76 protein-coding genes and 1 pseudogene are annotated in these 80,765 nt (G+C 69.9%); 41 read left to right on the plus strand and 36 right to left on the minus strand.

Annotation, left to right across the window (positions count from 1 at the left end):
* The first annotated feature begins 379 nt into the window (after window positions 1-379).
* Both ACTWQN_RS33965 and ACTWQN_RS33970 read left to right on the plus strand, forming a co-directional pair.
* Window positions 380-1,591: a cytochrome P450 gene (locus tag ACTWQN_RS33965; protein ID WP_443207750.1), complete on the plus strand. Its 1,212-nt coding sequence runs from the start codon at window positions 380-382 to the stop codon at window positions 1,589-1,591.
* 30 nt (window positions 1,592-1,621) lie between these two features.
* The gene (locus ACTWQN_RS33970; protein ID WP_443207751.1) at window positions 1,622-1,816 is read left to right on the plus strand and encodes a ferredoxin; all 195 of its coding nucleotides are present in this window, start codon (window positions 1,622-1,624) and stop codon (window positions 1,814-1,816) included.
* A 29-nt stretch (window positions 1,817-1,845) separates the two neighbouring features.
* Here ACTWQN_RS33970 and ACTWQN_RS33975 read toward each other — a convergent pair whose 3' ends face one another.
* On the minus strand, window positions 1,846-2,472 hold the full coding sequence (locus ACTWQN_RS33975; protein ID WP_443207752.1) for a GyrI-like domain-containing protein: 627 nt from the start codon (window positions 2,470-2,472) through the stop codon (window positions 1,846-1,848).
* Window positions 2,459-3,049: a PadR family transcriptional regulator gene (locus ACTWQN_RS33980; RefSeq protein WP_443207753.1), complete on the minus strand. Its 591-nt coding sequence runs from the start codon at window positions 3,047-3,049 to the stop codon at window positions 2,459-2,461. The genes ACTWQN_RS33975 and ACTWQN_RS33980 overlap by 14 nt, the downstream gene beginning before the upstream one ends.
* Before the next feature lie 525 nt (window positions 3,050-3,574).
* On the opposite strand from ACTWQN_RS33980, the gene ACTWQN_RS33985 reads away from it, so the two are divergent.
* From ACTWQN_RS33985 to ACTWQN_RS34000, 4 genes are all read left to right on the plus strand, one after another.
* A complete protein-coding gene (locus tag ACTWQN_RS33985; RefSeq protein ID WP_443207754.1) occupies window positions 3,575-3,829 on the plus strand; it encodes a hypothetical protein in 255 nt (84 codons plus the stop codon).
* A gap of 4 nt (window positions 3,830-3,833) precedes the next feature.
* On the plus strand, window positions 3,834-4,073 hold the full coding sequence (locus ACTWQN_RS33990; protein WP_443207755.1) for a hypothetical protein: 240 nt from the start codon (window positions 3,834-3,836) through the stop codon (window positions 4,071-4,073).
* 336 nt (window positions 4,074-4,409) lie between these two features.
* Window positions 4,410-4,883, plus strand: coding sequence for an NUDIX hydrolase (locus ACTWQN_RS33995; RefSeq protein ID WP_443207756.1), 474 nt, complete (start codon window positions 4,410-4,412; stop codon window positions 4,881-4,883).
* 68 nt (window positions 4,884-4,951) lie between these two features.
* Window positions 4,952-5,233, plus strand: coding sequence for a hypothetical protein (locus ACTWQN_RS34000; protein WP_443207757.1), 282 nt, complete (start codon window positions 4,952-4,954; stop codon window positions 5,231-5,233).
* A 152-nt stretch (window positions 5,234-5,385) separates the two neighbouring features.
* On the opposite strand, the gene ACTWQN_RS34005 is transcribed toward ACTWQN_RS34000, so the two are convergent.
* Entirely contained in the window at window positions 5,386-6,147 is a 762-nt protein-coding gene (locus ACTWQN_RS34005; RefSeq protein WP_443207758.1) for an IclR family transcriptional regulator, read from the minus strand.
* 91 nt (window positions 6,148-6,238) lie between these two features.
* Here ACTWQN_RS34005 and ACTWQN_RS34010 point away from each other — a divergent pair, with 91 nt between their 5' ends.
* From ACTWQN_RS34010 to ACTWQN_RS34020, 3 genes are all read left to right on the plus strand, one after another.
* Window positions 6,239-7,402: a pyridoxal-phosphate-dependent aminotransferase family protein gene (locus tag ACTWQN_RS34010; protein ID WP_443207759.1), complete on the plus strand. Its 1,164-nt coding sequence runs from the start codon at window positions 6,239-6,241 to the stop codon at window positions 7,400-7,402.
* A 113-nt stretch (window positions 7,403-7,515) separates the two neighbouring features.
* Window positions 7,516-10,470, plus strand: a complete 2,955-nt coding sequence (locus tag ACTWQN_RS34015; RefSeq protein WP_443207760.1) for an FAD-binding and (Fe-S)-binding domain-containing protein — start codon at window positions 7,516-7,518, stop codon at window positions 10,468-10,470.
* A 216-nt stretch (window positions 10,471-10,686) separates the two neighbouring features.
* Window positions 10,687-12,006, plus strand: coding sequence for an SLC13 family permease (locus ACTWQN_RS34020; RefSeq protein WP_443207761.1), 1,320 nt, complete (start codon window positions 10,687-10,689; stop codon window positions 12,004-12,006).
* 59 nt (window positions 12,007-12,065) lie between these two features.
* Here ACTWQN_RS34020 and ACTWQN_RS34025 read toward each other — a convergent pair whose 3' ends face one another.
* Window positions 12,066-12,524 carry an MEKHLA domain-containing protein gene (locus ACTWQN_RS34025; RefSeq protein WP_443207762.1) on the minus strand — a complete coding sequence of 153 codons (459 nt, stop codon included), beginning with the start codon at window positions 12,522-12,524 and terminating at the stop codon, window positions 12,066-12,068.
* Window positions 12,525-12,772: 248 nt separating this feature from the next.
* On the opposite strand from ACTWQN_RS34025, the gene ACTWQN_RS34030 reads away from it, so the two are divergent.
* Window positions 12,773-14,998 (plus strand): tetratricopeptide repeat protein, encoded by a 2,226-nt coding sequence (locus ACTWQN_RS34030; protein WP_443207763.1) that lies wholly within the window; start codon window positions 12,773-12,775, stop codon window positions 14,996-14,998.
* Between the two features lie 19 nt (window positions 14,999-15,017).
* On the opposite strand, the gene ACTWQN_RS34035 is transcribed toward ACTWQN_RS34030, so the two are convergent.
* Complete coding sequence (locus ACTWQN_RS34035) at window positions 15,018-15,575, minus strand: PadR family transcriptional regulator (RefSeq protein ID WP_443207764.1); 558 nt, start codon at window positions 15,573-15,575, stop codon at window positions 15,018-15,020.
* A gap of 118 nt (window positions 15,576-15,693) precedes the next feature.
* Here ACTWQN_RS34035 and ACTWQN_RS34040 point away from each other — a divergent pair, with 118 nt between their 5' ends.
* Entirely contained in the window at window positions 15,694-17,121 is a 1,428-nt protein-coding gene (locus ACTWQN_RS34040; RefSeq protein WP_443207765.1) for a carotenoid oxygenase family protein, read from the plus strand.
* A gap of 92 nt (window positions 17,122-17,213) precedes the next feature.
* Complete coding sequence (locus tag ACTWQN_RS34045) at window positions 17,214-17,897, plus strand: VC0807 family protein (protein WP_443207766.1); 684 nt, start codon at window positions 17,214-17,216, stop codon at window positions 17,895-17,897.
* Between the two features lie 206 nt (window positions 17,898-18,103).
* Here ACTWQN_RS34045 and ACTWQN_RS34050 read toward each other — a convergent pair whose 3' ends face one another.
* On the minus strand, window positions 18,104-19,294 hold the full coding sequence (locus ACTWQN_RS34050) for a cytochrome P450 family protein (protein WP_443207767.1): 1,191 nt from the start codon (window positions 19,292-19,294) through the stop codon (window positions 18,104-18,106).
* 281 nt (window positions 19,295-19,575) lie between these two features.
* Between ACTWQN_RS34050 and ACTWQN_RS34055 the strand changes: the two genes are divergently transcribed.
* From ACTWQN_RS34055 to ACTWQN_RS34070, 4 genes are all read left to right on the plus strand, one after another.
* Window positions 19,576-20,256: a DUF6338 family protein gene (locus tag ACTWQN_RS34055; RefSeq protein WP_443207768.1), complete on the plus strand. Its 681-nt coding sequence runs from the start codon at window positions 19,576-19,578 to the stop codon at window positions 20,254-20,256.
* A complete protein-coding gene (locus ACTWQN_RS34060; RefSeq protein WP_443207769.1) occupies window positions 20,228-20,395 on the plus strand; it encodes a hypothetical protein in 168 nt (55 codons plus the stop codon). Before ACTWQN_RS34055 ends, ACTWQN_RS34060 begins: the two co-directional genes overlap by 29 nt.
* A gap of 131 nt (window positions 20,396-20,526) precedes the next feature.
* Window positions 20,527-22,761, plus strand: a complete 2,235-nt coding sequence (locus ACTWQN_RS34065; RefSeq protein WP_443207770.1) for a hypothetical protein — start codon at window positions 20,527-20,529, stop codon at window positions 22,759-22,761.
* Window positions 22,762-22,773: 12 nt separating this feature from the next.
* A complete protein-coding gene (locus ACTWQN_RS34070; RefSeq protein WP_443207771.1) occupies window positions 22,774-25,050 on the plus strand; it encodes a CHAT domain-containing protein in 2,277 nt (758 codons plus the stop codon).
* A 236-nt stretch (window positions 25,051-25,286) separates the two neighbouring features.
* On the opposite strand, the gene ACTWQN_RS34075 is transcribed toward ACTWQN_RS34070, so the two are convergent.
* From ACTWQN_RS34075 to ACTWQN_RS34145, 15 genes are read right to left on the minus strand one after another with little or no spacing between them, the layout of a single operon-like run.
* Window positions 25,287-26,648 carry an acetyl-CoA carboxylase biotin carboxylase subunit gene (locus ACTWQN_RS34075; protein WP_443207772.1) on the minus strand — a complete coding sequence of 454 codons (1,362 nt, stop codon included), beginning with the start codon at window positions 26,646-26,648 and terminating at the stop codon, window positions 25,287-25,289.
* 14 nt (window positions 26,649-26,662) lie between these two features.
* Window positions 26,663-27,109 (minus strand): acetyl-CoA carboxylase biotin carboxyl carrier protein, encoded by a 447-nt coding sequence (locus ACTWQN_RS34080; protein ID WP_443207773.1) that lies wholly within the window; start codon window positions 27,107-27,109, stop codon window positions 26,663-26,665.
* Window positions 27,109-28,770 (minus strand): acetyl-CoA carboxylase, carboxyltransferase subunit beta, encoded by a 1,662-nt coding sequence (gene accD, locus ACTWQN_RS34085; protein ID WP_443207774.1) that lies wholly within the window; start codon window positions 28,768-28,770, stop codon window positions 27,109-27,111. Before accD ends, ACTWQN_RS34080 begins: the two co-directional genes overlap by 1 nt.
* A complete protein-coding gene (locus ACTWQN_RS34090) occupies window positions 28,767-29,030 on the minus strand; it encodes an acyl carrier protein (protein ID WP_443207775.1) in 264 nt (87 codons plus the stop codon). Before ACTWQN_RS34090 ends, accD begins: the two co-directional genes overlap by 4 nt.
* Window positions 29,031-29,058: 28 nt before the next feature.
* The gene (locus ACTWQN_RS34095; RefSeq protein ID WP_443207776.1) at window positions 29,059-30,270 is read right to left on the minus strand and encodes a ketosynthase chain-length factor; all 1,212 of its coding nucleotides are present in this window, start codon (window positions 30,268-30,270) and stop codon (window positions 29,059-29,061) included.
* On the minus strand, window positions 30,267-31,547 hold the full coding sequence (locus ACTWQN_RS34100) for a beta-ketoacyl-[acyl-carrier-protein] synthase family protein (protein ID WP_443207777.1): 1,281 nt from the start codon (window positions 31,545-31,547) through the stop codon (window positions 30,267-30,269). The genes ACTWQN_RS34095 and ACTWQN_RS34100 overlap by 4 nt, the downstream gene beginning before the upstream one ends.
* A gap of 51 nt (window positions 31,548-31,598) precedes the next feature.
* Window positions 31,599-32,327, minus strand: coding sequence for a beta/alpha barrel domain-containing protein (locus ACTWQN_RS34105; RefSeq protein WP_443207778.1), 729 nt, complete (start codon window positions 32,325-32,327; stop codon window positions 31,599-31,601).
* Complete coding sequence (locus tag ACTWQN_RS34110; protein WP_443207779.1) at window positions 32,324-32,974, minus strand: phosphoribosylanthranilate isomerase; 651 nt, start codon at window positions 32,972-32,974, stop codon at window positions 32,324-32,326. Before ACTWQN_RS34110 ends, ACTWQN_RS34105 begins: the two co-directional genes overlap by 4 nt.
* Window positions 32,971-34,113, minus strand: coding sequence for an acyl-CoA dehydrogenase family protein (locus ACTWQN_RS34115; protein WP_443207780.1), 1,143 nt, complete (start codon window positions 34,111-34,113; stop codon window positions 32,971-32,973). Before ACTWQN_RS34115 ends, ACTWQN_RS34110 begins: the two co-directional genes overlap by 4 nt.
* Before the next feature lie 28 nt (window positions 34,114-34,141).
* Complete coding sequence (locus ACTWQN_RS34120; protein WP_443207781.1) at window positions 34,142-34,516, minus strand: ectoine synthase; 375 nt, start codon at window positions 34,514-34,516, stop codon at window positions 34,142-34,144.
* A complete protein-coding gene (gene trpA / locus ACTWQN_RS34125; protein ID WP_443207782.1) occupies window positions 34,513-35,334 on the minus strand; it encodes a tryptophan synthase subunit alpha in 822 nt (273 codons plus the stop codon). Before trpA ends, ACTWQN_RS34120 begins: the two co-directional genes overlap by 4 nt.
* Complete coding sequence (locus ACTWQN_RS34130; RefSeq protein WP_443207783.1) at window positions 35,327-36,367, minus strand: hypothetical protein; 1,041 nt, start codon at window positions 36,365-36,367, stop codon at window positions 35,327-35,329. The genes trpA and ACTWQN_RS34130 overlap by 8 nt, the downstream gene beginning before the upstream one ends.
* The gene (locus ACTWQN_RS34135) at window positions 36,364-36,627 is read right to left on the minus strand and encodes a phosphopantetheine-binding protein (RefSeq protein WP_443207784.1); all 264 of its coding nucleotides are present in this window, start codon (window positions 36,625-36,627) and stop codon (window positions 36,364-36,366) included. The genes ACTWQN_RS34130 and ACTWQN_RS34135 overlap by 4 nt, the downstream gene beginning before the upstream one ends.
* Before the next feature lies 1 nt (window position 36,628).
* Window positions 36,629-38,134, minus strand: coding sequence for an AMP-binding protein (locus ACTWQN_RS34140; protein ID WP_443207785.1), 1,506 nt, complete (start codon window positions 38,132-38,134; stop codon window positions 36,629-36,631).
* 10 nt (window positions 38,135-38,144) lie between these two features.
* Entirely contained in the window at window positions 38,145-38,921 is a 777-nt protein-coding gene (locus tag ACTWQN_RS34145) for a cyclase family protein (RefSeq protein ID WP_443207786.1), read from the minus strand.
* A gap of 718 nt (window positions 38,922-39,639) precedes the next feature.
* Here ACTWQN_RS34145 and ACTWQN_RS34150 point away from each other — a divergent pair.
* Window positions 39,640-40,536 carry an AfsR/SARP family transcriptional regulator gene (locus ACTWQN_RS34150; RefSeq protein WP_443207787.1) on the plus strand — a complete coding sequence of 299 codons (897 nt, stop codon included), beginning with the start codon at window positions 39,640-39,642 and terminating at the stop codon, window positions 40,534-40,536.
* A 63-nt stretch (window positions 40,537-40,599) separates the two neighbouring features.
* A complete protein-coding gene (locus tag ACTWQN_RS34155) occupies window positions 40,600-41,367 on the plus strand; it encodes an SDR family NAD(P)-dependent oxidoreductase (protein ID WP_443207788.1) in 768 nt (255 codons plus the stop codon).
* A gap of 473 nt (window positions 41,368-41,840) precedes the next feature.
* Here ACTWQN_RS34155 and ACTWQN_RS34160 read toward each other — a convergent pair whose 3' ends face one another.
* Both ACTWQN_RS34160 and fabG read right to left on the minus strand, forming a co-directional pair.
* Window positions 41,841-42,788: an aromatase/cyclase gene (locus ACTWQN_RS34160; protein WP_443207789.1), complete on the minus strand. Its 948-nt coding sequence runs from the start codon at window positions 42,786-42,788 to the stop codon at window positions 41,841-41,843.
* Window positions 42,789-42,801: 13 nt separating this feature from the next.
* Window positions 42,802-43,584 (minus strand): 3-oxoacyl-ACP reductase FabG, encoded by a 783-nt coding sequence (gene fabG, locus ACTWQN_RS34165; RefSeq protein ID WP_443207790.1) that lies wholly within the window; start codon window positions 43,582-43,584, stop codon window positions 42,802-42,804.
* A 166-nt stretch (window positions 43,585-43,750) separates the two neighbouring features.
* On the opposite strand from fabG, the gene ACTWQN_RS34170 reads away from it, so the two are divergent.
* From ACTWQN_RS34170 to ACTWQN_RS34200, 7 genes are all read left to right on the plus strand, one after another.
* Entirely contained in the window at window positions 43,751-44,065 is a 315-nt protein-coding gene (locus ACTWQN_RS34170) for an antibiotic biosynthesis monooxygenase family protein (RefSeq protein WP_443207791.1), read from the plus strand.
* Entirely contained in the window at window positions 44,065-44,499 is a 435-nt protein-coding gene (locus ACTWQN_RS34175; RefSeq protein WP_443207792.1) for an ester cyclase, read from the plus strand. Before ACTWQN_RS34170 ends, ACTWQN_RS34175 begins: the two co-directional genes overlap by 1 nt.
* 34 nt (window positions 44,500-44,533) lie before the next feature.
* Window positions 44,534-45,376, plus strand: a complete 843-nt coding sequence (locus ACTWQN_RS34180; protein WP_443207793.1) for an NAD(P)H-binding protein — start codon at window positions 44,534-44,536, stop codon at window positions 45,374-45,376.
* A gap of 16 nt (window positions 45,377-45,392) precedes the next feature.
* Window positions 45,393-46,280 (plus strand): NmrA/HSCARG family protein, encoded by an 888-nt coding sequence (locus ACTWQN_RS34185; RefSeq protein ID WP_443207794.1) that lies wholly within the window; start codon window positions 45,393-45,395, stop codon window positions 46,278-46,280.
* A gap of 203 nt (window positions 46,281-46,483) precedes the next feature.
* Window positions 46,484-47,554, plus strand: a complete 1,071-nt coding sequence (locus tag ACTWQN_RS34190; RefSeq protein ID WP_443207795.1) for an ATP-binding cassette domain-containing protein — start codon at window positions 46,484-46,486, stop codon at window positions 47,552-47,554.
* A 5-nt stretch (window positions 47,555-47,559) separates the two neighbouring features.
* Window positions 47,560-48,381 carry an ABC transporter permease gene (locus ACTWQN_RS34195; RefSeq protein ID WP_443207825.1) on the plus strand — a complete coding sequence of 274 codons (822 nt, stop codon included), beginning with the start codon at window positions 47,560-47,562 and terminating at the stop codon, window positions 48,379-48,381.
* Window positions 48,382-48,488: 107 nt separating this feature from the next.
* Complete coding sequence (locus ACTWQN_RS34200; RefSeq protein ID WP_443207796.1) at window positions 48,489-49,496, plus strand: alpha/beta hydrolase; 1,008 nt, start codon at window positions 48,489-48,491, stop codon at window positions 49,494-49,496.
* A gap of 94 nt (window positions 49,497-49,590) precedes the next feature.
* Here the strand turns inward: ACTWQN_RS34200 and ACTWQN_RS34205 are convergent, their stop codons facing one another.
* Both ACTWQN_RS34205 and ACTWQN_RS34210 read right to left on the minus strand, forming a co-directional pair.
* The gene (locus ACTWQN_RS34205; RefSeq protein WP_443207797.1) at window positions 49,591-51,018 is read right to left on the minus strand and encodes an MFS transporter; all 1,428 of its coding nucleotides are present in this window, start codon (window positions 51,016-51,018) and stop codon (window positions 49,591-49,593) included.
* Between the two features lie 27 nt (window positions 51,019-51,045).
* Complete coding sequence (locus tag ACTWQN_RS34210) at window positions 51,046-51,987, minus strand: DMT family transporter (protein ID WP_443207798.1); 942 nt, start codon at window positions 51,985-51,987, stop codon at window positions 51,046-51,048.
* A 165-nt stretch (window positions 51,988-52,152) separates the two neighbouring features.
* Here ACTWQN_RS34210 and ACTWQN_RS34215 point away from each other — a divergent pair, with 165 nt between their 5' ends.
* Both ACTWQN_RS34215 and rfbA read left to right on the plus strand, forming a co-directional pair.
* On the plus strand, window positions 52,153-52,602 hold the full coding sequence (locus ACTWQN_RS34215) for a nuclear transport factor 2 family protein (protein WP_443207799.1): 450 nt from the start codon (window positions 52,153-52,155) through the stop codon (window positions 52,600-52,602).
* Window positions 52,599-53,474: a glucose-1-phosphate thymidylyltransferase RfbA gene (rfbA, locus tag ACTWQN_RS34220; protein ID WP_443207800.1), complete on the plus strand. Its 876-nt coding sequence runs from the start codon at window positions 52,599-52,601 to the stop codon at window positions 53,472-53,474. Before ACTWQN_RS34215 ends, rfbA begins: the two co-directional genes overlap by 4 nt.
* An 86-nt stretch (window positions 53,475-53,560) precedes the next feature.
* On the opposite strand, the gene ACTWQN_RS34225 is transcribed toward rfbA, so the two are convergent.
* The gene (locus tag ACTWQN_RS34225; RefSeq protein WP_443207801.1) at window positions 53,561-54,130 is read right to left on the minus strand and encodes a dTDP-4-dehydrorhamnose 3,5-epimerase family protein; all 570 of its coding nucleotides are present in this window, start codon (window positions 54,128-54,130) and stop codon (window positions 53,561-53,563) included.
* Between the two features lie 228 nt (window positions 54,131-54,358).
* On the opposite strand from ACTWQN_RS34225, the gene ACTWQN_RS34230 reads away from it, so the two are divergent.
* The 7 genes from ACTWQN_RS34230 to ACTWQN_RS34260 all read left to right on the plus strand — a co-directional run bounded on the left by ACTWQN_RS34230 (window position 54,359) and on the right by ACTWQN_RS34260 (window position 64,276).
* On the plus strand, window positions 54,359-55,288 hold the full coding sequence (locus tag ACTWQN_RS34230; protein ID WP_443207802.1) for a cytochrome P450: 930 nt from the start codon (window positions 54,359-54,361) through the stop codon (window positions 55,286-55,288).
* A complete protein-coding gene (locus tag ACTWQN_RS34235) occupies window positions 55,288-56,565 on the plus strand; it encodes an activator-dependent family glycosyltransferase (protein WP_443207803.1) in 1,278 nt (425 codons plus the stop codon). The genes ACTWQN_RS34230 and ACTWQN_RS34235 overlap by 1 nt, the downstream gene beginning before the upstream one ends.
* A gap of 8 nt (window positions 56,566-56,573) precedes the next feature.
* Window positions 56,574-58,046, plus strand: coding sequence for an NDP-hexose 2,3-dehydratase family protein (locus tag ACTWQN_RS34240; protein WP_443207804.1), 1,473 nt, complete (start codon window positions 56,574-56,576; stop codon window positions 58,044-58,046).
* Window positions 58,043-59,059: a thiamine pyrophosphate-dependent dehydrogenase E1 component subunit alpha gene (locus ACTWQN_RS34245; RefSeq protein WP_443207805.1), complete on the plus strand. Its 1,017-nt coding sequence runs from the start codon at window positions 58,043-58,045 to the stop codon at window positions 59,057-59,059. The genes ACTWQN_RS34240 and ACTWQN_RS34245 overlap by 4 nt, the downstream gene beginning before the upstream one ends.
* A gap of 6 nt (window positions 59,060-59,065) precedes the next feature.
* Window positions 59,066-60,100 carry an alpha-ketoacid dehydrogenase subunit beta gene (locus ACTWQN_RS34250; protein WP_443207806.1) on the plus strand — a complete coding sequence of 345 codons (1,035 nt, stop codon included), beginning with the start codon at window positions 59,066-59,068 and terminating at the stop codon, window positions 60,098-60,100.
* An 80-nt stretch (window positions 60,101-60,180) separates the two neighbouring features.
* Window positions 60,181-62,940, plus strand: coding sequence for an SCO1167/SCO6262 family helicase (locus ACTWQN_RS34255; protein WP_504230372.1), 2,760 nt, complete (start codon window positions 60,181-60,183; stop codon window positions 62,938-62,940).
* 1 nt (window position 62,941) lies between these two features.
* Complete coding sequence (locus ACTWQN_RS34260) at window positions 62,942-64,276, plus strand: SWIM zinc finger family protein (RefSeq protein ID WP_443207808.1); 1,335 nt, start codon at window positions 62,942-62,944, stop codon at window positions 64,274-64,276.
* On the opposite strand, the gene ACTWQN_RS34265 is transcribed toward ACTWQN_RS34260, so the two are convergent.
* The 3 genes from ACTWQN_RS34265 to ACTWQN_RS34275 form a co-directional block, all read right to left on the minus strand.
* Window positions 64,265-65,221, minus strand: coding sequence for a Gfo/Idh/MocA family protein (locus ACTWQN_RS34265; RefSeq protein WP_443207809.1), 957 nt, complete (start codon window positions 65,219-65,221; stop codon window positions 64,265-64,267). The genes ACTWQN_RS34260 and ACTWQN_RS34265 overlap by 12 nt on opposite strands.
* A 79-nt stretch (window positions 65,222-65,300) precedes the next feature.
* A complete protein-coding gene (locus ACTWQN_RS34270; RefSeq protein WP_443207810.1) occupies window positions 65,301-66,347 on the minus strand; it encodes a zinc-binding dehydrogenase in 1,047 nt (348 codons plus the stop codon).
* 1 nt (window position 66,348) lies between these two features.
* Window positions 66,349-66,780, minus strand: a complete 432-nt coding sequence (locus ACTWQN_RS34275) for an ester cyclase (RefSeq protein WP_443207811.1) — start codon at window positions 66,778-66,780, stop codon at window positions 66,349-66,351.
* Window positions 66,781-66,902: 122 nt separating this feature from the next.
* On the opposite strand from ACTWQN_RS34275, the gene ACTWQN_RS34280 reads away from it, so the two are divergent.
* On the plus strand, window positions 66,903-67,730 hold the full coding sequence (locus tag ACTWQN_RS34280) for an NAD(P)H-binding protein (protein WP_443207812.1): 828 nt from the start codon (window positions 66,903-66,905) through the stop codon (window positions 67,728-67,730).
* 73 nt (window positions 67,731-67,803) lie between these two features.
* Complete coding sequence (locus ACTWQN_RS34285) at window positions 67,804-68,571, plus strand: TetR/AcrR family transcriptional regulator (RefSeq protein ID WP_443207813.1); 768 nt, start codon at window positions 67,804-67,806, stop codon at window positions 68,569-68,571.
* Between the two features lie 86 nt (window positions 68,572-68,657).
* Here the strand turns inward: ACTWQN_RS34285 and ACTWQN_RS34290 are convergent, their stop codons facing one another.
* From ACTWQN_RS34290 to ACTWQN_RS34300, 3 genes are read right to left on the minus strand one after another with little or no spacing between them, the layout of a single operon-like run.
* Window positions 68,658-69,074, minus strand: a complete 417-nt coding sequence (locus tag ACTWQN_RS34290) for an Ohr family peroxiredoxin (RefSeq protein WP_443207814.1) — start codon at window positions 69,072-69,074, stop codon at window positions 68,658-68,660.
* 2 nt (window positions 69,075-69,076) lie between these two features.
* Window positions 69,077-70,177, minus strand: a complete 1,101-nt coding sequence (locus tag ACTWQN_RS34295; RefSeq protein WP_443207815.1) for a serine hydrolase domain-containing protein — start codon at window positions 70,175-70,177, stop codon at window positions 69,077-69,079.
* Window positions 70,178-70,199: 22 nt separating this feature from the next.
* Complete coding sequence (locus tag ACTWQN_RS34300; RefSeq protein WP_443207816.1) at window positions 70,200-71,705, minus strand: FAD-binding oxidoreductase; 1,506 nt, start codon at window positions 71,703-71,705, stop codon at window positions 70,200-70,202.
* A gap of 158 nt (window positions 71,706-71,863) precedes the next feature.
* Between ACTWQN_RS34300 and ACTWQN_RS34305 the strand changes: the two genes are divergently transcribed.
* Window positions 71,864-72,724, plus strand: coding sequence for a class I SAM-dependent methyltransferase (locus ACTWQN_RS34305; protein WP_443207817.1), 861 nt, complete (start codon window positions 71,864-71,866; stop codon window positions 72,722-72,724).
* Between the two features lie 79 nt (window positions 72,725-72,803).
* Here ACTWQN_RS34305 and ACTWQN_RS34310 read toward each other — a convergent pair whose 3' ends face one another.
* The gene (locus ACTWQN_RS34310; protein ID WP_443207818.1) at window positions 72,804-73,568 is read right to left on the minus strand and encodes a hypothetical protein; all 765 of its coding nucleotides are present in this window, start codon (window positions 73,566-73,568) and stop codon (window positions 72,804-72,806) included.
* 236 nt (window positions 73,569-73,804) lie between these two features.
* Between ACTWQN_RS34310 and ACTWQN_RS34315 the strand changes: the two are divergent.
* The 3 genes and pseudogenes from ACTWQN_RS34315 to ACTWQN_RS34325 form a co-directional block, all read left to right on the plus strand.
* Window positions 73,805-73,930: pseudogene (locus tag ACTWQN_RS34315) on the plus strand (transposase); the annotation flags it as partial.
* A 217-nt stretch (window positions 73,931-74,147) separates the two neighbouring features.
* Window positions 74,148-74,831 (plus strand): transglutaminase-like domain-containing protein, encoded by a 684-nt coding sequence (locus tag ACTWQN_RS34320; protein ID WP_443207819.1) that lies wholly within the window; start codon window positions 74,148-74,150, stop codon window positions 74,829-74,831.
* Complete coding sequence (locus ACTWQN_RS34325) at window positions 74,828-76,177, plus strand: UbiD family decarboxylase domain-containing protein (RefSeq protein WP_443207820.1); 1,350 nt, start codon at window positions 74,828-74,830, stop codon at window positions 76,175-76,177. The genes ACTWQN_RS34320 and ACTWQN_RS34325 overlap by 4 nt, the downstream gene beginning before the upstream one ends.
* Window positions 76,178-76,641: 464 nt before the next feature.
* Here ACTWQN_RS34325 and ACTWQN_RS34330 read toward each other — a convergent pair whose 3' ends face one another.
* From ACTWQN_RS34330 to ACTWQN_RS34340, 3 genes are read right to left on the minus strand one after another with little or no spacing between them, the layout of a single operon-like run.
* Entirely contained in the window at window positions 76,642-76,992 is a 351-nt protein-coding gene (locus ACTWQN_RS34330; RefSeq protein WP_443207821.1) for a RidA family protein, read from the minus strand.
* Window positions 76,989-77,996, minus strand: coding sequence for a threonine ammonia-lyase (locus ACTWQN_RS34335; protein WP_443207822.1), 1,008 nt, complete (start codon window positions 77,994-77,996; stop codon window positions 76,989-76,991). Before ACTWQN_RS34335 ends, ACTWQN_RS34330 begins: the two co-directional genes overlap by 4 nt.
* Window positions 77,993-79,489, minus strand: a complete 1,497-nt coding sequence (locus tag ACTWQN_RS34340; protein WP_443207823.1) for an amidohydrolase family protein — start codon at window positions 79,487-79,489, stop codon at window positions 77,993-77,995. The genes ACTWQN_RS34335 and ACTWQN_RS34340 overlap by 4 nt, the downstream gene beginning before the upstream one ends.
* A gap of 129 nt (window positions 79,490-79,618) precedes the next feature.
* On the opposite strand from ACTWQN_RS34340, the gene ACTWQN_RS34345 reads away from it, so the two are divergent.
* A complete protein-coding gene (locus ACTWQN_RS34345) occupies window positions 79,619-80,641 on the plus strand; it encodes an Lrp/AsnC family transcriptional regulator (protein WP_443207824.1) in 1,023 nt (340 codons plus the stop codon).
* Window positions 80,642-80,765 lie beyond the last annotated feature (124 nt).

Below are 80,765 nucleotides of genomic sequence, written 5' to 3' on the forward strand. Positions count from 1 at the left end.
GTGAGGTGGACGATTTCGCGCGAAATCGCCGTCTCCCATGCGGGGCGGGTGGCGATTGCGCGCGAAATCGCCAGGTCTGCCACCCGCACCGCGAAGCAGGACGAGTTCGAAGACAGGCCCTCAGAGGTCTTCTCGTCTGCGGGATCCCCGACTCATGTATGTCCACACCACGTCGAGGCAGGCCTCGCGAGAAGACCTCGGAGAACCCGCGGCGGTGCAAGCTGCGAGCGTGGGAGGAAGCGGCTCACGCCGCTTGCCTGACGACCACCCCGCGCTACGCCCAATCCGCGCGAGCTCTCAACCCCTCGAACATTACTGGCAGTGCATGCCAGAAAATACTAGAGTCGGCGGTGCCAAGAGACACCACAGGAGGAGAGCCATGAGTGTTGCTCCCGAGCGCCTGCAGATGCCCTTCGAGAGGCCGAACGTGCTCGATCTCGCGCCCCTGTACGAGGTGCTGCGTCGAGAGGCGCCGGTCGCGCCGGTCACCACCCCAGCCGGTGACCCCGCATGGCTGGTCACCCGCTTCGACGAGGTCCGCGCGCTGCTGAGCGACAAGCGGCTCGGGCGCTCCCACCCCGAGCCCGAGCGGGCATCGCGCATCACGACCGCCGCCGTGCAGGACGGCCCAACGGGCAACTACGAGACCGAGGAAGCCGACCACAGCCGGATGCGCCGCCTGCTGACACCGGCGTTTTCGGCCAAACGGATGCGGATGCTCTCCGACCACGTGCAGAGCCTGGTAGACGGCTACCTCGACCAGTTGGTCGCCGAGCACGCCACCGCACCCGACGGAGTCGTCGACCTGCACGCCGGGTTGGCGTTCCCGCTGCCGGTCGCGGTCATCTGCCAGCTGCTGGGGGTGCCCGAGAGCGACCGCGAGCACTTCCGATCGCTCTCCGATCGGATGGCCACCTACTCCAGCGGGGGCGACGCCCACCAGGCGCGGGCGGAGTTCGGCCAGTACATGGCGGGACTGGCCGAGGCCAAACGCGCCCAGCCGGGCGAGGACGTGATCTCCGACCTCGTGCGCGCCCAGAGCACCGACGAGGAGTTCGACTACGCCGAGATGGTCCGGCTGTGCGTCGGGCTGCTCTTCGCCGGGCACGAGACCACGGTCAACCGGATCGGACTCGGCACCCTGTTCCTGCTCACCCGACTCGATCAATGGGAGGCGCTGACCGCCGACCCCGCGGGCCGGGTCAATGCCGCGGTCGAGGAGATCATGCGCCTGGGGGCGCCGGGCGATCTCGGCCTGCTGCGCTACGCCCACACCGACCTCGACGTCGCCGACGTCACCATCCACCGCGGCGATGCCGTCATCCTGTCGATCAACGCCGCCAACCGCGACCAGTCCGCCTACTCCGACGCCGAAACCTTCGACCCAGCACGGGAGGAACGCGCCCACCTCGGGTTCGGGCACGGCGCGCACTTCTGCATCGGCGCCAGCCTCGCCCGCACCGAACTGCGAATCGTCTTCGCCGCCCTCGCCGAGCGCCTGCCCGGGTTGCGCCTGGCCAAGGACATCGACGAGCTGGACGTTCGCCCCACCATCACCGGTGGTGTCACCGAACTGCCGGTGACCTGGTAGTCGCAACGCCGCTGCGGAGAAGAGAAACCCATGAAGGTGATCGTCGATCAGGACAAGTGCGTCGGCTCCGGTCAGTGCGTGCTGGCCGCTGCGGACGTGTTCGACCAGCGGGACGAGGACGGCATCGTCGTCCTGCTCAACCCCACCCCGCCAGCGGAGCTGGCTGCCGACGTCCGCGACGCCGCGGCGATGTGCCCAGCCCTGGCCATCACCGTCGAGGAGTGACCGCCAGCCCACCGCATTTGTTGTCGTCACTATGTTTGGCTCGCCGTCCGAACGGGTTGTCGGAGGATGGTTTTGAGTTTGGCGGGCGCGGTTCGGCGGTGGTCGCCGAGGTAGATCTCGTGGTGGTGCCCGGACATTCGCAGGTTGTTGGCGGCGAGGTACTCGTGATGGAGCCTGGCGAGTACGGGTCCTTCGTCGTCGTAGGGTCCGACGTGCAGGAGGTGGGCGCTGGTGCCTTCGTGCAGGGTCTCGCGGCGGATGTCGGCGATCGTGGGGAGGTTCTTCTTCGCTAGCGCGGCCTGTTTGGCCTCGCCGATGAGGTCTTCGGTGATCCAGTCGGGCTGGCTGATGAGCATGCGCCAGTGCCAGGCGTCCTTGGTGCGGGTGGTGAACACCTCCGGGCGGTCGGACCACCACAGCCCTTCGAGCGGCCCGACGACGAAGTCCCTGCCGAGGTTGCGTTTGCTGCTGAACTTGATCGTGTAGGCGACGGCGTAGAGGGCCTCGACGGCGCGGGCGTAGTCGGCGCTGGTGTTGGGGTCGCCGCGCCCGTCGATGGCGATGAACTGTTGTGCGGGCATGTCGACCAGCGCCCAGTCGGTGTTCTTCGGCGCGTAGCACTGCTTGAGTTCTCGTTTGACGTCATAGCGGGTCATGGCCGCCTGCCTTCCTGGCGGGGGGCTTGTTGGGAGGTTGGTTGCCGAGTTCCGCCGCCCGGTAGGCGGCCAGCCACTGCTGTTCGGCGGCCAGTTGGCCCAGTGCGTAGTCGAAGATGGCGCGGATGAAACCGGGCAGCTCAGGTTGGGCGTCGCGGGCCGCGCCGATGGTGGTGATCTTCTCCGTCAAGGCTGCGGCCCGCCGGTCAAGCGCGGCCCGGAGACGCTCGGGCTGGATGACCGGTTGGTTGGCCAGACCGACCAGGATGGGCGGGAACACCGGCCGGAGTTCGGCCACCGCCGCCTCGGCCGACCGCGCGCACGCCCGGCGCCCCTCGGCCGTTGGCCCGTATATCCGACGGGCTTTTCCCCGCGCTGCTCGCGACGTGTCGACCTCGGCGATCAGGCCACGGTCACGGAGTCGGGCCAACAGGTAGTAGATCGAGCTGAAGCCGATCTCGGTCCACTCGCGCATACCGCGGGTGTTGATGACTTCGTCCAGTTCGTAGCCGTGTCTCGGCTTCTCCACGAGCAAGCCCAGCACAGTCAGCTCGGCGGGCGTCAGGTCAGCATCCACCCGTCTATTCTAGTACTAGAATAGACGATGATCCCCAGCAACGGCGTCCCCGACGCCGTGACGATCAACGGCCAGCGGGTCACCGGGTTGGGTCACGCGGCCTTGCGTCGTGGGCGGCCCAGCATTGTGCGATGTGGACGGTTGCCGGGTATCGGACGGCGAGTTTGTCGAATCGTGTTGCCACGGCTCGGTTTTGCCTGAGCTGGTTGATGCCTCGCTCGACCGTGTTGCGTTGCTTGTAGATCGGGGCGTCGAACCAGGATAGGCGTCCACCTCGATCCCGCAGCCCTTCGCCGGACTGCTCCAGCAGCACGTCGACCACTACTACGGCTACCCGCTGTAACCAGAGGTTAGCGCTCCGCCGTTTGACCATCCCGCCCGTTAGGCCGCTGCATAACCCGGTTTGCTGAGTGTATAAGCAAAAAGCGCCTGACGGTTCTCGCGGTGAACCTGTCCGTCGCGCTTCTTGCAGGACGAGGTCTCGGCATACAGCATCATCGCGCAACGAGATGGAGCAGACCAGCGATGACGGACCAGACGAAGGATCCCGTTGCGGTAGAAACGGCTCCTGGCCGCAGTTTTGTGTTGCCAGACGTGATCAGTGCGCTCCCCGAGGACATCAGCCCGCACTGTCGCCAGGTCGATGAGCATGGCGAGGAACGGGCAAGGCCCTATGTGCATGCCTACTTCGGTTCCGAGCGCAAGGGCGAACGCTATATCCGGCAACGCATTTTTCACTACGCATGCCACGTGTTTCCCCAGGCGAACACGGAGCGTTGATCGCGTGGTGGAAATGGCGCACGAGGAGGAGGCGAGGTATGTGCGGCTGGTTGCCGAGATCGCCGATGGTGACCTTGGCCAGCGCGAGGACGTCAGGCAGTTCCTGCACGATCTCGCGTACTTCGTCACCGGTAATGTGCGCTGGTCGCAGCTGACCACGCGCTATCTCGTCGACGAGCAGGACGGCAAGCCCGTTTGTCCCGGAGAGATCGTGTTCGAGCGGAGACCAACCGTCTTCGTGTAGGCGTCCGCCGGTCTCTGACCGCATCAATGACGGAATTTTCATACGCAGCGGGGGTTCGCTCGCGCGGGTCTGGCACGGCGCATCCGGTCGACGCCCAGCTCGGCCAGTGCCCGACCGCTCCGGCTCCTGTGCCGGTTTTGGAGATATCTGCTCAGCCTGGTGCTGTGACCTCCGACCAGCACCAGCGCCGCGCTCGGCCACCCCGACCCCGGCCGAGCATCCAAGCCTGCAAACAACAGATCTCTGTCCAGCATGGACGGAGCGCTGTTCGTTTTTCGGTGCCTTGGCGGTTAGGCCGTGTCCCACGGATCACGGATGTTTCGATACGGTGCGGGGATGAGTCTCCGGTTGGCTACGTACGCTGTGTGCATCGAGGACGGGCGGGTGCTGCTCGCCCGCTTCGTATCACCGAGCGGCGAGAGCAACTGGACCCTTCCGGGCGGCAGGGTCGAGCACGGGGAGGATCCGTTCGACGCGGTGATCCGAGAGGTTGCTGAGGAAACCGGCTGCGAAGCTGTGATCGAGCGCCTGCTGGGCGTGGATTCGAGGGTGATCCCCGTGGCCGAACGCCGCGTGCCCAGCCCGCTCCCGCACCAGAATGTCGGTGTCTTCTACCGGGTCCGGATCACCGGCGGCGAGCTACGGCCCGAGCCGAACGGCGAGACCGCCGAGTCGGTGTGGACGCCGATCCCCGACGTCGCTCACCTTCGCCGGTCATCACTGGTCGACGTCGGTCTCGCCCTGGCACAGACCGTTCCGGCAACCGGCCATGTTGCTCCCGTTCCGGTCGGCGGCCTGATCCAGCACTGAGGCCGAAACCACCGATATGACGGCTCCTTGGATCATAGGGTGGCGGTCCGGCCCTGTTCATGGAAACCGTGCTGGCTAGTAGGTCCAGTTGGTGCCGGTGCCTCGGTATTGCTGGACCGGAATGGGGTGGGTGCCGGGTCGCCCAGCAGCACGTCCTGCCGCCGCAGCGGACTTTCCTGCGCACCGGTGCGCGGTTGCAGGCCAGCGCCGCGGCGCTGCAACACGCCTGGCAAGGCGCCGAGCGGCACCTGCACGGCGGTGGGCGGGACCTGCTGCGCTCCCGGCAGGCGGCTGCGCTGCTGGCCTGCGCCCGCTGGAGCGGTGGATCGCGCCGCGACCGGGCCCGATAAGTCCCGTGCGTCGGAGTCGAGACCAGTGCCCGTTTCGCGCCTGGGCCGCCCGGCTCGGCGAGTCGAGGTGCGGTTCGCCGGGCGAGTCTCGAAAAGGGATTTTCAGGCGACGGGCTGGCACCGGGGGCACGCGGCAGGTGCGCCAGAGCCTGTCAATTGGCGTGTTCCGGCGTCTCGTATCCGAGCCGGGCGCCGAGGTTCCTCGCTGCCTCGCCCACCGCGAGGCCGAAGACCGCTTCGGATTCCTTGGTCAGGCGGCTCATCGGGATGTTCACGCTGAGGCTGGCGATCGGCTTCTCGGGGCCTTCCAGCACGGCGGCGGCGACCGAGCCGACATCGGATCGCCATTCCCCGTGGTTGACGGCGAACCCGCACTCCCGGATCCTGGCCAGCTCGGCGAGCATCTGGTTCGGATCGGTGATCGTGTCGTCGGTGTAGCGCGGTAGCTCGTCGGCGAGCAGGCGTTTCAGGACATCCGGGCCGCTGTTGGCGAGCACCGCCTTGCCGTTGGCGGATGCGTGCAGGGGCAGCGCGTGGCCCAGGGCCATGCTGATGCGCAGTGGATTGGACGTCTCCAGCCGCTCGATCAGGACGACCTTGTCCTCCTCGGGAACCGTGAGGTGGATGGTCTCCTCGGTGCGCTGGCGCAGGTCCTCCATGATCGGCGTGGCCGCGTCGCGCAGGCCGAGGTCGCCGCTGGCGCGCCCGCCGACCGCGAGCGCCTTGGTGGTCATCACCCACCGCCTGACCTCGCCAGAAGCCGGGCGTATCCAACCGGCCGTGTTGAGGGTGAGCAACGCGCGCTGGACCGAACTCTTGGGCATGTCCAGCGCGCGGGCCAGCTCGCCGACGCCGATCGGCTGCCGCGTGGCGACCTCTTCCAGCACCCGGAGGGTGTTCAGGACGTTGCGCACTGCCTTGACTCCTCAACCCGTGGTGCTTACTCTCGCTGCGCTTTCGCGCGGCACAGCGTACCACGTCACGGCACAGATAGGGCTGGGTGTAATGACCGCTAGCAGTGGACGGCACTTCCTGCAGATCCCCGGACCGACCAACGTTCCCGACCGGGTGTTGCGCGCCATGGCGCAACCCACGATCGACCACCGCGGACCGGACTTCGCCGAACTCGGGCTGGACGTGCTGCAACGGGTCAAGCCGGTTTTCGGCACCAGCGGTCCAGTCGTCATCTACCCTTCCTCAGGCACCGGAGCATGGGAAGCGGCGCTCGTCAACACCCTGTCGCCCGGCGATCGCGTGCTCGCATTCGAAACCGGTCAATTCGCCACCCTGTGGCGCGAGATGGCGCAAGGCCTCGGACTGGTCGTCGACTTCGTCCCCGGCGACTGGCGGCGGGGCGTCGATCCGGCGGTCGTCGCCGAACGGCTGGCCGCCGATGAGCAGCACAGCATCGCCGCGGTGATGGTCGTCCACAACGAGACCTCGACCGGAGTCACCAGCCGCGTGCCGGAGATCCGGGCGGCCATCGACGAAGCGGACCACCCCGCGCTGTTGCTGGTCGACACGATCTCCTCGCTGGCCTCCATCGACTACCGGCACGACGAGTGGGGCGTGGACGTCACGGTCAGCGGCTCGCAGAAAGGCCTGATGCTGCCGCCGGGCCTGGGTTTCAACGCGATCAGCGAGAAAGCGCTCGCCGCCGCCGAAGGGGCGCGGCTGCCGAAGTCGTACTGGGACTGGGCGCCCATCATCGAGGCCAACGAGCGCGGTTTCTACCCGTACACCCCGGCCACCAACCTGCTCTACGGGCTGCGGGAGGCGTTGACCCTCCTCGAAGCGGAGGGGCTGCCCAACGTGTTCGCCCGGCACAACCGGCACGCCGAGGCGACCAGGGCCGCCGTGCGGGGTTGGGGTCTGGAAGTGCTGTGCGCCGACGAACGCGAGTACTCCAGCTCGCTGACCGCCGTGCTGTTGGGCGAGGACCACAACGCGGACAAGGTCCGCCAGATCATCCTGGACCGCTTCGACATGTCACTGGGCACCGGTCTGGGTAAAGTCGCCGGCCGTGTGTTCCGCATCGGCCACCTCGGCGACTTCAACGACCTGACGCTGGCCGGCACCCTCGCCGGTGTGCAGATGGGGCTCGAACTGGCCGGAGTGGCCATCGATCCCAACGGCGTCCAAGCCGCTCTGGAGGTATTGCGCGCCTAGCGGAATCAGCGCTGCGCAGCGCCGATTGCGCAGCGCCGATTCCGCTGACGGAACTGATGGCCGGGCTCGCGGTGGCGCCGGCCGCGACACGAAAACGGTGGAAAGGACCCGCGATGACCGCCCCCACGACTGACGCCTCCGCGACGCCGCAAACCCTCAGTTCGCGCTTGGAACGCGCGCTGCGAGCCACGCTGGACGGCGAGGTCGCCTTCGACGAATACACCCGCCACCTCTTCTCGCGCGACGCGAGCATGTACTCGATCACGCCGCTCGGCGTCGCGTTCCCGCGCCACGCCGACGACGTCGCCGCAGCGGTGCGGGTCGCTGCCGAGCTCGGCGTGCCGATCGTGCCCCGCGGCGCGGGAACGAGCCTGGTCGGCCAGACGGTGGGGCCCGGTCTGGTGCTCGACATGTCCCGGCACATGCACCGGATCATCGAGATCGACCCGGTGGCCCGCACCGCGCTGGTGGAGGTCGGCGTGGTGCAGGACCAGCTCAACCAGGCCGCCGCCGCCCACGGGCTGATGTTCGGCCCGGACACCTCCACCAGCAACCGGGCCACGATCGGCGGGATGATCGGCAACAACTCCGCGGGCAGCGGCTCGCTGACCTACGGCATGACGATCGACCACGTGCGGGCGCTGGACGTGGTGCTCTCCGACGGCTCGCGCGCCCGGCTGGAGCCCGTCGACGAAGCCGAGCGGGCCCGCCGGGCGTCGGCGGAGACCCTGGAAGGCCGGATCTACCAGGCGCTTCCGGAACTGGTCAACGCCAACGCGGACGTCATCACCGCGAAGATGCCGACGTTCTGGCGGCGCGCCTGCGGTTACCGGCTCGACCGGGTGGTGGGCTTCGGGCCGGAAAAGCCGTTCGACCTGGCCAAGTTCGTGGTGGGTGCGGAAGGCACGCTGGTGATCGCCACCCGCGCGCTGGTGGACCTGGTGCCCAAGCCCCAGCGGACGGTCTACGCGGTCGGCCACTTCACCGACACGGCGAGCGCCATCTCGGCCACCACGGATGCGTTGGGCTGCCACCCGCACCAGGTCGAGCTGATGGACCGCACGATCCTGGAGCTGTCCCGGCAGAAGATCGAGTTCGCCGAACTCGGGAACGTGCTCGTCGGTGACCCGGGCGCGCTGTTGTTCGTCTCCTTCACCGGCGACGACGAAGCGGAGCTGATCGACCAGCTCGACCGGCTCGATGCGCGGTGGCGGGAGAACGGGCACGGTTACCACACGCTCCACGCGGTCACGCCCGCCGAGCAGGCAGCGCTGCTGAAGGTCCGCAAGTCCAGCCTGGGCCTGCTGATGTCCGCCGGTGAGGGCACCCGCCGCCCGCTGGCCTTCGTCGAGGACACCGCCGTGGATCCGGTGCACCTGGCGGAATACACCAAGCGGTTCAAGGAAATCCTCGACGACCACCAGTTGGAGGCGGGGTTCTACGGCCACTGCTCGGTGGGATGCCTGCACATCCGCCCGTTCGTCGACCTGACCAATCCCGACGAGGTCGCCAAGATGCGCACCGTCGCGGAAGCGGTCAAGGACCTCGTCGCCGAGTACGGCGGGGTGAACTCCAGCGAGCACGGCGACGGCCTCGCCCGCAGCGAGTTCAACCGGGAGATCTTCGGCGACGAGTTGTACGAGGCCATGCGCGAGGTCAAGCACCTCTTCGACCCCGGCAACGTCATGAACCCGGGCAAGATCGTCGATGCGCCGTCGATGACCGAGAACCTGCGCGACCGCGACGCGCTCCCGCCCGCCCCGCCGCTGCGGACGACGTTGCAGTTCGAGGTCGTCGGCGGCATGCGCGGGGCCGCGGACCGCTGCATGAACATCGGTGCCTGCCGGAAGTCCACCGCGGGCGTGATGTGCCCGTCCTACATCGCGACGAAGCACGAGGAGCACTCCACCCGCGGCCGGGCCAACGCGCTGGTGAAGGCGCTGTCCGAACCGGACCCGCACGCGGCGCTGGGCGGCGAGCGGCTCCACGAGATCCTCGACCTGTGCCTGATGTGCAAGGCGTGCAAGAGCGAGTGCCCGATGAGCGTCGACATGGCCTCGCTGAAAGCCGAAACACTCGCGCACCACCACGAGATCCACGGAGTCCCGCTTCGGTCCCGCGTGTTCTCCTCGATCCGCGCGCTCAACCGGATCGGCTCGGCGACCGCCCCGCTGTCGAACCTGCCCGGTCGGATCGGTTTCCTGCGCAGGCTCCTGGACAGTGCCCTCGGCATCGCGGCGGCCCGCCCGCTGCCGACGTTCCAGCGGGTCAGCCTGCTGCGGTGGTTCCGCCGCCGGAGCACCGCGCCGCGAGGCACCGCGCCGCTGGGCGCGGTCACCTGGCTCGCCGACTCGTTCACCACCTACACCGAGCCGCACATCGGCCAGGCGGGCATCGAGTTGCTGGAGCGGTCGGGCTGGCGGGTCGACCTCGCCGGTGGCGGCTGCTGCGGACGATCGAGCATGTCCAAGGGACTGGTGGACGACGCGAAGAAGAAGGCGTCGGCGCTGGTCACCTCGCTGGCGCGGGACACCGCACCGGACTCGCCGATCGTCGGCTGCGAGCCGTCGTGCGTGTTCATGCTGCGCGACGAGCACGCGGCGCTGCTGCCCGACTCCACGGCGTCGCGCGCGGTCGCCGGGCGCGTCAAGCAGGTCGAGGAACTCCTCGTCGAGGCGATCGACGCGGGTCGGTTGACCCTGGGCGCGGACTCCTGGCTCGCGGGGCGGCGGATCGTCTTCCACGGCCACTGCCACCAGAAGGCCGAAGTCGGCACCGCGGCCACGGTCGCCCTGCTGCGCCGGATCCCGGGGGCGCAGGTCGTGGAGATCGACGCGGGCTGCTGCGGGATGGCGGGCTCGTTCGGTTTCGAATCGGAGCACTACGAAACGTCCATGACCGTCGGCGGGGACCGGTTGTTCCCGGCGCTGGCGGCGGAACCGGAGGACACGATCGTGGCCGCGACCGGGGTGTCGTGCCGACAGCAGATCTTCCACGGAGCGGGCCGCACCGCGTGGCACCCGGTGGAATTGGTGCGCGAGGCGCTGGCCGCCCGCGACCACGAGTAGGAGAGGCCATGCGCGTAGTCCGCTACTGCCGCGAAGACGAGGAGGCGACGTTGGTGGCAGAACCGAAACCCTGAGCGGGCCTGGACGCCCGCACGCGAAGCGGTCACCGGTGGCGGACAACGCGGGAGACCCGAAGCCGCCGCTGCGAGATTTTTGTCGTCGCACCAGAAAATCCACAAACCCCTGCGAGCCAACGTAAGCCTCGAAGGAGCGTCGATGTCCATACAAATACTCTCGATCATCGGCCTGGTACTGATCTTCGCATTAGCGACCGTGCGTTCGGTGAACATGGGAGCGGTCGCCTTCCTGGGCGCCTTCCTGCTCGGCACGTTCGTCTTCCAGAAGTCCGGTGATGACCTCTTCTCCGGTTTCCCCGGTGATCTCTTCGTCACCCTGGTCGGCGTGACCCTGCTGTTCGCCATCGCCAAGGCCAACGGCACGGTCGACTGGCTCATCCACGCCGGCGTGCGGGCCGTGCGCGGACGAATAGCCCTCTTCCCGTGGGTGATGTTCCTGATCACCAGCCTGTTGACGATGGTGGGCGCCGTGGTGCCCGGCGCGGTGGCGATGATGGCGCCGGTCGGGCTGAACTTCGCGACGCGCTACCGGATCAACCCGCTGCTCATGGGGTTGCTCATCATCAACGGTGCGAGCGCGGGTGGCTTCTCGCCGATCAGCATCTTCGGCAGCATCACCAACGGTGTCGTGGAACGCAGCGGCCTGCCGGGAAACCCGGTGATGCTGTGGATCAGCTCGCTGCTGTTCAACACGCTGCTGAGCGTCGTGGTGTTCTTCATGTTCGGTGGGAAGAAACTGCTGGGCAGGCGCGTCACCACCGATCCCGCACAGCAGGACGAGGACGCCGACGAGCCGGGCGGTGGGGGTGGCGCGACGACCGCGACCCGCACGAGCACAGCGGTCGCCACCGAGGTCACCACCTTGAACGCGCAGCGGATCGTGACGCTGGTCGGCCTCGTGGCGCTGGCCGTCGGCGCGCTGGCGCTGGAGTTCGACGTGGGCCTGCTCGCGCTGAGCATCGCCACGATCATCATCCTGCTTTGGCCCGAGGTCACCAGGAAGTGCGTGTCCGAGGTCGCCTGGCCCACCGTGCTGCTGGTCTGCGGCGTGGTGACGTACGTGAGCCTGATGGAGAGCGTGGGCACCATCGACTACCTGGGCAACAGCGTCGCAGGCATCGGGGTTCCGCTGCTGGCCGCGTTCGTCATCTGCCTCATCGGTGGCGGGGTTTCCGCGTTCGCGTCGACCACCGGCATCCTCGGCGCGCTCATCCCGCTCGCGGTGCCGTTCCTGCTCACCGGGCAGGTCGGGTCGGTCGGCTTGATCATCGCACTGGCGATTTCGGCGTCGGTGGTCGATTCCTCCCCGTTCTCGACCAGCGGTGCGCTCGTCATCGCCAGCACCCCGGAGGAGGCTCGGGACACGACGTTCAAGCGGTTGATGGCCTGGGGCATGAGCATGATCGTGATCGCACCCGTGTTGTCGTGCGCGATCTTCGTGCTGCCCGGCTGGCTCTGACGGAACCGGGGTTCGGCTGCCGCGCCACCGAACCCCGGACCAGCGCCCTCAAGAGGTGATCAGGCGTCGCGCCACCGGCGGAACAGCGCTGCTTGGCCGTGCTGGATTCCGTTGCTGTCGATGAGGTTCCACATGGTGACGTCCTGGATCCAGAACCGGCGCCCGGATTTCGCGATGCGGATTCCGCGGTAGCCCTCGGCGTAGCCGTGTTCGTGCACGGCCGCGATGAGCTGGTCCCGGTCTTCCTGCCGATCTGGTTCCGCGGACAGGCGAGATGGCAGTTCGGTGAACTCCGCCCAGCTGTACTCGAAGCACGTCTGGGAGATCCGGTTCGCGTAGGTGAAGACCGGGTCTGCCGCGGCGTCGTGGGCCAGCAGACCGAAGGGCGCGTCGTAGTACAGCCACGACGCTGGTTCTCGCGACTCCGGCACGAGCGGCTCGCCGACCACCCGGTGGTAGCTGCCGCGCAGCAGGTCGGCGAAGGCGGGATCCAGCGCTCGGGAGTCACCTGAGCTCATAACAACGAGCATAAGAGCGAGCATAAGAGAGTGTGCGGGTTGGTTTGCGTGGCGGTGCGGGTGGCAGACCTGGCGATTTCGCGCGAAAACGCCACCCGCCCCGAATGGGAGACGGGGATTACGCGCGAAATCGCCCACCTCTAAGCCACCGCGAGAACCGCCATCGTCGTGAACTGGGCTAGTGTTCGCGCGGTGACAGGGCGTTGCGCGGTGGGCTTTTCCGCGCCAGTCGGGTGGAAGGGTGCTGGATGTCCGCATCGGTGGAGCGCGCGTTGGGTTCGTACCGGACCGGCGATGTCGACGGGGCGAGGGCCGCGCTGCGGGCGCTCGTCGACTCGGACGCATCGATCAGCGCCCGCCGAGCGCTCGCCGGTCTGGAACTGAGCGAGGGCAACTCCTCCGATGCCAAGGCGACGCTGGAAGGTGTTGCGGCGAGCGACGATCAGGAGTTCGGACCGCAGGCGGCGGTCGCGCTGGCGATGCTCGACGATCCGGTCGTCGCGGGACCGGTGCTGCGCGGCCTGGCCGAGGAGCTGACCGGCGATCTGGATGGTGCCTTGGCGAGCTACGCGGGTGCCGCGATCGACGGCGATCCGGTGGGGCCTGCTCTCGCGGACGCGTTTCTCGGCGGTCTGCTCGTCAGAACGGGGCGGGCGGAGGAAGCGTTGGAGCCGTTGATGGTCGCGGCCGAGTCCGGCGATCCGCTCAGCGTTTCCTATGCCTGCTTTCTGGCCGCACCCGTGCTCATGGGAATCGGCGGCGCGGAGTCGGCGGGGGCGGCGCTTTGGCGTGCGGTGGAGGCTGATCATCCCGCTATCCGGGCGTGGGCCGCGCTCCTGCTGAGCGAGACGTGCGCTGCCACCGGGGATCTGGACCGCGCGCGAGCGTCCTTCGAACTGACCGCCAAGCTCGTCATGATCGACCACCGGCAGCTGGCCTCGCGCTGCTACCAGGCGTTCTTCGAGGTCCTGGCTCAACAGGAGGACTTCGACGCGGTCCGCGACCATTTTCAGCGGCTCGCGGCAGACGGCCAGATCGAACTGGTACCCGGGTTCGTCCACTGGATGCTCGGCGAGCAGGCGGTCCTCGACCACGATCTGGCAACCGCACGAGACATGTTGCAGCGGTTGGTGAAATCGGACGACGACCTCGGCGCCGCCGCTACCGCCGTGCGGTGCCTCATCGATGGAGAGCACGACGGGGTGCGCACCGCGCTGCTGCGGGCGTCAGACGCCGACCTGCACCGCCAGATCGCCCAACTCTGCTACCAAGCGGCATTGCAGCTGGAGACCCGCAGCGCGCAGCAGGCCCTTGAGTTGCTTGCCGAGCTGGGCGATTCGGATACCCGATCCCAGGCGTTGTTCCTGCTGGGCAAAACCCACCATGCGGCCGGTGACCGGGAGCGAGCCGTGGACGCGTGGCGCAAGGGCGCGGCGACTGATCACCCGGTCCTGGCGCGGAGTTCGGCGACCGGTCTGGGAGTGCTGCTCACCGTGCGGGGTGATCTGGCTGGCGCTGCGGCAGCGTTCGAGGCAGGTGTGAGCTACCCGTTCGTCCGCGCGGTCGCTGAAGATTTCCTGAAGTCCGGCGACGTTGACGGGGCGTTGGTCGCGTTCAACGTGGCCTTGGAAGGAGATGACCCGGCCGAGGCCGGTCGTGCCGCCTACGAAATCGGCCGCATCCGTGCGGACCGAGGTGAGGTCGTCGCCGCGGCCGAGGCGTTCCGCCGCGCCGCCGACAGTCGTGACGACGAGACCGCCGCACTGGCCCACGGCCAGCTGGCGTTGATGTCCCTGGGCATGGGCGATCTCCACGGCGCGGCCGACGCCGTGGTCGCGGCACATCAGCACGCCACCGCGACCGGCAACACCGAACTGATCATCGACACCGCATGCCGACTGGGCGACCTGCGCCGTGACCAGGGCGACCTGGCCGCCGCTCGGGAGGCGTACGAGCAGGTCGTCCGGATCGGCGAGGGCCCGGCCGCGTCGTGGGCCGTTCTGGGGCTCGGCATCGTGGCGATGGAGTCGGGTGACAGCGCGTCGGCTGAACGGAGTTTCCTGCGAGTGGTGGACGTTCCCCACTACCGGACGCGGACGACGGCCATGATGTCGCTGGGCCTGCTCGCCAAAGCGCGGCGGGATCTGCCCGAGGCACGGCGCTGGTACCAGCCGGTGATCGACTCCGGCGACCCGGCGGACTCGTCGCTGGCCACCGCACACCTCGGTGAGCTGTGCTACTGGTTGGCCGACCGCGACGGAGCTCGGGTGCACTACCAGCGGGTTCTGGACCAGACCGAGCAGCAGGATCTGGTTGCCGAGGCGGCTTTCCGGCTCGGCGAGATGGCTGTCCAGGACGATGATCTGGCCAGGGCGGCGGAATTCCTCACCATCGCCCAGGCCACCGACGACCCCGATTTCGCCCCGCAGGCAGCTCGCGCGCTCACTGATCTGCGCACCAGCAAAGGCAAGTGATAGGGCTTCCCGTGCCGCTTCACTTCTCGTCGGTGTCGGGGTGCCGGTGCTCCGATGCGTCTTGTCCCAGCTTCGTCAGCGCCCACTCGGCCCAATCGATCATGGCCTGGTACTGCCGCAACCCGTACTCGGCTGCGAGTCGGCCGAATTCCATCGGCTCGCCCGGCGCGACGTCGATGTTGCCGCTCCGGGAGCGCAGTTCGGTCAGCTCTTGACGCGCGTGCAGCAACATTGCTCGCAGGATGGGCAGCGCTTCTGGTGGATCCAAAGTGGACAGCAGGAAAAGCCGCAGCACGAACTCATTGCGGACGGGCTGCGCGGAGGGTCGGTCGGTGAGCCATTCCCGGAGCTCCTGCCGACCGGCGTCGGTGAGCGCGTAGGTGCGGCGGCCGCGCGCGCCCTCGGCCACGACGGTGATCAGGTCGCTGGCGGCGAGCTTGTTCAACTCCGGGTAGATCTGGCTGTGCCCGGCGTGCCAGGCGTAGCGCTTCAGGGATAGCTCGAACCGCTGGGTCAGGTCGTAGCCGCTCTGCGGTTGGTCCGCGAGCAGTCCGAGCAGGGCATAGCGCAACGACATCGTTACCTCCGAACATGGACCCTACATGACGAAAGCGACATGTACCAGTTGACATGTCGATGTTGACATGTCAATGTCGTTGCATCAGCCACCCGCACTCCTGGACCTGGGGGAACACTTGACGGATACAGCCAGCACAGCCGCTGCCGAGGCCGATGCGCCGCCGATCTACCTCGCGGGCCACCTCGCGCCGGTGCCTGACGAGACCGAGGTCTTCGACCTGCCCGTGACCGGCTCGCTCCCGCCGGAGCTGGTCGGCCGATACTTCCGCAACGGCCCCAATCCACTGCCCGGTGAGAAGCTGGACCACTGGTTCGCCGGGCACGGCATGGTGCACGGCATCCGGCTCAAGGACGGGCGAGCGGAGTGGTACCGCAACCGCTGGGTGCGCACCAGCCTGCTGGACGGCCACAGCTGGATCGCCGACGACGGCTCGCGCGATCGCTCGGTCACACCGGCCAACACCCACATCATCGAGCACGCAGGCCACCTGCTCGCGCTTTGCGAAGGCGGCCTGCCCTACGAGATCACCAGCGAGTTGGGCACCGAGGGCCCGCGCACCTTCGGCGGTCCGCTGAGCAACGGGATGACCGCACACCCCAAGGAGGACCCGGAGACCGGCGAACTGCACTTCTTCGGTTACGGCTCGCAACCGCCGTACCTGACCTACCACCGGCTCTCACCCACCGGCGAACTCCACCGCGGCGAGACCGTCGAAGTACCGGGTGCGACGATGATGCACGACTTCGCGATCACCGAGCACTACGTGGTTTGGCTCGACCTGCCGGTGACCTTCGACCTCGCCCTGGTCGGCCACTCCCTTCCCTTCCGGTGGAACGACGAATACGGGGCCCGCATCGGCGTGATGGCCCGCGACGGCGAGCCGACCGTCCGCTGGTTCGACATCGAACCCTGCTACGTCTTCCACGTGGGCAACGCCCGCGAGGACGCGGCGGGACGCGTCGTGCTGGACGCGGTTCGCTGGGATCGGGATACCTTCCGCACCTCGTGGTCACTCCTGGGCGGCAGCAAGGTCCACGCCCGGCACCAGGGCAGCGCGGTCAGTGCCGTGGCCGAGACCGGCCACAGCACGCTGCACCGCTGGACCTTCGACTTGGCGACCGGTTCCGTGCGGGAGCAGGCGATCGATGACCGGGGAGTCGAGTTCCCCACGCTGAACGACAACCACGTCGGCCGGAACAATCGGTACCTCTACGCCGTCACCGAGCAACTGACCGATGTGGATTCCGAAGCCGCGTTGATCAAGTACGACACCACCACCGGCACCGGCGAACTGCACCACATCGGGGCCGACCGGGCCGCGGGTGAGGCGGTCTTCGTGCCAGCCGCCGACGCGCGCAACGAAGACGACGGCTGGCTGCTGTCCATCGTCAGCGACCGCTCCGGCAAGGGCTCAGATCTGGTGGTGCTCGATGCCGCCGATATCACCGCGCCGCCGGTGGCCACCGTCCACCTGCCCCGGCGCGTGCCCACCGGCTTCCACGGATCCTGGATTCCCGACACCGAACTGGAGCACGTCTCGTGACTTCGCGCCCGCACCTCCGCGAACCCCGCATATCGGCACCCACGGTGCGCATCGACCCCGCACCTGCCGCATCGATGAACGAAAGGCCCGCAATGACCCGGCCCGAACAGTCCCCGAACCAGTTGACCTCGACCGTCCAGAAGTTCTTGAAGATCTTCGGTGGCATCTTGGTGGACGTGGGCCTGCCCATGGCGACCTATTACGGCATGCGTTCATTCGGTTTCAGCGAATACCTGGCCCTGCTCGCCGGTGCCGGGGTGGCCGGGGTGCGGCTGCTGATCGCCATGTTGTGGGCCCGCCGGTTCGAGCCGTTCTCGGGCTTCATGCTGGCGACCTACCTGCTCAGCCTGCCGCTGGCGTTGCTCTCCGGGGACGACCGCTTCCTCATCGTCAAGGATTCGTTCGGCACCGGCATCACCGGTCTGATCTTCCTGGCCACCTGCTTCTTCGGCAAACCCGCGATGTTCTACGCCGCGAAGCGGTTCCGGACGGCGGGCGACAACGTCGAGGCGTGGGAAGGACTCTGGCAGTCGAACGCCGGTTTCCGCCGGACCTTCACCTTGATGACCGTGGTGTGGGCAGCCGTGTTGCTCACCGAGGCGGCGGTGCGCGTCGCGCTCGCCTACGTCTTGTCCATCGACGTGATGGTCGCGCTGTCCTCGATACTCGGCATCGGGGCGATCGCAGTGCTGCTGATCTGGACGTTGACCTACGGCGCAAGTCGACAGCGCCGCCTCCAGCGGTTGGCGCAGCCCGCACCCGCCGGACGAGCGTGAGAAACCAATAGAAATTCGAATGTCCACCAGGGTGGGCCCGGTCGACTGGCCGGGCCCACGACTGGTTTCCGGCAATTTGGTCGGGCAGTGACCCGGCCCCGGGATGGCCGCGCGCTGATGCCGGGCGGTCGCTCGCGAGAGCATTGCGGTGCCGCTCACCACGTTTCACAGGCAGAGCTTCGTACGCTGGTTTCGCGGTGAGGACGTCAATTGGTGTGGACGGGCAGGCTGCTCATTCCGTTGAGGAGCAGGCTCGGGAAGCGAGTTGGTTCTTCGTCCGGTTCCGCCAGTCGGAGTTTCGGGAAGCGGTCGAGCAGGTGGCCGATCGCGATCCGGGCTTCCAGCCGGGCCAGGGGTGCGCCGAGGCAGTGGTGGATTCCGTGTCCGAACGCCAGGTTCGGACTGCCTTCGCGGGTGATGTCCAGTTCAGCCGGTGATTCGAACCGATTCGGGTCGCGGTTGGCGGTGGGTAGCACCGGCACGACGACGTCGCCAGCGGGGATGATCACGTCACCTACTCGGACCGGTGCATTGGTCTTGGCCGGGATCGTCACCATCACCGGCGCGTCGTATCGCAGGAACTCCTCGACCGCGGCCGGGATCAGGTCGCGATCGGCCTGCAGCTTCGCGAGTTGCTCTGGATGCTTCAGCAGCGCGTACGCCGAGTTCGTGATCAGGTTGACGGTCGTTTCATGCCCGGCCACGAGCAGCAGCACCACCATCGAGGTGAGCTCGTCGTCGGTGAGCTTGTCGCCGCCGTCGCGCACGGCGATCAGATCCGACAGCAGATCACCGGTCGGCGTGGCGCGTTTCTGCTCGATCATCTGCCGCACCATGGCGACCATCGAACTCGCGGCGGCGACGTAGGCCTCCGCCGTCTGCACCGCTCCGTTGATCATGATCGTGGACTGCTCGCGGAACTCGTCGCGCTGCAGCCCCGGCACGCCGATGAGTTCGGTGATCACCGTGATCGGCAGCGGGTAGCTGTACCCGGCGATGAAGTCCACCGGGCCGTCGCCCGCCGCCGCGAGTTCGTCCAGCAGACCGGCACTGATGTCGGCGATCCTGGGTTCCAGCGCCGCCACGCGCTTGCGGGTGAAGACGGCCGACACCAGGCGGCGCAACCGGGTGTGGTCAGGCGGATTGGCCGACAGCATGTGCCTGTTGGTCGCCGAGACGAGCTCGTCGGGCATGTGGTCCGCGTGCGGGACCTCGGTGTAGGACTTGACCACGTCCGGGCTCGACAGGACCTGCCGCACTTCGGCGTAACCCGTCACCAGCCATACCGGCACCCCGGTGAAAAGCGTCACCCGTTGGACAGGCCCGGTGGCGCTCAGTTCGGCAAAAGCCCGGTACCTGGCCGTTGCCGTCGTTTCGGTGAACGGAGAAGCTGTCACACCGCCACACTATCGGCAGATGAACTCACCCGCCCCTGCCTTGATCGTCCGTGCCGCGTTCCGAAAGACGAAGGAAACGGCGGTTTTCCGACATCATCCCCTGGGACCTCGGGATCAGCACCTCGCGAGAGGCCGTTCGATGTGGACTGGCGGCAGCGTCTTCGCATGTCAGGGCAAGGCCTGCGGATCTCGGTAGCGTTGGGTGGTGGGTTCGACACGGCGTGTGTTCGATCAACGGTACCGTGGGCACCCGGTGACCGACCGACAGCCGGAGGCGCACGATGGGCCAGGCCCCCTCGACGGTGCTCCAACTCGCGTTGGTCGTGCTGGTCGTGCTGCCTGGTACGACTTACCAGTTCCTGCGGGAACGCTGGCGCGGCCCGGTTCCCGGTGAACGCGAGTTGGGCGAGCGGGTGTTGCGAGCAGTGGTTGCCTCGCTCGTGCTGGATGCGGTCTACGTGATCGCGGCGGGCCCGCAGCTGCTGGCGCTGGTTCGCGGCACGAATCCGCGCAGCTGGGATGGCTTGGTACAACACCCGCGGCTGGCGGGTGTGGTCGGCCTGCTGCTGTTCGTCGTGTTCCCCGCCGTCGCGGCGGCTGCGGTGTCGTGGTGGCAGCGGCGGAAACTGCGGGCGCGGTTCCACCGCACCCCGACTGCGTGGGACCACGCCTTCCGCGATCGCCGGTCCTGCTTCGTCCGGGCGAGGCTGGCGGATGGCAGTTGGGTGGGTGGCTGGTACGGCCCGAGGTCCTACGCCACGTCGTACCCGCATCCCGGCGAGCTGTTCCTGCAGTCGGCTTGGCGGATGAACCCCGACGGCAGTTTCGCCGCTCGTACGCCGAATTCCTCGGGCGTTTACCTCCGCAGCACGGACATCACCATCCTCGAACTTCTTGATCCACCAGCGAAAGTCCCGGATGAGGAGGCTGAAAATGCTCGATCCGCAGTTGACGCCCGATGAACGAGCACTGCTCGACGGCGCGGTGTTCGATCGCGGTTACATCCCCGCCGGTTCCGGCGACGAACCGGAACCCGACCAGCCGCCACCTGGCCCCGGCTCGGCGTCACCGCCTGTCGACGGCGCTGACGAACGGCGCTGACGAACTGCACTGACGAGTAGGAAACGCAATCGATCATGAACGGTCCTGGCCCTTCGTGGCGGGACCGACTGGGGGAGTTGGACATGTGGGAGCTGCGACTAGCCTCCTTGCAACGCAGAACGGTGCATGCGGTGCGACGCGCGGCCAGGGGGGACCACCGCGAGGTTCTCGGCTCGGAGGCACTGGCCGAAGCCGACTACCTGCTCGACTACCTGATCGGGCCGGACGGACCCCGATTCAAGGTGTTCCAAGCGATCGGGACGCTGCACCTGCTGCGGCGGAAAGCGCTCGAAGGCACGGACCCGCGTCAGGAGATGACGGCGGCGGAGCTGGCGTTCGTGTACCTCACACCGGTGTTCCTCAACGATCCGCGCGACGTTCTGTCGTTGTTCGTCGACGAGCTTCGGCGCACCGGGATGATCTCGCGGATCGCACGACCGGCGGCGGCCGGAACCGCGGGGCGGCTGGCTGATCTCGGCCAAGCCCTGCTCCAGGTTTATCTGGACAGCCGCCGGTGGGAGGTGCTGGAGTTCGGAATTTCCTGCTTGCACCGGGCCGCGTACGAGCTGACCGACCGGCATGATCCGTTTCGGCCCGGGTATCTCAAGGACCTGTCCAACGCGCTCCAGATACGCTGCGCGCGAGTCCGGTCGGCCGGTGACCGCATCGACTTCTTGACCGACCTCGCCCGAGCCGTGGCCGCGCTGCGCGAGGCGGTCGACATCGTGGCCGATGATCATCCGGAACGGCCTGTCCTGCTGGCCGAACTGGGACAGGCGCTGGTGATGACGGGAATGGAAGAGCAGGACGCGTCGATGCTGCGCACCGCGTTGACCCTCGCGCGGCAGGCCCAGCAACTCGCGCCGGGGGATACCCGGGTGGCAGAGCGGGCCTCCCACGTGCGGCAGATCTATTCGGAGTTCTCCGGGGATGATTCGGCGCTCGACGAACTGCTGGACGGACGCGATGACGTGTCGCGCCAGCACGATCCGGCGCGCCCACCACATCCGGACGAACGGATCGCGAGGCTGCTCACCAAGGCCGAATCGCTGGCTCTCGTGAATCGGCGCCGACCGGACCGGGCGCACGGCCGGGACGCGGTCCGGACCGTGCGCGAGATCGTCGAATTGGTCGCGGATGGCACCGATGTGTGGACGTTGGTGCTGCCGGTGCTGAAATCCGTGGTGTCCGTTGCGGAGACGGCGATCGATGACGCGACGCTGGGTGAGGTCGTCGATCTGCTCGGCCGCGCCGTCACCAGTCTGGGGCGTGCACACCCGGACCACGCCGACACGATGATGCACCTGGCCGGTGCGCTGGCGTTGCAACGCAACCGGACCCACGACGACTCGCTCTCGAATCGGGTGATCAGCACCTTCCGCGCGGCCGCGGACGCGACGCCGGACGGGGATCCGGACTACCCGCGTCGCCTCGCGTTGCTCGGGATCGAACTGCACCTGAAGGCGCGCGAGGGCGAGACCCCGGAAGAGCGCGAGGTGCTGCGCGAAGCCTACGAAGTGCTGTCCGTGGCGGTGGATCGGCTACCGGAAGGTGACCGCCTGCACGAACTCGCGAAGAATGCGGGCGTCAACGCAGCCGCGCGGCTGATGCTGATCGAGAGAAGATCCGAAGGCAGCCGCCCGATCACGAGCGGGGACGCCGCACCACGACGACGCCAAAACGGCAACGCCGGTCCGCAGTTGCTGGACGAGGGGTATCAGCATCAGCAGCGGTACCGCGCATCCGGTGAACGCGAGGCGCTGCTGTCGAGCATCGAGGCTTTCCGGGCCGCGCTCAACGCAGGCGACCTCGACGACTCGCAGCGCGTTGAAGCCAGGGTCGACCTCGCCACCGCTTTGGTGTGGCAGGCCGAGGATTCCGGCGAGACGCGGCTGTGGCGGGAAGCGATCGAGCACGGCCGGGCCGCGCTGCGGGAACCGCGCTGCCGGGACGGCTACCGTGCCGAGGCGTGTCGGCGGCTGAGCGCGGCACTGGGCCTGCAGTACCAGCACACTGCCGAGCACGAGGTGCTCGACGAGGCGATCGAACTGGCGCGGGAGGACTGCTCCCTGCACTACTACGACGACGCGGTCGCGTTCAACAGGTATGGCCGGATCAGGGTCTTCGAGGGCACCGCGAACCTGGTGTCCTTGCTGCTGCTGGACAGCAGGGCCGAATCGAATTCCCTGGCGGAAGCCGACCGAGTCAGCCGGAAAGCGCTGCGGGACTGCCCTGACGGGCATTCGGAATTGCCGGTCGTGCTGACCGCGCGGGGCACCATGCTGCTGGAACGCTACCAGCGGCTCGGTCGTCCGGACGATCTCCGGGAAGCCACGGAACTGCTGCGCAAGGCGGGGCTGTACTAGGTGAACCGCTTGGTGACGCTGGCGGAGGCGCAGCGTTCGCACTACGAGCAGGCAGGCGATCGCGCCGCGCTTGAGGAGGCCATCACCCTCGGCAGCGCCGCGGTCGACGATCTCCCCGCCGGGCACGTGGACCGCGCGCAGGCCCAGGCCAGCCTCGCGGCCAGCCTGCTGCTGCGCTACCGGCATCTCGGCGAACCAGGTGACCTCACCAGGGCGATCGACCTGTGCGAGTCCGCGGTCGCGGCGACGCCGCACCGACACCCCGACCGAGGAGTGCGGTTGTGCGCGCTGAGCTCGGCGCTCCTAGCCCGGTTCGAACTCGGCGGCCGAGATCCCGCAGCACTTCGCGGGGCCGTGACCTCGGCGGAGGCCGCGGTCGCCGCGACGCCGTCCAGCCATCGCGCGCGGGCCCAGGTGCTCGGCGCCCTCGCGACCGCGTTGCGCCACGCTCACCTGCTGGACGCCACGAGCACCACGCTGTCGCGAGCCGTGCGGGCCTGCCAGGACGCCGTCGAGGCCACGCCGGTCGGCGATGCCCAGCATGCGACCAGGTTGACCGACCTGGCACTGCTGCTCGCCGAGCAGGCGGATCCCGGCGCGGCGCTGCACACCGCGCGGCAGGCCGCGGCGATCGACGCAGCCGCGCCGCACACGCGGCTGCGGGCCGCGCACGCGCTGGGCTCGCTCGCCGCGCGCAGCGGGGACTGGCCCACGGCGGCCGAAGCCCTGCGCAACGCCGTCGATCTGCTTCCCCTGGTCGCACCGCGCAATCTCACCCGCGCCGACCTGGAGAACCGGCTCGGTGATCTCGGCGACCTGGCAGGTGACGCCGCGGCAGCCGCCTTGCACGCTGGCGACCCGAAGGCCGCACTGGAATCCCTGGAACACGGCCGGGCGACCCTGCTGTCCTACGCGCTCGATGCCCGGCAGGAACTGGCGGGGCTACGCCAACTCGACGGCGAACTCGCGCGGGAGTGGGAACGCCTGCGCGATCAACTCGATGGCGTCTCCACCGGCACGACGCTGCATCCGGATCTGCGCGCCCGGCTGTCCGAGGAAGCCGACGAGCTGATCCACCGGATTCGGGCGCTCGACGGCCAGCGCGGGTTCCTCTCCCGGCCCACCCTGGATCAACTGTCCGATGCCGCTGATCAGGGGCCGGTGATCAACCTGAACATCAGCGGGTACCGCTGCGACGCGCTCGTGGTCACCCGAACCGACCTGCTCACGGTGCCGCTGACCGGGCTCACCGAACAGGGACTGCGGCAGAAGCTGGCGGAATTCCTGCGGGCCATCGCGGCGGGCCGCAGCACCGAGCGTGCTGTTCGGCTCGACGCGGAAGCCACCGTCGCCGAAATCCTCGGGTGGCTGTGGGACACCACGGTCGGACCCGTGCTGGCGGCACTCGGACTCACCGGGGAACCCGACCCCGACCGGCCGTGGCCGAGGGTCTGGTGGTCACCGACCGGGCCGCTGAACTTCCTGCCGCTGCACGCCGCTGGATATCACGGGGCTGGATATCACGGGGCTGGATATCACGGGGCTGGATACCACGGGGCTGGATATCACGGGGCTGGATATCACGGGGCTGGATATCACGGGGCCAGATACCACGCGCAGGGCGGACCTGCGGCGATGGATCGCGTTGTTTCCTCTTACACGCCAAGCATCCGCACCCTGTTGCACGTGCGGCGCCCGCGCCGCACCGAACCGGAACGCCGTCTGCTCGCCATCGCGGTGCCCGCCGACGCCAACCAGCGGCTGCCCGCGCTGCCCGCAGCGGCGCAGGAAGCGCGGCAGGTGAACAACATCCTCGGTGGACACGGCATGTTGCCCGTACCCACCCGCGCCATGGTGCTCGCCGCGCTGCCCTGGGCCACCTGGGTGCATTTCGCCTGCCACGCCGAGGTCGATCCGGCCAGCCCGTCGGCCAGTCGGCTGCTGCTGTGGGACGGCTCGTTGCAGGTGACCGAAATCAGCGCGCTGGCGACGGATCACGCGGAACTCGCGTTCCTCTCGGCCTGCTCGACCGCGCGGGGCAGCGCTGACCTGGCCAACGAGTCGATCCACATCGCCTCCGCGTTCCAGCTCGCCGGATACCGGCACGTGATCGCCACGCTGTGGCCCGCGCTGGACAAGGTCTGCCTGGAAGTCGCGGAGGAGTTCTACCGCGAGGTGGTACGCCGCGCACCACCCAGCGTCGCCCTGCACGAGACCATCCGAGGCCTCCGCGAGCGCTTTCCCAACATGCCGTCGGTCTGGGCCGGATACCTCCACTCCGGGGCATGATCCGCACGGCTGGTTCGAGATGGAAGCCCGGCAACGTCGCCTTCCAGAAGCGTCCAACCGCACGCGCAGTCTATGACGCACGCCACGAACGGCACCGCGCTCGACCGTCACCGACCTCGATTCGCCAGCCGCCGCAACACAAAGCACGGCCACTCCGGTGGCGTCGGCATGCTGCCGGGCGGCTGCCGCCGCAAGATCGGTAGTGCGCCTCGGGATCCAATCTGCGGCAGGGGCGATCAATCGATCCCGTCGTCCGGTCCGTCTGTTCCGATCAGCGCGGTGGTGTGCTCGGCCGCGACGAATGCCGGAGCCGCCAGCACGTCGGCGAGGAAACCCGCGGTGGTGCGCATGCCGGGGCCTGCCAACCGCACTTCGCCCAACGCCCGCCGCATGCGGGCCAGCGCTTGGGGTCGGTCGGGTCCCCACACCACGACCTTGGCCACGAGCGAGTCGTAGGCGGCGGAAACGCGCGAGCCCGGGCCGACGTAGGTATCGACCCGGGTGAACGGTCCGGCGGGCAGCTGCACGGTTTCCACAACGCCGGGCGTGGGGGCGAAGTCCCGGGCCGGATCCTCGGCGTTGACGCGGCATTCGATCGCCACGCCGTGCGGCGCGACATCCGCCTGGGCGAACGGGAGTGCCCGGCCCGCGGCGATGTTGATCTGCTCCCGGACGAGATCGATGCCGGTGACCATCTCGGTGACCGGGTGCTCGACCTGGATCCGCGGGTTGACCTCCATGAAGTAGAAGCGGTCGTCGCGGTCCACCAGGAACTCGAAGGTGCCCGCGCCGCGGTAGCCGACCGCGAGCGCCCCGCGCACCGCGGCGGTGCACATCGCCTCGGCCGTGGCTCGCGGCAGCCGGGGCGCGGGAGTCTCCTCGATCAGCTTCTGGTGGCGTCGCTGCACCGTGCAGTCCCGCTCGCCGAGGTGCAGGGCGGTGCGGTGCGCGTCGCACAGGACCTGCACCTCGACGTGCCTGGCTTCGGCGAGGTAGCGCTCGATGTAAACCTGGCCGGACCCGAACAGCGCCAGCGCGCTGGATCGCGCGGCCCGGTAGGCCGGGACGAGGCCCGCGCGGTCGGTCACGATCCGCATGCCCTTCCCGCCGCCGCCCGCGGTCGCCTTGATGATCACCGGGTAGCCGATCGAATCGGCCAACGCGTGCGCGGCGTGCGCGTCGGCGACCGGCTCGATGCTGCCGGGCAGCAGCGGCAGCCCGGCTTCGGCCATCGCCGTCCGGGCCGCGATCTTGTCCGACAGGGTGGCCAGCACCGGCGCGGGCGGTCCGATGAAGGTGATCCCGTTTTCCTCGCACGCCTCGGCGAAATCGGCGTCCTCGGACAGGAAACCGTAGCCGGGATGGATGGCCGACGCGCCGGTGCGCAGCGCGGCTTCGAGCAGCGCCGCGGCGTTGCGGTAGCTGCGGTTGGCCGCGGCCGGACCGATGCGCACCGTTTCGTCGGCGAACGCCACGGCTGGCGTGCCGGTGTCCTCGGTGGAGTAGGCCGCCACCGTCGACAACCCCATCTCCCGGCAGGTCCGGGCCACCCGCAGCGCGATCTCGCCGCGGTTCGCGATCAGCACTTTCGAGAACATCCATCCCCCAGCCGTCAGGAGGCCAACGGCTCCAGCGCCGTGGCGGGCTCCAAGGTGAAAAGCGGTTCGCCGTACTCGACCGGTGTGCCGTCGGCGACCAGCACACCATCGATCCGACCGCGCTGGTCGGCTTCGACCGGGATCATGGTCTTCATGGCCTCGACGATGCCGACCTGCTGACCGGGCCGCACCAGGTCTCCGACGGCGACGAACGGTGGCTCGCCGGGGCTTGGCGCGTGGTAGAACACACCGACGATCGGTGCGCACAGCTCTGCGCTGGCCGAGGCAGGCGTGGTTCGGGCTTCCCCGGGCAGCTCGCGGGAGGCTGCTGGCCATTCCAGCTCGACGCTGACCTCGCCAGCTCGGGCCAGCAGCCGGGTCGGCGGTGTCCCGGCCGCGGCCAGCAGTTCGCCCGCGCCGCGCACCACGGCGTCGAACAGCCCGCGCTCTTCCTCGCTCATCATCCCTCCACAGTGGATAGAACTCGATCGGATCCGTAGGCGCGCCAACGGGTGCGGCGTCGAGCGACCAGCTCGGCGGGCGGCAGCGGCGCCAACTCGTCGAGCGCGGCCACCACGGCGTCGCGCACGACCGCCGCCGCGGCCTCGTGGTCGTTGCCGGTGCCGCCCGCGGGCTCCGGAAGAACGCCGTCAACGACACCGCGGGACAGCAGGTCGCGGGCGGTCAACCCGAGTGCCGCCGCGGCGTGCGGGGCGGCGCAGCGGTCGTCCCAGAGGATCGCGGCGCATCCCTCGGGGCTGATCACCGAGTAGTAGGCGCCCGCGAATGAGTAGACGCGGTCGGCGACGCCTAGTGCGAGCGCGCCGCCGCTGCCGCCCTCACCGATCACGACGGCGACGACCGGCACCGGCAGCGCCGAGAACAACCGGATGCTCTCCGCGATCGCCACCGCCTGGCCCCGTTCCTCGGCGGTGATGCCCGGGTGCGCGCCGGGCGTGTCGATCAGGGTGAGCACCGGAATGCCGATCTTGGCGGCCAGCCGGGCCAGCCGCGCGGCCTTGCGATACCCCGACGGCGATGGCATCCCGAAGTTGCGTGCCGCCAGTTCGGTTGGCGTGTGGCCCTTCTGGTGCCCGATCACCACCACCGGCCGACCGGCCAGCGAACCGATGCCGCCGACGATCGACGGGCAGTCGTCGCCGAGCCGGTCGCCGTGCAGCTCGTCGAAGCCGTCGAGCAGCAGCTCGATGTAGTCCGATGTGGTCGGACGGGACGGTTCGCGGGCGCAGCGGACCAACTCCCACGGGTCGGGAGCGGGCAGCAGCTCCGGATCGGTGACCGCGGGTGACACGCGGCTGGTGGCTTCTTCGGTGGCCTGCCCGGCGGCCGCCGCGAGCAGCCGGGCCAGGGTCGCGCGCAGCTCGGCGCGCGGCCGGATCATGTCGATGATCCCGTGCGCCAGCAGGAACTCCGCGGTCTGGAAATCGGAGGGCAACTGCGCTCCGATGGTCTGGCGGATCACCCGCGGCCCAGCGAATCCGAGGCGCGCGCCGGGTTCGGCGATGAGCACGTCGGCCAGCGTGGCGAAGGAGGCCGCGACGCCCCCGTAGGTCGGGTCGGTGATCAGGCTGATGGTGAGCACGCCCGCCTCGTCGAGTTGCGCCAGCGCTGAGCTGGTCTTGCCCATCTGCATCAGCGACAGGACGCCTTCCTGCATCCGGGCCCCGCCCGAGGCGCAGACCAGCAGCAGCGGGATCCGGTCGGCCAGCGCGGCTTCGGCGGCCCGCGTGATCGCTTCACCCACCGCGGTGCCCAGACTTCCGCCGAGGAAGCGGAAGTCCATCGCGGCCACCACCAACGAGTGGCCGTGCACCGTGCCGTGCGCGCACAGCACGGCGTCGGTCAGGCCGGTGGCGGCGCGGGCGGCGGCCAACCGGTCGGGGTACGCGCTGGTGTCCTGGAACCGCAACGGATCGCCGCCGTCGGTGACGCAGTCGATCAACCTCGATGAGCCCGGATCCAGCAGCTGCTCAAGACGTTTCGCCGCCGGGACGCGATCGTGCCGACCGCACTCGGGGCAGACGCCGAGCTGCCGGGCCAGCCGCTTGCCGTAGACCACGGCGCCGCAGCCCGGGCAGTGCCGCCAGCTCTTCTCGGTCATGCCCGCACCGCCGCGGCCAGCTGTTGGTTGATCAGCTCCAGGAACGCGCGCGGTGTGCTCAACTCCGCCACGGCGTCGTCGCTCATGGCCACGCCGTGCTCGCGTTCGACGAGCCGGAGGGTTTCCAGCAATGCCAACGAGTCGTAGCCGAGGTCGTCGAACGTCGAATCCAGGTAGTCGTCGGACAGGTCCGCCGGTTCGTCGCCACCGGCGCCGAGCCGCAGGATTCGGGTGAACTCGGCCGGGGTCAGCTGCTGCACGGTTGCCTCCATCGATGGGTTGGGGCGGTCAGTCGGCGGCGCGGACCACCAGCGCCGAGTTGAACCCGCCGTGGCCGCGGGCCACCACGAGCGCGGTGCGCACGGCCAGCGGCCGCGGCGTCGCGACGACGAGGTCGATCCGCTCTTCGGCCGGCCGGGTGTTGATCGCGGGCGGCACCAAGCCGTCGCGGATGCTCAGCAGCGCGGCCACCACGTCCAGCGCAGCGCCCCCGGAGTACAGCCGACCGGTCATCGTCTTGGGCGCGGCCACCGGCACGCCGCGGGGGCCGAAGATCGCGGTGATCGCATCCGCTTCGGCCCGGTCGAGCTCCGGTGTGGCCGCCGCGTCGGCGAAAACCACGTCCACGTCCTCAGGGGCGGTCCGGGCGTCGTCCAGCGCGTTCGCGATGGCCCGCGCGAGCCCGGGAGGCCGACCGGAGCCGGGTGCGGGGTCAACGGTCGCCGCCCAGCCCGCGATGGTGCCGTAGGGCGGCGGGCCACCGCGCCGCGCCACCGATCCGGGCCGTTCCAAGACGAGGATCGCGCCGCCTTCGCCCGGTACCCATCCCGACGCCCGGGTGTCGAAGGGCAGGTAGGCCGCATCCGGGTCGTCGGCGGTGCTCAACGCCCCGCTGGGCAGCTGCGCGACCAGACCCCACGGGCACAGCGACGAGTCCACCCCACCGCTGATGACCAGACCGGTGCCGCGGCGCAGGTGTCGACGCCCCTGGGCGAGCGCGTCCAGGCCACCGGCCTGTTCGGCGACCAGCACACCGCTCGGTCCGCGCATTCCGTGCCGGATGGAGATCTGCCCGGTGTTCACCGCGTAGAACCAGGCGAAGGACTGGTAGGCGCTGACGTGCCCGGGACCCCTGCTCCACAGCGCTTCCAGCTCGCGCTGGCCGAACTCGAAGCCGCCGGATGCGCTGGCGGTGACCACGCCCATGTCGAACTCGGCAAGGTCGCTGGACGCCACGCCTGCGTCGGCCAGCGCCAGGTCCGAGGCCAGCAGCGCCAGTTGCGTCATGCGGTCGGTCTGCGGCAGCAACCGGGACGGCAGGTGTTCCGCCGCGTCGAAACCGTCGACCTCACCGGCCAGCCGGGTGGGGTAGCGGGAACCGTCGAACCGGGTGATCGGCGCGATGCCGTTGATGCCCTTGAGGGTGGCCGCCCAGTACTCCTCGACGCCGAGCCCGTTCGGGGCGACCACCCCGAGCCCGGTCACCACCGCCTCGCTCATGCCGCCAGACCTCCCCGTGCGGCCTCGGTGAGCACCATCGCGCTCTGGAACCCGCCGAAACCGCTGCCGACCGTCAGCACCGAGCTGACCGGCAGTTCGCGGGCGGTCAGCGGGGTGTAGTCCAGATCGCAGTCCGGGTCGGGCTCGTGCAGGTTCGCGGTCGGCGGCACCACGTCGTGCTCGATGGCCAGCGCGCAGGCCGCGATCTCGATGGACCCGATCGCGCCCAGCGAGTGCCCGACCATGGATTTGATGGAGCTGACCGGGATTTCGTAGGCGTGCGAGCGCAACGCGCGTTTCATCGCGGCGGTTTCGTGCCGGTCGTTCTGCTTGGTGCCGGAGCCGTGCGCGTTGACGTAGTCGATGTCGCCGCCGTCGACGCGCGCCTCGGCGAGCGCCGCGCCGATCGCCTCGGCCATCTCCCGCCCGTCGGGTCGCAGTCCGGTCATGTGGAAAGCGTTGCAGCGCGAGGCGAAACCGCTTATCTCGGCGTAGCAGTGGGCGGCGCGGGCAGCCGCGCGACCGGCCTCCTCCAGGACGAACACGGCCGCTCCTTCCCCGAGCACGAACCCCTTGCGGGTGTTGTCGAAGGGGCGCGAGGCGTGTTCGGGGTCGTCGTTGTACGGGGTGGTCGCCTTGATCGCGTCGAAGCACGCGACCGTGATCGGGGAGATGGGCGCGTCGGAGGCACCCGCGAGCACCACGTCCGCCGAACCCTCGCGGATCAGCTCGCAGCCGTGGCCCACCGCGTCGATGCCGGAGGTGCAACCGGTGGAGACGACCGCCGCGGGCCCTTCGGCGCCCACCTCCCACGCCACCTCGCGGGCGAGCGAGCTGGGCACCAGGTAGTCGTAGAGGTGCGGCACGGCGTATTCGTGATCGACCAGCCAGCTCCGACCGGAGTCGCTGACCACCGCGTACTCGCGTTCCAGGCTCGTCGTGCAGCCGACGGCGCTGCCGATGGTGACGCTGGTGCGTTCGGGCGGGAGCTCGTCGACGGTGAGCCCGCTGTCGGCGAGCGCTTCCCTGGCCGACACCACGGCGAACTGCGCCACCCGATCCATCCGGCGGCTCTGGCGCGGCGTCAGGCCGTGCGCGAGCGGGTCGAAGTCCGCCTCGGCGGCGACCCGGGAACGGAAAGCGGAGGCGTCGAAGGCAGAGATCGTGCGGGTGGCGCTGCGGCCACTGGTGATCAGTTCCCAGAAGCTGTCCCGGCCGATCCCGCCGGGCGCGACCACCCCGATTCCGGTGATGACCACTCGTCGTTGTCCTACCATGAAGCGACCTTTCGTTCGGGCGCCACCGGGAAACCGGCCGTGCTTCGAGCTTCACCGATCGGGCTCAAGTTCCCCTGGAATGCGGTCTGGAGAACGCTCGTGGCGCCGGTGCGCATCGAATGCGGCGACCCAACCGGCGACGTCGGAGGTCAGCAGTGCGCTGCCGATCAGCAGCCCGGCGTAACCGGCTCGCAGCAGTGCCGCGGCCTCGGCCGCATCGGCCAGGCCGCTGGCGCTGACCGGGCACCTGGTCCCGCTCGCCAGCAGCGCAGGCAGCAGCGAGCGGCTGCGCCGCAGGTTCGCCGGGCCCCGCTCCCGCGTGGTGATGTCCTTGTTGTTCACGGCGATCGCGCAGTCGGCCGGGTGGGGCACGGCGGCGATCTGCGCTGCGCTGGTGACCTCCACGAACGGCGTCAGACCACGCCGCAGCGCAGCGGCGACCAACCTCGCCAACGACCCGCCGGGCAGCAGCCCGGCGGTGAGCAGCACCGCGTCGGCGCCCAGCCGCTGGCTCTCGTCCAGGTCCGCTTCGCGCACGATGAAGTCCTTGCGCAGCAGGGGAAGATCGGTCCGGTCGGCGACGCGGCGCAGCAGTCGCGGCGTCCCGCCGAACCACTTGCCGGTGACGACCGAAAGGCACGGTGCCCCGGCCCGTTCGTACTCGGCGACCACATCGGACGGATCGCGATCGCCGAGCAGCGCGGCGCCGCGACCGTCGTGCACCTTGAGCTCCATCACCAGCGGTCGTCCGGCGGCGAGCAGGGCTTCGAGGAACCTCATGGTCGGGTCCAGGTGCCGACCAGCCGGGCGACGGCACCGGCGTCCAGGGCCCCAGAGGCGTCGCGTGCCGCGCTGTCGGCGTCCACTCCGCGGAACCACGGGTGCTCGGTCACCGCGCCGAGCGCCGCCGCACCGGTCGCGGTGATTCCACCGGCGACCAGGAACGGCCGGTGCAGCCGGTCGGCGATTCGCGCCAGCGCCGCGGGGTCCGCGGCGCGACCGGTGCTGCCCAGGCGTCCGTCCGAAGTGGACGAATCCAGCAGGAACCAGTCGGTTCCGGCGCGTTCGTAGGCGGCCACCAGGTCTTCCTGGAGGCAGCGGGTGCCGTGGACGTGCAGGGCCTTGATGACGTGCACGCCGCGCGCCTTCAACGCCCGGACCAGGCCGGGCGGTTGGTGGCCGTGCAACTGCACCCAGCGCGCCCCGGTGCGGTCGACGAGCTCGGGCAACCCGTTGCCGCGCAACGTGACCAGCACCGGTTGCGGGGGGCCGCCCGCCAGCAGCGCGGCGGCCTGGCGCGGCGGCAGGTCCGCGGCACCGCCCGGGACCCCGCACCAGACGCCAGCCAGGTCGGCGCCCGCCTCGGCCAGCAGCCGCAGGTCGGCGGAGGTGCGCACGCCGCAGATCTTCACCAGTGCGCGGCTCATCCGAGCCCCAGCATGGCGGCGATGCGGTTGCGCTGGATTTCCGAGGTGCCCGAGTAGATCGTCCCGCCGACCGCGTCGCGCAGCTCCTTCTCGATGCCGGATTCCACCAGGAAACCGGCGCCGCCCAGGACCTGCACCGCGGCCAACGCCGAGGAGACGTTCGCCTCGCTGGTGACCAGCTTGGCGATGGCGATGTCGGTGGTGACGTTCTCACCGGCCGCGAACCGGACCGCGGTGTCGTACAGCCACGACCGGGCGGTGCGCAGCGCGATCTCCATCTCCACCAGCCGGTGCGAGATCGCCTGGTGGCTGCCGATGGGAACGCCGAACTGCTTGCGCTGCCGAGCGTGCTGCACGCACCGGTCGAGCCGGTGGCGCATGGCCCCCGCGCTGATCACGAACGAGCAGAGGATCTCCCACTTCATCACGTGGTCCAGCACCAGGAACCCGCCACCGATCCGGCCCAGCACATTGGTCGCGGGCACTCGGCAGCCATCCAGGTGCAGGCTGCCCAGGGGAGAGGTGCGCAGTCCCATCGTCGGCTCGGCCGGTGCCAGGTGCACACCGGGTGCGTCGCGCTCCACCAGGAACGCGGTGGTGCTCAAGGGGCCCGCCGTTCGCCCCGTCCGGGCGTAGACCACCACCAGGTCGGCGATCGGTCCGTTGCTGACGAAGGCCTTGGTCCCGGTGAGCACGAAGTCGTCGCCGTCGCGTTCGGCGCGGGTGCGCATGTTCAGCGCGTCCGAGCCGCCCTCCGGTTCGGTGATGGCGTGCGCGCCGATGGTCTCGCCGGAGCACACGCCCGGCAGGTACCGGTCGCGCAGCTCGGGAGTGCCGAAGCGCTGCACGGCCACTCCGGTGCTGACCAGGTGCGTGGACACGCAGAAGTTCAGCCCGCCGTCCCGGCATCCCTCGCCGAGCCCTTCCAACACGTACATGGTGGTGAGCAGGTCTTGGCCCAAGCCGCCCCACTGCTCGCCCAGCGGCAGTCCGAGCAGTCCGGACCGGGCGAGGGCCCACCACTTGTCCCACGGGAATTCCCCGCGCTCATCCCACTTGATGTGCTCCTCGTTGAGCACATCAAGCCAGGGAATGAGACCGCTTCGCAGCGCGTCCTGCTCTGCCGTCCACTTGATCACTGCCGCACTCCCCGCCGAGTTCGTCGAATCAGTACTGGGAGAACCCCGTCGAATCCAGGCTGTGCCGCTCGTCGCCGTGCAACGGCGGGTTGAACACCGAGATCAGCCTCAGGTCCGAGTAGGGGGCGGCGACCAGGAAGTGCGGGTCGTGCTTGTCGAGCGCGTAGAGGGTGCCCGGCGTGATCCGGTGGGACGTGCCGTCGGTGTCGATGACCTCGCCTTCACCGGCCACGCACAGGCAGGACTCCAGGTGCCTGGGGTACTCCAGACGGGATTTCGTGCCAGCGCGGACCGTGGTCTCCGCGATCGTGTAGCCCATGCCGTCGGCCTTGACGAGGTAGCGGGTGCTCAGCCCGTTCCCCCAGTCGACCGTGGTGGACTCGGCTCGGGTCCTGATGATCATCGTGTAGCTCCTTCCAACTTGCCCTGATCGCCTCCGAACAGCGATCGGACGAACTCGTCGAAGCGCCCGACCGGGTCGTGGTCGTCGGCTTCGGCGCGGTCGAGGACTTCCGCGGCGGCGGTGCCGACGATCGCGGCGTCCGCGCCGGTGGCCGCGATCCGGCGGACGTCGGTCGCCGAACGCACCCCGAAGCCGACGGCCACCGGCACCCGCGCCTCGGCTCGCAGCTCCCGCACCACACCGGCCAACGCGGCATGCCCACCGACCGGCGCGGTCCCGGTCTTGCCGTAGTGCGCGGCCAGGTAGACGTAGGCCGTGGCATCCCGCGCGGCGGCCGTCCGGGCCGCCGGGCCGGAGGTGGCGAAGCAGCTGGCCACCATCGGCAGCCCGGTGTCCGCCGCGGCGCTGAGGTGAACCGCGCGCCTGCGCGGTGGCGTGGCGTGCACCAGCGCCCCGTCGACGCCCGCATCGAGCACCTGCCTGGCGAACCGGTGCTCCCCGAGCGGCCACACGGAGTACCGCCAGTCGGCGAGCAGCGCGATCCGCAGCTGGCGCAGGTGCGGCCGGACTCCGGCGACGAACCGGAGCACGTCGGCGAATCCGATGCCACGCCGCAGGGCTCGATCGGCGGCGCGGCGCAACACCGGGCCGTCGGTGGCCGAATCGGGGAACGGGACGGCCAGTTCGACGCAGTCCACCCCGCGCTCGTCGAGCACGGCGAGCAGCTCCCGCTGCTGGGCGAGCGGTTGCGCGCCCGCGGTGAGCAGCACGGCGAGTCCGGGGCGATCCGGCCCGCGGCCGGTGAAGAACTCAGCCACCGGCACCCACCCGCGTTCGCATCCGCTGCGCCAGGTCGACGGCGGCGCCGCTGTTCAGCGCACGGTGGCAGTGGGCCAGCGCTTGCGGCCAGGAGGTCGCCGAATCCGCGAGCACCAGCAGTGCCGCGGCGTTCAGGCAAACGGTGCTGCTGGCCTGCGCACCACCGCGACCGGCCAGCACGTCGAGGAAATGCTCGACCAGCTCGTCGGTGGGGACCGGGCGCAGTTCGGCGAGCGAGCTGTCGCGCTGCGGGACCCACTGGCAGGGACCGGCGGGCAGCTCGGTCAGCGGCACCGGTTGCGTCCCGTCGCACCGGTCGATCACGTCGCAGCCGAAGCCGAGCAGCTCGTCGGAGCCGAAGTCGTTGCGGCACAGCCAGATCCGGCGCCCCGTCAACGGGGCGGCGAAGCGCAGCAGCGGCAGCGCGCGGTGCTCGGAGACGCCGGTCAGCTGGGCGCGAACCGGGATGACCGCGAGCAGCGGGCCGAGCAGGTTGAGGAACGCCGACACCGAGCGGGGGTCCACCGGGAGCACGGCGCGAGCCAGCCGCCGGAGCTCAGCGGGGTAGACGAAGTCCCCGGTGAAAGCCAAGCCGAACCGCTGCAGGGCCGCTGCGGTGTCCGCATAGGACTTCGTGCGCCGGACGCCGAGGTGATCCAGCAGGTCGTAGGAGCCGTGTGCGCTGGTGCGCGCGCGGGCACCGGTCTTGACCACGCGCGCGCCCGCCGCGGCGGCGACGAACGCGGCGGCGGTGGAGATGTTGAAGGTAGGCGGCCCGCCCCCGGTGCCTGCGATGTTGACGGCGTCGGGGAACGACACCTCGGTCGGGGCCCGCCGTTCGAGCAGCGAGGCCAAGAATTCCGCCGTGGTGCGCGGACTCGGCGGACACGTGGCCAACGACGACAGCACCGCCACCGCCTCGCCCGAGCGCAACCGCCCGGCGGCGAGGTCTTCCCAGAACGAGTGCCACCGGACCCGATCGACGTCGTGGCGACGGCTCAGCAGCGCGCCGACAACGGGGTGCGCGCTCACTTCGCGTCGACCGGTCCGGCGGTCGCTGCGGTGATGAACGCGTCGATCGCGGCTATCGAGCGGAAGGAATCCGGGTCGAGCTCCACGTCTTCGGCGCGGATTCCGTACGCGTCTTCGAGCCAGACCAGGAGTTTGAGCAGCCCCAGGCTGTCGATGATCCCCTCGTCGAGCAGGTCGGTGTCCGGGGCCAGTTCCTCGACCGGCACGTCGGGCAGGAACTCGGCGATGACGAACTGCGTGATGGCGCTGGCGTGCTGCACTTCAGACCTCTTTCGGATCAGCGGTGGTCGCGGGGTGTTCGCGGGCCACGGCGGTGCGGTCGACCTTGCCGTTGGCGTTGCGGGGGAACGACTCGTCCACGATCAGGACTTCCTCGGGCATCGCGCCGCGCGGCAGCACGGCCGCGCAGTGCCGACGCAGTCCCAAGGTGTTCAGCGAGCTGCCCGGTGTGCGGTAGGCGAGCGCCCGCAGGCGCTTCCCGCCGATGGCGTTCGGAACGGCGAGCACCACGGCCTCCCGCACTTCCGGGTGGGTCAGCAACGCGTTCTCGACCTCGCCGAGGTCGACGCCGACACCGCGCACCTTGACGCGGAAGTCCGTGCGGCCGAGCAGGACCAGGTTGCCGTCGGCCTGGCGGGAGACGAGATCACCGCTGCGGTACCACTGGGGGCCGGACGGATTCGCCGGATGCGGGCCGAATCGCCCGGCGCCGCGCGCCGCACCCAGGTACCCCGGGCTCTGGAAGGGCGATCGCAGCAGCAGCTCACCGGATCCGGCCCCGCGGACCTCGTTGCCGTCGGCGTCGAGCACCGAGATCTCGACGCCCGGCAGGGGAGTGCCCAGCGGCACCGCGGTCCCGTCGTCCCGGGCCGGGTCGATCTCGTGCAGCAGGCTGTCGTTGGTCTCGGTGCAGCCGTACAGGTTGTACAACCGGGCCTGGGGGAACGCTGCCGAAAGCGCCGCGACGCCGCCGGGTGGCATGCTGTCGCCGGTGGAGATCGCGTGCTCGACGGAGTCGAAGACCTCGCCGCTACCGGTGAGCAGACCGAACAACATCGGCACCGCCTGCACCACCTGGACGCGCCAGCGCCGCACCAGCGCCGCCAACCGACCCGCGTGCAGGGCATCGGTCGGGTCGACGAGCACGACCGCACCGCCGTGCGCCAGCGTCGTCCAGATGTCCAGCAGGCACAGGTCGAAGCTGATGGGCGCGTAGTTGAGCACGCGGGTTCCCCGACCAATGGCGAACCGCTGCGCCGCCCAGCCGATGAACCGGTCGATGCCGACCGCGGTCAACGGCACGATCTTGGGCAGTCCCGTCGATCCCGACGTGGTGAGCATGAACGTGACGCCCTGCGGCGGCTGCGGCCAGGCCCGGTGTGCAGGGGCCCGGTGTGCAGGGGCCCGGTGTGCAGGGACAGGGTGTGCCGGGGCGGTGCCGTCGGCGGAGATCTCGGCTGCGCAGCCCGCCTGGGCGAACAGTTCGCGCAGCACGTCTTCCGGCTGGTTCAGCGCGGGCAGCAGGAACGGGTGACCGGAGAGCAGGACGCCCAGCACCACCGCCAAGTCCTGCGGCGACTTGCCGACGCGCAGGCCCAGTGGTTGCCGGGTGTCGAGCGCGAGCGCCGACACCCGCTCCAGCTGGTGCTGCGCGAGCCGCCAGAGCTCACCGTAGGAGTATTCCTCGTCGTGCCACACCAAAGCGGTGGCGTCCGGGTCCCGCCGGACCTGGTCGTGCACCGCGGCGGTCAGGCCCACCGCAGCCATTGCGCACCTCCTAGTCGTCGAGCAGGGCCACCGCTCGGGTCCAGCCAGCACCCGCCCCGGTGATCTTCACCGGGAAGCAGATGAGCTGAAATCCGGTGGCGGGCAAGGAATCCAGGTTCGCCAGTCGCTCCAGTTGGCAGTACTCGCGGTGCCGACCGGCGAAGTGCGCAGGCCACAGCACGGCACGGTCACCGGTCTCGCGGTAGCGGCGGATGATGTCGGTGAACGGCGCGTCCAAGCTGAACGCATCGGTCCCGATCACCCGGACGCCCAGATCCAGCAGCAGGTGCGTGGCCGGGCCGTCCAGCCCGGTGAAATCGGTGAAGTAGCGGGGAGTTCCCGCCCACGCGGCGGCGCCGGTGCGGAGCACGACTATCTCACCGGCCGCTGGCGCGTGGCCGATGCGCGCGAATTCCTTCTCCAGCTCAGCCGTTCCCACCACTGCCGTGTCGTGGCCGGTCACGTCGAGCACGACGCCCGGGGCGCAGAACCATTCCAGCGGCAGCTGGTCGATGTGTCGCGGGCGGCCGTCGCCGTAGCGGGCGCGCGAGCCGTAGTGCGATGGGGCGTCGACGTGCGTGCCGGTGTGCGTGGTGAGCGCGAGTCGATCCAGGGACAGGAATTCTCCGTCGGGCAGTTCGTCCGGGTCGAACGAGACGCCGAAGTGCTCCCGCATTTCGGCGGCCATGTGCTCGGCCCCGGCGCGCGGGCCGAGCACTTCGTGGGTGACCGGGTCCGGTTCGTGCGCGTCGGCGTCAATGGGCGAGGAAAGGTCGACGATTCGCACCACTACCTCCTTTTCGCAGCAGCCAGCGTCACCCGGTGTGCTCGGAGGGGGTTCGAGAATGGCTCGATGCCAGCGCCGAAAAGACGTGTGAGGTATGTCACATGGAGCTTGATGGAGGTAGTTGATTGTTGTCTCACTACGCACCGTCATGAATCGAATTGCGCTGGCCGAGTGTCGCATTGGTGGAAATGAGGAGTAGCTCAGAATGTGTTCGGTTGCTCAGGGTAACAAATCCCAAATCGGACTCGATCTCGGAGAGTGATCACGCGATTTGCCGTGCGTCAAGAAAAACGCGCACAGCCAGATGGCGTTCGGGATCGTGCATCGGAGGTGAACACACAATGTGACGGGCATTGTTCCGGTCGCAATTACCTCGAATCGTGCTTGATCAACGGTTGGCCTATCGCACGTCGGCCGCGTGCACCCCTCGCCAAGCATTTTCCTGGGCTGGACACCCCTGTGGCGTGTGGGCACTATAAGGGCAGATTGCGCTTCTGGAGGGGTGTGACGCGCCGTTACCGCTGTTCACGGCATTCCCTCGGCTTGCAGTACTGGATTGTCGGCAGCGCGGCGACGGGACTTGACACGCGATCGGAGCAGCTCCCTGCGCACGGCTCAGGACCGCGGCGCACGGAGCCGTACTGGGTGGGCGGTTTCGAGTTCCGGGCACGGCCTTCGTTGGAAAGTACCCGTTTTCGACAGACAACCAGGGAGAGCAATGTCTTTGGCACGTATTCGCGAGGAGCAGGCCGAGAACTACTACGGTGACCGCAAACGGGCGCTTGACATCGGCGTGTTGGGGCCGCTGTCGTTGCGGTTCGGTGGCGAGGTGAACACCCCGAGCGCTCCGAAACTCCGCAACGTGCTGACCACGCTGATCGTCAGCGCGGGACAGGTGGTCCCGGTATCGATGCTGATGCGGGAGCTCTGGGACGAGGAGCCGCCGCAGAGTTGGCTGACCACCCTGCAGACCTACATTCTCAACCTGCGCAAGCTGCTCGCGAGCTTCACGGGCACCGCCACCTCCGAAATAGCCGGGACGATGTTGCAGACCAGAGCCGGTGGCTACGTTTTCCAACTGGGGTCGGGAACCCTCGATCTGCGCGAGTACCAGACGATGGTCAGCGCGGGCCGGGAGCAGCTCGCCGCGGGAGACGACCTGAGCGCGGTGCGAACGTTCGACGCGGCGCTCCGATTATGGAGGGGACCGGCTTTCGTCGACGTGCAGGGCGGGCGGGTGTTGGAGTCCAAGCGGCGGCAGATCGAGGAATCGCGGTTGGTGGTGCTGGAGCACCTGATCGGCGCACAGCTGCGACTGGGGATGTACCACGAGGTGCTGACCGAACTGGTCGGGCTGACCGTCGAGAACCCGCTGCACGAAGGGTTGCACGCCCAGTACATGTTGGCGCTGTACAGCTTGGGCCGCCGCGCGGAGGCGCTGGAGGTCTACCGCAGGCTGCGCAACAGCCTGATCGAAGAGCTGGGCCTCGAACCCGGCAGCCAGGCGCGCGAGGTCCACCAGGCGATCCTGGACAGCGACGGTGCGCAGGTCCTGGTTCCGCAGCAGCGCCGGTTCGGCGACGCCGGTTGGTCGGATCCCACTCGGCTGTACTGACCGACGGCGCGCGACCGCGTTCGGACCGACCGGATTTCGAGCGGGCTTTCCTAACGTGGCGCCATGACCAAATCCACGCAAGGCGAATCGCCCCGCGGCGTTGTGATCACGGGGGGCGGCACCGGAATCGGTCGCGCTACGGCGCACGCGTTCGCGGCTCGCGGCGACCGAGTGCTCGTGGTCGGCCGGTCTTTCGACAGCCTGGCCGCGACCGCCGCCGCGCACGACGGAGTGCGCGCGCTGGCCGTCGACATCGGTCACCCGGACGCCCCGGAGCAGATCGTCGAGACCGCATTGGGCGAACTCGGCCGCATCGATGTGCTGGTGAACAACGCCGCGACGGCGGGATTCGAACCGCTCGGCAAGCTGGACCGGTCGGCCGTGGTCGCCCAGGTCGAGACCAACCTGCTCGCACCGATCTTCCTCACGCAGGCGGCGATGGAGCCGCTGGCGGCGACCGGCGGCACCGTGGTCAACATCGGCTCCGCGGGTTGCATCGGACTGCGCGCGATGCCGGAAAGCTCGGTGTACGCGGCCACCAAGGTGGGCCTGGACTCGCTGACCCGCACCTGGGCGGTGGAACTGGCACCGCACGGCATCCGGGCCGTGGCGATCGCTCCCGGACTGATCGACACCGGAGTCGCGGTCCGGGCCGGGATGCCGCAGCCGGAGTACGACGACTTCCTCGCCGGGATGCTGCCGCGCATCCCGGCGGGCCGGGTCGGCGCGCCGGAGGACATCGCGTGGTGGGTGGTGGCGCTCACCGAACCGGGCGCGCGCTACGCCAACGGCGCGGTGTTCGCCGTGGACGGTGGGCTGTCAGTCACCTGAGCACCCCAGACGAGGCGAGGGCCTTTCACCAACTTGGAGAGTGTGCGGGTTGGTTTGCGTGGCGGTGCGGGTGGCAGACCTGGCGATTTCGCGCTAAATCGCCACCCGCCCCGCGTGGGAGACGGGGATTTCGCGCGAAATCGCCCACCTCACCCGAGGTGGACGGCCCGACACGACCACTTCAAAGACAGGCACTCAGAGGCCTTCTCGACTGCGGGATCCCCGACTCATGTATGTCCGATTACACAGCGTCGTGGCTGTCTTCGCGAGAAGGCCTCTGAGAACCCGCGGCGGTGCGAGTTGCGAGGGTGGTGGGAAGCGGCTGACGCCGCTTGCCTGACGGCCGCCCCCGCTATGCCCAATCCGCGCGAGCTCTTACTCGGTAGAAGGTGCCCATCACTGCTCACTCGAACGGAGAACACGACGCGAACCCCGGTGGGGCCACGGCCGCACCGGGGTTCGCGCCGTCGTGGTCAGGTGGTTCGCCGCTCCGCGTGCTGCTTGGCGGCGAGCATCGTGGCGGTGCTGTTGCGCCCCAAGGCATTTCGCACGTAGTCCTTGGCGTCGTCGAGGTCGGCGCCTGCACCGAGGACCCCCGGGACGGCCTCGGGCACGAGCACCACGGTGTGCGTCGAGGTCACCGCGGTCCCGTCGGTGGTCTCGGTGAACCGCCACGTTCCGGTGTGCACCGACATCAGCGCCGGGGTGCGGGACTGCTTGTAGATGATCCGGTCGTGCGGGAAGCAGATCCGGGCCGACTTCGTGGTGTGCGTGTTCCCGTCCGGTGTCCTGGTGTCCATTTCGAGCAGTTGCAGACCGGGTGATTCTTCGGTCATTCGAACGCTGGCGACGTGCGGCAGCCGCTGCGCCCACTGGTCGGCCTCGTTGATGAACGCGTACACCGCGGCCGGATCCGCGGCGACGTGCACGACGTCGTCGAAGGTGAGCAGCAGCCCGCCTCGCGCGGCGGCGCCTTCGGCGGCGGCCTTCAGCGAGTTCAGTTCGGCGGTGCTGTTGCGATCCACCGCCTGCGCTATCCAGTCGGCGTTCGCGCTGTCGTCGCCCACCGCGCGGTAGTCGTGGGTCAGCAGCACCGCACACCGGTCTCCGGAACGCGGCTCGATGATCCACTCGCCGCCCATCGCTGCCACCGGTGGCTGCGAGATCTCCTGCCGGAAGCGGATCCGCAGCGCCACCGGGTCCAGTTCGCGCCGCGAAGTCCAGCCCTTGACCGCGTCGTTGGCGGTCGCCCAGATGCGGATCCGTTCGGTGGTCTCGTCCTTCTCGACGTGCTCGACGTGGACCGTCGGTGGGAACACCACCGGCCAGTTCCCGACGTCGGCGATCAGGTCGTACGCGGCGCGCGCTGGCGCGTCGACCTCGATGCGGTGCTCGGTGTGGTGGGTCAGCGTGCTGGTCATCCCGCTCTCCTGATCAGTAGTTGCCCAGACCGCCGCAGACGTTGAGCGCCTGCGCGGTTATCGACGTCGCGGTGTCGGTGACCAGGTACCCGACCAGCCCGGCCACCTCGTCGGGGGTCGAGTACCGCCCGAGCGGGATCTTGGCCTGGAACCGACCGAGCACGTCCGCCTCGGAGGTGTCCCAGAAGTCGGCGTAACCCGACCGAACCCGTTGCGCCATCGGGGTTTCCACGTATCCCGGGCACACCGCGTTGACGGTGATGCCGGTCTTGGCCAGCTCCAGTCCCAGGGCCTTGGTGAAGCCCACGACACCGTGCTTGGAAGCCGAGTACGGCGCGCCGTAGATCACGCCCTGCTTGCCGCCGGTGGAAGCGATGTTGATCACTCGGCCCCAGCCAGCGGCCAGCATTCCGCCCGAAGTCAGCGCTTCCCGGGTCACCCGGAAGACGCTGTTGAGGTTGGTCTCCACCACGTCCAGCCACAGGTCGTCGGTGATCTGCGCGGTCGCTCCACCGCCACTGCGCCCGGCGTTGTTGACGAGCACCCCGATCGGCCCGAACCGCTCGACCGCCGCGGCCACCAGAGCGCGGATCTGGTCGGTGGAGCGCACATCGCACGCCCGGCCGTCGGCGCTCAACCCCTCCTCCCGCAACGTCTTCACGGTCAACCGGACGGCGTCGGCGCTGCGGGCGCAGATGAAGACCCGGTGACCGGCTTCGGCCAGCGACCGCGCCACGGCGAGCCCGATCCCGCTGGTGCCACCGGTCACCAGCACGTTGCGTACGTCCTGTGACATCTTCGCTCCCCACCTCGGTGTCGAATCCCGACCGACCGTCCCAGGCGTCGCTTGAACACCACTCGATCCGCGCTACCAGAACCGAGATCCGCGGTCCAGCCGCCTTCGAGCCGGGCACGACCGAGCCCCGCCACGGTGAGGACACGACACGACAGGGGAGGGATCGATGGGGCACGAGGCACCACCGGAGGCAACCGTCACGTTCGTCAACCGCTTCACGCTGCACGTGCCACCGGAGGAATTCGAGGAAGCCTTCGCGGTGACGTCGGACTTCATGGCGCGCCAGCCCGGATTCCTGCGGCACACGCTGCTGCGGCGCAGTTCCGGTGACGGCTACCTGAACATCGCGCAGTGGGCCGACGAGGAGTCCTTCCAGCGCGCGGTGCACGATCCCGGATTCGCCGCGCACGCCGCGAAGCTGCGGGCGTTGTGCACCAGCGAGCCGGCCCTCTACCGCCCACGTCTGCAGAGGAGCCGCTGATGAGCGCCAACATCGATGCCGTGCGCCGGATGGTGCGCGCCTACAACACCGGTGAGACCGAGGACGCAGCCGAGTACATCCATCCCGACTACCTCAACCCGGCCTCCATGGAGCACATGGACCTCAAGGGGCCGGAGGCGTTCGCGATGGCGGTGAAGTGGCTGCGGATGACGTTCTCCGAGGAACTGCGGTTGGAGGAGATCCGCTACGCCGAGCGGGGCAGCTGGGTGCGCGCCTACCTGGCGCTGTACGGGCGGCACGTCGGCGAACTGGTCGGCATGCCCGCCACCGGCCGGGTCTTCTCCGGCGAGCAGATCCACCTGCTGAAGCTGGTGGACGGCAAGATCCGCGACCACCGCGACTGGCCGGACTACCAGGGCACCTACCGGCAGCTGGGTGAGCCGTGGCCCACCGAGCAGGGCTGGCGGCGTTGAGCGAACACCCCTTTCGCGGAATCGAGGAGGCGACATGTTCCTGGTGACCGGAGCCACCGGCCGGGTCGGCGGTCGGGTGCTGGCGCGGCTGGTCGAACGAGGACTGCCGGTCCGGGCGCTGACCCGAAACCCCGGGCGCGCGCGGTTGCCCGCGGCGGTGGAGGTCGCCGCGGGTGCGCCCGGCGATGCCGACGCGGTGGCCGCGGCGCTGACCGGCGTGACGGCGGCGTTCGTGGTCCTCGTCGGCGATGTCGAGCGGCAGGCCCGCGAATTCGCCGCCGCGACCAAGGCCGCGGGCGCACCGCGTCGGCTGGTGCTGCTGTCGTCATCGAGCGTGCTGCACCCGGTGCGGCACCGCATCGGTGACGAGCACCGCGAGGCGGAGGAGGTGCTGTCCGGTGTCGTCGAGGAGTGGACGTGCCTGCGCCCCGGGCCCTTCCACAGCAACGCCCTCTGGTGGGCGAAGTCCATCCGGGAGACCGGCGAGGTGCGATGCTTGATCGGGAACCGCCCCGGGTCGCCGATCGACCCCGACGACGTCGCGGCGATCGCGGTGCGCGCGCTCACCGAGCCGGGCCATGCCGGACAGGCGTATCCGCTGACCGGGCCGCAGGTGCTGACCTCCGGCGACCAGGTGCGAATCCTCGCCCGCGCGACCGGCAGGCCGATCGAGTTCGAGGTGGCGTCCGAGGACGAGGCGGTGGCCACGTTCGCCGCTGTCGGCGGCGATCGAGCGGTCGCCGAGGGCAACGTGGCGGCGCTGCGCAGCAGGCAGGTGCCCTGGGGCTGGCCCACCGGCGTCACCGAGCAACTGCTCGGCCGACCCGCGCGCTCGTTCCACTCGTGGGCCGCCGACAACGTCGCGGCGTTCCGCTGACCGGAGGAGGACGGAAATGTCCGAGGACGCACCGATCCTGGTCATCGGAGCGACCGGCTTGCAGGGCGGCGCGGTGGCGCGCGCCCTGCTGGCCCGTGGCCGCCGAACCCGCGCGCTGGTGCGCGACCCGGCGGCGGAGGCGGCTCGCGCGCTGGCCCGGGCGGGCGCCGAGCTCGTTCGCGGTGATCTCGACGACCGCGATTCGCTGCGTGCCGCGATGACCGGCGCGCACGGGGTGTTCAGCGTCCAGACGTTCATGACACCGGCGGGCATCGGCGGCGAGGTGCGCCAGGGACGCGCGGTGGCCGACGTCGCGGCGGAAACCGGTGTGGGGCACGTCGTCTACAGCTCGGTCGGTGGCGCGGAGCGGGCCAGCGGAGTGCCGCACTTCGAGAGCAAGTGGACCATCGAACGGCGCCTGGCCGCGCTTGCGGTGCCAGCCACGGTGCTGCGACCGACGTTCTTCATGGACAACTTCGCCGCGCACGGGCCGCAGTCCGACGGCGGCGAACTCGTCGTGCGGTTGGCGCTGCGGCCGAACACCCGGGTGCAGCTGATCGCGACCGCCGACATCGGCGAGTTCGCGGCAATGGTCTTCGGCGACCCGCAGCGGTACGTGGGCAGCGCGCTGGAGCTGGCTGGCGATGAGCTGACCGCCACGGAGATCGCGGCCGCCTTCGGCGCGGTCGCCGGAGTTCCCGCGAGGTTCGAGGAATTGCCGCTGGACCGGGTCGCGGCGGATCCGCACATCCCGTACAGCCAGGAGATCGCGTTGATGTTCGAGTGGTTCCAGACCGATGGCTACGCGGCCGACATCGCCGCGCTGCGCGCCTGGCACCCCGGGTTGCGCACCTTCGCCGGTTGGTTGCGGGAGCGGTCCTGGCGGGCTCCTGCGCTGGTCTGACGCGCCGCCGGAAATCCCCCGAACGCCTTGGCAGCCTCCCGCGCTGTCGAGGCGTTCGGAGTCTTGCGGGTGCCTCGTGCGGGGGGTCGGGAATATCTGGGGACCCGGTGGCGTACTATGTACGGGACGGCGTACATTCAAGGTGTGCGCGGACAGCCCGCGGTTGCCTACAGAACCGGCAGGACCGACGAGAAGGGGAGCTAATGGCTTCGAGCGATCTCGCGATAGTCGCCGAAGGATTGCGCAAGAAATATGGGGACAAGGCCGCCCTCGACGGGGTGGACTTGAAGGTTCCGCGCGGCGCCGTGTGCGGGCTGCTCGGCCCGAACGGTGCGGGAAAGACCACGATCGTGCGCATCCTGGCCACGTTGCAGCGCTTCGACGAGGGCCGGGCGGAGGTCGCCGGGTTCGACGTGGTCGGCCAAGCCGCGCAGGTGAAGTACCGGATCGGTCTGGTCGGGCAGAACCCGGCAGTCGACGAGATCCTCGGGGGCAGGCAGAACCTGGTCATGTTCGGCAAGCTCTACCGCCTCGGCGCGCACGCCGCTCGACGTCGCGCCGACGAGCTGCTGGAGCAGTTCGGGTTGGCCGAGGTCGGGGACAAGGCGGTCAACACCTATTCCGGCGGCATGCGTCGGCGCCTCGATCTGGCCGCGGGCATGATCCTCGCGCCAGCCGTGCTCTTCCTCGACGAGCCGACGGTCGGGCTGGATCCCAGGGGCCGCAACGAGGTCTGGCAGGCCGTGCGCGAGTTGGCGCGGCAGGGCACCACGGTGCTGCTGACCACCCAGTACCTCGACGAGGCCGATCAGCTCGCCGATCAGATCTCGGTGCTCGACGCCGGACGGGTCATCGCCGAGGACGCGCCGGAGCAGCTCAAAGCCCGCATCGGCGGCGGCCGGATCGACCTCGTCGTGCACGACAGCGCCGAGTTGGGCCGGGCGGCTAGCACCGTGGAGGGCGTCGTCGGCGGGACCGCCGAGCTCGACGAGGACAACCGGAAGGTGTCGGTGCGGCTCACCGACCGAGCCAGCTCGCTTCCGGAGGTGATCCGGGCGCTGGACGCCGCTGGAGTGACCACTGAGGACATCGGTCTGCGGCGGCCGACCCTGGACGAGGTCTTCCTGCAGCTGACCGGGCGCCGCCCGGAGAGCGCCGATGCCGCCGACGCGTCGAAGAAGTCGGAGCGCCCGAAGAAGGGCAAGAAGGCGAAGAACAAAGCGGGGCAGGAGACCGAGACCGCGACGGCCGTCGCGCAGGAGGTGAACGCGTGACCACGATGACCGCGACGACCGCACCCGCCGCGCCGACCGGCGGCCTGCGCTGGGTGCTGGCCGACAGCGTGACGCTGACCGGGCGCAGCCTGGCCCACTGGGCGCGCAACCCGGGTCAACTGATCATGTCGTTGGCCTTCAACGTCCTGATGGTGCTGATGTTCGGCTTCCTGTTCGGCGGGGCCATGGTGGTGCCCGGCGGCGGCAGCTACCGCGAGTTCCTGATGCCCGGCATGTTCGCGATGACCATGGTCTTCGGCATCAGCATGACCACCACGGCGGTCGCGACCGACATGGAGCGCGGGGTCACCGACCGGTTCCGCACCATGCCGATGTCACCGGGCGCGGCGCTGATCGGGCGGGCCGTGGCCGACCTGCTGTTCGCCGTGGTGACGCTGGTGGTCATGATGCTGGTCGGCTTGGCGGTCGGCTGGCGGGTGCACGGTTCCTTCGGGCAGCTGCTCGCCGCGATGGGCCTGATCCTGCTGCTGCGCTTCGCGCTGATCTGGGTCGGCATCTACCTCGGCCTGGTGATGAAGGGCCAGGAGGCGATCACCGGCGTGCAGACGCTGGAGTTCCCGTTGGGCTTCCTCTCCAGCGCCTTCGTCGCCCCGGCCACGATGCCGGGCTGGCTCGGCGCCATCGCGGAGTGGAATCCGCTGTCGTCGACCGTGACCGCGACCCGCGCCCTGTTCGGGAACCCCGGCTGGGGCGGTGATTCCTGGATCGTGCAGCACGCCGGTCTGATGGCGGTCATCTGGCCGGTCGCCCTCACCCTGGTGTTCCTGCCGCTGGCCGTCGGGCGCTATCGGTCCTTGAGCGGCTGACGAGCTCCTCGCTCGACGATTGGAACATCGCTGCCTCCCGGCGGTTTTCGCCGGGAGGCAGCGGCATTCCGCTGCTGCGAGGAGGTTTCCCGTTGAGGAAGACGACGATGTCCGCGATCGCAACCGGTGTCGGCGCCGCCGCCTTGGCCTGCGCCGTCGTGGCGCTGCCGGGCGCCGAGTCCGATGCGTCGGTGCCGCGGTGTTCACCGGTGGAGTTCGCCGTGCCGCTCACCGAGCAGGCACCGGCGGACGAGCGGGTCTCGGGCACGCTGTGCGTGCCGCGCGGCCGGGCGGCGACCGCCGTCCAAGTGCTCGTCCCCGGTGGAACCTACGGCCAGGACTACTGGGTGCTGCGCGGCGATCCGCGAAAACCGTCCTATGTGGAGCAGATGACCGGCGCCGGGTACGCGACGTTGGCCATCGACCGCTTCGGGGCGGGCGCCAGCTCGGCACCGCCGAGCGAGAACTACGCCGCCGAAACGCCGGAAGTCGCGCTGCACGCGGTGCTCGAAGCGGTGCGCGCCGGTGTCGGTGAGCACCGCTTCGACCACGTCGTGCTGGTCGGGCACTCCTACGGATCGACGCTGGCCAGGCTGGTCGCCATTCACCACCCGGACGACGTCGACGCGCTCATCCTCACCGGAGAGGCGAGCCGCAGCGTCGAACTGCCGTGGGACGAGGTGATCCACGCCGCTGCGGAGGACCCGGTGCTGGCCGGACGGGGCCTGGACGCGGGCTACTACACCACCAGGCCGGGGATGCGCGGCAAGTGGTTCTACGAGGCGGGCACCGCGGATCCCGCGGTCGTGGCGGCCGACGAGCGGACCAAGCAGGCCGACGTGTTCAGCGCGCGCTACCCGCTCCCGGAGGAGAACGCCGCGATCGGCGTTCCGGTGCTGATCGTGGTCGGCGCGCACGACCGGATCGTGTGCGCGTCGGGCGGCAGCAACTGCACCGACGACGAATCCCTGTTCGCGCAGGAGCGCCCGTTCTACCCCAACGCCGAGCTGGCCGCGATCGTCGTGCCCGGTACCGGGCACTCGTTGAACCTGCACCGCACCGCACCGGATTGGCAGCGCCGCGCCGCCGACTGGCTCGACGAACACCTCCGCTGAGGAAGCCGGGCCGCACCTGCGCGGCCCGGCTGCACCAGGTACGGCCAAGGCCCGCCCCGAATCGGGGCGGGCCTTGGCCGTCGCACGCGACCGTTCAGGAAGCCTTGCGGCCGGGGAGGAACAGGCCCGCGACGAAGGTGGCGGCCGCGAACCCGGCCGCCGCCACGAACGCGGCCGACATGCCCGTCACGAAGGCCGCACCGGAGGCGACCGCGGCGGGATCCTCGACGTTGGCGCTCGCCTCGGTCATCACGGTCACCAGCGTTGCCAGGGCCAGTGAAGCACCGACGCTGGTGACCGTGGTGACGATGCTGGACGCCGAACCGTATTCGGTGTCGTCGACCCCGGTGGTACCGGCGATCGTGGCCGGGATGGTGCCCAACGCGATCCCGGCGCCGAGCAGCAGCAGCGCGGGCAGGATGTCGGTCGGGTAGAACGCGGCGAAGTCCAGGTCGGCCAGCAGCAGGTTCGAACCGGCCAGCAGCACCGCGCCGGTCGCGACCAGCGGCCTGGCCCCCAGCCGGGGTTCCAGTTTCACCACCGCACCGGAGAGCGCCAGCAGGGTCACCGTCACCGGCAGGAACGCCAACGCGGCGGCCATCGGCGAAAAACCCATGCCCTGCTGCATGAACTGGGTGAGGAAGTAGAGCTGCCCGATCTGGCTGCCCTGCACCAGCAGCACCGCCAGGTACGCGGTGCCGCGCTGACGGTCCGCGACCAGCCGCGGCGGCATGATCGGCTGTCGAGCTCTGCGTTCGACCAGCACGAACACGCCGATCAGCGCGAGCCCGGTGACCAGGCCGACGCGCACCTCCGGAGCGGACCAGCCACCGCTGCCGATCGCGGACAGCGCCCACACCAGCGCGGCGATCCCGAACGCGGAGGTGAGCGCACCTGCCACGTCGAAATGCCCGGGACGGCGCGCGGTTTCGCGCACGACCACCGGTGCCAGCGCCAGGATCAGCACGCCGACCGGCACGTTGAGCATGAGCACCCAGCGCCACGAACCGACCGAGGTGAAGATCCCGGCCAGCAGCAGACCGCCTGCCGCGCCCAGCCCGCCGACAGCGGTGTAGACGGCGATCGCGCGCTTGCGCTGCGGTCCCTCGCGGTACATGCCGACGATCAGCGCCAGGACCGAGGGAGCCACCAGCGCCGCACCGACGCCCTGCACCGCACGTGCCGCGATCAGGAACTCGGCGTTCGGCGCCAGGCCGCGCACCAGCGAAGCCAACGTGAACAGGCCCACCCCGGCGAGGAACACCCGCCGCCTGCCGAGGATGTCCCCGGCGCGCCCCCCGAGCAGCAGCAACCCGCCGAAGGTCAGCAGGTACGCGTTGACCACCCACGACAGCTGCACCGGCGAGGTCGCCAGCGCAGTGCTGATGCCGGGGATGGCGATGTTGACGATCATGTCGTCGATGAGCACCATCGCTTGCGCCGCGACCAGCAGCGCGAGCGCGATGCCCGTGCGCGGTCGACGTGTCGGGAGCGTCGACGAAACAGTGAGGTCTGCGGACATGAACTGCCTCCTGAGATCCGGCGCGATCTAGCGGATGACCGCGCGTTCATCGCGCGCGACGGAGATTCGCGCCGAGGACCGGCGCGGCAGGCGGGCGATGAGCACACCGACGGCGGCCACCACCATCCCGACGATCTGCAGCCCGGTGATCGGGGCGCCTTCCAACCAGACGCTGCCCAGCGCCAGGACGACCGGTACGAGGTAGAGCACGGTCCCGGCCTTGACCGCGCCCTCGTCCCACACCATCCGGACGAAGAAGGTGAACACGACCGCGGTGTTGAGCACTCCCAGCACCGCCAGGGCGACCACCGCGCTCATCGTCCACTGCGGAGCGTCGCCCCAGCCCTGCCACGGGATGGTGAGCGCGGCCCACGCGACGCCGAACAGCGCCTGGGTGGCCGACAGCACCAGCGGGCGCATGTTCTCCGCGGCCATCACCCGGCGCAGGTAGATCATCGCGTACCCGTAGGCGACCGCGGCGACGAAGTTGACCAGCGAGCCCCAGGTGAGCCAGCGGCCCGCCGCCTCCCACGGCGGGAACATCAGCAGCACACCGGCGAACCCGACCAGCACACCGGCGACCGCCCCACCGGGTGTGCGCGGTTCACCGGCGAACGGCGCCAGCAACAGCACCCAGAGCGCCGTGCTGGCGTTGAAGACCGACACCACCCCCACGTCCGCGCCGGTCGCATCGGGCACCACCTGCACGAGCAACACCGGCAGCGCATTGGTCAGGAACCCGATCAGCAGCAGCCGCGACCAGACCCCGGGCCTGCGCGGCAGCGCCGCCCCGGTGATCAGCACGATCGCCAGCATCGCCACCGCACCGACGACCACCCGCAGGAAGCTGAACTGCGTGGGCGACATCGCCCCCAACGCCATCTTGATCCAGAAGTACGTCGAACCCCACATCAGCGCGACCGCGCCGAACCGCAGCAATCCGCCCAGGTTCACGAGCACCCCTTCCACCACGACTCCGATTCGGTTCCAAGGCTGAGCCGAGGGTGTGCGGCAGCGGTCGTGCGCCGCTGGAGGAACGCTCGGTACCGCTCCGGCCGGGTTTCGAGCGGTTCCGGAGCGCGGCGCGCCAACATCGCCAGCGGGGCAACGGTTTTCGGAACAGGGAGGTCGGCGATGACGGCTGCGGGAGCGAACACCAAGGCTCCGGAGCACGAGTTCGCGGAGACGTACGCGCGGGTCCAGCAGTTCTACGCGCGCCACATGTACTTGCTCGACACCGGAGCCGCCGAGGAATGGGCGGCCACGTTCACCGCGGACGGCGTGTTCGAGCCGCCGTCCGCACCCGAGCCGATCGCGGGTCGCCAGGCGCTGACCTCCGGGGTGCGCGCGGCGAAGGCGGCACTGGCCGAAAAGGGCGAGCAGCACCGGCACCTGCTGCTGTCGCTGGACGTCGAACCGCGCCCGGACGGTTCCCTGCGGGTGCGCAGCTACGCGCAGATCATCGCCACGCCGCGCGGCGGCCAGCCGCGGTTGCACCTGATGTGCGTGACCCACGACCGGCTGGTCACCGAAGACGGCGAACTGCGGGTGGCGCACCGCAAGGTCACCAGGGACGACCGGTGAGGGGAATCGTCCTGGCGGGCGGGTCCGGCACCCGGCTGCGGCCACTGACCCTGGCGGTGTCCAAGCAGTTGCTGCCGGTCGGGGACAAGCCGATGATCTACTACCCGCTGTCGGTGCTGATGCTGGCCGGGATCAAGGACATCCTCATCATCTGCACGCCGCGCGACGTCGAGCGGTACCGGGCGCTGCTCGGGGACGGCTCGGCGCTCGGGCTGCGGTTCAGCTACGCCGTGCAACCCGAGCCCGCCGGTCTGGCCGAGGCGTTCGTCATCGGTGCAGACCACATCGGTGACGAACCGGTGGCGCTCGTGCTGGGCGACAACATCTTCCACGGCGCGGCGTTCCAGCAGGTGCTGCGCGAGGCGGTGCGGCAGCTGGACGGGTGCGTGCTGTTCGGCTACCAGGTGCACGACCCGCAGCACTACGGGGTGGGGGAGACCGACGCGACCGGGCGGCTGATCGGGCTGGCGGAGAAACCCGCGCGGCCGCGGTCCAACCGGGCCATCACCGGGCTGTACCTCTACGACCCGGACGTGGTCGACATCGCCAAGAACCTGCGCCCGTCGCCGCGCGGTGAACTGGAGATCACCGACGTCAACCGGGTCTACCTGGAGCGCGGTCGAGCCAGGCTGGTGGACCTGGGACGCGGATTCGCCTGGCTGGACACCGGAACGCCGGAGTCGTTGGTGCAAGCGGCGCAGTACGTCACGACGCTGGAGCAGCGGCAGGGCGTGCGAATCGCCTGCCTGGAAGAGGTCGCGTTGCGGATGGGCTTCATCGACGCCCGAACGTGCCGCCGCCTCGGCGAGGACATGGGCAACTCGGCGTACGGCCAGTACGTCGTGGCGCTGGCCCGCGAGCACGGCGCTTGACGAGACACCGGACTTGACGGGTCGTGAGTGCCAAAACCGGCTCCAACCGGTTTTCGCACTCACGACCCGAGTTCGAGGACAGGCACTCAGAACCGCGGTAGCAGGCCGCGTTCCCGCACCTCGCGCAACGTCGGGGCGCTGTCGTCGCGCTCGGAGAGGATCCGCGGCAGCTCCGTCGGCCACGGCAGCGCGAGGTCCGCGTCCAGCGGGTGCACCGTCAGCTCCGCGCCCGGCACGTACTCCCGGTCGCACAGGTACAGCATCACGGCCCGGTCGCTGCACGCGACGAACGCGTGCCCGAACCCGACGGGCAGGTACGCGGCGCTGGGCCGGTCCTGGGACATCGGTGTCACCGTCCACCGGCCGAAGGTCGGCGATCCGATCCGCAGGTCCACGGCCACGTCCAGCACTTCACCGTGCGCGCAGGTGACGTACTTGGCCTGCCCGGATCCGTCGGCGAAATAGTGCACGCCGCGGATCACGCCGCGCTTGGAGATGGACATGTTCGCCTGCGCCACGGTGAACGGCACGTCGGTCTCCGCGGTGAACCTGCTCGCCCGGTACCACTCCACGAACTCGCCGCGAGAATCCCGGTGCGCGGTGAGCTCGGCGTGCCAGCCACCGGTAGGGGCGGAGGCGCGGACGTTTGCGGTCAAGATGGGCTCCCTTCGGCTCCGGGCACTGCGGTAGGGCGGTGCCGGGCCAACGATGACCGCGCCTGCTCGAAGACCGCTCCAGGCGGAGCCGGACGGGACCTCCACCGGGGCGCGACCGATCCTCGATGCGGCAGCGGCAGTCTCAGCTGGACGGATTCGTGCGACGAAAGGTGTCCCGTGCTGCTGGCCGATCCCGGCCCCGAACCGGGGCGAAGGCTTGAACGCAGGATGCAACTGACCCGTGGCCTGCACTGGCTGCTCGCGGCACAGGGCGACCCGTACGCGGCGCTGCTGCGCGGATACGACCGGATTCCCGCCGCCGCACTGCGCGAACCCGGCGTGGTGTGGCGAAGCCGCACCGGTGCGTGGGTGACGGCCCACCACCGGACGGCAGCGCTCGCCCTGGCACATCCGGATCTGGCCGGGCCGCCGGAGTTCCGCGACAACACCGCGGCGGTGGTCGACCGAGCGGCCGCCCAGCGGGTGATCGACCGCCTGGCGGTGCGCTTCGACCTGGCGCAGGCGGCTCGGGACAGCGCGATCGCGGCGCTCGGCGGTGCCGCGGACGCGGTAACGGAGTTGCTGCCGGTGCTGGACGCCGCGGTTTGCCCGCAGGAGCCCGGAATCGCGCGCCTGCTGGCCGCCGATGGCGATCTGCGCCGCACCGCGGCGGCCGTGCAGGTGGCCGCGACGTTGACGGCGAACGCGGTGACCGAACTGCTCGACGCGGACCGCTGGCACGACTTCGCCGCAGGCCGTCTTCCGGTGGAATCCGTGATCATCGAGACGTTGCGCCACGCGCCGCCGGTGCGGCTCGTGCCGACCACCGCCACCGGCCCCGTCGACCTGGCGGGAAACGCGGTGCCGCGAGGGGAATCACTGGTCGTGCTGCTCGACGCCGCGAACCGGGATCCGGCGGTCTTCCCCGAACCGGACGAGTTCGTCCCGAACCGGTTCGACGACGGCGGGCCGGGGCAGGTGCTGCTGCCGAATGGTCCGGTCGCCTTCGCCCGGGACCACGCGGAGCTGTTCCTCACCGCGCTCGCCGAGCGTTTCCCGCGACTTCGGGCCGACGGACCGGCGGTGCGCGCGAGGCGGGCACCGGTCACCCGCTTCCCGCACCGCCACCCGGTCGCTTCGACGGAGGTGAGCCGCTGATGAGAGTGCTCTTCTCGTGCATGCCGCATCCCACCCACCTGCAACCGATGGTGCCGCTGGCGTGGGCGCTGCGGGCCGCCGGTCACGAGGTTCGGGTGGCAGCCCAACCGGAACTGGTCGACGCGATCACGCAGGCCGGGGTGACCGCGGTGCCGGTCGGTGCCGAGCACTGGTACGCCGCCGATCCCTGGGCGCCGGAGCTGCTCGGTGAGCTGCTGGCCGCGGGCGGGTCGGAGCACGTCGAGTTCTTCGACTGGGCGGCCAGCGATCCGGCGTCCTGGAGCCACGAGGGACTGCTGGGGCTCGAACACACCATGATTTCGTCGCTGTTCGCGTCGTTCAACAGCGACCAGGTGATCGACGACCTGGTCGCGTTCGCCCGCGAATGGCGGCCGGATCTGGTGGTCTGGGAGCAGTTCACCCTCGCCGGTGCGGTCGCGGCGACCGCCGTGGATGCCGCGCACACCCGGTTCGTCTACGGGCCGGACATCACCATGCGCGCCAGGCAGCGGTTCCTGGCCCGCACCGCCGAGCAGCACCCGGAGCATCGCGAAGACCCCACCGCCGAATGGCTTTCCGCGGTGCTGGCCCGCTTCGGGCGCGATTACCGCGAAACAGTCCGAAGTGGACACGCGACGATCGACGTGACGCCGCCCAGCACCCGGCTCGGCCTGGGGCTGCGCACCGTGGACATGCGCTACGTGCCCTACAACGGTCGCGCGGTGCTGCCCGAATGGCTGGCCGAGCCGACCTCGAAGCCACGTGTCTGCGTCACCCTGGGAGTGTCCGACGAACTGGGCGATGCGGCGGCCACGGTGCGGGAGATCCTCGCCGGTTTGGCCGATCTCGATGTGGAGGTCGTCGCCACCATCGGCGCCGCGCAGCAGGACCAGGTGCCGAGCAACGTGCGGGCGGTCGACTTCATCCCCCTGCACGACCTGTTGCCCTCCTGCGCCGCGATCGTGCACCACGGCGGCGTCGGCACCCGGGCGACCGCGGAGGTGCACGGGATTCCGCAGCTGATCCTCGCCTACGGCTACGACACCGTGGTGAAGGCGACCCGCACCGAGGAGCTCGGTGCCGGTTTGTGCCTGCCCGCGGCGCGGGCCGACGTGGCATCGGTGCGCTCGGCGGTGCGGCGGCTGTTGCGCGAGCCGGAATTCCGTTCGGGCGCGGGGAAACTCCGCGACGAGGTGGCCGCGCTGCCCGCGCCCGCGGCCGTGGTGCCGGAGCTGGTCGAGCTGGTGGGCGAGCACGGCTCGACGGTGCGGAGGTGAGGGGCCGGATGAGGATGTCACCGAGCGCGGGCCTGCTGGTGCGGCCCGCCGAACGGCTCGCGGGGCGGCTCGCGGTGTCCAGCCTGGTGCGAGACGCCGGGGTGCTCGCCGACTTCCACCAGTGGCTGGCCGACCTGAGCACGCGGTCCTACACCGAGGTCGAGCCGATCGCCCTGGACGAACTGGACGGCTGGTCGACCGAACCGCGCACCGGCAACATCGTGCACGCCAGCGGCCGGTTCTTCGTGGTGGAAGGCCTGGACGTGCACATCCCCGGCGGGCCGGTGCCGCGGTGGCGCCAGCCCATCATCAACCAGCCCGAGGTCGGAGTGCTCGGCATCCTGGCCAAGGAGTTCGACGGGGTGCTGCACTTCCTGATGCAGGCCAAGGTGGAGCCGGGCAACTGCAACGGCTTGCAGCTGTCGCCGACCGTGCAGGCGACGCGGAGCAACTACACCGGGGCGCACCGCGGACGTTCCGTGCCGTACCTGGATTTCTTCCTCGACACCGGTGCCCACACCGTGATCGCCGACGTGCGCCAGTCCGAGCAGGGCGCGTGGTTCCACCAGAAGCGCAACCGGAACATGGTCGTGGAGGTCCACGGCGAGGTGCCGCTGCGGGACGGGTTCCGCTGGTTCACCCTCGGGCAGCTGAACCAACTGCTCGCGGCCGACGATCTGGTGAACATGGACGCCCGAACCGTGTTGTCCTGCCTGCCGTTCGCGGGCCCCGACGTCCGACGGGTGATCAGCGCGGGCGACGACTGGTTCCGCGACGCGCTGCTGCGGTCCTGCGTCGCGGCGGAGGGCAGCGTGCACAGCGACGAGGACATCCGGAGCTGGATCACCAGCGCGCGCACCAGCACCGACGTGCACACCCGCCGGATTCCGCTGGTCGAGGTGCACGGCTGGCACCGGGCGGACGGCCGGATCCGGCACGAGAGCGGGCTGTTCTTCGAGGTGATGGGAGTCCGGGTACGCGCCCGCAGCCGCGAGGTCGACCAGTGGACGCAGCCGATGATCGAGGCGAGCGGTCCGGGCGTGGTCGCCTTCGTCGTCCGGCGCATCGGCGGCGTGCTGCACGTGCTGGTGCACGGCCGAGTGGAGCCCGGCTACGTCGATGTGATCGAGCTGGCGCCGACGGTGCAGTGCAAGCCGGAGAACTACCGGGCGCTCCCGGCAGCGGCCCGGCCGCCGTTCCTGGACTACGTCATGACAGCGGCCCCGGAGCGGATCCGGTTCGACGCGGTGCTGTCGGAGGAGGGCGGGCGGTTCTTCCGCACCCGCAACCGGTACCTGATCGTCGAGGCCGCACCGGACGAAGCACTGGCGCATCCGGAATTCCGCTGGGTGACCGCGGATCAGCTGGTCGGACTGCTGCGGCACAGCCACTACCTGAACGTCCAGGCGCGCAGCCTGGTGGCCTGCCTGCACAGCCTGCTGTGCGCACCGGCGGGCCGTCGAGGAGAAGGGACGCCATGACTCCGACTGCGGATTACGAGCCCGACGCAGCTCTGGTGCGCGCGATGCTGCGCATCCGCCGCGTCGAGGAGGTCCTCGCCGACTACTACCGCGACGAGCAGCAGATGCGAACGCCCACGCACTTCTCCATCGGCCAGGAGGCCACCGCCGTCGGCATGTGCGCGGCGACGAGGCCGGGCGACGTCGTCTACACCGGACACCGGTCGCACGCCCCCTACCTCGCCAAGGGCGGCGATCTGCAGGCGATGGTGGACGAACTGCACGGGCGGGAGACCGGCTGCGCCAAGGGCCGTGGCGGGTCCATCCACCTGATCGACACCGCGGTCGGGTTCGCGGGCTCCGCGGCGATCCTCGGCGAGATGATCGCGGTCGCGACCGGTGCGGCGTGGGCTTTCGCCTTGCGGGGTGAGCCGAGGGTCGCGTTGACCTTCTTCGGCGACGGCGCCACCGAGGAGGGCGTGTTCGCCGAATCGCTGAACTTCGCCGCGGTGCACCGGCTTCCGGTCGTCTTCGCCTGCGAGAACAACCAGTACTCCATCTCGTCGCCGCTGCGGCAGCGGCAACCCGTCGGGACCGGCATCACCGAGCGCGCCGCCGCGCACGGCGTGCACGCGGTTTCGGTGGACGGCAACGACGTCTTCGCGGTGCGCGACGCCGGGCGGGCGGCGGTGCGCCGGTGCCGCGCCGGGGCCGGACCGGTCCTCTTGGAGTTGCACACCTACCGGTGGCGCGAACACGTCGGTCCGGGCTGGGACCACGACCACGGGTACCGCAGTGCGGAAGAGATCGACGCGTGGGTCGACCGCTGCCCGATCCGGCGCGCGGCCGACGCCGTGCGGGCGGCGCAGCCGCGGATCGACCGGTGGTTGCGGGAGTGGGACGCGGAGTTCACCGCCGAGATCCACGACGCGGTGCGCGCCGCCAAGGCCGCGCCGTGGCCGTCGATCGCGGAGCTGACCCGTGGCGCGTACGAGCCGACGGCAGCCGCCGCGGTCGGCGGCGAGAGGAGCTGAGAACGGATGCGTGAGCTCACCTACTGGCAGGCCATCAGCGAAGCCACCGTGCAGTGCATGACCGCCGATCCCGCGGTGCTGGTCGCGGGCGAGGGCGTGGACGACCACAAGGGAACCTTCGGCACCACCAAGCGCGCGTTCGAGCTGTTCGGGCCGAGCCGGGTCATCGACGTGCCCAACTCGGAGAACGCCTGCGCTGGCATCGCCATCGGCGCCGCCGCGAACGGGATGCGGCCCGTGGTGGTGCACACCCGCGCGGACTTCATGTTCCTGGCGGTGGACGCGCTGGTGAACCTGGCGGCCAAGTGGCGGTACATGTACGGCGACGTGGCCGGGCTACCGGTGGTGACCCGCGGGGTGGTCGGTCGCGGTTGGGGCCAGGGCGCGACGCATTCGCAGAGCCCGCACGCGACGTTCGCGCACTACGCGGGTTTGCACGTCGCCGCGCCCGCCAGTCCCGCTGACGCCAAGGGATTGCTGGTGCAGGCGTTGCGGTCGCAGACCCCGGTGGTGCTCATCGAGAACCGGAACCTGTACCCGTTGACCGGGGAGGTGGCCGAGGAGCCGGTACCGGTGCCGTTCGGCTCCGGGCGGACGGCTCGCCCCGGTGCGGACGTCACGGTGGTGGCCGCGTCGCTGATGGTGCACGAGGCGCTGCGGGCCGCCGAGCAGTTGGCCGCCCAGCGCATCGAGGTCGAGGTGGTCGACGTGCGCAGCCTGCGGCCGTTGGACGACCGGATCATCTGCGAGTCCGTGGCGCGGACCGGGCGGCTGGTGGTGGCCGACACGAGCTGGGCGCGCTACGGCTTCGCCGCCGAGGTGGCCGCGGTGGTGGCCGAGAACGTACCCGAGGCGCTGCGCGCGCCGGTTCGTCGGATCACCCCGCCGGACTGCCCGGCGCCGGTGTCCTGGCCGTTGGAGGAGGCGTGGCACCCGGGTGCCGACACCATCGTCCAGGCGTGCCTGGAGTTGGTCGGGGAGCAGCGCGGTGACCTGCCCCAACTGGCCGACGTGGCCGCCGGATTCCACGGCCCGTACTAGGGAACGAAAGATACGGTACATTGTACTGAGAAGCGGATTCGGCTGGTTTGGAGGCGCGGGTGCGACTGGGGCGGTGCGCGATGGTGTTCGAGCCTGGAGACGTACCGCGGATGGGGGCGCTCCTCGTCTACGACCCCGGCGGCGGGCCGGTGCCGAGCGAGATCTCGGCGGGAGAGACCGCCGAACCGGTGGTGACCCTGATCGAGGACGGGTCGGTCGTCGCGCGCCGCGTGCCCGCCCGCCGGATACCGCTGTCCCAGGCGCTGCCGCTGCTGCGGGCGGGCGACGCGGACGGCGTGCACCCGGCGGCGGCGTTCTGGGGTGCCGCCGCTGAACTGGCGCTGCACATGGTCGCGCGGGGCCGGGTGCTGCCCGGGGTGTGCGGCAGTGGTGCCGATGCGTGGCGGATGGGTCCCTTCGACGTCGCCGACGTCGAACGGCTGCGCGCGCTGGCCGCCGCCGCGCCGCCGAGCGCGCGGGCGGTACCGCTGGATCCGGCCGCCGACGAGCTGGTGCTGCCCGACGCGGAGAAACTGCTGCGCGAGTTCTTCGACGGGGTCGCCGACACGATGCCGCGCACCCCCGGAGCGGTTTGGCTGACCGGAGATCCGCGCTACGCGGCCCAGGAGATCACCCCGGCCGACGACGGCCTGCGCGGGTGGGCGCAACAGGTCGCCGCCGGGGTCGACGCGGGCCTGCGCGTGGCGCTGCGCCTGGAGTTGCGCGGCGACACCGAGACAGCGCCCTTCACCGCCGTGGTCCGGCTGCGCAACCTCGCCGACCCGACGCAGGTGGTCGACGCCGAGGCGTTGTGGGCCGGGGAATCGCACGGTTTCGGCGACCGCGCGACGTTCGAGGCGATGCTCGCGGTGCGCCGGGCCGCCGGTGTCTGGTCCCCGCTGGAAAGCCTGCTGGCCGAAGCCGAACCGGTTGAGCTGGAGTTGGTCGACGAGGACGTCGAAGACCTGCTCAGCGGCGGCGAGGCGCGGTTGGCGGCGATGGGCGTCGACATCGAATGGCCGCCGGAGCTCTCCCGCGAACTCAACGCCAGGGTCGCGGTGTCCGCGCCCGGTCAGCGGCGCGAGGACGTCGCGGCCTTCCTGCGGGAAGCCGAACCGTTACCGCTGTCCTGGCAGCTGACCCTCGGCGGCGAACCCCTCAGCGAGGTCGAGATGGACCTCGTGGCGAAGTCGCGCCCGGTGGTCCGGCTGCGCGACCAGTGGTTGCTGGTCGAGCCGGAGTTGGCGCGCAAGGCCCGAGAACGCGAACTGCCGCCGGTCCCGGCGTACCCGGGTCTGGGCATCGCACTGGTCGGCAGCGCGGTGGTCGAAGACGTCCGCGTGGAAGCCGTCGCAACGGGCTGGCTCGGCGAACTGGTCCACCGGCTCGCCGACCCCGACGGCGGCCCGGAACCGCTGGGCCAGCCGCCGGAACTGACCGCGACGTTGCGCGACTACCAGCAACGCGGCCTGCGCTGGCTGCACCGGATGACGTCGCTGGGATTCGGCGGGTGCTTGGCCGACGACATGGGGCTGGGCAAGACGATCATGCTGATCTCGTTGCACCTGCGACGGGCGGCGGACCCCGCCACCACCGGGCCGACTCTGGTGGTCTGCCCGGCTTCCCTGCTGGGCAACTGGGAACGCGAGATCGAGAAGTTCGCGCCCGGCACGCCGGTGCGCCGGTTCCACGGCTCGGCGCGGTCGCTGGCCAGCGCCGACAGCGGCTTCGTGCTCACCACCTACGGCACGATGCGCGTCGACGCGGCGACGCTGGCCGCGCACCGCTGGGCGATGGTCGTCGCCGACGAGGCCCAACACGTCAAGAACAGGTTGAGCGGCACGGCGAAAGCCCTGCGCGAGATCCCGGCGGCCGTCCGGGTGGCGATGACCGGTACCCCGGTGGAGAACAACCTGAGCGAGCTGTGGGCGATCTTGGACTGGACCACACCTGGCCTGCTCGGCCGGATGGGCGAGTTCCGCGCCGAGTGGGCCCGGGCGGTGGAGGAGGGGCGCGACAACCCGACCGCGCAGCGGTTGTACCGACTGGTGCGGCCGTTCCTGCTGCGGCGCCGCAAGACCGACCCGGGCATCGCGCCGGAACTGCCGCCCAAGACCGAGACCGACCACCTGGTCTCCCTCACCGCCGAGCAGATCGACCTGTACCAGCGGGTCGTCCAGGAGGTGATGGCCGAAATCCGCAGCAGCCCCACCGAGATCGCGCGGCGTGGCCTGGTGCTCAAACTGCTGGTCGGCCTCAAGCAGGTGTGCAACCACCCGGCGCACTACCTCAAGGAAGCCGCGGCGTCGGCCGCCCGTTCGGAGAAGTTGCAGGCGCTGGACGAACTGCTCGGCACCATCCTCGCCGAAGGCGGTGCGGCGCTGGTGTTCACGCAATACGTGCAGATGGCCCGGTTGTTGGAGAAGCACCTTGCCGACCGCGGTGTACCCACCCAACTGCTGCACGGCGGCACACCGGTGGCCAAGCGGGACGAAATGGTGCGTCGCTTCCAGTCCGGCGCGGTACCGGTGTTCCTGCTGTCGCTCAAGGCCGCGGGCACCGGGCTCAACCTGACCCGAGCCGACCACGTGGTCCACTACGACCGCTGGTGGAACCCCGCCGTCGAGGAGCAGGCCACGGACCGGGCGCACCGGATCGGCCAGGACAAGCCGGTGCAGGTGCACCGGTTGATGGCGCAGGGCACGTTGGAGGAGCGGATCGCCGAACTGCTGGTGCACAAGCAGGAACTGGCCGACGCGATCATGGGCGGGGGCGAGGCCGCGCTCAGCGAGCTGACCGATGCCGAGCTGCGACGGCTGGTGGAATTGAGGAGCGCCTGAGATGTCCGGGTACTACGACGATGACGACGATGACCTGTACCTCGTCTTCGACGACGAAGAGGACGAGGAGACCGTCGACGACGAGGTAGATCCGCACCGGCGCGCGGTCACCTTCCCGGCTTTCCCGCCGGGCAAGCGGTACGGCAAGAAGTTCGCCGACACCTGGTGGGGCAACGCCTGGATCGAGGCGATGGAGTACACCGCACTCGACCCCGAGCAGCTCAAGAAGGGGCGCAAGTACGCCTTCGCCGGTCAGGTGGGGGCGATCACCGTCAGTCCCGGGCGGATCTCCGCGCCGGTGCACGACGGCGATCCCGACCAGCCGTACCGCACCGAGGTCCACCTCGGGGAGCTCTCCGACTCCGGCTGGGACCGGTTCCTGGACCGGGTGGCCCGCCGGGCCGGGCACATCGCCGCGCTGCTCGACCGCGACATGCCGCCCGACCTGGTCAGCGCGGCCGACGACGCAGGGGTGCGACTGCTGCCCAGCTACGGCGACCTCGAACCGGAATGCGACTGCCCCGGCTGGGACAGCCCGTGCAAGCACGCCGCGGCGCTGGCCTACCAGGTTTCGTGGCTGCTGGATCGGGATCCGTTCGTGCTGCTGCTGGTGCGCGGCCGCGGTGAGGCCGAGCTGACCGAGGAGTTGCACCGGCGAAACACCCGGCAGGGCGCGGACACCGGCGAACGCGCTGGCGGCGCGGGCACCGCCGCCGCGGACGCGTGGGCGCAGCCGGTACCTCCGCTGCCCGAGCGGCCCGGTCCGGTGCTGGTTCCGCCGCTGGGCCTGGCGCCGCTGCTGGCGGACGTCGAGGTCGAGGACGCGCCGGTGGACACCGCGGCGCTCGCCGCGCTGGCCGCCGACGCGGCCCACCGCGCGCGCCACCTGCTGTCCGATGTGGACGGTTCGGGTGTCGAGGCGGACCAGTGGACCGACGCGGTGCGGCTCGCCGCGCGCGCGGATCGCGACGAGCTGACCGAGCGGGCGGGCCGCAGCGCGGACCGGCCCGCGGACTTCGCCCGCGCGGTGCGCGCGTGGGCGCTGGCCGGACAGGCCGGGTTGTCGGCGCTGGAAAGCTCGTGGTCGCCACCCCGGGAAGCGATGGCCCGCGCCCGCACGGAGATCGACGAGGTCTGGCAGGACGCGGCGCTGGGCGACCCGCCGGACGTGCGGGTGTGGCGCAACCGGTTGACGGTGGCCAACAGCGGGGTGCAGCTCAGGCTGGGCGAGGACGAACGCTGGTACCCGTTCCGCGCCGACGGAAGCGACTGGGTCCTGGCCGGTGCGCCCACCCGGCACGCAGCAGAGACGCTGGTCGATCTGCTAGCCGACTGACGCGGCGTCGATGAGCGACAGCCCGGCGAGCGTTCGGCGGTGGTGCGCGGTGAGGTCGTGCGCACCGCGCACCGCGCCGACGAAGCTCTCCAGCGCTTCGCGGAACTGGTCGCACGGCGGCAACGTCCGCTGCTCGACGCGGTCCTGCTGCTCCAGCCGCACCACCGGCTGCCAGGTGGGCGGCGGTGTGAAGGCCCGTTCCAACACGATGCGGCCGGTATCGCCCCACAGCTCGTACGCCGATCGGTAGGAGTGTTCGAAGCCGTAGAGCACCTGCGCGGTCACCCCGGACGCACTGCGCAACAGCACCGCGCCGGAAACGTCCACATCGGACGAATCGGAGCGTCGCCGGGTAGCTCCGACGACGGACAGCTGCTCGCCGCCGTGGAGCAGGGCGGCGTGCAGCGGGTAGTAGCCGACATCGAGCAGGGCGCCACCGCCCAGGTCCGCGCGGTACCGGATGTCTTCCGGCGGCAGCGGCGGAATCGCCATGACCGCGGTGATCGCCCGCAAAGCACCGATCGCGCCGTCGGCCACCAGCGCGGCCACGGCGTCGTGCTGCGGGTGCGCGGCGAACATTCGGTTCTCCATGACCTGCACGCCTCGGTCGGCCGCGGCCGCCAGCACCCGTTCGCCGTCGGCGCGGGTGGTCGCGAACGGCTTCTCCACCAGCGCGTGCTTCCCGGCCTGCACCGCTGCCAGCGCCCAGCGGGCGTGCAGGCCGGTCGGCACCGACAGGTACACCGCATCGATGTCATCGCGCGCCAGCAACTCGTCGTAGCCGCGCTCGGCTTCGGCACCGAATTCGGCGCCGAACCGCGCGGCCCGGTCGGAATCGCGGCTCGCCACCGCGACCAGCCGGGACGAGGACCGGGCCAGGGCGGGCAAGAACCGTCTGCGGGCGATCGAGGAGCAGCCGAGCAGACCGAAGCGGACGGCGTTCATCGAAATCCTTTCGCACCGGTCGGAAATCAGGGGGCCAGGCGGCGACTCCAGCCGTGGAAACCGAAATCGCCGTCGAACATCAGGGTACGAGGACGAGCTTGCCCACCGCCTGCCCGTCGCGCAGTGCGCACAGCGCGTCGGCGGCCTGCTCCAGCGGGTACCACCCGTCCACGTGCGGCTGGAGAACCCCGGCGCCGACCAGGTCGTAGAGCGCCTCGATGTCGCGGCGGAACTTCGCCCCGGGCCGCACGTAGTAGGTCTTGGCGACCCGGCCGCGAGTGGCTCCGATGGCGCGTGCCAACGTCCAACCGGCGACCTTGCGCAGCACCGGGACGTGCGGCCGGAACCACTGGCCCGGTGCGAAACCCTCGACGGAGGAGTCGAAGGAGACGAGTCGGCCACCGGGGGCCAGCAGCCGCCACCCGACGCTGACGCTGCGGCCGCCGATGTGGTCGAACACGGCGTCCACGCCGTCGGGCGCCAGTGCTCGCACCGCGGCGGGCAGCTCGCCGCGGTAGTCGACGGGGGTGGCCCCCATCGCGCGCACCGCGTCGTGCTTGTGCGGCGACGCGGTGCCGATCACGCGGGCACCGTGGTGGACCGCCAGCCGGGTCAGCACCGACCCGACTCCGCCCGACGCGCCCTGCACCAGAACCGTTTCCCCGGGCGCCACCCGCGCCGAGCGGTGCAGCATCTGCCACGCGGTGACGCCGTTGCACACCAGGGCGACCGCCTCGCCCGCGTCCAGTGCCGCCGGTACCCGGGCCAGGATCGCGGCCGGTACCTCGACGTGCTCCTGCCAAGCGCCGGAGCGCGGCATCGCGGCGACCCGGTCGCCGACCGCCCAACCGGTCACACCCGGGCCGACCTCGACGATCTCGCCGACGAGGTCGTAGCCGGGGACGAACGGCGGGCGAGGCGGAAACGGGTGCAGGCCGCGCAACATCTGCACCTCGGCGAACGAGACACCGGCGGCCTCGGTTCGCACGACCACTCGCCCGCGGCGGGCCACCGGCCGGGAGAACCGCCGCACCAGCAACGATTTCGGGTCGCCGTCGGCGGCGGTCAGCACCACCTGGCGGGAAAGGGTGTCCAAGGCGCGGAGGCGGGGTTCGGGAGCACCCATGTCAGTCGCCCGCCGGGAGCACGCCGATGCCGGTGAGCATCGGCAGGTAGTTCATCACGTCCCAGTGCTCGACGACCTTGCCGTCGACGAACCGGAGTTCCTCCACGATGTGCCAGGTCACCGCGCGGCCGGTGGGTTCCTTGTCGACGTACCTGCCCAGGTGCGTGGCGGTGATGGTGATCCGCAGGCTGACCCGGTCGCCGTCGGCCAGGATGCTCTTGACGTCCAGGTGCAGGTCGGGGAACGCCTGCAGCCCGGCCTCCATCCGGCTGATCATCTCGTCGGTGTCCACCGGCAGGTTCTCCGAGTAGTGCACCACGCCAGGTGCCCAGTGCTCGATGATCCCGCCCAGTTCCCAGCGGTTCCACGCCGCCACCATGTCCAGGCAGCGCTGCTTGTTCTCGGTGCGCGTCTGCTCGTCGGTCGCCCGCATCGCCACTCCTATCTTCCTGCCAGTCGGCCAACACGAGCATCGCGACCCGTCCTTGAGGACGCGTCGAGTCCGGGTCGGGATCGTCGGAGCAAAGCTGGGTACGACCGGACGAGGTGGACGCGATGACCTTTTTGGTGACCGGAGCTACCGGGCACGTCGGCAGGCACGTGGTGGCCGGACTAGCGGCGGCAGGGGCGACGGTGCGCGCCACCAGTCGCACACCGGCCCCGATCCCGGGGGCGGAGGTGGTGGCCGCCGACCTGACCGAGCCGGACAGCCTCGATGCGGCGCTGCGCGGTGTGGAGCGGATGTACCTGTTCCCGGTTCCGCAGACCGCGGCGGAGGTGGTGGAACGCGCGGCGCGGGCCGGTGTGCGGCGGATCGTGGTGCTGTCCTCGAATTCGGTGCACGACGGGACAAACCACAGCGGCGCCTACCACCGCGAGGTGGAGCGCGCCGTGGAGCGCAGCGGTCTGGAGTGGACGTTCGTGCGTCCGGACGAGTTCGCCACGAACGTGCTGTGGAAGTGGGGGCACTCCATCCGCACCGAGGGCGCGGTGCGCGCCCCGCATGCCGGGGCGCGGCGCGCGCTGGTGCACGAGGCCGATGTCGCCGCGGTGGCGACCGCAGCGCTGCTGGCGGACTCGCACGTCGGCGAGGCCTACGAGCTGACCGGTCCGCAGGCGCTGGACCAGACCGAGCAGGTCGCGGCGATCTCCCGGGCGATCGGGCGCGAGATCGCCTTCCAGGAGGTGGACCCCGCTGCGGCCAGGTCGGAGCTGGTCGCCTTCATGCCGGAACCGGTCGTGGACATGGTGCTCGGTTATCTGGCGGCCTCGGTGGACGTGCCGCCGCTGGTGCTGCCCACGGTCGAGAAGGTGACCGGCCGACCGGGCATCCCGTTCGACCAGTGGGCGCGCGACCACGCTGCCGAGTTCAGCGCCGCATGACCGGCCCGCCTTGCTGTCCACATGTCGGTCGAGCTCCTCGGCGTACGACGTACGGTGCTATTCTGGAGGCACTATGGGCAAAGATCGAGGCAGGTCCGACCCGGCCCGCAGCCTGGCGCTCCTGTGGCGGACCAAGGAGCCGGTGAACCGAGAGGGACGAACTGAGCTCAGCGTTGACCGGATCGCCCGGGCGGCCATCGAGATCGCGGACTCCAGCGGTATCGATGCGCTGACCATGCGCCGGGTCAGCGAGGTGCTCGGCGTCGGCACCATGTCGCCGTACACCTACGTGCCGGGCAAAGCCGAGCTGCTCGATCTGATGATGGACACCGTCTACGGCGAACTGCCAGCCACCCCGGTGCCCGGTGACACCTGGCGGGAACGCCTGGAGCTCGTGGCCTACCAGAACTGGGAGCTCTACCGCAGGCATCCGTGGCTCGCCAGGGTCGAAACCAGCAGGCCCGTTCTCGGCCCGAACCTGATGGCCAAGTACGAGCGGGAACTCAGCGCGCTCGTCGGCAGCGGCCTCGGCGACGTCGAGATGGACTCGGTGCTGACCCTGGTGCTCGGGCACGTCAAGAACACGGCCCGGGCCGCTGCGGAGATCGCGGACCTGGAGCGGGGTAGCGAGATGACCGACAGCCAGTGGTGGCAGGCGCAGGCGCCTTGGCTGGCGACGTTCGCGAACACAGGTGACTACCCGACGGCTGGCCGCGTCGGTTCGGCCGCTGGCGCCGAGCACGACGCGGCCTACGACCCGGAGCACGCGCTGCGGTTCGGACTGGCCCGCTTGCTCGACGGCATCGAGGTGCTGGTCGAGCAGCACGCACCGGTGATCTGAAGCGTCGTTCCCGCCTTCCACCGCGGGTTTTCACGCGCAGCGCACCGCCCCGCTCGGATTTGCTGAGCGGGGCGGTGCTTTCGGCGTTACTCGACGTGCAGGGCGACGTCGACGTTGCCTCGGATCGCAGCGGAGTACGGGCAGGTCCGGTGGGCCTGCTCGACCAGGTCGCGGGCGGTGCCGGTCGGCACGCCCGGCAGCCGCACCCGCAATGCGGCGGTGAGCGCCAGACCGTCACTGGCGGCGGTCAGGCCCACCTCTGCGGTCACCGCGGAATCGTCCACCGCTATTTCGCGCTGCTGGGCGATCCAGCGGATCGCGCTGTGGAAGCACGCGGCGTAGCCCGCGGCGAACAACTGCTCGGGATTGGTCGCGGCGCCGCCACCACCGCCCAGTGCGGTCGGCGCGGCCAGCTTGACGTCGAGGACGCCGTCGGCCGACCGCACGCTGCCTTCGCGGCCGTCACCGACGGCCGTCGCCGAGGTCTGGTAGAGGACGCCCACGATCAGCCCTCCTTGAGGCAGTCGGCGGCCGCGTTCAGGGCGGCCACCACGCCGTTCTCGAAGGCGCCGCTGAAGTCGTCCGGATCGATGTTGAGCGTGATCGAAGCGATCAGTCGGCGCTTCCCGTCCAAGGTGGCGCCCACGAAGGTCGCGTAGCCCGGAATGCCGCCGCCGTGCCCCCAGAGGCTCAACCCGCAGTCCGTCTCCAGCGGCATGAACCCCAGGCCGTAACCGTTCGACATCGGCAACGGCACCCACTCCGGCGGCACGGTCGTCTTCATCTCCGTGAACTGGTCCGGCCCGAGCAGCTTGCCGGTCATCAACGCCACCAGGAAGGCGTCCAGGTCCGCCGTGGTGGAGATCATCTCGCCCGCTGAGCAGGCCTCCGAAGGGTTCATCTCGGAGACGTCCACCGATTTGTCCTTGATCTGCATGTAGCCGCGGGCGTGCGGATCGGGGATCGCCGGATCATCGCCGGGCAGTGATGTGTCGTGCAGGCCGAGCGGTACCAGGATGCGATCCCGGATCTCGTCGGCGTAGCCGCGCCCCGCGATCTCCCGGATCAGCAGGCCGAGCGCGATGTAGTTGGTGTTGGAGTACTCGAACCGGGTGCCCGGCTCGAAGTTGAGCGGTTTCGCCGCCGCGACGGCCACCAGGTCGGCCGCTTCGTAGTGGTTGTAGCGGTCGCGCTCGAACCGGACGCCGGGCCGTTGGAAGGCGTCGGCGTGGTTGTAGAGCCCGCTGGTGTGCTGCAGCATGTTGCGCACGGTGATCCGGTCGCCGTCGGGCAGCAGGTCGGGCAGGTACGTCGCGATGGGCCGGTCGAGGTCGACCCGGCCCTCCGCGGCGAGTTGCAGCACGACGATCGAGACGAACATCTTGGTGATGCAGGCGATGCGGAACCGGCCGTCGGTGGGTACCGGGTCCGCACCGCCGAGCTCGGCGGAACCGGAGCGAACTACGAAGTCGGCGTCCCCGACGGAGACGCGGAACTGGGCGCCAGCCGCGCCCAGCGGGATCAGCTCGTCCACGAGGGACTGCAACTTCTCGCGCAGCGGATGGTTCGGGTCGTGCACCGGGGAGGCGATTTCAGCGGTCGACATGCTGTTGTCTGCTCCAATCTGATCAGCGGATGGAGAAGTCGTGGCGGAACACCCCGAGCGGGTCCCAGTTCTTCGCGACTGCCTGGAGCCGGGCGTGGTTGTCCTTGAAGTAGAGGTCTTGCCAGGCGACCCCGGAGGTGTTCCACCGGGGATCGGCCATGTCGACGTCGGGGAAGTTGAGGTAGCAGCCTTCGCTGTTCTCGTCGGGCACCGGCACGCCACCGGTCTCGGCGTACACGTCGCGATACATCCGGCGCATCCAGTTCAGGCACGCCTCGTCGGCGGATTCCTCGCGCCAGGTCACCAAGTACAGCGCCCGCAGCACCGAATCTCGTTGGGACACCGCGGTTTCGCCCGGCAGCAGGGCGTTCGTCGCGCAGCCGCTGGATTGCAGCGACACCGATGCGCTTTCGAACGGGTGGTCCGGCCCGTTGAGGTGTTCGTGGAGCGCGTCGATCTGATCGTCGGTGTAGGACCGGCGCAGGTGCGCGGATTTGATCTTTTGCCGACCGCCGCTGCCGTCCTGGGCTCGGGCCAGACCGGTCATCGACGCCAGCCAGGGTTCCCTGGTCACTGGAGTGTCGAAGGCCGGGGCGTCGACTCCCGCCGTCATCTCGGCCAGGCAGCCGTCGAGCAGCCGCTCGGCGTCGGGTGTCTCGCCGTCGAGGTGCAGGAAGAGGATCGCGCTCAGTCCCGGGTCGTTCTCGGCTTGTCCAGCTATCAGCACCAACCCGGCGTAGAGCCCGGCGTAGGGCGAGTCCAGGCCGCTGTTGTGCTCGTGCCAGCGGCTGTACCCGCCGACGAGGGTCCGGAACGCCGCCGGTGTCATGCCTTCGCGCGGGAACATCCGGCTGGTGGCCAGTACGTTCGCCGGAGGTCGGGGCAGTGCCTCGGACGGCTCGTCGCCCGGTGCGCCGCGGGAGCGGAGCCAGAACCGGGTCACGATGCCGAAGTTGCCGCCGCCCGCACCGGTCAGCCCCCACCACAACTCGTGGTGCGGATCCCGCGGATCGGCGGTCGTCACCACCGCACGTGCGCGGCCGTCGGCGTCGACCACCACGACCTCGACGGCGTGCACGTGGTCGGATGCGATGCCGAACCGCCGGGACAGCGGTCCGTAGCCACCACCGAGCAGATGGCCGCCGACGGCGACCGTTTCGCTCGCACCGCCCGGAATCGTCACGCCCCACCGCAGGTAGAGGGTGCGGTAGAGGTCCAGCAACCGTGCCCCCGGCTCCACCGACACCGCGCCCCGCACCGGATCCCAATCGACGCGGTTCATCCGGCCCAGGTCGATGACGACGTCGACGCGGGGATCGGCCACGAAGTTCTCGTAGCAGTGCCCGCCGCTGCGGGCGGCCACGGCGCGCCCCGAATCCACCGCGGACTGAACGGCGGCAACCACCTCCTCGGTCGTCGTGGCCAGCACGAACATCTCCGGCCGCGGCGTGAACCGGGCGTTGTCGCCGGGCACGGCCAGGTCGGCGTAGCGCGGATCGCTCGTCGGCACGCAACTCGGGTTCGCCATGTCCGCCCTCCTGGTCATCGGTCGACTCCAGGCTGAGCATCCGGTCTCGGGCTCCGGTGGAAGAGCGGTCGGGGCACGCCTCGACCGGTTTTCGAGGTGGCGCCGAGTGAATCGACACAGGCTGGGGCCGGCGGACGATCCGAGTGGACAGGAGCGATGTGGACACCACCGCGTACAAGACGACCGTGGCGCGTGCCTTCGACCGCGCAGCCGCCTCCTACGACCGAATGGGCGTCGAATTCTTCACCCCGATGGGGGCTCGGCTCGTCGAGCGCGTCGGGCCGCGCCCCGGTGACCGGGTGCTCGACGTCGGATGCGGCCTCGGGGCCTGCCTCTTCCCGGCAGCGCAGCGCGTCGGACCGAGCGGCCGCGTGCTCGGCATCGACATCGCCGAGGGCATGGTGGAGCAGGCTCGGGCGATCGCGGCCGAACAGGATCTCGGCACCGTCGAGGTTCGGGTGATGGACGGGGAGAACCCCGATCTGCCGATCCGCGGGTTCGACGTGGTGGTGGGCAGCTACAGCTTGATCTTCCTCCCGGACGCCCCCGCGGCGTTGCCCCGGTACGCCGCGCTGCTGGCGCCGGGTGGCCGGATCGGGTTCACCAGCCCGGTGTTCACCGACGACACCTTTCCTTTCCTACCACCGATGTTCACCGAGCTGATCCCGAAGTCGATGCTGAACTCGCTGCCACCGGAGTGGCAGCCGGAGGCGCTCAGCCGCAGGTTCAACAGCTGGCTGGCCGACGGGTGTCGGCTCGCCGATACGATGCGCGGCGCCGGTTTCACCGATGTCCTGGTGCGCGACGAGTCGGTCGACATGGTCGCCGAGTCGGGCACCGCTTGGGTGGATTGGTCGCACACGCAGGGGATGCGCCTGCTGTGGCAGCACCTGCCCGAGCGGGACGCCGCCCGACTGCGGGCGCGGCTGATCGCGGCGCTGGACGCGCTCCGGGATGGTTCCGGACCGCTGACCATCGAGGTCCCGGTCCGGTTCGTCACCGCCGCCGTGGCCGGTTGATCGGCCAGCGGCGTGCGGCAGCGGTGGTTCGGCGATCGCTCCGGGAGACGGCGATTCGCCGAGCCACCGTCGACGGCCATCAGTCCACGACGACGGGCCGTCCCATGTTCAGCTGCCACGCGCGGCGCAGCACCCAGCCGTCGAGCATCTGCTGCCAAGACGGGCTGCGCCGCCCGTCCAGCAGGATTTCCAAACCCGGGCGCGGCACCACCTGGTCGGTGAGCACAGCGCGCAACGCATGCCGCCAGCTGACCGGTGTGCGCGTCCGGTCCCCGGAATGTTCGCTGAGCAGCAGCGCTTCCGGTCGAAGCGACGAGCCGTGCGCGTTGCCAGCGCGGGCGTTCACCAGGACGTCGGCGCGGCGTTCGGCGGCGTGCCGGGTTCGAGTGACGTGCACCGGGACATCGGTTCGGCGCGAGATGGGCAGTGCGGTGCACGCGAGTGCGGGACGCGAGTCGGGCGACCACAGCAGTGCGGTGCGGATCGACGGTAGTGCTCGCGTGACGGCGCGCAGATAAGCCCAGACCGCCGGTCCGCTGCCGATCACGCTGAGCACTTCGGCTTCGGGCGGTGCGAAGTAGCGGGCCACCAGTCCGGCGGCCAGCGCGGTCAGCCACGCGTCGAGCGGCTCCTGCGGCAGCACTGCCAGCGGGGTGCCGTCGTCCTGCGCCAGCAATGACACGTGCTCGCCGTCGGCGGCTTCGCCGCGGCGCACCGCGAGCTCGTCGGGACGATGCTCAGCGGGATTGGTGAGCAGGTCCTGAGCGAGTTGGAAACCTCGTTCCGCGAACGTCGGGTCGTCACCGAGCAGTTGCAGTTCTCGGGACGTGAGCAGAAGTGGCATTCGTCCCCCTGTGGGGATTGTTGCGCGGGGCGTCGCACGGCTGGAGAAATTCGTGGTGATCACGCTACTGCTTACCCGCGCGCGGATAGATTTGCCTATTCGTTGTGCTTAAATGTGCACAACCGGTCCAGGGCCTGTCCTGTGAGTGATCCGGTTCGGGTTCCGATTTTATCTCGGGTTGTGGTTGGTCGGGGTGAGTTGGCGGACTCGGATCGAGTTTGTAGCCGGGACGGTGGCGGCATCACCGGCAGCCGATCAATGGGATCTTCTGGAAGTTGCGGACCGGGGCGCGGTGGCGTGACCTGCCGGAACGATACGGCCTTGGCAGGCGCCGTTGGCCACCGACGGGACCTGGCACCTGGCCGAGGTGATCGTCGAAGTCGACGCGGTGGGGCGAGCTTGAGCAGGAGATCAATGTCGGCTTCGCACTGCGGCACAGGCTGATCGGCGCGCCGCTGCGGCCTGGAAAAGTGCCCGGTGCAATTCCGGGAAATGGGACCGACTGCGATTCGAGAGGCCCACGAGGTATCGGCCCGACGATGAACAAGACGGGCCGCTCGGGCGGAGGGAGATGTGCGGATGGCGACGATCACGGTTGGGGGAGGAGCGCTGGGGGCCACCCGCTTCCTCGACTTCGATGCTGCCGAGGTGCGGGGCTTCGTGGCCCGGTCGGTCCGCGCCGAGGCCACGATCACCGAGCAAGCGGTGGACCTCTACTACGCCGTGCGCGACGGCGTGCGCTACGAGATCTACGGTGCCGACCTCTCGGCGGATGGCGTGCGGGCGAGTTCGGTCGCGCGCACCCGGACGGGCATGTGCGTGCACAAGTCGGTCCTGTTCGTGGCCGCGCTGCGCTCGATCGGCATCCCGGCCCGGCTTGCGTTCGCCGACGTGCGCAACCACCTCACCTCCGACCGGTTGCGCGAGCTGATGGGTGGTGACGTCTTCCGGTACCACTGCTTCGCCTCGGTCCGGCTCAACGGGCGTTGGATGAAGGCGACACCGGTGTTCAACCGCAGCCTCTGCCGGTTGTACCGGATCGCCGAGCTGGAATTCGACGGCCGCACCGACAGCCTGCACCAGCCGTACGACACGGACGGCCGACGGCACATGGAGTTCCTGCACATGCACGGCGAATTCGACGATCTTCCGCACGACCGCCTGCTGGCCGGACTGCGCGCCGCGCACGGGCGGCTGCTGGACGAGTCCGGCCGCGTGGTCGACGGATCGCTGATCCGCGACCGGGTGGGTGAGCGGGCGTGATCGCGGCGTCGTTGCGGGATGTGTTGCGGGGCCTGCCGATCGCGCGCCGCACTCGGCCGCTGGCGAGCATCGGACCCGACTTCGCGCGTGAATTCGCTGGCGTACCCGCGAACTCGCGCGCCCGATCCGAGGAAGTCGTCGAGTACACCGTCGAGGGCGAAGCGACCGCCCGCGTGCTGCTCGGCGTCTACGGCGACGAGGACCGGGTGCGGGGCTGGTTGCCCGGTTATCCGCCGCGGATGGATCGGATGGCCGCCGCGGAGCTGGTCGGCCGGTCCCGGCCCCCGGTGCGCGGTTCCCGGGCCGCCCGGAGCCGGGAGGTGGATCTGCGTGCGCTGCCCGTCTTCCGGGTCACCGATCGCGACGCCGGGCCGTACCTGACGCTCGGCGTCGTGCACGCGCGGGACGAGGACGGCTGCGCGCTTTCGGTGCACCGGATGCTCGTGCTCGACCACAATCGGCTGACGGTGTGGATGGTCCCGGGCCGCGGCTTGGCCGAGTTGCACGCCAGGGCGTTGCGGCGCGGTCGGGAGTTGGCCGTGTCGGTGAACATCGGTGCGCCCCCGGCGGCCGTGGTCGCTTCCGCGGTGAACGGCAGGTTCCTGCCGCCAGGTGTGTCCAAACTGGACTTGGCGGGGGCGCTGGCGGGCGCGCCGCTTCGGGTGGCATCCGCCGAGACGCAGCCGGTCGAAGTGCTCGCCGACGCCGAGATCGTCTTGGAGGGCACGCTCGGCCCGCACACCGCGGACGAGGCGCTCGGCGGGGAAGTGCGCGGCAGCATGCCCGAGTTCCTCGGCTACGACGGAGCGGGACGCCCCGACCTGCCGGTGCTCACCGTGAGCGGGATGAGCCTGCTACCGGGAGCCCACTACCAGGCAGTGATCGGACCGGGCCGGGAGCAGTCGGTCATCCTCGGGCTCGGTGGCGCGTTGTCGGTCGCCCTGTCCGCGCGGGGCGAGCCGTGGGAGGTGGTGCGCGCCCTCCACTTCGGTGCGTGGGGCGGTGGGATGGTCGTGCTGGCCGTCGCACTGCGCAAGACTTCGGCGGTGCACGATGAGGTGCCAGCTCTGCTGGCTCCGCTGATCTTCGCGCAGCACCCCTTCGTGAAGCTGATCGTGTTCGCCGACGACGACGTGGATGTCCGGTGCGCGGAGGACCTGTGGTGGGCGGTGGCCACTCGCACGAACCTAGCTGCGGACTGCGTCACGCTGCCCGGCTATCCGGCGGTCCCGATGGTCCCGTCGGAACACCCGGCTTGGCGCCCGACATCCGGCCGATCCTATGTGGACGCTACCGTGCCGTTTCGCGCTCGCGCGCTGGCTGAACGATCCCTGGTGGCGCCGTGATCGAGCGTCGGCCTCAGTCGACCGGCGGCACGACGGCGACTCCTGCGGTCCCGCCACCGACAAGAAAACGGTCACTCTTCAGCGTGCGGTGCATCCGAGCGGGGCGCCACGCTCGACCTGTGGTCGAAGGTTCGAATGCTCCCCGAAACCCACTGGGCTGCAACGCCGCTGCACGGTGTGCGGTCGTGCTGGCCGCATTACTCGGCTCGACCAGCTGACCCGATGGGCGATCCTCGTTCTCACCACAGCTGACCGCGGTCCTCGGCCGTCGGCCGCTCCAGTTCGAGGAGGAACCGCTGCCGAGCCAACGCCTAGCCGCGCGCACCAATGCCTGCGCCCACAGGCGAAAGCCGGTGGGCGCGCCGCTGGTGGCGAGCCAATCGTTTTCGCGGAGGCGACAGGCGACATCGTCCCGAACGCGGAACGGGGAGCGGTCGAGTCCGCTCCCCGTCTCCGACGCGGCTCTAGCGCGCCCTGGCCACCGCATCGATCTCGACGATGCTCCGGTAGGGCAGTTCGTGAACACCGATCACCGTGCGGGCTGGCCGGGGATCCTGCCAGAGGTCCAGGAACTGCTGGTTGGCCACCTCGCGCAGCGCGATGTCGGTGACGTAGTAGGTCACCTTGACCACGTCAGCGAGGTCGGCACCGACCGTGGCCATCCGCTGCTTCATGGTCTCGATCGCCGCATCCAGCGCCGCCCGGCCGTCGGCGACCACGGTGCCGTCCGCCAACAGCGGCAGGGAGCCCGAGACGAAGACGAGGCCACCGGCAACGACCGCTGGGCTGTACGGGTGCTGCGGATCAGTGCTCACGAATTGCTCCCTGCGTGGTCGATCTGTTCGGTCTCGTTTCCGTCGAGCAGCACCTTGGCCAGCAGCCGGGGGTCGGCCGAGCCACCGCTGAGGATGGCGACGTGCTTGCCGGTCGTGGGCAACCCGTTGTCGGCGGCGGCGCGGTAGGCGGCGAAGGTCACCGCACCACTGGGTTCGGCCACCAAGCGCGCGTCGAGCGCGAGACGGCGCATGGCGTCCAGGATCTCGTCTTCCGAGACCGTCACGATCCCGTCCAGGTGGCGCCGGATGTGCTCCCAGGGCAGCACGCCCAGGCCGGTCGTTCGCAGTCCGTCGGCCACCGTTCGGTAGGTCGCTTCCGGCTCCCAGACCACCCGGCGCTGCTCCCGCAGGCTCTGCGCGGCGTCCGAGGCGAGCTCCGGCTCGACGCCGATGACCAGCGTCTCGGAACGCAGCGCCTTGATCGCGGTGGCCACCCCGGAGGACAGCCCGCCGCCGCTGACCGGCACCAGCACCACATCGGCATCCGGCAGGTCGGCCATGATCTCCAGACCAACCGTGCCCTGACCGGCGATGATGTGCGCGTCGTCGTACGGGGGCACCGGTACGTAGCCGTGTTCGTCGGCCAGCTCGAACGCGCGGGTGTCCCGCTGGTGCGGCGGCACGATCACGATCTCGGCACCCAGTCGCTCGACCGCGGCCACCTTGTTCGGCGGTGTGGTGTCGGGCATGACGATCACCGCGCGCAGACCGAGTCGGCGGGCGATCCAGGCGACCGCCCTGGCGTGGTTCCCGCTGGAGTGGGCGACCACGCCGCGCTCGCGTGCTTGCGGCAGCAGGATGCTGATCTTGTTGTACGCACCGCGCAGCTTGAACGCCGAGGTCGGCTGCAGCGACTCGGGTTTGATCCACAGCGGTCGGTCGGGATCGGCGGCGTCGAAGGGCAGCAACGGGGTGCGCAGCGTGGCCGAGGCGATCCGCTCGCTCGCGGCGCGGATGTCGTCCAAAGTCACGAGTTCAGTCATCCGAGTCGTCCCTTCACGGCCTTGCCGGGCCTGGCCTCCGGCAGGAGTTGGCCACCGCGGATCACGAATTCGCCGCCGACGAGCAACTGGTCGACGCCCGTCGACGGATGCCAGGGCTCTTCATGGGTCGCCCGGTCGGATACCGCGGCGAGGTCGAACACCACCAGATCGGCGTCGGCGCCCACCTGCACGCGCCCCTTCCGGCGCATCTGCGGTGCCACGCCCGCCAAAACCGTGGCGGGCTGCAGGGTGCACCGCCGCACCGCTTCGAGCAGGGACAGCAGACCCAGTTCGCGCACCATCGTGCCCAGGAACCGGCAGAAGGTTCCGCTGGTGCGCGGGTGTGCGAAGGACCTGGGTGGCAGTGGCCAGGCGTCTTCGACGAGCTCGCCGTCCGGGGAGGCGAACGGGATCGCGTCCGATGCGATCGCGGTGTCCGGCAGCAGCAGCGACCGCTGGAGCACCGACCAGTCGTCCGGGTCGTTCTCGTCGAGGTAGTGGATCGCGACCATGGCACCGGGGTCGGTTCGCTGGATCTCCAGCAGCCTCGCGGCGTCCTTCGGGCGCTCACCGGTGCACAGCAGAACCAGGTTGCTCGGCTCGATGCCCAACCGGGGCAGGTTGTCCGGGTGCAGGAAGGGCACGCCAATGGTCGTCATCCCGGCCCCGTACGGGTAAGCCTCGGTGGTCACCCGCAGGCCGTGCTCCCGAGCGCCCGCCACCACCGCGCCCACTTCGTCGATGGCGCGCAGCGAGGTGCTGTTGATGTGGCAGAGGTGCATGTGCGCGTTCGTGCCGGAGGCGGCGGCGACCACCTCGGCGATCCCCTCCAAGGCCGTTTCCGGATCATCCGGATTCTTGAACCGCGCGTGGGTGAAGGTGGGCACGTCGTACCTCGCGGCGAGCCGCGCCAACTGGAAGTACTCGTTGCGCCCGGTCTGCGGCGCGTAGCCGAGGAGCACACCGATGCCCAGCGCACCCTGGTGCAGTTGGTTCTCCACCTCGGCGAGGACCAGGTCGAGTTCCTTCCGGCTGGCCCTGTCGCGCCAGTGCGGTCCACCGCAGAACTCGGCGAAGCCCTCGAAACCGCCAACGGGTTCGACGCCGTCGAACACCCGCATCCTGGCCATCGCCCAGGACGCGGCGTAGCCGAAGTTGATCGGACGTCCCTCGTCGCCCGCACGGTCGTACACCGCGCGCACCGGTGCCGCGCCGGACTCCAGCTCCAACGCCGTGGTGACCCCGTCCAATGCCTGCATCCGCAACGAGGACACGGTCTGCGCGTGGCTGTGCAGGTCGATGAAGCCCGGCGCGAGCACCCTCCCGGACACGTCGAGCATCTTCCGCGCCGGTACCGGTCCGGCGGACACCGAGGTGATCCGCCCGTCGGTCACGCCGACGTGGCGCACCGCGTCGAGTCCGGTCTCCGGATCCAACACGCGAGCGCCGCTGAACAGGAGGTCGCACTCGGCGACCTCTGTCGGTGCAGTCACTAGCACGACTCCTTGCAGCCGGTGAGTTTCGTGCTCAATCATCGGACAGCAACCGAGTCCACCCCCGCACCGCTGGGATCCGACAAAGGGAATCCCGGCGTGCAGGAAACCGAACATCCCGGGAGTGCCATGAACGCCTCCGCCGCCCTGCGGGAGGGCGACTTGGAACTGATCGACGCACTTCAGGTCAACCCGCGCGCGTCGTGGGCCGACATCGGAGCCGTGCTCGACCTGGACCCCGTGACGGTCGCCCGCCGCTGGAAGCGCCTGGAGGACGCCAGGCTGGCGTGGTCAACGGTCGCGCTCGGGCAGCGGCAACTGCACACCATGTGCGTGGCGTTCCTTGAGCTGACCTGCGAAACCGGGGCAGCCAGCGAGGTGGCGAGCGAACTGGCCAGGCAGCCGCACATGTTCACCGTGCAGCACGTCGCGGGTTCCTACGACCTGTGGACCATCGCGATCGCGCCGAACCTGACCAGCCTCTCGGAATACGTGCTCCACCAGTTGCCGCGACAGAAGGGCATCACCCGGGTGCGAACCCACATCGCGACCCGCGCCTTCGACCTGAGCATGCGGTGGCGGCTGCGGGTGCTAAACGCCGAACAGGTCGAGCGCCTGCGGCAGTGCCCGACGAGTCCCGGGACCGCGCGTCCCATGGACGACTACGACCGCCGCCTGTTCACCGCGCTGAGCCTGGACGGCCGACGTAGTTTCACCGACCTGGAAGCGGAACTCGGAATGACCGCCCGCACGGTCCAGCGCCGGATCAACCGGCTCACCGCGGTCGGCGACATCGCCTTCCGCTGCGATCTGGCGCGGCAACTGGCTGGCTGGCACGCCTCGGCCGTGCTGTGGCTGGAGATGCCCGACGACTACCTGGAACGGACCGGTGAACAGCTGCTGCGGTGGCCGGAGACCCGGACCTGCGCGGCGATCGCCGGGCCCAACAATCTGCTGCTCACGGTGGGGTTGCACCAGGTGGCCGACCTGCACGGCCTGGTCACCCGGCTGCGGACGCAGTTTCCGCACGCCACGATCGTCGACCGGCAGATCGTCCTGCGCCAGGTGAAGCTGTACGGACGGGTGCTGGACGCCACCGGCCGCTGGGTCTCCGCGACGCCGCTGGGTCCGTGGGCGCTGGACGGGCGGTGAGGGCCTGTCTTCGAACTCGTCCTGCTTCGCGGTGCGGGTGGCAGACCTGGCGATTTCGCGCGAAATCGCCACCCGCCCCGCGTGGGAGACGGCGATTTCGCGCGAAATCGCCCACCTCACCCGA

Source organism: Saccharopolyspora antiqui (genome assembly GCF_052246905.1).
Lineage (GTDB): Bacteria > Actinomycetota > Actinomycetes > Mycobacteriales > Pseudonocardiaceae > Saccharopolyspora.

Excerpts from the sequence above, each read along its gene's own strand:
- ACTWQN_RS33965 (WP_443207750.1), top strand. The coding sequence starts at position 380 with ATGAGTGTTGCTCCCGAGCGCCTGCAGATGCCCTTCGAGAGGCCGAAC.
- ACTWQN_RS33970 (WP_443207751.1), top strand. The coding sequence starts at position 1,622 with ATGAAGGTGATCGTCGATCAGGACAAGTGCGTCGGCTCCGGTCAGTGC.
- ACTWQN_RS33975 (WP_443207752.1), bottom strand. The coding sequence starts at position 2,472 with ATGACCCGCTATGACGTCAAACGAGAACTCAAGCAGTGCTACGCGCCG.
- ACTWQN_RS33985 (WP_443207754.1), top strand. The coding sequence starts at position 3,575 with ATGACGGACCAGACGAAGGATCCCGTTGCGGTAGAAACGGCTCCTGGC.
- ACTWQN_RS33995 (WP_443207756.1), top strand. The coding sequence starts at position 4,410 with ATGAGTCTCCGGTTGGCTACGTACGCTGTGTGCATCGAGGACGGGCGG.
- ACTWQN_RS34010 (WP_443207759.1), top strand. The coding sequence starts at position 6,239 with ATGACCGCTAGCAGTGGACGGCACTTCCTGCAGATCCCCGGACCGACC.
- ACTWQN_RS34015 (WP_443207760.1), top strand. The coding sequence starts at position 7,516 with ATGACCGCCCCCACGACTGACGCCTCCGCGACGCCGCAAACCCTCAGT.
- ACTWQN_RS34020 (WP_443207761.1), top strand. The coding sequence starts at position 10,687 with ATGTCCATACAAATACTCTCGATCATCGGCCTGGTACTGATCTTCGCA.
- ACTWQN_RS34025 (WP_443207762.1), bottom strand. The coding sequence starts at position 12,524 with ATGAGCTCAGGTGACTCCCGAGCGCTGGATCCCGCCTTCGCCGACCTG.
- ACTWQN_RS34030 (WP_443207763.1), top strand. The coding sequence starts at position 12,773 with ATGTCCGCATCGGTGGAGCGCGCGTTGGGTTCGTACCGGACCGGCGAT.
- ACTWQN_RS34035 (WP_443207764.1), bottom strand. The coding sequence starts at position 15,575 with ATGTCGTTGCGCTATGCCCTGCTCGGACTGCTCGCGGACCAACCGCAG.
- ACTWQN_RS34045 (WP_443207766.1), top strand. The coding sequence starts at position 17,214 with ATGACCCGGCCCGAACAGTCCCCGAACCAGTTGACCTCGACCGTCCAG.
- ACTWQN_RS34055 (WP_443207768.1), top strand. The coding sequence starts at position 19,576 with ATGGGCCAGGCCCCCTCGACGGTGCTCCAACTCGCGTTGGTCGTGCTG.
- ACTWQN_RS34060 (WP_443207769.1), top strand. The coding sequence starts at position 20,228 with ATGCTCGATCCGCAGTTGACGCCCGATGAACGAGCACTGCTCGACGGC.
- ACTWQN_RS34075 (WP_443207772.1), bottom strand. The coding sequence starts at position 26,648 with ATGTTCTCGAAAGTGCTGATCGCGAACCGCGGCGAGATCGCGCTGCGG.
- ACTWQN_RS34080 (WP_443207773.1), bottom strand. The coding sequence starts at position 27,109 with ATGAGCGAGGAAGAGCGCGGGCTGTTCGACGCCGTGGTGCGCGGCGCG.
- accD (WP_443207774.1), bottom strand. The coding sequence starts at position 28,770 with ATGACCGAGAAGAGCTGGCGGCACTGCCCGGGCTGCGGCGCCGTGGTC.
- ACTWQN_RS34095 (WP_443207776.1), bottom strand. The coding sequence starts at position 30,270 with ATGAGCGAGGCGGTGGTGACCGGGCTCGGGGTGGTCGCCCCGAACGGG.
- ACTWQN_RS34100 (WP_443207777.1), bottom strand. The coding sequence starts at position 31,547 with ATGGTAGGACAACGACGAGTGGTCATCACCGGAATCGGGGTGGTCGCG.
- ACTWQN_RS34105 (WP_443207778.1), bottom strand. The coding sequence starts at position 32,327 with ATGAGGTTCCTCGAAGCCCTGCTCGCCGCCGGACGACCGCTGGTGATG.
- ACTWQN_RS34110 (WP_443207779.1), bottom strand. The coding sequence starts at position 32,974 with ATGAGCCGCGCACTGGTGAAGATCTGCGGCGTGCGCACCTCCGCCGAC.
- ACTWQN_RS34120 (WP_443207781.1), bottom strand. The coding sequence starts at position 34,516 with ATGATCATCAGGACCCGAGCCGAGTCCACCACGGTCGACTGGGGGAAC.
- ACTWQN_RS34140 (WP_443207785.1), bottom strand. The coding sequence starts at position 38,134 with ATGGCTGCGGTGGGCCTGACCGCCGCGGTGCACGACCAGGTCCGGCGG.
- ACTWQN_RS34150 (WP_443207787.1), top strand. The coding sequence starts at position 39,640 with ATGTCTTTGGCACGTATTCGCGAGGAGCAGGCCGAGAACTACTACGGT.
- ACTWQN_RS34155 (WP_443207788.1), top strand. The coding sequence starts at position 40,600 with ATGACCAAATCCACGCAAGGCGAATCGCCCCGCGGCGTTGTGATCACG.
- ACTWQN_RS34160 (WP_443207789.1), bottom strand. The coding sequence starts at position 42,788 with ATGACCAGCACGCTGACCCACCACACCGAGCACCGCATCGAGGTCGAC.
- fabG (WP_443207790.1), bottom strand. The coding sequence starts at position 43,584 with ATGTCACAGGACGTACGCAACGTGCTGGTGACCGGTGGCACCAGCGGG.
- ACTWQN_RS34170 (WP_443207791.1), top strand. The coding sequence starts at position 43,751 with ATGGGGCACGAGGCACCACCGGAGGCAACCGTCACGTTCGTCAACCGC.
- ACTWQN_RS34175 (WP_443207792.1), top strand. The coding sequence starts at position 44,065 with ATGAGCGCCAACATCGATGCCGTGCGCCGGATGGTGCGCGCCTACAAC.
- ACTWQN_RS34180 (WP_443207793.1), top strand. The coding sequence starts at position 44,534 with ATGTTCCTGGTGACCGGAGCCACCGGCCGGGTCGGCGGTCGGGTGCTG.
- ACTWQN_RS34185 (WP_443207794.1), top strand. The coding sequence starts at position 45,393 with ATGTCCGAGGACGCACCGATCCTGGTCATCGGAGCGACCGGCTTGCAG.
- ACTWQN_RS34190 (WP_443207795.1), top strand. The coding sequence starts at position 46,484 with ATGGCTTCGAGCGATCTCGCGATAGTCGCCGAAGGATTGCGCAAGAAA.
- ACTWQN_RS34195 (WP_443207825.1), top strand. The coding sequence starts at position 47,560 with ATGACCGCGACGACCGCACCCGCCGCGCCGACCGGCGGCCTGCGCTGG.
- ACTWQN_RS34200 (WP_443207796.1), top strand. The coding sequence starts at position 48,489 with ATGTCCGCGATCGCAACCGGTGTCGGCGCCGCCGCCTTGGCCTGCGCC.
- ACTWQN_RS34205 (WP_443207797.1), bottom strand. The coding sequence starts at position 51,018 with ATGTCCGCAGACCTCACTGTTTCGTCGACGCTCCCGACACGTCGACCG.
- ACTWQN_RS34215 (WP_443207799.1), top strand. The coding sequence starts at position 52,153 with ATGACGGCTGCGGGAGCGAACACCAAGGCTCCGGAGCACGAGTTCGCG.
- ACTWQN_RS34230 (WP_443207802.1), top strand. The coding sequence starts at position 54,359 with ATGCAACTGACCCGTGGCCTGCACTGGCTGCTCGCGGCACAGGGCGAC.
- ACTWQN_RS34235 (WP_443207803.1), top strand. The coding sequence starts at position 55,288 with ATGAGAGTGCTCTTCTCGTGCATGCCGCATCCCACCCACCTGCAACCG.
- ACTWQN_RS34240 (WP_443207804.1), top strand. The coding sequence starts at position 56,574 with ATGAGGATGTCACCGAGCGCGGGCCTGCTGGTGCGGCCCGCCGAACGG.
- ACTWQN_RS34245 (WP_443207805.1), top strand. The coding sequence starts at position 58,043 with ATGACTCCGACTGCGGATTACGAGCCCGACGCAGCTCTGGTGCGCGCG.
- ACTWQN_RS34250 (WP_443207806.1), top strand. The coding sequence starts at position 59,066 with ATGCGTGAGCTCACCTACTGGCAGGCCATCAGCGAAGCCACCGTGCAG.
- ACTWQN_RS34255 (WP_504230372.1), top strand. The coding sequence starts at position 60,181 with ATGGTGTTCGAGCCTGGAGACGTACCGCGGATGGGGGCGCTCCTCGTC.
- ACTWQN_RS34260 (WP_443207808.1), top strand. The coding sequence starts at position 62,942 with ATGTCCGGGTACTACGACGATGACGACGATGACCTGTACCTCGTCTTC.
- ACTWQN_RS34265 (WP_443207809.1), bottom strand. The coding sequence starts at position 65,221 with ATGAACGCCGTCCGCTTCGGTCTGCTCGGCTGCTCCTCGATCGCCCGC.
- ACTWQN_RS34270 (WP_443207810.1), bottom strand. The coding sequence starts at position 66,347 with ATGGGTGCTCCCGAACCCCGCCTCCGCGCCTTGGACACCCTTTCCCGC.
- ACTWQN_RS34275 (WP_443207811.1), bottom strand. The coding sequence starts at position 66,780 with ATGCGGGCGACCGACGAGCAGACGCGCACCGAGAACAAGCAGCGCTGC.
- ACTWQN_RS34280 (WP_443207812.1), top strand. The coding sequence starts at position 66,903 with ATGACCTTTTTGGTGACCGGAGCTACCGGGCACGTCGGCAGGCACGTG.
- ACTWQN_RS34285 (WP_443207813.1), top strand. The coding sequence starts at position 67,804 with ATGGGCAAAGATCGAGGCAGGTCCGACCCGGCCCGCAGCCTGGCGCTC.
- ACTWQN_RS34295 (WP_443207815.1), bottom strand. The coding sequence starts at position 70,177 with ATGTCGACCGCTGAAATCGCCTCCCCGGTGCACGACCCGAACCATCCG.
- ACTWQN_RS34300 (WP_443207816.1), bottom strand. The coding sequence starts at position 71,705 with ATGGCGAACCCGAGTTGCGTGCCGACGAGCGATCCGCGCTACGCCGAC.
- ACTWQN_RS34310 (WP_443207818.1), bottom strand. The coding sequence starts at position 73,568 with ATGCCACTTCTGCTCACGTCCCGAGAACTGCAACTGCTCGGTGACGAC.
- ACTWQN_RS34320 (WP_443207819.1), top strand. The coding sequence starts at position 74,148 with ATGGCGACGATCACGGTTGGGGGAGGAGCGCTGGGGGCCACCCGCTTC.
- ACTWQN_RS34335 (WP_443207822.1), bottom strand. The coding sequence starts at position 77,996 with ATGACTGAACTCGTGACTTTGGACGACATCCGCGCCGCGAGCGAGCGG.
- ACTWQN_RS34345 (WP_443207824.1), top strand. The coding sequence starts at position 79,619 with ATGAACGCCTCCGCCGCCCTGCGGGAGGGCGACTTGGAACTGATCGAC.